Origin of the sequence: Nocardioides sp. NPDC057772 (assembly GCF_042798075.1) — a bacterium.
Lineage (GTDB): Bacteria > Actinomycetota > Actinomycetes > Propionibacteriales > Nocardioidaceae > Nocardioides.
Genome location: NZ_JBHVKN010000003.1, coordinates 1 through 89,232 on the forward strand (window position 1 = coordinate 1; position 89,232 = coordinate 89,232).

The window sequence follows — 89,232 nt, forward strand, 5'->3', positions numbered from 1 at the left end:
CCCCCGGCGAGGAGGCGCCCGCCGTCGTCCGCGTCGACCTCGTCCGGGAGCGGTCTGGCGAGCAGGCCGAGCAGGTACTTCCCGTAGCCGCTCTTCAACAGGGGCTGGGCGAGTGCGGAGAGCTCCTCGTCGGAGAGCCAGCCCTGGCGCCAGGCGACCTCTTCGGGGGCGCCGATCTTGGTGCCCTGCCGGTGCTCGATCGCGCGGATGAAGTTGGCGGCCTCGTTGAGGTCCTCGAGGGTGCCGGTGTCGAGCCAGGCGGTGCCGCGGGGGAGCACCTCGACCGAGAGGGTGCCGGCCTCGAGGTAGATCCGGTTGAGGTCGGTGATCTCGAGCTCGCCGCGGGCGGAGGGCCGCAGGTTGCGGGCGTGCTCGACGACCGAGCTGTCGTAGAAGTAGAGGCCGGGGACGGCGTACGGGCTCTTCGGCTTCTCGGGCTTCTCCTCGAGCGAGATCGCCTTGAAGGAGTCGTCGAACTCGACGACGCCGTAGGCCCGCGGGTCGGCGACGCGGTAGCCGAAGACGGCACCGCCGTGGATGGTCTTGAAGCGAGCGAGCTGGGTGCCGAGGCCGGGGCCGTAGAAGATGTTGTCGCCCAGCACGAGTCCCACGCCGTCCTCGGACTCGTCGAGGAAGCCGACGTCGGCGCCGATCGTGAACGCCTGGGCGAGACCGTCGGGGGAGGGCTGCTCGGCGTAGCTGATGTTGACGCCGAGATGGCTGCCGTCACCGAGGAGGCGGTGGAAGCCGGAGGCCTCGTGGGGCGTGGTGATGACCAGGATGTCCCGGATGCCGGCCAGCATCAGCGTGGTCAGCGGGTAGTAGATCATCGGTTTGTCGTAGATCGGCATCAGCTGCTTGCTGATCGCGAGAGTGATCGGGTGCAGACGTGAGCCGGTGCCTCCGGCAAGGATGATGCCCTTCATGGTCAGTTGATCCTACGGATGTTCACCGCACGTTCTAGGGAACCCACCGGGGCGAGGCGACCACCGCGTGGTTAATTCTGCCTACGATGAGCCGGTGAGACGGATTCTTGTGACTGGTGGGGCCGGGTTCATCGGCTCCAACTTCGTGCACCACCTCGTGGCCAACACCGACGCGTACGTGACGGTGCTCGACAAGCTGACCTATGCCTCCTCGGAGGCGTCGCTGGCCGGGCTCCCGGACGACCGGGTGAAGCTGGTGGTCGGTGACATCGCCGACGCTGCCGTCGTCGAGCCGCTGGTCGCGGAGTCTGACGCGGTGGTGCACTACGCGGCCGAGTCCCACAACGACAACTCGCTCTCCGACCCGGCCCCGTTCATCCAGACCAACATCGTCGGCACCTTCGTGCTGCTCGAGGCGGTCCGCAAGCACGACGTACGTTTCCACCATGTCTCCACCGACGAGGTCTACGGCGACCTCCCTCTGCTCGACGAGGTGGGCTCCGACCCGAAGCGATTCACCGAAGATACCCCCTACCAGCCCTCCTCGCCCTACTCGGCCTCCAAGGCCGGCTCCGACCACCTCGTCCGCGCCTGGGTGCGCTCCTTCGGCGTGCGCGCGACGATCTCCAACTGCTCCAACAACTACGGCCCCTGGCAGCACGTCGAGAAGTTCATCCCGCGTCAGATCACCGAGGTGATCGAGGGTCGGCGGCCGCGCGTCTACGGCGACGGGCTCAACGTCCGCGACTGGATCCACACCGACGACCACTCCTCGGCGGTCTGGACGATCCTGGAGAAGGGCCGGATCGGGCAGACCTACCTGATCGGCGCCGACGGCGAGAAGTCCAACGTCGAGGTCGTCCGCGCGATCCTGCGCCACTTCGGCAGGCCCGAGGACGACATCGAGTGGGTCACCGACCGCGCCGGCCACGACCGCCGCTACGCCATCGAGTCCGGCAAGCTGCGCAACGAGCTCGGCTGGGAGCCGAAATACCAGGACTTCGACAAGGGCCTGGCCGCGACGATCGCCTGGTACCAGGAGAACGAGGCCTGGTGGTCGCCGCTCAAGCACGAGACCGAAGCCAAGTACGCCGCGAAGGGGCAGTGAATGTCGGAGCTCGCCGTTGAGCAGACGCCGATTCCGGGTCTGCTGGTCGTCCGCCTGCCCGTGCACGGGGACGCCCGCGGCTGGTTCAAGGAGAACTGGCAGCGCGAGAAGATGATCGCGCTCGGGCTGCCCGACTTCGGACCGGTGCAGAACAACATGTCCTTCAACGCCTCCCGCGGGGCGACCCGAGGCATCCACACCGAGCCGTGGGACAAGTTCGTCTCCGTGGCCTGCGGGCGGGTCTTCGCGGCCTGGGTGGACATGCGCGAGGGTTCGTCGTTCGGGACCACCTTCTCGGTCGAGATCGGTCCGGAGACCGCGGTCTTCGTGCCGCGTGGGGTCGGCAACTCCTACCAGGCGCTGGAGGACCTCACGGTCTACTCCTACCTGGTCAACGACCACTGGCGCCCCGGGTTCGCCTACCCGGCGCTCAACCTGGCCGACGAGACCGCCGCCATCCCGTGGCCGATCCCGCTGGAGTCCGCCGAGATCTCCGAGAAGGACAAGGCCAACCCACGGCTGGCCGAGGTCACCCCGATGAAGCCGAAGAAGACGCTGATCATCGGCTCCAACGGCCAGCTCGGCCGGGCCCTGGTGTCGGTCTTCCCGGATGCGGACGCCGTCGATCTCGACGAGCTGGACATCTCCGACGAGAAGGCGGTCGCGGCCTGGCCGTGGGCCGACTACCAGCTCATCCTCAACGCCGCCGCCTACACCGCCGTCGACGTCGCCGAGACGCCCGACGGCAGGCGCACCGCCTGGGCGGCCAACGCGACGGCTCCGGCGCTGCTCGCCCGGGTCGCGACCGAGCACCGGCTGACCCTGGTGCACTACTCGACCGAGTACGTCTTCGACGGCACCGCGACCGAGCACACCGAGGACGAGCCCGTCTCGCCGCTCGGCGTCTACGCCCAGTCCAAGGCCGCCGGTGACATCGCCGTCGCCGGCACGCCCCGCCACTACATCCTGCGCACCTCCTGGGTCGTGGGTGATGGCAAGAACTTCGTACGCACCATGGCGGCTCTCGCCGAGAAGGGCGTCTCGCCCACCGTGGTCGACGACCAGATCGGCCGGCTCACCTTCACCGACACGCTCGCGGCGGCCACCGCTCACCTGCTGCGGTCCGGTGCTGCGTACGGGGTCTACAACTGCACCAACTCCGGTGAGCCGTGCTCGTGGCGCGACATCGCCGCCGAGGTGTTCGCCCTTTCGGGGCGTGACGGGGCCGACGTGGGCGCCACTTCGACCGAGGCCTACTTCGCCGGCAAGGAGGGCGTCGCCCCGCGGCCGCTCAACTCGGTGATGTCCCTCGACAAGCTCACCGCCACCGGTTTCGAGCCCGAGGACCACCTAGAAGCGCTACGCCGCTACCTCAAAGCCTGACGCCCCGCTGGTCGACACGCCTCCGCCTAGCGACTCCGGCGGCTCGACCAGCGGGCTTACTACTTCTCGGTGCGCTCGGGCAGCCGCCAGGCGGCGGCGTTGTTGTCGAAGGGGGTCAGGCCGCGCGACTGCCGGATGAAGCCCCACAGCAGCGGGCCCAGGAGCAGCATCCCGCCGCCCAAGAACAGCAGGAACGTCGCGTCGGCGCCGAGCATCTTGGCGCCCGAGAGCGTCAGCATGATGACGATGCCTCGCCGGATGACCGACTGGGAGACCCAGCGCGCCATCCGGGAGCCGAGGAACGTGCCGGGGGTGCCGCCGAGGATGAGCGGGATCAGCACCGCCCAGTCGACGCCGTGGTTGATCACCTGGCCGATGGCGGCGGCGAGCACGAGCGGGACCGCCTGGACCAGGTCGGTGCCGACGAGCTTGACCGCCGAGAGGGTCGGGTAGACCAGCAGCAGCGCGATCATGATGACCGAGCCGGAGCCGACCGAGGTGATGCCGACCAGGAGGCCGCCGAGCGCGCCGATGACGATGGTGAGCGCCGGCTTCAGGTCGGGATCGTCCTGGGGAGCCTCGTTGCCGCCGGTGACCAGCCGCAGCTGGAGGTACATCCGGAACATGTAGGACGCCGCCGCGAACAGCAGCGCACCGCCGAGGATCATCTTGAGGAAGTGGTCGGTGTCGCCCGGCGCCAGCTTGTGCACGAACGTGCCCAGGAACGCGAACGGCACCGAGCCGATGATCAGGTACGTCGCCAGCCGGATGTTGGGCGAGCCGTGACGCCAGTGCACCGCGGCGCCGACCGACTTGTTGACCGAGGCGGCGACGAGGTCGTTGGCGACCGCGGTCGTCGGTGGCACCCCGAGGAAGATCAGCGCCGGTGTCATCAGGGCGCCACCGCCCATACCGGTCAGGCCGACGACGATGCCGATGCCGAAGCTGACCACGAGCACGCTGAGCGCGTCTTGGGTGAGGAGGTCGGCGAACACGGGGCAACTCTCACATAGTCTCGCCCCCATGCCAGCACCCGTGCCGTTCGCCGAGATCGTCCGCTCCGACTTCGTCGAGGGACACCACTACGGATCCATCCTCTGTCTGGAGGCCGATGGCACCGTGGGGTGGTCGCTCGGCGATGTCGACTCGCCGATCCTCCCGCGCTCCTCGAACAAGCCGGTCCAGGCGCTCGCGATGGTGATCCTCGGTCTCGACCTGCCCCCCGACCTGCTCGCCCTCGCCTGTGCCTCCCACTCGGGGGAGGCCTTCCATCAGGAAGGCGTACGCCGCATCCTGGCCACCGTCGGCCTGGACGAGTCCGCGCTCGGCAACATCGAGGACTATCCGTTCGGCGCGGAGGCACGTGAGGAGGCGCTCCGTCGCGGCGAGGCGAAGAGCCGGCTGGCGATGAACTGCTCCGGCAAGCACGCCGCGATGCTCGCCACCTGCGTCGCCGCCGGCTGGCCGCTGGAGGGCTATCTGGATCCCGAGCACCCGCTGCAGGTGGGGATCCAGGAGGTGCTCGAGGCGTGCACCGGCGAGGCTGCGTACGTCACCGTCGACGGTTGCGGCGCACCGGCGCTGTCGACCTCGCTGACCGGGCTCGCCCGGGCGTTCTCGACGATCGCCTCGGCGGTCGACGGACCGGGTGCCCGGGTCGCCGAGGCGATGCGCTCCCACCCCGAGTACGTCTCGGGCACCACCCGCGACGAGGTCGCGCTGCACCGCGCCGTACCCGGTCTGATCGGCAAGCTGGGTGCCGAGGCCGTCTACGCGGTCGCCCTGCCCGACGGCCGGGCCTGGGCGCTGAAGGCTGACGACGGCGGCGACCGGGCGCGCGCGGTCGTGATGGCTGCCGCGCTGCTGCGCGACGGAGTCGGTGACCTGGACGGGGTCGACGCCGACGCCGTGCGGGCGACAGGTGAGGCGCCGATCCTCGGGGGTGGCCTCCCGGTCGGGGAGATCCGCGCTCTGCTGTGACCTGCTAGCGGACTGTTAGCGACCTCGTGGCGTGGAGGTAACGCGTATTTCCGCCGGTTGACGAGGCAACTAGTAGGTGATATGTGTCACTTCGGTTGCCCAGGCCTTGTGATTGCTAGCAATAGTTAGCACACTGGAGTCATGGTCAAGAGCAAGGTCACGAGTGCGGTTGGCACGCTTGGCGAGTATCTGAAGGAGCAGAGGATCTCTGCTGAGATGTCGCTGCGCCAGCTCGCCGACCAAGCAGGCGTGTCCAACCCCTACCTCAGTCAGATCGAGCGCGGTCTGCGCAAGCCATCGGCTGAGGTCCTCCAGCAGATCGCCAAGGCGCTGCGCATCTCGGCGGAGCAGGTCTACGTCCGTGCCGGGATCCTCAGCCCCGACTCCAACGTCGGGGGCTCCGTGGAACTCGCGGTGCTCGCCGATCCGAACCTGACCGAGCGGCAGAAGCACTCGCTGCTCGACGTCTACCACTCGTTCCTTGCTCTCAACAGTCGTGTCACCGACGATGCGCCGGCCGCCGATGAAACCGACGAAGAATCCCATCACGAGGAGAACCCAGATGCCCACGCTGCCCAAGATTGAGACCACCAAGCCCCTCAACGCCGTCGCCGGCGTAGCCGACCTCGCCTACGAGACCGTCAAGGACCTCGCCACCGACCTGCAGAAGCGGGTCGACGGCTACCGCACCGGGGCGACCACCAAGCTGACCGACGCTCGCACCAAGGCGACGGAGAAGGCCACCGCGTACCGCACCCAGGCGACCGAGAAGGCGACCGCCGCCAAGGCGACCGTGACCGGCTTCGACCCGAAGAGCCTGCCGGCTCTCGCCAAGGAGCAGTACACCGTCCTGCCCGAGAAGCTGAAGACCACCGTCAAGGCCAAGCTCGACGAGACCACCGGCTCCGCCACCGGCACCTACGACAAGCTCGCCAGCCGCGGCGAGACCTTCGTCGCGAAGTTCAAGAAGTCCGAGGCCACCGAGGCTCCCAAGGCTGAGGCTCCCAAGGCCGAGGCCCCCAAGGCCGAGGCGCCGAAGGCTGCGGCTCCGAAGGCCGAGAAGCCGGCGCCCGCCAAGAAGGCCCCGGCGAAGAAGACGGCTGCCAAGAAGGCCTGATCCTGGCCTGTTCCTTCGTCGAGGTATGTCGACGAAGGCACACATCCCTCGCGGAGTTCCGCGAGGGATGTGTTTGTTTTGCTGCATACCCTTCGGCAGGCTCAGGACACCGCCTTGACGAAGGATCAGCTCGGGTAGTCGGCCCCCGCGGCCTGACGGGCCTCCCAGGCGGTGGCGACCATGGAGCGCAGGTCGTGGCGCATCTCCCACTCGAGGTCGCGCCGGGCGAGCTCGCCGGTGGCGACGATGCGAGCGGGGTCGCCGGGGCGTCGCGGCTTGATGACCGGCTCGAAGTCGATGCCGGTCACCTCGCGGATGGCGTCCATGATCTGCCGCACGGAGGAGCCGTCGCCGGAGCCGAGGTTGTAGACCGGCTCGAGGTCCTTGCCCTCCGCGAGCCGCTTGGCGGCGACGACGTGGGAGTGGGCGAGGTCGGCGACGTGCACGTAGTCGCGTACGCAGGTGCCGTCGGGGGTCGGGTAGTCGTCGCCGTTGATCTGCGGCGTCTTGCCCTTCGCCAGCGCGTCGAAGACCAGCGGGAAGAGATTGTGGGGGCTGGTGTCGTAGAGGTCCTTGCTGCCGGAGCCGACGACGTTGAAGTAGCGCAGGCTGGTGTGCGCGAGGCCCTCGGCACGGGCGACGTCGGCGATCAGCCACTCGCCGATCAGCTTCGACTCGCCGTAGGGGCTCTCCGGGTTGGTCGGCGTGGTCTCCGTGACCAGGTCGACGTCGGGGGTGCCGAAGGTCGCGGCGGAGGAGGAGAAGACCAGCTTGTCGACCCCGGTGGCCACCATCGCCTCGAGGAGGTTGGCGGTGCCGGTGACGTTCTGCGCGTAGGTGTGCAGCGGCCGCTGCACCGACACCCCGGCGTACTTGAAGCCGGCGAGGTGGATGACTCCTTCGACCCCGTTGTCGGTGATCGCCTGCTCGATGGCGGGCTTGTCCAGCAGCGTCGCCTCGACGAACGAGACGTTGTCGGGCACGAACTTCGCGAACCCCGAGGAGAGGTCGTCGATGACGACCGGCTCGAGGCCTGCGTCGAGCAGCGCCTGCACGACGTGCGATCCGATGTAGCCCGCGCCTCCGGTAACCAACCAACTCATGCGAAGAAGATAGCGGCAGGTGCCAGCGCCTAACGTTGGCAGGGTGATCCTCCTGCACGGTGACGGTGACCCGACGACTCCCGAGGGCCTGCGTGCCGTCTACACGCCTCCCCGCCTGCCCTGGCTGAGGGCCAACATGGTCAGTTCTCTGGACGGCGCGGCGACCGGCTCCGATGGCCGTTCCGGCACCGTCAACAACGCCGTCGACGTCGACGTCTTCCACCTCCTCCGCGAGCTGGCCGACGTGGTCCTGGTCGGGGCGGGGACCGCGACGGCCGAGACCTATACGGCCCAGGGCACGCCGATCGTCGTCGTCTCCCGGCACGGCCGGGTCCCTGACGGTCTGCGCGGCTGCGAGCCCGGCGCGGTCCGACTCGCCACCGTCACCGACGCACCGGGCCTGGCGGCCGCACGCGACGAGATCGGCGAGTCGAACGTCTACGTCGTCGGCGACTCCGAGGTCGACCTGCCCGCACTGGTGAGCAGGCTCCACGACGAGGGCATGCGCCACGTGCTGTGCGAGGGCGGGCCGAGCCTCCTCGGGTCGCTGCTCGAGGCGGGTCTGGTCGACGAGCTCTGCCACACGATCACGCCCAAGCTCCTCGCCGGCGACGGCCGGCGGATCGTGACCGGGCCGCCCATCAACGTACCGGTGTCGCTGGCGTCCCTCATCGAGCAGGACGGCACGTTGCTCGGACGTTGGCTCGTGGACCCATGATGTTCACCATCAGTTTCCGGTAACGAAATCTTGAGACCAAGAGTTTTACTCTTGACGGGGTCCGACCCAGCCGCTTGACTCACCGATCGTGCCAGGTATGACGGCCGTCACGACCAAGCGACCACGTCAGGCACTCTCGGGAAGACGCGTACGGGAGTGGCTGATCTTTCTGGCGTTCGTGCTGCCCAACGTCGCGCTGATCGCGGTCTTCATCTACCGGCCGCTCTTCCAGAACATCTACTACTCGACGCTCAACTGGACACTGGGCTCGAAGTTCGCGACCCCGGTCGGGCTGGGCAACTACCGCGACTTCTTCGCCTCCGGTGAGGCCGGGAAGGTCCTGACGACCACCGGCATCTTCACGGTCGCCACCGTCGGGCTCACCCTCGCGCTGGGCCTCGGCGTCGCGCTGGCGCTCAACCGCAGGCTCCCGGGCGCGGGATTCGCGCAGGCCACGGTCTTCGCGCCCTACATCCTCTCCGGCTACGGTGTCGGGCTCGCCTGGCTCTACATCTTCGACCCGAACATCGGCGCCCTCTCCGCGATCCTGCGCGACATCGGCCTGAACAGCCCGGAGTGGATCAACTCGCCGCCGTGGACGCTGACGATGGTGATCATCGTCTACGTCTGGAAGAACCTCGGCTACGCCGCGGTCATCTACCTCGCCGGTCTCCAGGCGGTCCCGGGCGACCTGCTGGAGGCTGCCGACCTCGACGGGGCCGGGCCGGTGCGGCGGTTCTTCACGGTGACCCTGCCTCTGCTGTCGCCGACCACGTTCTTCCTGATGGTCACCACGATCCTCAACAGCCTGCAGGCCTTCGATCTGCTGATCGCGATGGACAAGCTCGGCCGCGGCGCCCGCACCCTGATCTTCGACGCCTATTTGACCGGCTTCAAGGAGCAGAGCCAAGCGGGTTACTCCGCGATGCTGTCCACGGTGCTCTTCGCGATCCTCGTGGTGCTCACGCTGGTCCAGCTGATCGTCGTGGAGAGGCGGGTCCACTACCGATGAGCGCTCCCTCACGCCGGGTGCGGCTGACGCCGCTGACCGTACGCGACTACCTGGTGCTGCTGCTCGCAGTGCTCGTCGTCGTGCTGCCGCTCGGCTACATGATCCTGGCCTCCTTCAAGGGGCCGGGCGACCTGGCGACCACCGACCTCGTCGTCTTCCCCGAGGTCTGGCAGCCCGAGAACTACTCCGAGGCCGCGCAGAAGGTCCCCTTCGGACGGCTCTTCCTCAACTCCGGGATCGTCACGGTCGTCGGCGCCGGACTGAAGGTGCTGCTCGCCATCCTGACGGCGTACGGCCTGGTCTTCTGCGAGTTCCCCGGCAAGAAGTACCTCTTCTGGGGCGTGCTCGCCACGATGATGGTGCCGCCGCAGGTCACCGCGCTGCCCAACTACGTCTTCATCAGCAGCCTCGGCGGCGAGAACACCTACTGGGGCCTGATCCTGCCGGGCCTCGGCACCGGCTTCGGTACGTTCCTGCTCCGTCAGGCCTTCCTGCAGCTGCCCTACGAGGTGATCGAGGCGGCCCACCTCGACGGCGCTGGCCACTGGAAGCGGCTGTGGCACCACGTCGTGCCGATGGCCCTGCCGAGCATCGCGACCGTGGCGCTGGTCAACGTGGTCTACGAGTGGAACGACTACCTGTGGCCGCTGATCATCATCTCCGAGCCCGAGATGATGACGCTGCCGCGAGGCCTGACGCTGCTGCAGAACAGCGAGTCCGCGGCCAGCTCGTTCGGAGTGCTGATGGCCGGCACCGTGATGGTGCTCCTCCCGATCCTCGTCGTCTTCGCGTTCCTGCAGCGACACATCGTCAACGGCTTCACCCAAGGCGGCGTCAAAGGCTGACGTTCTCAGCCCACAGTCGGCACAACAGGGAAAGGATGCTTCATGAACACCTCGTCCAACCTGCATCGCTCGGGCCTGATCCTGGACCGACGACGGTTCCTCGGCCTCAGCGCCCTGGGTATCTCGGCGGCGGCGCTCTCCGCCTGCGGAGGTGGCCCCTCGACCAGCGGCGGCGGAGGCGGCGCGAGCACCGTCGAGCAGATCGACTTCAGTGGGGTGAAGCCGGCCAAGGAGATCACGTTCTGGACCTCCAACCCCGGTGACTCGATCAAGGTCAGCACCGAGATCGTCAACGCCTTCAACGCCTCGCAGTCCGAGATCACGGTCAAGCTGGTCACGGCCGGCGCCGACTACGAGGAGATCGCGCAGAAGTTCCAGACCGCGCAGACCGGCGGCGACCTGCCCGACATCATCAACCTGTCTGACGTGTGGTGGTTCCGCTACAAGATGAACGACCAGATCATCCCGCTCGACTCCCTCTTCGAGGCGCTCGAGTTCGACACCGACGACTACGTCGACTCGCTGCTGGGCGACTACCTCTACGACGACGCCCACTGGGCGGTGCCATGGGCGCGCTCGACGCCGCTCTTCTACTACAACAAGGACCACTGGAAGAAGGCCGGACTGTCCGACCAGGGCCCGCAGACCTGGGAGGAGTTCGGCGAGTGGAAGACCAAGCTCGCCCAGGCCAGCGGCGCGAAGTTCGCCTTCCAGTTCCCGGCCCTGGCGGGCTACGCCGGCTGGACCCTGCAGAACAATCTGTGGGGCTGGGGCGGCGGTTGGTCGAAGGAGGAGTCCTTCGACATCACCTGTGGCTCCGCCGAGTCGGTCGAGGCGCTCTCCTTCCTCAAGGACTGGGTCTACAAGGACAAGGTCGCCGGCGTCGCCGGGGTCGACCAGATCCAGGACTTCGCGGCAGGTGTCGCCAGCGCCACCGTCGGCTCGACCGGCGACCTGATCACCGCGATCACCTCCGCGAAGTTCGACGTCGGCGTCGCCCCGCTGCCCGCCGGGCCGGCGGAGACGGAGAAGATCTGCCCGACCGGCGGGTCCGGCGTCGGCATCCCGAAGGACATCAGCCCGGAGCGGCAGCTCGCGGCGGGCACCTTCATCAAGTTCCTCACCGAGCCCGAGCAGGCGATCAAGTTCTCCGAGGCGACCGGCTACGTCCCGATCCGCAAGTCCGCCGACCCCGCCGCGATCCTGAAGAAGACCCCGCAGGCCCAGGTCGCGATCGACCAGCTCCCCAACACCCGCTCGCAGGACTACGCCCGCGTCTTCCTGCCCGGAGGTGACCTCGAGATGGCCAACCACATGGCGTCGATCCTCACCGAGGACCGGGACGTCCAGACCGAGATGGACAGCCTGAAGACGGCGCTGGAGAAGATCTACACCGAGCAGGTGAAGCCGCACGTGTGATGAACACCTCGGTAGGGCACCCCTCGGGGTGCCCTACGCTCGGTTCCCGTGAGCGAGGACTTGGTAGTGGAGCGGCGCCCCGGCGTCGTACAGGTGACCTTCAACCGACCGCAGAAGCACAACGCCTTCACCGCGGAGATGTACGGGGCGCTGCACGATCTGTGCGACGAGCTCGCGACGGACGAGTCGGTGAAGGTGCTGGTGCTGACCGGGACCGGCGGGCGGGCGTTCGCGGCCGGCAACGAGATCTCCGACTTCCTCTCCCGCGACGCGGTGGACTACGAGGACTGGATCCGCTCGCTGCTGGAGAAGCTCTTCGCCCTCCCGCAGGTCACCATCGCCGCGGTCGACGGGGTCTGCGTCGGGGGAGGGCTCGCGGTGGCCACCCACTGCGACCTGCGGGTCGCGACGCCTCACTCGCGCTTCGGCTACCCGATCGCGAAGACGCTCGGCAACGCGCTCGCGGCCTCCATCGTCTACCGCGCGGCCGCCGTCTTCGGTGAGCCGGTCGTGCGTGAGATGCTCCTCGCCGCCCGGCTGATCAACGCCGACCGGGCCTACGCCACCGGCGCCCTGACCGCCGTCACCGACTCGCTCGCCGACGAGGTGGAGGCGCTGGTCGAGGGCATCCTGCCGCTCTCCGGCGTCACCGTACGGGCCACCAAGGGCCAGCTCGCTGCGTACGCCGCCCGCGCCGAGGCCTCGCCGGAAGGCGACGAGGACCTGTTGCGCGAGGTCTACACCGGTGCCGACTTCAAGGAGGGCGTCCGTGCCTTTCTGGCCAAGGAGAAGCCCGCTTTCCGCTAGGCCCGTTTAGTCCGTTGACGGCTGGGCGGGGTCGGCCGACGATGGCGTATGCCTTCCGAGCAGACCAGGACGTACGCCGAGACCGACCAGTTCCGCGGCGCGCTGCTCCATCAGAGCGACATCGGCGGTCTGGAGATCCGCGACTGCTGGTTCGAGGAGCGGCTGAAGATCGTCGACTGCTGGGGCAGCGACGTCTATCTCGCCGGTGACTTCGGTCGGATCGTGGTCAACGACGTCGACGTGACGGCGTACGTCGAGGCCGAGCTCGATCGCATCGAGCCCAACCGCGCACTGGCCCGCGAGGCGGAGACCGCGGAGGAGATCCGTGCCGCCTGGGCATCGGTCGAGAAGACCTGGGCGGCGACGGTCGAGCGGGCCCGGGCGCTGCCGGAGGAGCTGCTGCACCGGCGGGTCGACGACGAGTGGTCGTTCATCGAGACCCAGCGCCATCTGCTCTATGCCGGCGACAAGTGGCTCGGCCACCCGGTCCTCGAGGAGGACGAGCCCTACCATCCGCTCGGCTTCGGCCCGGCCGGCGCGGACGAGGCCGGCACCGGCCTCACCGTCGATGCCGATCCGTCGCTGGAGGAGATCCTGGCGCCCCGCCTCGCCCGGATGGGCACGATGAGCGTCTACGTCTCGACGGTCACCGATGCGGACCTCGACCGGCTCTGCACCCGCACCCCGGTCGGCAACGACCCCGAGGCCGACTACTCCGTACGCCGCTGCCTCAAGGTGGTGCTCGCCGAGGAGGCCGAGCACCACCGCTACGCCGTACGTGACCTGGCGGTTCTCACCTCGCGAGACTGAGGCGCCCGGCCCGAGCCGCTTACCGGCGGACCTACCTCTTGCGCTCGTTTGGTTCGGTGTGCGTAGGCTCGAACCGTGATCGCCGAAGCGCTCGCCCTTGCAGCCGAGGAGCCCGCCGGGCTCCTACCGGCGCGACAGCAGATGGCCTTCTCGCTCGGGTGGCACATCATCCTGGCCTGTTTCGGTGTCGCGTTCCCGAGCATGATCTTCGTCGTCCATCTCCTCGGCCTCCGTGGCAACAAGGTGGCGCTCGTCCTGGCCAAGCGGTGGGCGAAGGTCTCAGCGGTGCTCTTCGCGATCGGCGCGGTCTCCGGCACCGTGCTCAGCTTCGAGATGGGGCTGCTCTGGCCGGGGCTGATGGGGAAGTTCGGTGACGTCCTCGGACTGCCGTTCGCGTTCGAGGGGCTCTCGTTCTTCACCGAGGCGATCTTCCTCGGCCTGTACCTCTACGGCTGGGGACGGATGTCGCCACGCCTGCACCTGCTCTGCCTGGTCCCGATGGCCGCCGCCGGGATCTTCGGGACCTTCTGCGTCATCTCGGTCAACGCCTGGATGAACATGCCCACCGGCTTCCGGATCAACGCCGCAGGTGAGGTGGTCGACGTCGAACCGTGGAAGGCGATGTTCAACCAGGGTGCGTTGCTGCAGTTCCTGCACATGTGGCTGGCCGCGTTCATGGTCGCGGGCTTCGTGGTGTCGGCGGTGTACGCCGCCGGTGCCCTGCGAGGACGGCGCGATCCCCATCACCGGCTCGGCTTCACGGTGCCGTTCGTCTTCGCCTCGGTGGCGGCCGTGTTGCAGCCCGTCGTCGGCCACGTCCTCGGGATCCGTCTCGGTGAGACTCAACCGGCGAAGCTGGCCGCCTTCGAGCTGGCCGAGACCACCGAGCAGCCGGCACCGCTGCGCCTGGGCGGGCTGATGATCGACGGCGAACCGCGCTACTTCATCGAGATCCCCAACTGGGGCTCCTTCATCGCCCGTGGCAGCTTCGACCTGCCCGTGCGCGGCCTGGACACCTTCCCGGCCTCCGACGTGCCGCCGGTCAACATCACCCATCTCGCGTTCCAGACGATGATCGGCATCGGGTCGCTGCTGATGCTGGCCGTCATCGGCTACTGGCTGCTGCGCTGGCGCGGTCACGACCTGCTCGAGACCCGATGGTTCTGCTGGTTCGCGGTTGCCGCCGGTCCGCTGGCGGTCGTCGCGCTCGAGTCCGGGTGGGTCGCCACCGAGGTCGGGCGTCAGCCGTGGGTCGTCTACGACGTCATGCGCACCGTCGATGCCGCCGGGGACAACCCGGGTCTGTGGTGGGTCTTCGGCACGATGCTGGTGGTCTACACGCTGTTGACGATCGGTGCCGTCCTGGTGCTGCGCTCGATGGCACGCCGGTGGCGCGAGGGCGGCGAGGACCTGCCCAGCCCGTATGGCCCGGCGGCGATCTCGGAAGAGGCCCGGTGATGAGCCTGGAAGTGGCCGTCGCGGCGGCGCTGTTCGTCGGCGTCCTGGCGTACGCGCTGTTCGGCGGAGCCGACTTCGGGTCCGGCTTCTTCGACCTCACCGCCGGTGGGGCACGTCGGGGTGCGGAGGTCCGCACGCTCATCGACCACAGCATCGGGCCGGTGTGGGAGGTCAACCACGTATGGCTGATCTACTGCCTGGTGGTGTGGTGGACGGCGTTCCCGGAGTCGTTCGCCGCCGTGATGACGACCTTGATCGTGCCGTTGCTGCTGGCGCTGCTCGGCATCGTGCTCCGCGGTGCCTCGTTCGCCTTCCGGAAGTACTCCGCGACGCTGTCGCAGGCCCGTACGTTCGGTGTCGTCTTCGCGACCTCGTCGATCATCACGCCGTTCTTCCTGGGGACCGTCGCGGGGGCGATCGCCTCCGGCAGGGTGCCTGCTGAGGGCTACGGCGACCGCTGGTCGTCCTGGCTGAACCCGACCTCGGTCTTCGGCGGCATCATCGCGGTCGGCACCTGTGCCTTCCTGGCCGGGGTGTTCCTCTGCGCCGACGCCGTACGTGGCGGGAAGCCGGCTCTGGCCTCGACCCTCCGGGTCCGGACCCTCGGGGTCGGGCTGGCCACCGGACTGATCGTCTTCGTCGCGCTGATCCCGATCGAGATCGACGCCCCCACGCTGGCCGACGGACTGGAGCGGCAGGCGGCGCCGCTGATCATCTGCTCGTTCCTGGCCGGGGTGGCCACCTTGTGGCTGGTCTGGAAGAGACGCTTCGCCCTCGCCCGGCTGCCGGCCCTGATCGCGGTGGCCACCGTGATCTCCGGTTGGGGCGTCGGGCAGTACCCGTGGCTCCTGGTCGACGAGGTCCGTCTCGCCGACGCGGGCGGTGCCGAGGCGACCTTGCAGGCGCTGCTGGTCGCCGTCGCGATCGCCGGGCTCGTCGTGGTTCCTCCGCTGGCCCTGCTGTTCCGGCTCACTCAGACCGAGCGGTGGAGCCGATGAGCCTCGAGGAGGCTGGGGCCGTACCAGGTGATCAGCCGGCCGCTGACCAGCTCCGTCGGCGTCCGTGAGAAGGCCTCCGGGCCGTCCTCTGCTGTGAAGACGTACGGCTCGTCGGGCAGCAGCACGGCATCGGCTCCGGCCTCGTCGATCTCGGCCAGGTCGACGTGCGGATAGCGGTCCTCGTGTCGGCCGAAGACGTTCTCCCAGCCGAGCCGCCGCAGCAGGTCGCCGGTGAACGTCCGTGACCCGACCACCATCCACGGGTCGCGCCAGATCGGCACCACGACCCGGCGGCTGACTCGGGGGAGCGGTCCGCACCACAACCGGCGGGCCTCGGTGAGCCAGTCCGGGCGCTCCCAGCCGAGCACGTCGTCGAGGAGTCGCTCGTAGGTCGCCACCGCCTCCGGGACGCTCTCGATCTCGGTGACCTCGACCCGGATGCCGGCCTCGCGGAGCCGGCGGACGTCCAGCTCGCGGTTCTCCTCCTTGTTGGCGATGACCAGGTCCGGCTCGAGGTCGTGGATCACGGTGAGGTTCGGGTTCTTGGTGCCGCGGACGCGGGTCACCTCGAGCCCGGCAGGATGGGTGCACCAGTCCGTGGCGCCGACGAGCGCGTCGGGACGCACCGAGGCCAACGCCTCGGTGATCGAGGGGACCAGACTGACGATCCGCACCGGTTCCCACACCCCCTTCTCCAGCCGCGACGCCGAGCGTACGGCATCGGCCGAGGCGTCTCCGCGGGTGTCGGGCGCAGGAATGAACCGCCTGCGCCCGTAGTTTCGAATATCAGAGAGATATTCGGGTTTTGCGGCTCCGAGGAGGAGATCATGTCGACCGTGGCAGAGCAGATCGTGGCCACACTCGCGGCGAGCGGCGTACGCCGCGTCTACGGCGTCCCAGGTGACTCGCTCAACGGGATCACCGACGCCCTGCGCAAGGACGGACGCATCGCCTGGGTGCACGTGCGGCACGAGGAGGCGGGCGCGTTCGCGGCGGCGGCCGATGCCGCGACGACCGGAGAGCTGGCCGTCGTGGTCGGCAGCGCCGGCCCCGGCAACCTCCACCTGATCAACGGTCTCTACGACGCGAACCGCTCGCGGGTGCCCGTGCTGGCGATCGCCGCCCACATCCCCACCGCGGAGATCGGCACCGGCTACTTCCAGGAGACCCACCCGCAGGAGCTCTACCGCGAGTCCTCGGTCTATGCCGAGTACGTCGCGCACCCGAGCCAGATGCCGCACGTGCTCGAGGTCGCCATGCGTACGGCGATCGAGAAGCAGGGCGTCGCGGTGGTGGCCATCCCGGGCGATGTCGCGCTGGCGAAGTCGCCGGTCGAGCGTGCCTCGGTCATCCGCCCGACCACCTCGCACGTGGTTCCGGCTGAGCCCGAGATCAGCCGGGCGGCGGATCTTCTCAACGCGGGCAAGCGGGTCACCATCCTCGCCGGGGCGGGCACCGCCGGCGCGCACGACGAGGTGGTGGCGCTGGCCGACAGGCTGGGAGCGCCGATCGTGCACGCGATGCGCGGCAAGGAGTTCATCGAGTACGACAACCCGTTCGACGTCGGCATGACCGGGCTGCTCGGCTTCGCCTCGGGCTACCGGGCCATGGAGCGCGCGGACACCCTGCTCATGCTCGGCACCGACTTCCCCTACCGGCAGTTCTATCCCAAGCACGCGACCACGATCCAGGTCGACATCCGTGGCGAGCAGCTGGGCCGCCGCCACCCGGTCGACCTCGGTCTGGTGGGCAGTGTGAAGGACACCGTCGACGCACTCCTCCCGCTGCTCACGCGCAAGGCCGACCGGCACCATCTCGACGACTCGACCGCGCACTACCGTGAGACGCGGACCAAGCTCGACGAGCTCGCGACGCCCTCGAAGCGCAACGCCCCGATCCACCCTCAGTACCTGGCCCGTCTGATCGACGAGGCAGCCGACGACGACGCCGTCTTCATCCCGGACGTCGGCTCACCGGTGGTGTGGGCGGCCCGCTACCTCTCGATGAACGGCCGCCGTCGCCTGATCGGGTCGTTCACCCACGGCTCGATGGCCAACGCGCTCCCGCACGCCATCGGCGCGCAGGCGGCACACCCCGACCGTCAGGTCGTGGCGCTCGCCGGCGACGGCGGGCTCACCATGCTGCTGGGTGAGCTGGTCACGCTCACCCAGAACCGGCTGCCGGTGAAGCTGGTCGTGTTCAACAACTCCTCGCTCAACTTCGTCGAGCTGGAGATGAAGGCGGCCGGGTTCGTGAACTACGGCACCGACCTGGTCAACCCCGACTTCGCGCAGGTCGCCCAAGCCATGGGCATCTACGCCCGCCGCGTCGAGCGTTCCGAGGACCTTCCGGAGGCGATCGCGGACATCCTCGCCCACGACGGTCCGGCGCTCCTCGACGTCGTCACCGAGCGCCAGGAGCTGTCGATGCCGCCCACCGTCACCGCGGAGCAGGTCAAGGGCTTCACCCTCTATGCCCTGCGCACCGTCCTGTCCGGTCGCGGCGACGAGCTCATCGACCTGGCCCGGGCGAACGCGCGTCAGCTGTTCTGAGCGACGTCACGCTCGGCAAGAGCTCGCTCGAGGATGTCGGCGGTGTGCCGGTAGTGCTGCGCGAGCGCAGCCACGGCCCGGTCGGCATCCCGGGCGAGGGTCGCCTCCAGGATCTCGCGGTGCTCCCCGGCGACGTCCCGGTCGGGCTCGTGGACCTGTGACCAGCGCCGGTAGAACTCGCCGGCGTCGCGCAGCGTCGTGGCCATGCCCAGGAGCCAGGGATTGCCGGCGCCGTCGAGCAGCGCGCCGTGGAAACCGCTGTGGGCCATCTCCCACTCGTCGGAGACGCGTGGGGGAGCGTCGGCGGTGAGCATCGGCGTACGTTCCATCCGGTGGTGGGCGGCCACCACCTGGGACTCCCAGGTCATGTCGCCCCGCTGGATCGCGTAGCGCAGCGCGAGCGACTCGATGTCGATGCGGGCGCTGGTCAGCTGGCGCAGGTCCTCGACGCTCACCTGCCGGACCCGGAAGCCGATCCGGGGCTCGGACTCCACCAACCCCTGCTCGGTGAGCCGGGAGAGGGTCTCGCGGATGACGCTGACGCTGGCGCCGTACGTCTCGCACAGCGGCGTCGACTTCAGTCGCTCCCCAGGCGCGTAGACGCCGCCGAGGAGGTCGGCGCGCACGCGAGCGTAGACCTCCTCGGTGCTAGCCCGTGGTCGAGTCGTCATGCGAGCACCCTAGCACAATGCGAATATCCAGAGATTTTCGAATATCTCTTGTTTCCTCGAACATGTGCGGTCAGGCTGTGATGACAGTCACCTGTGGCCGAAAGGGGTTTGGACATGGCCGAGGCAATGACAGACGAGGCACGTAGGGCCCTCGCCTTGGAGTACCTGAAGCGGCTCGACCGCGGTGAGGACTTCTTCGAGCTCTTCGACGAGCACATCCAGCTGTACTTCCCGAAGATCGGGATCGTCGACGGCATCGACGCGGTCCGTGACGCGTTCGCCAAGGTCGGATCCCTGCTCGGCGGGATCAAGCACGACTACGCCTACTTCAACTACGTGGTCGCCGGTGACACCGTCGTCGTCGAGGGCACCTCGGCCGGCATCGCCGCCGACGGCACCGAGTTCCGCGCGGGCGTGACCCACGCCGGTCGCTGGTGCGACGTGATGGAGATCCGCGACGGCCGGATCCACCGCCTGTTCGTCTACCTCGACCCGGACTACGCCGGCGCCGATACGGAGCGTTACCCCTGGCTGGTCGAAGCGGAGCCCGAGCCGATGGAATCGGCGGCGTCATGACGTATGACATCACCACCGACGTCCTGGTCGTCGGTGCCGGACCGGCGGGTCTGAGCATGGCGGCCCTGTTGGCGGCGTACGGGGTCGACGCGATCACCGTGACCAAGTACGCCGGCACGGCACACTCGCCACGCGCCCACATCACCAACCAGCGCACCATGGAGGTCTTCCGGGACCTCGGTCTGGAGGAGGCGGTCCGCGAGGTGGCCACCCCCAACGAGCTGATGGGCAACAACGTGTGGGCGACGAGCTTCGCCGACCCGGAGATCGCCCGCCTGCTCACCTGGGGCAGCGGCCCCGAGCGGCGCACCGACTACGACCTGGCGAGTCCGAGCGCGATGTGCAACGTCCCTCAGCACATCCTCGAGCCGGTGCTGCGGACCGGTGCCGAGCGGCTCGGTGCCGACCTGCGCTTCTCGACCGAGCTGGTCGAGGTGAGCCAGGACGACGACGGCGTCACCGCCGTCGTCCGCCACCGCGAGAGCGGCCGGACGGAGACCATCCGGGCGAAGTACGTCGTCGGTGCCGACGGCGGGCGCTCGACCGTCGCCGAGCAGCTCGGGTTCGTGTTGGAGGGCGAGGCGGGACTGGGCGCGGCCGCCAACGTGTGGCTCGAGGCGGACCTCACCGACTACACCGCCTACCGGCCAGGCACCCTCTACTGGATGTGCCAGCCCGGCAACGACTACTGGGTCGGTTCGGGCACCTGGATCTGCGTGAAGCCGTGGACGGAGTGGGTCCTGCTCTTCATGTACGACCCCGCCGAGGGCGAGCCCGACCTCTCCGAGGAGGCCGTCGTCGCCCGCGCCCGGACCACGATCGGGGATCCCGAGGTGGACATCAGGATCAAGGCGACCAGCCTGTGGCAGATCAACCACATGGTCGCCGAGCGCTACCAGATCGGTCGCGCCTTCCTCGCCGGCGACGCCGCACACCGTCACCCACCCGCCAACGGGCTGGGCACCAACACCTCGGTGCAGGACGCGTACAACCTGGCCTGGAAGCTGGCCATGGTGCTCCGCGGCGACGCCGGCGAGGAGCTTCTCGCCAGCTATCACGACGAGCGTCAGCCGGTGGGACGGCAGGTCGTCGACCGCGCCCTCAAGAGCGTGCAGGACATGCTGCCGATCTCGCAGGCGCTCGGGTTCGAGCCTGGGCAGAGCGCCGAGGACGGCCAGCGGGCGCTCGATGGGCTGCGCGCCCCCGGCCCGGTCGGAGAGCAGCGGCGACGGCAGCTGGCCGATGCCGTACAGCTGCAGAACTACCAGTTCAACGCCCACGGTGTGGAGCTCGACCAGCGGTACGCCTCCACAGCCGTCCTCGACGACGGGACGCCATGGCCCGCCCCCGACCGGGACCCCGAGCTCTACCACCACCCGACCACCCACCCGGGAGCTCGGCTGCCGCATGCCTGGGTCGAGAAGGACCGAGTCCGGCTCTCGACCCTCGACCTCGCCGGTCGCGGCGAGTTCACGCTCCTGACGGGGATCGGCGGCGAGCCCTGGGGCGACGCCGCCGGCAAGGTCGCGGCCGACCTGGGCGTACGCATCGGCGTCAAGCCGGTCGGCGCCGGCTGTGAGTACGCCGACCCCACCGGGGACTGGGCGGCTCGACGCGAGGTCGGTGACAGCGGTGCCATCCTGGTGCGCCCCGACCAGCACATCGCCTGGCGCGCCCACGACCTCACCGACGACCCCGCCGCCGATCTCGAACGCGCACTCCGCGCCGTCCTCGACCGTCTCTGACCCACCACGAAGGAATCATCATGAAGCTCGCCAACCTGGACGGCCGCGCCGTCCTGATCACCACCGCCGACCCCGACGCTCCCGAGCCGCGGGCCGTCGACGTCCACAAGGCCAGCGACGGCCGGTTCGGACCCGACCCGGCCAGCCTGTACGCCGACTGGTCGGCCTTCTTCGACTGGGCCCTGAGCGCCCCGACGGACGACCCGGCGAACACGGTCGGGGTCGACGTCGCCGAGCTCGGTGCGCCCTCGCCGGCACCACGACAGATCTTCGCGATCGGCCTCAACTACACCGCTCACGCCGCCGAGTCCGGCTTCGAGGCGCCCACCGGGCTCCCGCCGGTCTTCCCGAAGTTCGTCAGCAGCCTGACCGGGCCGGTCACCGAGGTGGTGCTTCCCGAGGGCGGCAACACCGACTGGGAGGTCGAGCTGGTGGCGGTCATCGGGCGCACGGCCACCAACGTCTCCGAGGCCGACGCCTGGGATCACGTCGCCGGTGTCACCGTCGGCCAGGACATCTCCGAGCGGGTGACCCAGCTGCGTGGTCCGGCGCCGCAGTTCGGCCTCGGCAAGTCCTTCCCCGGCTTCTCACCGACCGGGCCATGGCTGGTCACCGCCGACGAGCTGCCCGACCGGGACGACCTCGAGCTGCGCTGCGACCTCGACGGCGAGAACGTCCAGATCGGTCGCACCAGCAACCTGATCGTGTCGGTCCCGAGGCTGGTGGCCGAGCTGTCGAAGATCGTCACGCTCTATCCGGGGGACCTGATCTTCACCGGCACGCCCGACGGCGTCGGCCTCGGCCGTGACCCGCAGCGCTTCATCGAGGCCGGCCAGACGCTGGTGAGTACGATCGAAGGCATCGGCGAGCTGCGTCAGACCTTCGTGGCGGCGCCGACCGGGGGTGAACCGCGATGAGTCTGCACCGCCTCAGCCACGTCACCATCGGCGTGCCCGATGTGGCGGCGACGGCGTCCTACTACACCGACTTCGGGCTGCGACCCAGCGGCGAGTCGACGCTGGCGACCCGGGACGGCGGCGACCAGCTGCAGCTCGTGCGGGCGCCCTTCCGCAGGCTCGTCGAGCTGGGTGTCGCGGCCGATGACCACGACGACCTCGCCCGCATCGCCGCATCTCTGCAGCGGCTCGGGCACCCGGCGTCCCTGGACGGGGACGCGCTGGTGACCACCGAACCGGTCAGCGGCTTCACCGTCAGGGTGCGCGTCCTGCCCAGGCTGAGCCAGGAGCCGCAACCGGCCACGCCCTACAACGGGCCGGGCCGGATCGAGCGGCGCGGGCGTGCGCCCGGGGTGCTGCGTACCGAACCGGTGCGGCCGCGGCGCCTGGGTCATGCGGTGGCCGGCACCACCGACCTCGCCACGACGATGCGCTTCTTCATCGACGGACTGGGGTTCAAGGTGTCCGATCACATCGGCGACAAGGGCGCGTTCATGCGCTGCTCGACCGACCACCACAACTTCCTGGCGCTGCAGTCGCCGGTCAACTACCTGCACCACACGAGCTGGCAGGTCGACGACATCGACGACGTCGGCTGCGGGGCGCACGCCATGCTCGAGGGCGCTCCCGAACGCCACGTCTGGGGCCTCGGCCGCCACCACGCCGGCTCGAACTTCTTCTGGTACCTCAAGGACCCGGCCGGCAACTTCTCGGAGTACTTCTCCGACATGGACTGCATCCCCGAGGACGAGATCTGGAAGCCCGAGGTCCTCGAGGGCGCGGCCGGGCTCTTCAGCTGGGGGCCACCGCCCCCGCCGTCGTTCCTCGAGCCCGAGGACCTCGCGGCCCTGATGACCGGAGCCCACAGCAAGGCGTGACGTACGGCGGGGGTGGTCCTTCGTCAAGGTATGCAGGTCGAGGTGCACATCCCGTGCGGAGCTCCACACGGGATGTGCATCTTCGGCTGCATACCTTGATGGAGGAACCTCACACATTCCGCCGGTACTGGCCCCCGACCTCGAAGAACGCCTCGGTGACCTGGCCGAGCGAGCAGACCCGGGCGGCGTCCATGAGCGCGGCGAAGATGTTCTCGTCGGAGGTGGCGGCCTGCTTGAGACGTACGATCGCGGCTTCCGCCTCGGCCGCGTGGGCGGCCTGGAAGGCGTGGACACGGTCGAGCTGGGACTTCTTCTCGGCCTCGGTCGCCCGGGCGAGCTCGATGGGGCCGGCCGGCTCCCCGTTGGTGTCGCGGACGAAGGTGTTGACGCCGACGATGGGCAGGGTGCCGTCGTGCTTGCGGTGCTCGTAGAGCATCGACTCGTCCTGGATCTTGCCGCGCTGGTAGCCGGTCTCCATCGCGCCGAGCACGCCGCCGCGCTCGGAGATCCGGTCGAACTCCTTCAGCACGGCCTCCTCGACGAGGTCGGTGAGCTCGTCGATGATGAAGGAGCCCTGCAGCGGGTTCTCGTTGAAGGCCATGCCCCACTCGCGGTTGATGATCAGCTGGATCGCCAGCGCGCGGCGTACCGACTCCTCCGACGGGGTGGTGACGGCCTCGTCGAAGGCGTTGGTGTGCAGCGACTGCGCGTTGTCGTAGATCGCGATCAGTGCCTGCAGGGTGGTGCGGATGTCGTTGAAGTCCATCTCCTGCGCGTGCAGGGACCGGCCCGAGGTCTGGATGTGGTACTTCAGCTTCTGCGAGCGCTCCGAGGCGCCGTAGCGGTCCCGCATCGCGATCGCCCAGATCCGGCGGGCGACCCGCCCGATGACGGAGTATTCGGGGTCCATGCCGTTGGAGAAGAAGAAGGACAGGTTGGGTGCGAAGTCGTCGATGTCCATGCCGCGGGCCAGGTAGGACTCGACGTAGGTGAAGCCGTTGGCCAGCGTGAAGGCGAGCTGGGAGATGGGGTTCGCCCCGGCCTCGGCGATGTGGTAGCCGGAGATCGAGACCGAGTAGAAGTTGCGGACCCCGTTCTCGATGAACCACTCCTGGATGTCGGCCATGCAGCGCAGGCTGAACTCCGTGGAGAACAGGCAGGTGTTCTGGCCCTGGTCCTCCTTGAGGATGTCGGCCTGCACCGTGCCGCGGACGGTCTGCAGCGCCTTCGCCGGGTCGACGCCGCGCTCGCGGGCCTGGTCGATCACGGTGTTGAGGAAGAACGCCAGGATCGTCGGCGCCGGCCCGTTGATCGTCATCGACACTGAGGTCGTCGGGGCCAGCAGGTCGAAGCCGTCGTAGAGGGCCTTCATGTCGTCCAGCGTGGCCACCGAGACGCCCGAGGTGCCGACCTTGCCGTAGATGTCGGGGCGTACGTCGGGGTCGCGGCCGTAGAGCGTGACCGAGTCGAACGCGGTCGAGAGGCGGGTGGCCGGCTGGCCCTCGGAGAGCAGCTTGAAGCGGCGGTTGGTGCGGAACGGGTCACCCTCGCCGGCGAACATCCGCGCCGGGTCCTCTCCCTGCCGCTTGAAGGGGAAGACGCCCGCGGTGAACGGGAAGAAGCCGGGCAGGTTCTCGTTGCGCAGGAACCTGGTCAGCTCGCCGCGGTCGGTGTAGCCCGGGGTGGCCACGCGCGGGATGTAGTTGCCCGACAGCGAGGTGCGGCCGCTGTCGTCGGCGGCGTACGTCTCCTTGGTCTCCTGCCACGAGTCCAGCTGCTTGCGCAGGTCCTCGGGGAGCTCGGAGGCCGGGACCTCGAGCTCGGGGTGGTCCGCGGCGACGATCTCGTAGGCCTGCTCCTTGCGCGCCGCCGCGACGAGCTCGCCGGTGCGCGCGTGGTAGTCGCGTACGTCGCCGGCGATCTCGGCCAGGTAGCGCACCCGCTTCTCGGGGATGATCGGGTGCAGCCCGGTGGAGTGGCGGGTGTCGACGCGGCGGAGCGTGCCCTCGCTCAGCGGCAGGCCGGCCTCGACGAGGAGGCCCTTGATGTGCTGGTAGAGCGCGGTGACGCCGTCGTCGTCGAAGGCCGCGGCCGAGGTGCCGAAGACCGGCATGTCGTCGGGGGAGGAGGTGAAGGCCTCGCGGTTGCGGACGAGCTGGCGGGAGACGTCGCGCAGCGCGTCCTCGGCCCCGCGCCGTTCGAACTTGTTGATCGCCACGACGTCGGCGAAGTCGAGCATGTCGATCTTCTCCAGCTGGCTCGCGGCGCCGAACTCAGGGGTCATGACGTAGAGCGACACGTCGACGAAGTCGCTGATGCCGGTGTCGCCCTGGCCGATGCCGGGCGTCTCGACGATGACGAGGTCGACGGCGGCCTTCATCACGGCGAGGACCTCGGCGAAGTGCTCGGGCATCTCGTGGCCGCCGCGCGTGGCCAGCGAGCGGTAGAAGGTCGTCGAGCCGCCGTCGTGCATGGCGGCCAGCGAGTTCATCCGGATCCGGTCGCCCAGCAGCGCACCGCCACCGCGCCGCCTGGTCGGGTCGATCGCGAGCACGCCGATCCGGATCTTGTCCTCCTGGTCCGTGCGCAGCCGCCGGACCAGCTCGTCGGTGAGCGAGGACTTGCCGGAGCCGCCGGTGCCGGTGATGCCGAGGACGACCGCCTGGTCGGCCTCACGCAGCTCCGCCAGGAAGTCCTCGGGCAGCCGTGCCTGCTCGGCGCCGGTGATGGCGCGTCCGATGGAGAGTCCGTAGCCCTCGATCACCCCGCAGGGAGTGATGTTGAAGGTGGGCCACAGGTCGCGGTCGATGTCGCGGACGACCGAGTTGATCATCCCCGGCAGGCCCAGCCGCTGGCCGTCCTCGGGGGAGAAGATCTTGACGCCGGAGTTGGCCAGTCGCTCGATCTCGTAGGGAACGATGACGCCGCCGCCCCCGCCCACGACCTTGACGTGGCCGGCGCCGCGCTCCTTGAGCGCGCTGACCAGGTATTCGAAGAACTCCACGTGACCGCCCTGGTAGGAGGAGACCGCGACGCAGTGGGCGTCCTCCTGGACGGCGGCGTCGGCGATCTCGGTCACCGAACGGTTGTGACCGAGGTGGATCACCTCGCACCCCTGCGCCTGGAAGATCCGGCGCATGATGTTGATCGCCGCGTCGTGACCGTCGAAGAGGCTGCTCGCGGTCACGATCCGCACGTGGTGCTGGGGGATGTGGAGGTCGGACATGGGCGGGTCTCCCGGGGAATAGTTGGACGTCCAAGTATTTCCAGGATAGGTCGTGGATCACATACTTGCCAGTACGCGACGTCGACGTCTCAGCCGACGGTGTCGCCGGCTGCCGCCCGGAGCTGGCTGAGCAGCCCCGTCAGACCGGGTACGTCCTCGATCCCCGGCTTCTCGAAGACCTCGGTGTTGAGCGAGACCGTGGCCGCCTCGACCACCTCGCGTCCTGCACCGGTGATGGCGGCGAGGACCACGCGCCCGTCGGCGTCGGAGCGGCTGCGGCGTACGAAGCCCTGCTTCTCCAGCCGGGCGACGGCGCTGGTCACCGAGGCAGGGTGGACCTGGAGCCGGGAGCCGAGCTTGGCCATCGGGAGCTGGCCGTCCTGGGTGAAGGAGAGGAGCCGGAGCACCTCGTAACGGGCGAAGGAGAGGTCGTGGGGGCGCAGTGCGGCGTCGACGCGTTCCATGACGAGCTGGTGCACGCGCACGATCGAGGTGACCAGCGCCATCCCATCGGCGGCGTCGGCCCAGCCGTGCGCGACCCACTGTCGTTGCGCCTCACGGATCGGATCCATGCGGGCCAGCATCACACAGATTGTCCCGACGACATGGTCAAGACGGCGAGCCGAAGGTGCCCATCAGGTTGAGGATCACGGCCACGCCGATGACGGTCGCGATCACCGAGAGCGTCACGACCAGGCCCACCGCGACGGAGAAGCCCGCCCCCTCGTGCCGCGCGCCGCGCTGCTGCAGCGCGTACAGGCGGGCGACGCTGGTGATCAGCGTGCGGCCCTCCTCGGCGTCGAAACGGTACTGGTCCAGGTCGGGCACCGAGGAGGGGTCGTGCACGTGCCACACACCCTGGTCGGTCTGGTCGTCATCGGCCTCGATGCGGCGTACGCCGGTCTTCTGCGTGTGGGGCACGTCGCCGAACCAGACGAGGCTGCGGGTGTCCTCGATGATCGCGTAGGAGCTCCGGGTCGGCATCGACACGTGGTAGGTGAAGACCCAGTGCAGCTTGGCGGCCAGCAACGTGGGGTGCCAGCGCTCGTCAGCCAGGTCGAGCTCCACGTCGAACCCGCGCGCCGTCTCGGTCGCCTTGTAGGGAGTGCCGTCGCACACGCGCGCGACATGGTCGAAGAAGGGCCTCGCATGAGGGGACACGACTCAACAGGTTATCGGTTCCGGGGACTCTTCGGGCTCACTCCGTGGCGTTGGGCGGCACGTCGATCTGGAAGTGGACCCGGCCACCGTCGACCTCGTCGACGGTGATGATCGCGTCGTACTTCTCGCCTTCGGAGGTGAGGACGCAGGTCATCTCGGTGCCCACCTTGCCCTGCAGGTCGCCGGGGCAGTCGAGGTCCTCCGGCGTGACGCCGATGGCGTTGGTGAGCTGCTCGGTCGCGATCCGCTCGACCGTCTTCTCCTGCACGTAGTCCTCGCTCGAGCCGCCGCAGGCCGTCAGGGCGAGCGGCAGCGCCAGCAGAGCCGCGCCGGTCATGGCGCCCGAGAAGGCGCGGGTGCGTGTCATGGGCTCAGCCTAGGGGTAGGCAAAGATCAGACAGACGTACGCCGCACCGACCCGGGCGCCGTCGGGCGGTCAGCCCACCGGCGTGAAGTCGCGCGCCCCGATGAACGAGGGCCGCGGCCTCGGGGCCGAGAACGGCTCGACCGCGGTGTTCTCCACGCTGTTGAACACCAGGAAGACGTTCGAGCGCGGGTAGGGCGTGATGTTGCCGTTGGAGCCGTGCATGCAGTTGCAGTCGAACATGACCGCGCTGCCGGCGGCGCCGACCAGCACGTCGATCCCGTAGGTGTCGGCCATCTTCGTGATCGTCTCCTGGTCGGGGATGCCCGCTCCCTGCATCACCAGCGAGGACTTGTAGTTGTCCTCGGGGGTGGCCCCGCCGCACGAGACGTACGTCCGGTGCGTGCCGGGCATGATCATCAGCGGCCCGTTGAAGGAGTGGTTGTCGGTCAGCGAGATGGAGATGCTGACGGTTCTCATCCGGGGCAGCCCGTCCTCGGCGTGCCAGGTCTCGAAGTCGGAGTGCCAGTAGAAGTCGCCCCCGCCGAAGCCGGGTTTGAAGTTGATCCGGCTCTGGTGGATGTACACCTCCGACCCGAGGATCTGCCGGGCCCGTCCGACCACGCGGGGGTCGGCCGCCAGCCGGGCGACGACGTCGCTGGTCCGGTGCACCTCGAAGATCGAGCGCACCTCCCGCGACGCGGGCTCGATGATGGTGCGCTCGTCGGCCCGGGTCTCCGGGTCGGTGCTGAGCCGGCGCAGCTCGGCACGCAGCTCTTCGACCTCCTCGGGAGTGATCAGGTCGGGGATGGTCAGGTAGCCACGCTCGTCGTAGGAGTCGAGCGTCCGCTGGTCGATCGGACCGTCTGCCGCCGTGCCCCAGACGACCTGGTCCTGGCGGGGGAGCGTGGAGAAGCCCTCCTCGAGGCGGGTGGGGTACATGTCGGTGTGTTCGGTGGTAGCGGTCATGCAGTTACCTCCTCGGTCTCGGTGAGAAGCGGGTAGACACCGTCGGCGTCGTGCACCTCGCGACCGGTGACAGGCGGGTTGAAGGTGCAGATCAGACGCAGGTCGGTCGTGGCGGTGACGGTGTGCTTGTCGTGCTTGTCGAGCAGGTAGCACATCCCGTCGCGGATCTCGTACGTCTCTCCCGTCTCGCGGTCGAGGAGCTCGCCCTCTCCGCCGACGCAGTAGACGCACTCGATGTGGTTGGCGTACCAGAACTCGTTCGTCGTCCCGGCGGGGATGTTGGTCTCGTGGAAGGAGAAGCCGACGCCCTCGCGGGCCAGCACGATCCGGCGGCTGCGCCAGGTCCCGTGCTCGGACGCGACGCGTACGTCTCGGTCGGTGCCGTCGAGGTCTTCCAGGTAGGTGACGCGCATGTTGTCTCCGTTTCGGGTCGAAGTGGTCAGGCCGCGGTGGCGTCGCCGAGGACGGACGCGGTGGCCTCCTCGAGGACGGCGAGACCGCGGGCGAGCTCCTCGGAGCCGATGGTCAGCGGCGGCATCGTCTTGAGCACCTCGTCCTCGGGCCCGGAGGTCTCGACCAGCAGGCCGTGCTCGTACGCCGCGGCCGCGATCTTCCCGGCCGAGCTGGCGTCCGGGAAGGCGATGCCGGTCAGCAGGCCGCGACCGCGGACGGCCGCCCCCGCGTAGCGCTCGGCGATCTTCGTCAGGCCCGTGCGCAGATCGGCGGCCTTCGTCTGGACCTCCTTCTGGAAGGAGTCGTCGGCCCAGTAGGTCTCCAGCGCCACCCGGGCGGTGACGAAGGCCAGGTTGTGACCGCGGAAGGTGCCGTTGTGCTCGCCGGGCTCGAACTGGTCCAGGTCGGGCCGGATCAGGGTCAGCGCCATCGGCAGACCGAAGCCGGAGATCGACTTCGACAGGCAGACGATGTCCGGGGTGAACCCGGCCTCCTCGAAGCTGAAGAAGGTGCCGGTGCGGCCGCAGCCGGCCTGGACGTCGTCGACGATCAGGATGATGTCGTGCTCGCGGCACAGGTTCGAGAGGGCCTCGAGCCATTCCAGCCGGGCTGCGTTCAGACCGCCCTCGCCCTGGACGGACTCCACGATGATCGCGGCCGGCTTGTCGACGCCGGAGCCGCTGTCCTGGAGCACCCGCTCCAGCCACATGAAGTCGTCGACGGCACCGTTGAAGTAGTCGTCGTAAGGGATCTTCGAGCTGTTGGTCAGCGGGATGCCCGCGCCCCTGCGCTTCATCGAGTTGCCGGTCACCGCCAGCGAGCCGAGCGTCATCCCGTGGAACGCGTTGGTGAAGGACAGCACGTGCTGGCGTCCGGTCGCCTTGCGGGCGAGCTTGAGCGCGGCCTCGACGGAGTTGGTCCCGGTCGGTCCGGGGAACATCACCTTGTAGTCGAGGTTGCGCGGCTCGAGGATCAGGTCGTTGAAAGCCTGCAGGAAGTCCCGCTTCGCGCTGGTGTGCATGTCCAGCGAGTGCACGATGCGGCCCTCGCGCAGATAGTCGAGCAGGGGATCCAGCAGGGCGGGGTTGTTGTGCCCGTAGTTGAGCGCTCCGGCACCGGCGAAGAAGTCCAGGAACTCCCTCCCGTCCTCGCTGGTGACGGTGGCTCCTCGGGAGTGGGTCATCACGGCCGGCCAGCTGCGGCAGTAGCTGCGGACCTGCGACTCGAGGGAGTCGAAGATCGCGGTGGCGGGTTCGGCGGTCGTCGTCATGGACATGACACCTCCGGATGTCGTCGATCGTGCGGTCGAGGATCGTGCGGTCGAGAACGGGCCGATGCGGAACAACAGCTCCGGGTCGTGCCCGTCGGGGAACATCTCGGCCTCGAAGAGCGGCGTGCGCTCGATCGAGGCGCCCCGTGCGTTCGCGAACGAGGTGAACAGCGCGATGGAGGCGCTGTTGTCCGCGGTGATGGTCGTCTCCAGGCGGCGTACTCCCTGGTCGCCGGCGAGGCGGTCGACGAGCGTGTCGAGCATGCGGCGGGCCAGACCCTGGCCGCGGTGCCGTTCGTCGACGGCGACCTGCCAGATCATCAGGGTCTCCGGCTCGTCCGGCCGGCGGTAGCCGATGACGAATCCTCCTGGGTCGTCATCGACGGTCGCGACGATCGACGTCGCCGCGAAGTCGCGCGCCCACAGCAGGTAGGCGTACGAGGTGTTGACGTCGAGTACCCGAGATTCCCGTGCCATCCGCCACAGATGCTGACCGTCCTCGAGGTCCGGTGAGCGGAAGTCGACTCGGGTAGCCGACTTCGGGCGGGGCACGCTGCCAGTCGAATTGCGATGTGGCATCGCCTCGCGACGCTAACAGGATGCAGGACGCGAGGCCCGGGACGAGTCCGCACTGCGAAATGCGGCCGGACGAGTGGTACGTCGCTGCCGACCGCCCGCTCGGACACACGTCGTCCGGGCGGATGGTTGTGTGCGGTGGCGTGCTCTAGTGTGCGGCTGGGAGCTGATGCGCCCAGCCGACGACCGGACCGGGAGGATGAGGATGGCCACGCTTCAGGGCTTGGATCGCGGGCTGGCGGCGCTGGACTTCGTCTCCCGGAATCCGGCCGGTGTCACGGTGGCCGATGTCGCCGCTCACCTCGGCGTCGACCGTGCGATCGCCTATCGCATCGTCGCCACCCTGGAGGATCGTGCGCTCGTCACCCAGGGGGTCAACAAGCGGCTTCGTCTCGGGGCCGGGGTGATCGCGCTGGCCGGTCGGTTCTCGTCGCAGCTGATCCAGGCGGCCGAGCCGTCGCTGCAGGATCTCGCCGACGCGGCCGGTGCTCCGGCGTTCCTCACCGTCGCCCATGGCGAGGACGAGTGCGTCCCCGTGCTGGAGGCCGACCCGAAGGTGGGGCAGGGGCCGGTGCGCGTCGGCTATCGGATCGGGTTGCGCTACCCGCTGGACAAGGGGGCGAGCGGGATCGCGATCCGTGCGCTCGCCGAGCCGCATCCGGACGACTCGCCAGCCGTGCGGGAGGCACGCGAGGTCGGGTACAGCCACACCGCGGGCGAGCTGCAGCGTGGGGCGGTGGGTATCGCCGTCGGCTTCGAGGCGCCCGGCTCGCTGCGCGCGTCGGTCGGCATCGTCACCATGGACGAGCTCGACCCTGCCGAGGTCGGTCCGCTCGTCAGGGCAGCCGCTCGGCAGCTGGCCCAGCTCGGTTCCTCCTGAACCGGCTTTCTTGACGCCTCGGGTCACGGCGTCTTACTTTTGCGCTTAGAGCGCACACAGTCGTGCGCTCAGCGCACAAGGAGCAGACATGCCGTACTACCACTCCGCCGGTGCCGTACCTCCCAAGCGGCACACCCAGCACCGCGACGAGGCCGGGAACCTCTACTTCGAGGAGCTGATGGGGGAGGAAGGCTTCTCCTCCGACTCCTCGCTGCTGTACCACCGGCACATCCCCTCGGCGGTGCGCGAGTACCGCCCGTGGGAGCTGAACGACCACTCGCTCGTGCCCAATCACCCGCTCATCCCGCGACACCTGTCGACGCACAAGCTCTTCGCCGAGGGCACGACCGGCGTCGACGCCGTGACCGGCCGGCGGCTGCTGCTCGGCAACGATGACGTACGTCTGGCCTACGTCGTGGCCGACACGGTGAGCCCCTACTACCGCAACGCCCTCGGCGACGAGTGCCTGTACGTCGAGGCGGGGACCGGACGGGTCGAGACCGTCTTCGGTGACCTCGTGGTGGCGGACGGTGACTACGTGATCGTTCCCCGCGCGACGACGTACCGGGTCGTTCCCGACGGTCCGCTGCGGATCTACGCGATCGAGGCCAGCTCGCACATCGGCCCGGCGCGCAACTACCTCTCCAAGCACGGGCAGCTGCTCGAGCACGCCCCGTACTGCGAACGCGACCTCCGGCTGCCCGAGGGGCCGAAGGTGGTCGAGGGTGAGGACGTCGAGGTCTACATCAAGCACCGCGGGCCGGACGGGATCGCGGGGACGGTCCACGTGCTGCCGCACCACCCGTTCGACGTCGTCGGCTGGGACGGGTGCCTCTACCCGTACGTGTTCAACATCCGCGACTTCGAGCCGATCACCGGCAGGATCCACCAGCCGCCGCCGGTGCACCAGGTCTTCGAGGGCAACAACTTCGTCATCTGCAACTTCGTGCCGCGCAAGGTCGACTACCACCCGCTCGCCATCCCGGTGCCCTACTACCACTCCAACGTCGACTCCGACGAGGTGATGTTCTACTGCGGCGGCGACTACGAGGCGCGCAAGGGATCCGGCATCGGCCAGGGCTCGATCTCGTTGCACCCGGGCGGTCATCCGCACGGCCCGCAGCCGGGCGCGTACGAGCGCAGCATCGGTGCCGAGTTCTTCGACGAGCTCGCGGTCATGGTCGACACCTTCCGGCCGCTGCTGCTCGGCGAGGCCGGCCGCGCGACCGACGACGGAAGCTACGCCTACTCCTGGGCGCGCAACCGATGAGCTCCCTGGGCCTCGCGTCGCCGCTCGACACCCGATACACAAAGGATCTCGCGTGACCACCATCAGCATTGCCCAGGGCTCGCTCTACGGCCTGGCCAACCTTCCGTACGGCGTCTACTCCGTCCCCGGACAGGACCGGCGGGTCGGCGTCCGCCTGGGCGACCACGTGGTCGACCTGGCGCTCCTGCTCGGCGACGAGGTCTTCGCCGCTGGCAGCCTCAACCCGTTCATGGCGCAGGGATACGAGCGCTGGGTCGAGGTCCGCGCCTCGATCACCGAGAGGATCCAGGGCGACGTGCCGGACGCGGCCGTGCACGACCTCGGGTCGGTGACGCTCCACCTTCCGTTCGAGGTCGCCGACTACGTCGACTTCTATGCCTCCGAGCACCACGCCTCCAACCTCGGCCGACTCTTCCGTCCGGAGGCCGCCGAGCCCCTGATGCCGAACTGGAAGCATCTGCCCGTCGGCTACCACGGCCGGTCCTCGTCCATCGTCGTCTCGGGCACGGAGATCATCCGTCCGTCCGGTCAGCGCAAGGGGCCCGACGACGAGGCTCCCGTCTTCGGCCCTTCCGTCCGCCTCGACATCGAGGCCGAGCTGGGGTTCGTCGTCGGCACCGGCAACGAGATGGGCGCCAGCATCCCCGCGGAGGAGGCCGAGCGGCACATCTTCGGGGTGGTGCTCTTCAACGACTGGTCCGCGCGCGACATCCAGGCCTGGGAGTACGTGCCGCTCGGGCCGAATCTCGGCAAGTCCTTCGCTTCGACGATCTCACCCTGGGTCGTCCCGCTCCTGGCGCTGGAGGCCGCTCGGGTCCCCACGCCCGATCACGATCCCGCGGTCCTGCCCTACCTCCAGATGCGACGTCCCTGGGGCCTGGACATCGAGCTCGACGTGGCGTGGAACGGGCAGACGGTGTCGCGTCCGCCGTACGCGGCCATGTACTGGTCGCCCGCGCAGATGCTGGCCCACCAGACCGTCAACGGCGCGCCCAGCCGCACCGGCGACCTGTTCGCCTCCGGGACGATCTCCGGTCCGGAACGGGAGCAGCGTGGAGCGTTCATCGAGCTCACCTGGGGCGGCGCCGAGCCGGTCGAGGTCAACGGAGTCTCGCGTACGTTCCTGGAAGACGGGGACGAGGTCGTCCTGAGCGCCACCGCCCCCGGCACCGACGGCGCCCGGATCGGCTTCGGCGAGGCCCGCGGCCGCATCGTGGGCAAGGCCTGACCGGCTCGGTCAAGCAGACGTACGCCGCACCAGCTCGGGCGCGAAGACGACCCGCCGCGGGATGGTGGTGCCGCCGTCGATCTGGGCGAGGAGGAGCCGGACGGCCTCCCTCGCCATGTCTCCTATCGGGTTCTTGACCGTGGTGAGCGGGGGAGTGGTGCGCTCGGCGATGCCGAGGTCGTCATAGCCCACGACCGCGATGTCGTCGGGGACGCGTCGTCCGGCCCGGTCGAGCACGCGGAGCGCGCCCGCGGCCATCAGGTCGGAGGCGACCATCAGGCCGTCGATGTCGGGATGGTCGCGCAGCAGGATCTCGCAGGCGGCCTCGCCGCCGTCCTCGGTGAAGTCGCCCTCGACGACCGCGTCGGTGGCGAGGCCGGCGGCGTCGAGGGCGGCCCGCCATCCGGCGGCCCGGTCGGTGCCGGCGCTCATGTCGATGGGACCGGTGATGGTGCCGATGCGGCGGCAGCCACGCTCGATCAGGATGTTGGTGACCTCGCGGGCGCCGGCGATGTTGTCGGGGTCGGTGTAGAAGACCTTCTCCGCGCCGGTCAGCGGCCGGCCGATGAACGCGGCCGGCAACCCGATGGCCGCGAGGTGGTCGGCGAGAGCGTCGTTGCGGTGGTGGGAGACGACGATCGCGCCGTCGACGTGTCCACCGCGCAGGTAGCGCAGCGTCCGCTGCATCTCGTCGCCCGGCTGGGCGATCAGCAGCACGACCTGGAGGTCGCGTTTGGCGAGGGCCTGGGTCACCACGTGCAGCGTGCGGGCGAAGAACGGGTCGGCGAAGACGCGCTCGTCCGACTCCGGCACAACCATCGCGACCGTGTCGGTCCGTCGCGTCACCAGGGACCGGGCAGCCGGGTTGGGGACATAGCCCAGCGTCCGCACGGCCTCGGCGACGGCCTCCGCGGCCTTCGCCGAGACGCGTGAGCCGCCGTTGATGGCGCGCGACGCCGTCGCCCGGCTGACACCAGCCAACCGGGCGACCTCGTCGAGCGTGGGCATGTTCACGGGCGGGCCGGCACCCGGTTGTTGGCGGCGACATCGGCGAACCAGAGGCCGCTGTCCTTCAGGGTGCGCACCTGGGTCTCGAAGTCCACGTGCACGATCCCGAACCGGTGCGCGTAGCCGTAGCTCCACTCGAAGTTGTCGAGCAGGGACCACGCGAAGTAGCCGCGTACGTCCGCACCCTGCTCGATCGCGTCGAGCGTCGCGCGCAGATGCTGGTCGATGTAGTCGAGGCGGGCGGTGTCGTGCACGGCGCCATCCTCCACCACATCATCGTAGTAAGCCCCGTTCTCGGTGATGTAGAGGGGCGGGGCACCGTACTCACCGCTGAGCCGGGTCAGCAGCCGGGTCAGCCAGACCGGGTCGATCTCCCAGTCACGGTCGGTCGTCGGCCGACCGGTGCGCGGGGTCACGAACTCGGCGCCCGGGTAGGGGCTCGACCGGGGCATCTCGGAGTGGGCGATCCGGCTGCCCAGCTCCTGGTCGCGCTCGACCTCGTACGGCAGCGCCGCGGGGGCGTGGCCGTAGTAGAAGTTCACCCCGAGCACGTCGAGCGGCGTGGAGATGACCTCCAGGTCGCCGTCGAGCACCCAGTCCTGCCACGGCCGGCCCTGGAAGGTGAGGCCCTCGGTGTCGGTGGCCAGGTCGTCGGCGTACTTGCCCCGCAGCAGCGGGTCGAGGAAGACCCGGTTGTGCAGGCCGTCGAGGCGGCGAGCCATGTCGACGTCCTCGGGCCGCTCGGGGTCGAAGGGGTCCGACACCGTCGGGTTGAGGGTGATGCCGAGGTACTTCCCGTTCTCCGGGGTCGCGCCGCGGCTGCGCAGCTCGTTGACCACCAGGCCGTGGCCGAGCATGAGGTGGTGGGCCGCGACGATTCCGGCCACGCCCTCCTGCCGGCCCGGCGCGTGCTGGCCACCGGTGTAGCCGAGGAACGCCGAGCACCACGGCTCGTTCAGCGTCGTCCAGTGGTCGACGCGGTCGGAGAGCTCGTCGTAGACGGTGGTCGCGTACTCCACGAACCGGTAGGCGGTGTCCCTGCTGGTCCAGCCGCCCTGGTCCTCGAGCGCCTGCGGCAGGTCCCAGTGGTAGAGCGTGATCCACGGCGCGATCTCGGCCTCGAGCAGCTCGTCGACGAGCCTGCTGTAGAAGTCGAGCCCCGCCTGGTTGACCTTCCCGCCGTCGGGCCGGATCCGCGGCCAGGCCGTCGAGAAGCGGTACGAGGCGAGGTTGAGGCGCTTCATCAGCGCGACGTCCTCGGGCATCCGGTGGTAGTGGTCGCAGGCCACGTCGCCGGTGTCGCCGTTGAGGATCGCCCCGGGAACTCTGGAGAAGGTGTCCCAGTTGCTCGGCGTACGTCCGTCCTCGTCGACCGCTCCCTCGATCTGGTAGGACGCGGTGGCAGCGCCCCAGAGGAAGTTCTCGGGAAAGGCGCGGCCCTGATGGGTCGAGGTGGTCATCCTTTGACGGCTCCTTGCATGATGCCGGACACCAGGTGGCGTCCGGTGGCGATGAACAACAGAAGTAGGGGGACGGTCGCGAGGATCGTTCCGGCCTGGACCAGGGCCATGTCGGCGTGTCCCTGACCGGGCGCGACCTTGAGCGCGTCGAGCGCGGTCTGCAGGGTCTGCACGTCGGACCCCTGCAGCACGATCAGCGGCCACATGAAGTCGGTCCACACCTGCATGAAGGTGAACAGACCGAGGATCGCCATGGCCGGACGCGCTGCCGGGATGGCGACGGTCCAGAACGTACGGATCATGGACGCGCCGTCGACGCGCGCCGCGTCGATGAGCTCGTCGGGGATCGCATCGACGAGGTACTGCCTCATGAAGAAGACACCGAACGCGGTGACCACCCACGGCAGGATCACCGCGGCGTGCGTGCCGGTCAGGCCGAGGTTGGAGAACTGCTTGAGCATCGGCACCAGGGCCAGCTGCGTCGGCACCGCCAAAGTGGCGACGACGAAGACCATCCCCGCGTTGGCGCCGCGGAAGCGGAGCTTGGCGAAGGAGTAGCCGGCCAGGGTCGAGAACAGCACCACCGATGCCGCCGAGATCCCGGAGACGATGATCGAGTTGAGCAGCGCCGACCAGAAGTCGATCCGGTCGAAGACCCGGGCGGCGTTCTCGAGGAAGTGCCCTCCCGGGATCAGCGGCGGAGGCGACTGGATCGCCCGCTGCCGGGTGACCGAGCCGATCACGAAGGACCAGTAGAGAGGGAAGGCCGAGCCCAGCAGGAATGCCGTGAGCAGGCCGTACACAAGGAATCCAGGTCTCCTACTCATCGCAGGCTCCTTCGCTGGACGGCCCGGGTGACCAGGAAGTTGACCAACGCGATCCCCACGATGATGAGGAACAGCACCCAGGCAGCGGCGGCCGCACGCGGATACGGGTTGGTCGTGGTCTGGGCGGTGTTGAAGACGTACATCGTCAGGGTCGTGTACTGGAAGTCGGAGCCACCCTGGAAACGCAGGTTGGTGTCGAAGATCCGGGGCTCGGTGAAGATCTGCAGGCCACCGATGGTCGAGGTGACGATGACGAAGATCATCGTCGGCCGGATCGAGGGCAGCGTGACGTTGAAGAACTGCTTCACCTTGGAGGCTCCGTCGATCTCGGCCGCCTCGTAGAGGTCTCGCGGGATCGCCTGCATGGCGGCGAGGATGATCAGCGCGTTGTAGCCGGTCCAGCGCCAGTTGACCATGGTCGCGATCGCGGTCCAGCTCGCGAACCGGTCGGCGTGCCACGGCACCTTCGGGAGGCCGAAACCGTCGAGCGTCTGGTTGATCAGGCCCGTGCCGTCGGCGAAGATCGCGCCGAAGATCATCGCGGACGCGGCGGGAGCGACCACGAAGGGCAGCAGGATGCTCATCCGCCACAGGGTGCGACCCCTGAGCCGGGTGTCGAGCAGAGCGGCGAGGATCGTCGCCACGATGATCTGGGGCACCGAGGAGAGCAGGAAGATCCCGATGGTGTTCCAGAAGGCCTTGCGGAAGACCGAGTCACCGAGGACGTGGGCGTAGTTGTCCCAGCCGACCCATGGACCGACCTCGGACCCGTAGGCGGGCCAGGAGAAGAAGGACAGGTAGCCGGTGTAGAGCATCGGGTAGAGCCCGATGAGGATGAACACGAGGAAGAACGGCGCGACGTACAGGTAGGGGGAGAACTTGAAGTCCCACCGGGAGAGCCGGTTACGCCACGCCTGGCGGCGGGGTGCTGCCCCGGTCGAGGGCGCCGGGGTGGCGTTCTCGACCGGGGCAGAGGTGGTGGTCGGCATGGATCAGGACATTCCTTCGACGCCCTCGACGAAGGTCGCCCACGACTTCTCGGGGTCGGTGCCCTCGTCCACACGTCGGATCGCCTGCTGGAAGAGGCCCAGGATGTCGGAGTACTTGTCACCCTTGAACGGGACACCCGCCGGCACGGCCTCCGCACGGCTGGCGAGGATCTGCGAGGTCGGGGCGTTGTTGAAGTAGGGGTCGGTGGCGTTCTCCTCGGCCAGGACCGACTGTGCCTCCAGGTTGGCGGGGAAGTTGCCGGCCACCTTGGACGCGGCCACCTGGGACTCGGCGTTGGTCAGGTAGTTGGCGAACTCCTTGGCCTCCTCCTGGTGCTCCGACTGCGCCGGGACGGCGAGGTAGGAGCCGCCCCAGTTGCCGCCGCCGCCCGGGAAGGCGTCGACGATGTCCCAGCCCTTCACGTCAGGCGCTGAGTCCTTGATGTTGGCGAACATCCAGCCCGGGCACGGGATGGTGGCGAAACCGTCGTTGGTGAAGTTGGCCATCCAGTCCTCGCCCCACTGCTCGACCTTCGTCGAGAGGGTGGGGGCGTACTGCGAGACCGTGTCGTAGACCTCCCGGAGCTCCGGGTTGTCGACGTCGATCTTCTGGTCCTTGGTCTGGAACGGGAACTCGACCTGGTTGAGCATCGCCTGGGCGATCGCACCGCTGGAGTCGTACCAAGCCGTGTTCGGCACCTTCTTCTTGAACTGCTCGCCGGTGGCGAAGTAGGTGTCCCAGTCCTTGAAAAGGGCCTTCACGGACTCGCGGTCGGACGGGAGGCCGGCCTTCTCGAAGAGGTCGGCGCGGTAGCAGAACGCCTCGGGGCCGGCGTCGGTCGGGTAGCCGATCTGCTTGCCGTCGGCGGTCTGGCCCTCGAGGTACTTCGACTCCATCCAGCGGTTGTCGAGCTCCTTGTCGGTGAGGTCGACGAACTGCTCGGAGGCGCCCTCGGCGACGAGCGCGGGCATCATGTCGCCCTCGACGGCGACGATGTCGGTGAGGCCCTCGCCGGACTGCAGGCCGGTGGTGAGACTCTGCTTCCAGGTGTCCCACTCGGCGACCACGGTCTGCTTGACCTTGAAGGGGCGCTCAGGGTCGGCGTTCCACTCCTTGATGAGGTCGCCGTAGCCGAATTCGCTGAACGTCGTGATGGTCAGGGTGTCGTCCTTGCCGAGGGCGGCCTGCTCGTCGTCGCCACCGCCACCGCCGCAGGCGGTCAGGCCGGTGACGAGGGAGGCGACCGCGCACGCGGCGAGGGCGGTCCGTGGCGTACGGCGCCATGACTTGGAGATCTTGGACACGGGGGTGCTCCTGCACGTCTGTGTGGGGAGTGAGAGCGCTTCCACTCTCGGGACTAGGGAGAGTGTGAGTGTGCTCACAACTCCGTGTCAAGAGGCGCGGGAGTAACGATTTTGTTGTTGTGGGAGCGCTTCCACTCTATTGGTGAGAAATCACCGTCAGGAGGCGTGCCGTCTCCGTCGCCATGGCATCTCGGCCGGCGCCGAGATAGCGGCGCTGGTCGACCAGCTCGGGGTCGGCGCCGAGGGTCGCGCACCGCGGCGGTGAACGCCTTGTTGAGCTGGGTGGCGACGTTGATCTTCGTCATCCCGGCCGCGATGGCGGCCCGGAGCCCGTCGTCGCTCACGCCGGAAGAGCCATGCAGGACCAGCGGTACGTCGACCGTGCGGCGGATCGCCGAGATCAGCGCCTCGTCCAGGGTCGCGTCACGCGTGGTCATCTTGTGGCTCGACCCGACCGCGACGGCGAGGGCGTCGATACCGGTGCTGGCGACGAAAGCGGCCGCCTGTTGAGGGTCGGTGCGGACGCCGGGCGCGTGGACGCCGCTCTTGCCGCCCACCGCCCCCAGCTCGGCCTCGACGTGGGCACCCCGGTCGTGACAGCGGCGGGTGACGGCGGCGGTGCGGGTGAGGTTGTCCGCGTAGGACAGCTGGGACGCGTCGTACATCACCGACGAGAAGCCGAGGTCGACCGCGATCCCGACCAGGCGCTCGTCGGTCGCGTGGTCCAGGTGGAGCGAGATCGGGATCGTGGAGCTGGACGCGACGGCGATCGCGGCCTGGGCGAGCGGCGCCAGTCCGCCGTGATAGCGCACCGCGTTCTCGCTGATCTGCACGATGACCGGCAGGTTCGCAGCTTCGGCACCGGCGGTGATGGCCTCGACGGTCTCGAGGTTGATCGCGTTGAAGGCGGCGACACCGCGGCCTTCCTGGTAGGCCGCGCTGACGAGCGCGGCAGTGGTCGTGAGGGTCACTCAACTCTCCTTGACGACGGTCCCGGCCTCCACATGCGTACGCATCATGGTGGAAGTGTCGCAGGCCGAACACAACGAAACGGCCGCCGACCCAAGGGTCGGCGACCGTCGTGAGGACCCAGCTACTTGTTGGCCTTGCGCGCTCGGCTCGCGATCTTCGCCCGCTCGTTCTGGTCGAGGATGACCTTGCGGATACGGATCTGGTCCGGGGTGATCTCGACGCACTCGTCCTCGCGGCAGAACTCCAGGCACTGCTCGAGGGAGAGCTTCTTCGGCGGGATGAGCTTCTCGAAGTTGTCGGAGGTGGCGGACCGGATGTTGGTCTGCTGCTTCTCCTTGGTGATGTTGACGTCCATGTCGTCCTGGCGGGAGTTCTCGCCGACGATCATGCCCTCGTAGACCTCGGTGGTCGGCTCGACGAAGAGCACGCCACGCTCCTGGAGCGAGGTCATCGCGTAGGCCGAGGCGGCACCGGCGCGGTCGGCGACCAGCGAGCCGTTGTTGCGCGAGCGGATCTCGCCGGCCCACGGGAAGTAGCCCTCGGAGATGTGGTGGGCGATGCCGGTGCCGCGGGTCTCGGTGAGGAAGTCGGTGCGGAAGCCGATCAGGCCGCGGGAGGGGACGATGAACTCCATCCGGACCCAGCCGGTGCCGTGGTTGGTCATGCCCTCCATGCGGCCCTTGCGGTTGGCGAGCAGCTCGGTGATGGTGCCGAGGAACTCCTCCGGGGCGTCGATGGTGAGGCGCTCGAACGGCTCGTGGAGCTTGCCGTCGACCTCGCGGGTGACCACCTGCGGCTTGCCGACGGTCAGCTCGTAGCCCTCGCGACGCATCTGCTCGACGAGGATCGCCAGCGCGAGCTCACCGCGGCCCTGCACCTCCCAGGCGTCGGGGCGGTCGGTCGGCAGGACGCGCAGCGACACGTTGCCGATGAGCTCCTGGTCGAGGCGGTCCTTGACCATCCGCGCGGTCACCTTGGCGCCCTTGACCTTGCCCACCAGCGGGGAGGTGTTGGTGCCGATGGTCATCGAGATGGCCGGGTCGTCGACGTGGATCAGCGGCAGCGCGACCGGGTTCTCCGGGTCGGCCAGCGTCTCGCCGATCATGATCTCGGGGATGCCCGCGACGGCGACGATGTCGCCGGGGCCGGCCTCCTCGCCGGGCTTGCGCTCGAGGCCGTCGGTGATGAGCAGCTCGGTGATGCGTACGTTCTTGGTCTCGCCGTTGCGCTGCATCCAGGCGACGTTCTGGCCCTTCTTCAGGGTGCCCTGGTGGATGCGGACCAGCGCCAGGCGACCCAGGAACGGGGAGGCGTCGAGGTTGGTGACGTGGGCCTGCAGCGGCGCGCCGGCCTCGTAGGTCGGGGCCGGGATGGTCTCCAGGATGGTGGAGAAGAGCGGCTCGAGGTCCTTGGAGTCGGGCAGCTCGCCGTTGGCCGGCTGCTCCAGCGAGGCGACGCCGGCCTTGCCGGAGGCGTAGATCACCGGGAAGTCGAGGGCGTCTTGGCTGTGGGAGTCGTCGAGCAGGTCCATGAAGAGCTCGTACGTCTCGTCGACGACCTCCTCGATGCGGGCGTCGGGGCGGTCGACCTTGTTGACGACCAGCACGACCGGCATGTCGGCGTTGAGCGCCTTGCGCAGCACGAACCGGGTCTGCGGCAGCGGGCCCTCGGAGGCGTCCACCAGCAGCACGATCCCGTCGACCATCGACAGGCCGCGCTCGACCTCACCACCGAAGTCGGCGTGGCCGGGGGTGTCGATGATGTTGATCGTCATCCCCTCGGGCGCGCTCGGCCCGTTGTAGTGGATGGCGGTGTTCTTCGCGAGGATGGTGATGCCCTTCTCGCGCTCCAGGTCACCGGAGTCCATGACGCGGTCCTCGACCGACTCCATGGCGTGCTCGGAGAAGGCACCGGCCTGCTTCAGCATGGCGTCGACCAGCGTGGTCTTGCCGTGGTCGACGTGCGCAACGATGGCGACGTTGCGAAGATTGGCCTTGAGGATCTCGGACATGTGCGAAGCGGCTCGATTTCTGGCGCGGGACGGGACGTCTGATCTTATCCGTCGCGACCTCCTTGACCCGCATCCGGAGATGACGGTTGGCTGAACCCATGACCTCTCGGAATCACGTCTGCCACATCGTGCCCCCCTACCTGATGCAGCGGCTCGATCCCGGTCGTCTCGACCAGGACAACGGTTTCCGAGCCGCTCGGGCCGAGCACCTGAGCAGGGTCCTCGCCGAGCTCCCCGCCCCGGAGGCGGGCCGCACCGCCGCCGAGGCCGGCGACTGGACCGTCTACTCCGCCGGCAACGGCACCGACCTGCCCGGGGAGAAGGTCCGCGCCGCGGGTGAGCCGGAGTCGGGCGACGAGAGCGTCGACGAGGCAGCGACCGGCATCACCGCCTCGCTCGCGCTCTTCGAGGAGGTCTACGGCCGCGACTCCTACGACGGTGAGGGCATCGAGGTCGTGATGACCGTCCACTACGACCGCAACTACGCCAACGCCTTCTGGGACGGCACCCAGCTCGTCTTCGGCGACGGTGACGGCGAGGTCTTCCAGCGCTTCACCAAGGCCATCGACGTGATCGGCCACGAGCTCTCCCACGCCGTCACCGAGCACACCGCCGGCCTCGTCTACCAGGGTCAGCCCGGCGCGCTCAACGAGCACATCTCCGACGTCTACGGCTCCTGCATCAAGCAGCGCCTCCTCGGCCAGAGCGCCGTGGAGGCCGACTGGATCATCGGCGCCGGTCTCTTCACCGACTCGGTCCAGGGCGTCGGCCTGCGGCACATGCTCGAGCCCGGGACCGCCTACGACGACCCCGACCTGGGCAAGGACCCGCAGCCGGCCCACATGGACGACATCTACGAGGGCACCGACGACAACGGCGGCGTGCACATCAACTCCGGCATCCCCAACCGCGCCTTCGCCCTCGCCGCCACGGCGATCGGCGGCAGCTCGTGGGACGGTGCCGGCAAGATCTGGTACGCCGCGCTGACCAACGGTGCTGTCACCACCGACACCGACTTCGCCGGGTTCGCGGCGGCCACCATCGCCGAGGCCGGGGAGCACGCCGAGGCGGTCACGACGGCCTGGTCCGAGGTCGGCGTCACCCCGGCGTCCGGGACGCCCGCGCCCGACGGCGAGGCGCCGACCGTGGTGAAGGTACGCCGCAGCGGCGGGTTCATCGGGCGTACGACGGAGGGGGCGGTCGAGCTCGCGCCCGGCGACTCACAGGCGGCCACGGTGCGTGACCTGCTGGCCAAGGCGGTCCCGTCGAAGCCGAAGGGCGCCGACCGCTACATCTACGAGTTCGAGGTGGATGGGCAGCGGACGGTCGTGCACGAGGGCGACCTGAGCCCCGAGCTGCGCGAGCTCGCCAACCGGATGCTCGAGCAGTAGACCGCGACGACTACGAGCCGAGGGCCCGGTTGAGGGCCGCCTCGACGTGAACGGTGATGGCGTCGAGGATGGGTACGTCGACATCGCTGGGCCGCACCAGGAGACTGAGCTCGGAGGCACCGAGGATGACACCGTCGGACCCGGCGTCCCACAGCTCGTGGACGACCTCGAGGACCCGCTTGCGTGATCCGGGCACGACGTTCCGGTGGACGAGCTCCTCGTAGATGATCGAGTCGAGCATCTCCACATGGAGGGTGTCGGGCAGGTTCACGTCGACACCGTGGTCGGAGATCCGCTGCGCGAAGAAGTCGTTCTCCACGGTGTAGCGGGTGGCGAGGAAGCCGGCCTTGGTGATGCCGAGCTCCTTGGACTTCTCGGCGAGCACGTCGGCCAGGTGCAGCACCGGTGCGTCGACGGCGGCAGCCACCTCGTCGTAGACCTTGTGGAAGGTGGTGGTGCACAGCAGGATGAAGTCGGCCCCACCGGCCACGACGCTGCGCGCGGCCGCGACCAGGATCTCGGCGACCTGGTCCCAGGACTCCTTCTCCTGCAGCGCCGTCAGCTCGGCCAGGTCGACGGAGGCCAGCACGATCTTGGCGGAGTGAAGACCGCCGAGCCGCTCCTGGACACCCTTGTTGAGTCCCTCGTAGTAAGCGGCTGTGCTTTCCCAGCTCATGCCGCCGATGAGTCCGATCGTCTGCACGGTTCGAGTGTGACACCGTCGGCTGCCACGTACTCAATCCTCGGCGCCCCTCTGGCCTGGTCCAGACCAGGTCAGAGGCCGGTTCGGAGGTCGGGGTCAGCCCTCGCGGTGCACCTTGTGCGGGGCGGCCTGGGCGCGCGGCTTGATGACCAGCTCGTCGATGTTGACGTGAGCCGGCCGGGTGGCCATCCAGACGATCGCGTCGGCGATGTCCTCGGCCACCAGCGGCTCCGCGACGCCCCGGTAGACGGCGTCGGCCGCGGCCTGGTCGCCGCCGAGGCGGACGAGCGAGAACTCCTCGGTCTGCACCATCCCCGGCGCGATCTCCATGATCCGCACCGGCTTGTCGACGATCTCCAGGCGCAGGGCCTCGGTGACCGCGCGGGTGCCGAACTTGGCCGCGTTGTAGCCGGCGCCGCCCTCGTAGGCGCGGCGGCCGGCGATCGAGCCGACGTTGACGACCGCGCCCGCGCCCGAGGCGATCAGGGCCGGGAGCAGCGCCTTGGTCACCCGGGTCAGGCCGATCACGTTGACCTCGAACATCGCCTGCCACTTGGCCAGGTCGGCCTCGGCCACCTGGTCCACGCCGAAGGCGCCGCCGGCGTTGTTGACGAGCAGGTCGAGACGGTCACCGACCGCTTCGGCCAGCGCGGCGACGGACTCGTCGGAGGTGACATCGGTCGCGACCGCGGTGCCACCGATCTCCGCGGCCAGTGCCTCGATCCGGTCGGCCCGGCGGGCGGCGAGGAAGACGTGGTAGCCCTCCTTGGCGAGCTGGCGGGCGGTGGCGGCGCCGATCCCGCTCGAGGCGCCGGTGACGACAGCGTTCTTGGAGGGCATGGATCCATTCTCTCGTGGGTCGCTCGACATTGGGTATCGGGTCCCACGATCGAAGATGATTCCCGCCGCAGGGAATGATGTCCCGCGTTCGCGTGTTGATGGGTGCGACCGAAGGCGTTCACAAGAAGGGGCAGGCATGATCCACCGCGTGGCGATGGTCAGTCTGCACACCTCTCCGCTCGACCAGCCCGGCACCGGCGACGCCGGCGGCATGAACGTCTACGTGCTCGAGCTCTCCCGGCGGCTGGCCACGCAGGGCATCGCGGTCGACATCTTCACGCGCGCGACCTCCTCGCGCCTGCCGCAGGTCGTGGAGGCGTACGACGGGGTGGCGGTCCACCACGTCCACGCCGGTCCCTTCGAGGGGCTCGCCAAGGGCGACCTCCCCGGTCAGCTGTGCACGTTCGCGCGCGAGGTGCTCCGCGCCGAGGCGTCCAACCCGCCGGGCTACTTCGACGCCGTCCACTCCCACTACTGGCTCTCCGGCCAGGTCGGGGCGCTCTCCCGCGACCGCTGGGGCGTGCCGCTGGTCCACTCCATGCACACCATGGCCAAGGTCAAGAACGAGGCGCTCGCCGAGGGCGACAGCCCCGAGCCCGATGCCCGGGTGATCGGCGAGGAGCAGGTCGTCGACGCGGCCGACATGCTGATCGCCAACACCGACCTCGAGGCCAAGCAGCTGATCAACATGTACGACGCCGAGCCCGGTCGCGTCGCCGTCGTGCATCCCGGGGTCGACCTGCGGGTCTTCCGTCCGCGCGGGCGGGCCGCCGCGCGTGCCGCGCTCGGCCTGCCGGCCCGCGCTCACGTGCTCCTCTTCGCCGGCCGCATCCAGCCGCTCAAGGCTCCCGACGTACTCCTGCGGGCGGCTGCCGTCATGCTCGCCCGCGACCCGTCGCTGCGCCGGTCGCTGGTGGTGCCGGTCGTGGGGGGTCCCTCCGGTTCCGGCCTCGAGCACCCGACCGGCCTGGCCGATCTGGCCGCTGAGCTGGGGATATCCGACGTGGTCCGGTTCGTGCCGCCGGTGCGCCAGGACGAGCTCGCGCTCTGGTACTCCGCCGCCTCCGTGGTCGCCGTCCCCTCCTACAACGAGTCCTTCGGTCTGGTCGCCGTCGAGGCGCAGGCGTGCGGCACCCCGGTCGTCGCGGCCGCGGTCGGCGGCCTGACCACCGCGGTACACCACGGCCGCAGCGGTCTCCTGGTCGACGGACACGACCCGGCCCAGTGGGCCGACGCCCTCACCAACGCCGTCGCCTCCCACTCGCGCTGGTCGGCGCTGGCCGACGGCGCGCGCGAACACGCCCAGGACTTCTCCTGGGATCTCACCGCACGCAATACGCTCGAGGTCTACGAAGAGGCCAAGATGCTGATGCGTGAGGAGCTGACGGCATGAATGCGCAATCGCGGACCGAGCAGGACGAGGTCGTACGCGGCTGGCTGAAGTCCAACGACCTGACCTGGGACGAGACGGAGCTGCCGAGCGGGGACCTGGTCTTCTCGTTCTCGCTCCCGGGCGAGCGCAAGCTGCAGACGCCGGTCCGGCTCGACCTCGGGCAGCACGCGTTGGGTGTGCACGCCTTCGTCTGCCGCCGCCCCGACGAGAACCACGAGACCGTCTACCGCTGGCTGCTCGAGCGCAACCTGCGGCTCTACGGGGTGGCCTTCGGGCTCGACCGGCTCGGCGACATCTACCTCGACGGCCGGCTGCCGCTCGCGATGGTCACGGCGGACGAGCTCGATCGCCTGCTCGGCTCGGTCCTGACGTACGCGGACGAGTCCTTCAACACCATCCTCGAGCTCGGCTTCGCGTCCTCGATCCGCAAGGAGTGGGAGTGGCGCAAGCTGCGCGGTGAGTCGACGGCGAACCTCGAGGCGTTTCGCGGGTGGCTCGAGCGCGAGGACACCGCCAAGGGCTAACGCGGCTGGCGGCGGGTGATCAGCACACCCGCGATGCACATCGCGCCACCGACGAAGGCGAGCGCCGGCGGCACCTCGCCGAGCACCAGCCACGCCATCAGGGCGGTGATGAACGGCACCAGGAACGTCGACTGCGCAAACTTGCCGGCATCGGAGTGGGAGAGCGCATAAGCCCAGGTCACGAATGCCAGGGCGCTCGGGAAGAGGCCGAGGTAGACGATCCAGCCGAGGTTGGCGACGCTGATGTCGGGGATCGTGGTGACCAGCTCGCCCGACCAGGGCAGGCAGACGACGAGGCCGGCGACGGCGTACCAGAACGTCAGCAGCAGCGCGCTCATCGTCGGCAGCAGCTTCTTCTGCGTCAGCACGCCGACGGCGAAGGTCATCGCGGCGACCAGCGAGAGGATGACACCGATCCAGTCGCCGGTGTCGCCGTTGGCCGAGGCGCGCCCGATCAGGACGACGCCCGCGAACCCGACGCCGGTGCCGATCAGGATCCAGCGGTGGATCCGCTCCTTGAGGACGACGCCGGCCAGGAGGGCCACCAAGATCGGTCCGACCTGGATGATCAGGGCGGCGGTGGCGGCGTCGATCCGCCGCTCCGACTCGTTGAGCGCGAGGTTGTAGATGCCCAGCCACGACACGCCGCCGAGAGCGATCAGCGGCCATTCCCGCTTGGTCGGCAGGCGGAACCCGCCCTTCAGCGCGAGGTAGGCACCGAGCGCCGCGACCATCACGATCAGCCGGCCCAGCGACAGGCTCCCCGGCGGGACAGTGTCACCCAGGTGACGGATCCCGACGAACGCCGATGCCCACAGAACCAGCGTGAGCCCACAGGCGACGAGCGGCTTCCAGAGCGGTGTCGTCGTGGAGGGGGCCGGTTCGATCGTCGTCGTCACGATAAGAGGCTAGAGACAGGTTCGCATTCCGGCGAGCGGATATCGGCCAACGATGTTCGACATCCCGCCATCTCGTCCCCGCCGAAGCGTCGACCGCGTCGGCCGAGACGTCGCTGGCGTCGGCCGAGACGTCAATTGCCGCCTACTCGGCCGACCGGGGTGACGCTTCGGCCGACGGGGGTGACGCCTCGGTGGATGTCAGCCGCGGAAGGTTCGTCTGTACGCCGTCGGGGTGACGCCGAGGGCAGCGTGGAAGTGGAGGCGGAGGGACTGAGCGGTGCTGAGTCCGCAGCGGGCGGCGACCTGCTCCATGCTCAGGTCGGTGGTTTCCAGGAGGGTGCGGGCGAGCTCGATGCGCCGGCGCTGGAGCCAGCGGCCGGGGGAGTCGCCGGTCTCGTCGCGGAACCGCCTGGTGAAGGTACGCACCGACATCGACACCTGGGCCGCCATCGTCTCCAGGGTGAGCGGCTGGTCGAGGTGAGCGAGCGCCCAGGCGGTCGCCGCCGAGATGCCGGTGCCGCCCGGCGCCGGCGCAGGGTGGCGGATGAACTGCGCCTGGCCGCCGTCGCGGTGGGGCGGGACGACCGTCGCGCGGGCGACCCGGTTGGCGACCGCGGCGCCGTGGTCGCTGCGTACGACATGCAGGCAGAGGTCTACGCCGGAGGCCACGCCGGCGGAGGTGAGGATGTCGCCGTCGTCGACGAAGAGTACGTCAGGGTCCAGCTTGACCTGCGGAAACAGTGCGCGGAAGTCGTCGGTGTGGGCCCAGTGGGTCGTCGCCGGACGGCCGTCGAGGAGACCGGCGGCGGCGAGCGCGAAGGCGCCGGTGCAGATCGACATGATCCTGGTGCCGGGTCGGATCATGTCGATCGCCTCCTTGAGCGGCGCCGTCAGCACGCAGTCGGAGACGGTCGGGTAGTCGCGGCCGAACTTCGGGATCACCACGGTGTCGGCCTCGGCGAGGGCTTCGGGACCGTGCGGCGCGAGGACGACCACGTCGGAGTCCGACTGCACGGGCCCGGGCCCGTCGGGGGTGCAGGTGATGACCTCGTAGAGCAGCCGGTCCTGGCTGTCGCGTGCCTTGCCGAAGATCCGGTGCGGGATGCCGATCTCGAACGGGATGAACCCGTCCTGGATCAGCACCGCGACCCGGTGCGGAGAGGGAACCCGTACGTCACCCATGGCTGGATCTTATCGATAGATGTCAATCAGGCCACTGTCGGTCCGGGCGAGCACCCGGAAGGATCATCCCCATGACCCTTCGACAGGCTCAGGACACCGCCCAGACGACGACCCCGCCGCCTGCCGGCCGCACCTCCGCCCGTCGACCCCGCATCCACCCCGCCTGGTGGGTGGCCGGCATCGCCTTCGTGACCATCGTCGGCGCCGCCGCCTTCACCGCGGCACCTGGGCTCCTGGTCGGTCCGCTGCACGAGGAGTTCGGCTGGTCGCGGGGCACGATCGGGGCCGGGATCACGCTGCAGCTCGCGCTCTATGGCCTGACCGCGCCGTTCGCCGCGGCGCTGATGGACCGCTTCGGCATCCGTCCCGTGGTGGCCGTCGCGCTCACGATGATCACCCTCGGCTCGCTCGGCACTGTCTGGATGAGCGAGTCGTGGCAGTTCGTCCTCGGCTGGGGCGTCCTCGTCGGCGGCGGCAGCGGCTGCATGGCGCTCGCCTTCGGCGCCACCATCACCACCCGCTGGTTCGACAAGCGCCAGGGCCTGGTCAGCGGTCTGCTGACCGCCGGAGGCGCCTCGGGACAGCTGATCTTCCTGCCGGTGCTGGCCATCCTGATCGGCGAGTTCGGCTGGCGGGCCGCCTCGGTCACGATCGCCCTGGTCGCGGCCGCGGTGATCCCGTTCGTGCTCCTGCTGCTCCGCGACTACCCGGCCGACGTCGGCCTCGCGCCCTACGGTGCGTCGCAGATCGTGCCGCGGCCCGCACCGGCGACCGGCGCCGCGCTGCGGACCGTGCGAGTGCTCGGGATGGCGATGCGTACGAAGGCCTTCTGGCTCCTCGCCGGCGCCTTCGCGATCTGCGGGATCACCACGAACGGGCTGATCAGGACCCACTTCGTGCCTGCCGCGCACGACCACGGTATGGCCACGGTCGCGGCCGCCTCGCTGCTCGCCGTGATCGGCATCTTCGACGTTGCCGGGACGATCTTCTCCGGCTGGCTCACCGACCGTTTCAACCCGGTGGTGCTGCTCGGCGTCTACTACTCGCTGCGCGGGATCTCGCTGATCTTCCTGCCGATGCTGCTGGCACCCGAGGTGCACATCCCGATGGTGTTCTTCATCGTCTTCTACGGCCTCGACTGGGTCGCCACCGTGCCGCCCACGCTGGCGCTCTGCCGCGAGGTCTGGCCCGAAGACGCCCCGATCGTCTTCGGTTGGGTCCTCGCCTCCCACCAGGTCGGCGCCGGTCTGGTCGCTTGGGTCGGCGGCGTCGTCCGCGACGTCACCGGTTCCTACGACCTGGTCTGGTACGCCGCCGGCGCGTTGTGCGCCGCCGCCGCGCTGATGTCGCTGGTGATGCCGCGGGTGCCGGCCGCGGTTCAGCAAGGTATGTAGAGAAACCGTCGCTTCCCAAGCGGAGTTCCGCGTGGGAAGCGACGGTTCGGCTGCATACCTAGACGAACATCCAGCCGGCCCTCACAGATCGAGCTTGTAACCCAGCCCTCGTACGGTGACCAGGAACTTCGGCTCGGACGGGTCCGGCTCGAGCTTGGCGCGCAGGCGCTTGACGTGGACGTCGAGGGTCTTGGTGTCGCCGACGTAGTCGGAGCCCCAGACCCGGTCGATGAGCTGGCCGCGGGTGAGGACCCGGCCGGGGTTGCGCAGGAACATCTCGAGGAGCTCGAACTCCTTGAGGGGCAGGCGCTGCTCGTTGCCGTCGACGGTCACGACGTGGCGCTCCACGTCCATCCGGACGGGGCCGGCCTCGAGGGTGGCCGGGGCGGTGTCGGGCTCGGTGCCGCGGCGGAGGACGGCGCGGATGCGGGCGACGAGCTCGCGCGGCGAGTAGGGCTTGGTGACGTAGTCGTCGGCACCGAGCTCGAGTCCGACGACCTTGTCGACCTCGTCGTCCTTGGCGGTCACCATGATGACCGGGACGGACGAGGTGGCCCGGATCTGCCGGCACACCTCGGTGCCGGAGAGGCCGGGAAGCATCAGGTCGAGCAGCACGATGTCTGCCCCGTTGCGGTCGAATTCCTTCAGAGCGTCGGTGCCGTCCTCGGCGACGGCGACCTCGAAGCCCTCCTTGCGGAGCATGTAGGACAGCGCCTCGCTGTAGCTGGCTTCATCTTCGACGACGAGTACCCGGGTCACGGGCGTTCCTCCTTGCTTGTGCCGGACTGCCCGGCAGTTGGTAGGTGCTGGGGCAGCGTGAGGGTGAAGGTGGAACCCTGACCCTCCTGCGACCAGACCTTGACCTCGCCACCATGTGTGGCGGCGACGTGCTTGACGATCGAGAGGCCGAGACCGGTGCCGCCGGTGGAGCGGTGGCGGGCGGGGTCGACCCGGTAGAAGCGCTCGAAGATCCGGTCGATCTCCGTGGACGGGATGCCGATGCCCTGGTCCACCACGGAGATCTCGACGGAGCCGTCGGTGGCGCGGGTGGAGACGGTCACGGTCGAGCCGGGGTCGGAGTAGGCGACCGCGTTGGAGACCAGGTTGGTCACCGCGGTCGAGACCTGCTCCTCGTTGCCGAAGACGTGCAGCCCGGCGGTGCCGGCGCTGACCACGTTGATGCTCTTGGCGTCGGCATCGACGGTCGAGCTGTCGATGGCGGACGCGATGACCTTGTCGACGTCGACCGCGACCGGGGCCTCCAGAGGCTCGTCACCCTGGAGCCGGGAGAGCTCGATGATCTGCTGGACGAGCTCGGTCAGGCGCTCGGACTCGGTGATCATCCGGTTGGAGAAGCGGCGTACGGCCTCGGGGTCGTCGGAGGCCTCGGTGACCGCGTCGGCCAGCACCCGGATCGCGCCGACCGGGGTCTTGAGCTCATGGCTGACGTTGGCGACGAAGTCGCGGCGTACGGCCTCGACGCGGCGTTCGCGGGTGCGGTCCTCGACCAGGGCGAGGGCCAGGCGGGTGCCGAGCGGGGCGACGCGGGCGGTGACGTGGCGCGATGCCCCGTTGGCGCGCGAGATCACCAGCTCGGTCTCGCGGATCTGGCCGTCGCGGCGCACGCCATGGACCAGCTCGGTGAGCTCGGGGGAGACCAGTGAGGTGCCGCGCACCAGCCCCAGGGCGTAGGCGGGAGCGCTGGCCTTCAGGACGGTGTCGTCCTCGTCCACCACGACCGCGCTGCTGCGCAGGACCGAGAGCACAGCGGCCACCTCGGAGGGCACCTTCGGGGGCTCGGTCTCCGGGATCCGCTGGCGGGAACGCTCGCTCATCGCCCACGCAAGCACCGCCGCTCCGGCGACGACAGCGCCGAGGAGCGCAGCAAGAAAGGCCTGCGTCGTCGAGTCCACACGATCAGGGTAATCCCATCAAACACCCTTTCTTCACCACTGGATGTCTCCGCGCCGAACGTTCACCATCGGTTCACTCGCGATGAAGGTCAGTACATGTCAGGTGTCTAGGATCGGGACATGCGCGCTGCTTTCCATGACGACCTCGATGCCATCTTCACCGATCTCACCAATGTCTGTGAGCTGGTATCGGTGGCCGTACGCGACGCCACCATCGCTCTCCTCGAGGCCCGCAACGACCTCGCCGAGCAGGTGATCGACAAGGATGTCGAGATCGACGACGCCCGCGAGCGTATCGAAGAGAACGCCCTCGAGCTGCTCGGACTGCAGTCCCCGGTCGCCGGCGACCTGCGCGTCGTCGTCGCCGCGCTGCGGATGATCTCCGACCTCGAGCGGATGGGCGATCTGTCCGTCCACATCGCCAAGATCGCCCGGCTGCGTACGCCGAACAAGGCTGTTCCCGAGATCGCCGAGCCGACCATCCAGAGAATGGCGGAGGTGGCCGAGCAGATGGTCGGGCGCACCTGCCAGATCCTCCGCGACCGCGATGTCTCCGCGGCTCAGGACCTGGTCGCCGACGACGACGAGATGGACCAGCTGCGGCGCAAGTCGTTCGCCGAGCTGCTGGGCCAGGAGTGGACCGCCGGTGTCGAGCCGGCCGTCGACGTGGCGCTCCTGGGCCGCTACTACGAGCGCATCGCCGACCACGCCGTCACGGTGGCCAACCGGGTCGTCTTCGTGGTGACCGGCGAGACCCCCGCCGACTCCTGAGCCGGCCAGGGATACCCGGTCGACCGGGTATCCCTGGGCTTGACGGGCACTGAAACACCCGTCAAGCCCACGAAGTGCCCGTCAAGTACCTACTGCTTGCCCTGGTTGGCGACTGCCTCAGCCGCGGCGGCCGCGGCCTCGGGGTCGAGGTAGGTGCCGCCGGTGACGACCGGCTTCAGCGACTCGTCGAGCTCGTAGACCAGCGGCTGGGCCGTGGGGATGTTGAGCTTGGCGATGTCGGTGTCGGAGATGCTGTCGAGGTGCTTGACCAGTGCGCGCAGGCTGTTGCCGTGGGCGGTGACCAGGACGGTCTTGCCGGCCTGGAGGTCGGGCACGATCGCCGACTCCCAGTAGGGGATCATCCGGGCGACGACGTCCTTGAGGCACTCGGTCGCGGGCACCTCGATGTCGGCGTAGCGGGCGTCGCCGGCCTGGGAGAACTCGGAGTCGGCCTCGATCGGCGGGGGCGGGACGTCGTAGGAACGACGCCACAGCTGGAACTGCTCCTCGCCGAACTTCTTCAGCGTCTCGGACTTGTTCTTGCCCTGCAGGGCGCCGTAGTGGCGCTCGTTGAGGCGCCAGTCGCGCCGCACCGGGATCCAGTGGCGCTCGGCGGTGTCCAGAGCGATGTTGGCGGTGTTGATCGCTCGACGCAGCAGGCTGGTGTGGACCAGGTCGGGAAGGATCCCGGCCTCGGCCAGCAGCCTGCCGCCGTTGAGGGCCTCGGCCCGGCCCTTGTCGGTGAGGTCGACGTCGACCCAGCCGGTGGAGAGGTTGAGTGCGTTCCACTCGCTCTCGCCGTGACGCAGAAGGACGAGCTTGTAGGTCATCAGTGGGCTTCCTCGGCGCCGGCGAGGGCGGCCGGGGGGAACTCGCACGAGTAGGGGTCCTCGGAGATGGTGCCGGTGGACTCACCGTGCGCCTCGGTCTCACCCTCGGCGCCGGCCTCCGTCTCCGTGGCGTGCTCGCCCTCGGTGGCGTGCTCCTCCTCGGTGGCGTGCTCGTCCTCGGTCGCGGTCTCGGCCGGCAGGGTCGAGGCCTCCTCGCCGGTGGCAGCGCCCTCGGACGCCGGGTCCTCGGCGTTCTTGCCCTTCTTCGCGGGCTTCGAGGTCTCGTCGGCCGCGGCGACGACCTCGGCGTACGGGCCGCACTGGGTGACGACCGGGACCGAGATGGTCCGCTCGTCGCCGTCGGAGAAGGTGAAGGTCATCGGGATGCTGTCGCCGGGCTTGAAGTCGCCGGTGACCGCGATGCCGCCGTTGGCCGGGTCGGCCAGGTTGATGATGCCGGCGGTGGGCAGCTCGATCGGGGTGAACGACTCGGGCGTGACCGTCCTGCTGGCCTCTGACCCGGTGGCGATCGAGGTGACCGACGGCAGCGCCTCCCCGGCGACGGCCGGGTTGATCGCCGGGTCGAGCGAGAAAGTGCCGACCAGGATGCCGGAGCCTTCCTGCGCGGTCACGATACGAGCTGCGTTGATCCGGATGGCACCGTCGAGCGTCGAGCCGCCGTGGACGATCTCGTTGGGCCGGTCGGTCGCGTAGTCGAAGCTGCTGCAGGCGGTGAGCGCGGGCAGGGTGAGGGCCACGAGGGCACCCGTCACCGCGAGCCGCTTCTGCATAACCTTGGTCGTCACGCGCGACACTCTAGCCGCCCGATCCGCTGATCTCGGAAAAGGGTCACGCACGCAGCCCGACGACGCTCGCGACGTACAGCATCCCGCCGACCACGACCGCGATGTAGACGAGGGTGACGACGAGCAGCTTGCCGGCCCCGAGCTTCAGCCCGGCCTTGAGCGGCAGGTAGGTCCAGCCGTCCTCGTTGTCGGCGACCAGGCCCCACAATGCGGTCAGGAAGTGCACGCCGACACCGAGCGCCGCGGCGAGCGCGACCATCGCCCAGTGCGGCGGCCCACCGGCGGACTCACCGGCCCAACCGGCGTACGAGATGTATCCGGGGTAGCAGGCGAAGGCGGCCGCCCACAGGACCCAGGAGAACAGACCCTTGCGCAGCAGTACGTTGGCGAGCATCCCGATCACCAGGGAACCCAGGTAGAACAGTCCCGCGACGGTGCCCGAGGTGACCGAGAGCGGAATGACGAGGAGTACGCCGCAGCACAGCGCGAACCAGACACCACCGGACTCGAGGCGGCCGTCGGAGATCGGCTTGCCCTCGCGCTCGTGACGACGGTCGACCCCCTGGTCGACGAGGTCGTTGTGCCAACCGAGCACGGCCTGGCCGACGAGCACGGTGACCGCGATCAGGATGACCTCGCGGGTCGTCAACCCGGCGAGGACCGCGGCGACCGAGAGGCCGATGGCGGTCAGCACCGCCTGACGGGGATGGGTGGAGCGGATGAGGAGGAACGGGGCCCAGTTGCCGATCTTGTCCATGACGCTCTGGCTGCTCGCCGGGGTGTCAGGAACGGCCGACGCGCTGGGCTGCGTCTCCTGCTCGCTGCGCTCGCTCACTCCCTCGCTCGGCGCGGACGGACGAGCAAGCTCGCCGCCCGACCTCGCTTCGGTCGTCTCCGGGTCCTGATCCTGGGCGTGCGGCGACACGGTGAAGATGGTCTTGGGGGCGCTCTGCGATGCATTCGCCATGGCGGCAGTATCGGGCACTGCGCCGACACGCGCAGGACAACAGGCTGGCTACGACGAGATTTCGGCCCCGTTTCGAAATCAGCCATGCTGCCACTCTTCACCGGCCTGCGCGCGCGGAACCACACAACTTGTCAATCTGTCAACCCCAGATTAATGCCCTGACCTGCAGAAACGCGGAATCCGAATTCTAAGATCCGTGGTAGACTTATGGCCCTAGGAAGGGGTACCTAAAAATATGACTTTCACCGTCGGCGAGACCGTCGTATACCCGAACCATGGCGCGGCCGTCATCGAAGACATCGAGATGCGCACCATCAAGGGCGAGGAGCGGCAGTATCTGGTCCTCCGCATCATCGCTCAGCAGGACCTCGTGGTGCGTGTTCCGGCCAACAACCTCGAGCTCGTCGGAGTTCGAGATGTCGTAGACAAGGACGGGCTTGATCGAGTCTTCGAGGTGCTTCGTGCGGAGCACGTCGAAGAGCCGACCAACTGGTCGCGTCGTTACAAGGCAAACCTGGAGAAGCTGCACAGCGGCGACGTCATGAAGGTCGCGGAGGTCGTGCGTGATCTGTGGCGCCGTGAGCGTGACCGTGGCCTCTCCGCCGGGGAGAAGCGCATGCTCGCCAAGGCACGCCAGATCCTGGTTTCGGAGCTCGCGCTGTGCGAGCACACCAACGAAGACAAGGCTGAAGTCCTCCTCGACGAGGTGCTGGCCAGCTGACGCTGGTTTCGGTCTGCGTTACAGGCTCCGGGTGATCCCGGGGCCTGTTTCGCGTTCTGAGGTGGCTACGGTGACTCCCATGGAGGATCCTTACGCCGACTACGACGAGATCGACGAGACCGCCGAGGTTCCGCCGGCGCTCGGGACGGTGGCCGACGACGAGCGAGGCTCGCTGCCGTTCGCGCTGATCCACGGTGAGGCGCTGGTCGCCGCCGCCACCTGGTCTCTCGGGGAGTCCGGAGTGACCCCCGTCGACTTCACCACCTCGTGGGACGCCATCGTCGCTGCCGAGGAGCCGCTGGTCCTCCACGACTCGCTGTGCCCGATGACCCCGCCGGCCTTCATCGCCCACTGCGTCACGACCGCGGTCGCCCGCGAGGCGGTCGTCGTCGGCGTACGCCCGGTCACGGACACGGTCAAGAAGCTCACCGCCCAGGACGGCGTGCCGGTGCTCGGCGAGACCATCGACCGGTCCGCGCTCGTCTCGGTCGCCTCACCGATCGTGCTTCCGCCGTCCGTGGTCGCCTCGCTCGACGCCTGGCCCTCCGGCGACTTCGCCCAGATCGCGGGAGTCCTGGCGCGCCGGTTCCCGGTCGTCTCGGTCGAGGCGCCGCCGGTCGGTCGCCGGGTGACGTCGCCGGACGACGTACGTCTGCTGGAGGCGCTCTCGCGCAGCTGACCTGTCAGCCGAGCAGCGCCTCGGCCGCCCGCAGATCGTCGGCGAAGGTCACCTTGAGATTCAGCGGCGAGCTGGGCACGGCCACGATGCGTACGTCGGACGCATAGCGCTCCAACGTCGCGCCGGTGTCGGTGCCGTCGAAACCGTCCGCCGCGGCCTGGGCGTAGGCGGCCAAGAGCTCGGCCGCCCGGAACGCCTGCGGGGTCTGTACGCCGACGAGGGCACCGTCCACCGGCTGGAGGTCCCTCGTCGAGAGGTGGGTGAGCGGCGCGGCCGGGATGGCGCCCCCGTGCTCACGGGCGACGCCGATGACTGCTGCGTAGAGCTCGGGTGCGGTCAGCGGCCGGGCGGTGTCGTGGATCGCGACCACGTCGACGTCCCCGGCCTCGATGTCGGCACGGAGCACCCCGAGCGCGGCCTGCTCGGAGGCGTGCCGGGTGGTGCCGCCGGCGACCATCGCGACCTCGCGCTCGCCCAGCAGGGGCTGCGCCACGGCGGCGACCGCCTCCTCGTCGCCGCTGCGTACGACCAGGACCAGGCGGTGGACGTCGGGCACCTCGAGGGCGGTCCGGAGCGAGAGTCCGAGAGCTGAGGAGGCCGGATCTTCGGACCCGTCGAGGGGGAGCAGCACCTTGTTGGTGGCGGCTCCGACGCGGGTGCCGGATCCGGCGGCCAGGAGTACGAGAGCGGCGGGCACCCCAGGAGGTTATCCGTTCGGCGGAGAAGACGGCGGAGGGGCTGGGCGCTGGTGTTTACGCACCCGTAACACAGCGAAACAGGAGGTGACCACGACGCCCCATAGCGTTCAGATCCACCGAAGGGAGGACCCGACGAATGTCGACGAAGCGGCTCGGGCCGGCGACGTCATGAGTGCTCACGCGCAGCGGGACGACCACCGAGAGTGGCAGCCCGTCTGCCCGGTCGACGCGCTCGAGGTGAAGCGCGGCGCCACGGCACTGGTCCACGGGCAGGCCATCGCGATCTTCCGGATGCCCGACGACGTCGTCTACGCGCTGGGCAACCACGACCCGTTCGCCAAGGCGTCGGTGATCGCCAAGGGCATCGTCGGGGTCCGCGACGGGGTGCCGTTCGTGGCCTCGCCCGCTCACCGTCACGGCTTCGACCTGCGTACCGGGCAGTGCCTGGACGACGCGCACGTGTCCATCCCGGCCTACGAGGTCCGGGTCGTCGACGGGATCATCCACGTCGGGCACCGCAAGGCGGTCTGAGCCCGATCTGGGAGACTGCGGGGCGTGCAGCTTCCTCTGGTCGGCATCGGGACCGACGTACACAGCCTTGCCGACGGCGTCCCGATGCATGTGGCCGGGCTCGCCTTCCCCGACGAGTCACAGGGCCTCGCCGGTCACTCCGACGGCGACGTCGCGGCCCACGCCTGCTGCGACGCGCTCTTCTCCGCCGCGGGACTGGGTGACCTCGGGTCGAACTTCGGCACCTCCGAGCCCGAGTGGGCCGGTGCGGCCGGGGTGGTCCTGCTCGCGGAGGCCGCGCGCCGGGTCCGCGAGGCCGGTTTCGAGATCGGCAACGTCGCGGTCCAGGTGATCGGCAACCGGCCCAAGATCGGTCCGCGCCGGGACGAGGCCAACCAGGCGCTGTCCGCGGCGGCCGGCGCGCCGGTCACGGTGACGGCGACGACCTCCGACGGTCTCGGGCTCACCGGCCGAGGCGAAGGTGTCGCCGCGATCGCGACAGCTCTCGTCGTGCGTCGCGAATCCTGAACTCACCGGCTACGTCCCTAGACTTGGGGCATGGCACTCAGGCTCTACGACTCGGCGACCCGTGAAGTACGTGACTTCACCCCCTTGCAGCCCGGCAAGGCGTCGCTCTACGTCTGTGGTCTGACCGTGCAGAGCGAGCCGCACGTGGGCCACGTGCGGAGCGGGGTGAACTTCGACGTCCTGCAGCGCTGGCTGCGCGCGTCGGGCTACGAGACCACGTTCATCCGCAACGTCACCGACATCGACGACAAGATCCTGGCGAAGTCGGCCGACCAGGGCCGCCCCTGGTACAACCTCGGCTACGAGATGCACCGCGAGCTCGACGCCGCCTACGCCTCGCTCAACGTCGCCCGGCCGACCTACGAGCCGCTGGCCACCGGCCACATCCCGGAGATCATCGCGCTCATCGAGGAGCTGATCGCGAAGGGTCACGCCTACGCCGCCGAGGACGGCTCGGCCGACGTCTACTTCGACGTCCGCTCCTGGCCCGCCTACGGCGAGCTGTCGGGGCAGAAGGTCGACGACATGGAGGCCGCCGCCGACGCCGACCCGCGGGGCAAGCGCGACCCGCGCGACTTCGCGCTGTGGAAGGGGCGGAAGGTCTCCGAGCCGGAGACCGCCTCGTGGCCCTCGCCCTGGGGGCTGGGACGTCCCGGCTGGCACATCGAGTGCTCGGCGATGGCCGGCAAATACCTCGGTCCCGCCTTCGACTTCCACGGTGGTGGCCTCGACCTGCGCTTCCCGCACCACGAGAACGAGCAGGCGCAGTCGCGCGCTGCCGGCCGGCCGTTCGCGAGCTACTGGCTCCACAATGCCTGGATCACCACCTCCGGCGAGAAGATGTCGAAGTCGCTGGGCAACTCGCTGGTGATCCCCGAGGTCCTGAAGAAGGTTCGCGGCATCGAGCTGCGCTACTACCTGGTCGCCGCCCACTACCGGTCCCACGTCGAGTTCTCCTTCGAGGCGCTCGACGAGGCGGCTGCCGGTTTCCAGCGGATCGAGGGCTTCCTGGACCGGGCGACGTCCGTGATCGGCGAGATCTCGGACGACGGTGTCCCGTGCGCCGACTTCGTCAACGCGATGGACGACGACCTCGGCACCCCCGCCGCCGTGGCTGCCCTGCACGAGGTCGTCCGCGAAGGCAACAAGTTGCTCGCCGACGGCGACAGTCCGGCGCTGCGCGGGGTCGCCGCGAGCGTCCGCGCGATGCTGGACATCCTCGGTCTCGACCCCGCCGACCCCTCGTGGGGTCCGGAGAGCGGTGCCGACGAGAAGCTGACCGGCGCGCTTGACGTACTGGTCCGCGGGGTACTGGACGAGCGCGCCGAGGCACGCGCGGCCAAGGACTGGGCCCGGGCCGATGCCCTGCGAGACCGGCTCAAGGACGCCGGGATCGAGATCGAGGACACCCCTGAGGGTCCGAAATGGAGCGTTAACTGATGGCAGGCAACTCCCAGCGTCGCGGTGCGATCGCGAAGGGGAAGAAGAAGGGTGCCCAGGTCGGGTCCGGCGGCAACCGTCGCCGCGGGCTCGAGGGCAAGGGCCCTACGCCGAAGGCGAAGGACCGGCCCTACCACAAGGCCCACAAGGCGGCCCAGGCCGCCGAGCAGCGGGCCAACAAGGGCCCGCGCAAGCGGGCGGCGGGCGACGCCGAGTGGATCATCGGACGCAACTCCGTGGTGGAGGCACTGCGCGAGGACGTACCGGTCAACGGGATCTACGTCGCCGAGGGGGCCGAGCGTGACGGGCGGCTGCGCGAGGCGTTCCTGCTCGCCTCCGAGAAGGGCATCTCGCTGCTCGAGGTGACCAAGGTCGAGCTCGACCGGCTGACCGGCTTCAACGGCCACCAGGGCCTCGCGGCGCGCATCCCCGCCTACGAGTACGCCCACGCCGACGACCTGATCGACCGCGCGACCGAGATCGGCGAGAAGCCGCTGATCGTCGCCCTCGACCAGGTGACCGACCCGCGCAACCTGGGCGCCATCGTGCGTTCGGCCGCGGCCTTCGGTGCCCACGGCGTGGTGATCCCGGAGCGCCGTGCGGCCGGGATGACCGCCGCCGCCTGGAAGACGAGCGCCGGCGCCGCGTCCCGCATCCCGGTCGCCCAGACGGTCAACCTGACCCGGCAGCTCAAGGCCTACCAGGACGCCGGCTGCATGGTCGTCGGGCTCGACATGGAAGGCGACATCACGCTGCCCGAGCTGGGTGCTCCCGACGGCCTCGCCGACGGGCCGCTGGTGGTCGTCGTCGGTGCCGAGGGGGGCGGGCTCTCCCGCCTGGTCCAGGAGACCTGCGACCAGATAGTCTCGATCCCGATGGCCAACTCGGTGGAGTCCCTCAATGCCGGCGTCGCCGCGTCGGTCGTGCTCTACGCCGTCGCGGAGGCGCGCCGCTGATCTCCCGCCGCAGCCTGCTTCGTGGCCTCGCCGTCTGGGCGGGGCTAGGCGTGCTGTGGCTCGTGCTCGCCACGGCGCTGAGCGCGTGGCTCTTCCTGTCCAGCGAACGCCAGGTGGTCCTGGCCGGTCACGACTCGGTCCTGCGCCCGACGCTGTCGGGGAAGGCGATCATCCACACCGGGCCGGTCCTGCCTGACGTACGTCTGGACGTGGCCGGGCCGGTCGGCGTCGACGTCACCCTCGGGAAGACCGAGCTGAGGTCGATGGACGAGCTCTTCGAGCGCTACGCGGTGCTGGGCTCGGCGCCCGACGGTCAGCGTGCCGTCGTGGTGGAGCAGGTCGAGTCGATGCTCGGCGCGGCCGTCCTCCGCGGCTCCGCGGTCTCGTTGGCGCTCGTCGCCGGGGGAGTGCTGCTGTGGTGGCTTCCGGGCGCCGAACGCCGTGCTGACCTGCGCAGACGTATGACGGAGGCGGTCCGCACGCGACACGGGCTGACCACGGCGGGCGTCGGCGTGGTGACGGTCGCGGTGCTCGCGGTCGCGATCTGGCAGCCCTGGGGCGAGCCCGGAGCGCCAGCCGCGGACAAGGAGGCCGGACCGGTCGCGGGCGACTGGACCCCGCTGGCCGACTTCCTCGGCCCGGAGATCCCCTTACCCGAGGAGCTGACCGAGGTGGAGGTCCGCGGCGACGCCTACGCCAACCAGACCCGGAGGCTGGTGGCCAGCGCCGTCGACACCTACAACTCCAGCCGCACCTTCTACGAGAAGGTCGTGGAGAAGGTGCCGGACCTGGAGCTGCGCGAGCCGGCCGAGAACGAGACGGTGGCAGTTCTCGTCTCCGACCGCCACGACAACGTCGGCATGGACGCGGTGGTGCGGGCGATCGCCGACGAGGGTGGTGCGACCGGCATCCTCGACGGCGGCGACGACACCTCCACCGGGTCGGACTGGGAGACCTTCTCCCTCGACTCGCTCACCGACGCGAGCGACGGCCTGGACAAGTGGGCGGTCACCGGCAACCACGACCACGGCCCCACCGTCGGCAGCTACCTGGCCGAGAAGGGCTGGACCGTCCTCGACGGCGAGGTGGTCGACGGTCCCGGCGGCTCCACGCTGCTCGGTGTCCCCGACCCGCGCACCAGCGGGCTCGGCAACTGGGTCGACGAGAAGGACGTCAGCTTCGCCGAGGCCGGTTCGAAGCTGGCCGACATCGCCTGCGACTCGATGGAGGAGGGCAAGCCGGTCGCGACCCTTCTCGTCCACGACCCGTCCCTGGGGCGCGAGACCCTGCGCCGCGGCTGTGCGACGCTCGTCGTCGGAGGCCACCGCCACGTACACCTGGGACCGAGCGAGGTGACCGGCGAGAACGGCAACGTGGGCTGGACCTACACCAACGGCACCACGGGTGGGGCCGCGTACGCCTTCGCGATGGGCAAGATCCGTCGCACCGCCGAGGTCACCCTGATCACCTACGCCGACGGCCGGCCCGTCGGTCTCCAGTCGGTGGAGCTGGAGACCAACGGCGCCCTCACCGCCCACGAGTACGTCCCGCTGGACAGCCAGGTGGGAGCGAGTGAGGCGACCCCCTAGACCCGCTCGCGCTCCGGCTCGTAGGTCTCCCAGTAGGTGGCTCCGGTGATGCCGAGCGCCCGCGGGTCGAAGACCGGGTCGATGCCCTGCTTCTTCTGCCGCTCGTAGTCCCGGAGAGCCGCGAAGGCCGGCTGCTGGAGGACGAGGATCCCGAGGATGTTGAGCCAGGCCATCAGGCCCACGCCGATGTCACCGAGCGTCCAGGCGTCGCTGGCCGTCGACACGCACCCGTACGCCGACGCGACCAGGATGATGGCCTGCAGGGCCAGCGTGGTGATCCGCCCGAGGGAGACCCCGCGCTGCCCGCCGATCCGAACGGTGGCGAAGCGGCCGACGATGAAGCGCAGGTTGGTCTCGGCCATGTAGTAGTAGGCGACCATCGTCGTGAAGCAGAAGAAGGCCAGCGAGACGGCGATGAAGGAGGCGCCGACCCCGGGGAACACGGTGTCGAAGGCCGACTGCGTGTAGGCGGGGCCGACCTCGGTGCCGGCGGCCAGCACACCGCCGTCCGCGAGCACGTCGCCGCTCTCACTGCCGCCCTCGAAGACGCGATAGGCGCCGGTGGACAGGATCAGGAAGCCCGTCGCCGAGCAGACGAACAGGGTGTCGACGTACACGGCGAAGGCCTGCACCAGGCCCTGCTTGGCCGGGTGCGAGACCTCGGCTGCGGCTGCGGCGTGCGGGCCGGTGCCCTGCCCGGCCTCGTTGGAGTAGACACCCCGCTTGACGCCCCACATCACGGCCAGACCGAGCACGGCGCCGAAGGTGGAGTGGAGACCGAAGGCGCTCGACACGACATCGCTGATGACCCCGGGGATCTGGTCCGAGTTGACGAACACGACGACCATGGCGACGACGACGTAGGCCACGGCCATGAACGGCACCACGAGGGTCGCGAAGGACGCGATGCGCTTGACGCCGCCGACCACCACGAACGCGAACACGATGACCGTCGCGATCGCGACGCCCCAGGTCGGGACACCCCAGGCGTTGGTCATGCCGGCGCTCATCGAGTTCGCCTGGACGCCGGGAAGGAGTACGCCGCACGCGAGCACGGTCACGGCCGCGAAGACGAACCCGTAGATAGTGAAGAACTTGCTGGCCCGGGTGTGGGCGAAGGCTCGGCTGAAGTAGTAGGCCGGACCGCCGCGGTACTCACCGGTGAGCGGGTCGCGGGTCTTGTAGACCTGGCCGAGCGTGCTCTCCACGAAGGAGGTCGAGGCGCCGAGGAACGCGACAGCCCACATCCAGAACATCGCTCCCGGGCCGCCGAAGGCGATCGCGGTGGCGACACCGGCGATGTTACCCGTGCCCACGCGCCCGGCCAGCGACATCGCGAGCGCCTGGAACGAGGAGACCCCGGAGGACGACTTCTGGCCGCGCACGAGGAGCCGGATCATCTCCGGAAAGTGTCGCACCTGGAGGAACCGTGACCGCACGGAGAAGTACACCCCCGCAGCGAGACACAGATACACGAGCCAGTTGCTCCATACGACGCCGTTGACAGCGCCCAAGATGTCCGTCATCCGTCTTCCCTTCATCGATCCGTCACTCGGATGAAGGGAAACCTTCTCAGATGCTGGTCACGTGCGGGTCGTCGAGGGTTGCCTCGGCGCGCTTTGCAAGGCAGGACGACACGCCGGATGCGTACTCGGGCCGTGGACTGGCTACGATTGTCCCGCCGTCGTGGAGACGTACGGCATGCCGGTGTAGCTCAGTTGGTAGAGCGTTCGCCTTGTAAGCGAAATGTCGCGGGTTCGACTCCTGTCACCGGCTCCCAGAAATGTCGGTGGTCGGCCATACGGTCATGGCCGTGAGCCGATGCTTGGGGTGCGGTCGAGAGCTGACCGAGCGCCACCAGAAGATCTATTGCAGCAACGCCTGCCAGATGCAGGTCAAGCAGAAACGCATGGTCGAGGAGTGGCTGGCGACAGGTATCGGCAAGGCCCAGAGCAAGCGTCGTCACTACATTCGCGACTACGTGCTCCAGCAGCAGGATGGCCTCTGCGCGATCTGCGCCATCCCCGCCGAGTGGAACGGTCTGGAGCTCGAGTTCGTGCTCGATCACATCGACGGCGATGCGTCGAACAACAAGCGCGAGAACCTGCGGCTCCTGTGCCCGAACTGCGACAGCCAGCTCCCGACGTACAAGGCCAAGAACCGGGGGAGCGGCAGGGCCTGGCGGCGGCAGCGGTACGCCGACGGCAAGTCCTACTGATCAGCGGAGCTGAGTGACCTCGTACGTCGTCGGCGGGTTGGCGATGTCGTCCTGGGAGGCGACGAGCTCGAGCTCACGGCGGCCCGACTTCAGCGTCCGGTCGAGGATGGCGAAGAGGGTGTTCGCGGTGCGGCCGAGGGCGGCCGGGGTGGAGCCGGTCGAGAGCAGGTGGGAGAGGTAGACCGCCGCAGTGACGTCGCCGCCGCCGTTGGGGGAGATCGGGAGCAGGGGAGTGGTGACCGACCAGGCGCCCTCGTCGGAGACCGCGACCAGGTCGAGGTGGGTCGGGTCCTTGGTGATCACCGAGGTCACGAGCACGTTCGAGGGACCGGACTCGCGGACGATGTCGACCGCGGCGAGCACCTCCTGCAACGTGTCGGTGGACTCGAGGCCGGCCAGGAAGTTGAGCTCGAAGTGGTTGGGCGTGATCACGTCGGCGGCGGGCACGACCTCGTCGCGCATGAACTCCGGGATGCCCTCACGGACGAACATCCCGCGCCCGACGTCGCCCATCACGGGGTCGCAGCAGTAGAGGGCGCGCGGGTTGAGCGCCTTCACCCGGCGGACGGCGTCCAGCACGATCGCGCCGACAGCAGGGTCGCCCTGATAGCCGGACAGCACCGCGGAGACGGTGGAGAGACCGTCGCGCTCGGAGATCCCCTCGATGACCTCGGCGACCTGGTCGGCGGCCACGACCGGCCCGCGCCAGGCGCCGTAGCCGGTGTGGTTGGAGAAGTTGACCGTGAGGACCGGCCAGACCTCGTGGCCGAGGCGTTGGATCGGGAAGACGGCCGCCGAGTTGCCGACGTAGCCGAAGGCCACGTGCGACTGGATGGAGAGGATCTGCATGGCCCCAGTCTCCAACAGTCGGCTCAGGCGGCCTTCTTCTGGGCCTTCTTCTGGGCCTGTTTCTGGGGCGGGTCGTTGAGCAGCCAGGCTGCCAGCGCGCCACCGATGGCGCCGAAGAGGTGGCCCTGCCAGGAGACGCCGGTCTGCCCAGGAAGCACGCCGAGCAGGAGTCCGCCGTAGCCGAGGAACGCGAGGATGCCGATCACGATCTGCACCGCGCTGTGGCTGAACAGCCCGCGCATGATGACGTAGACCAGCCAGCCGAAGATCAGCATCGAGGTGCCGGCGGTGATGCTGCCCGGGGGCGACATCAGCCAGACACCGACGCCGCCGACCACCCAGATGACGAGGGTCGCCACGATCCCGCGACCGACACCCGAGGCCAGCACCAGGAAGCCGAGGATGAGCGCGGGCAGGGTGTTGCCGTAGAGGTGGGCCCAGCCGAAGTGGAGCACCGGGGCGAACACGATGCCGAGCAGGCCGGCATCGGTGCGCGGCTGGATGCCGAGCGTGTCGAGCTGGTGGCCGCTGATGTAGTCGGTTGCCTCGAGTACCCACAGCAGGGCGACGAATCCGAGTGACCAAATGCCGGCCCGAAGCCAGTTGGCGCGCTGGGGCCGCGTGGGAGAATCCTGGCTCACGGTTGAAATCTTACCTACCGGTCAACAGCGGCGAGCCGCTGCTCGAGGCTCTCGTAGAGATGGGGGACGGCGGCCGGGTAGGGCCCGGTCTCGTAGAGCTCGGTCGCCAGCGCGCGAGCCGGCTCCCCGGTGTGCTCGTCGGCCCAGGTGCCCCCGCCGTCGGTGATCCGCCCGCCTTCGAGAGGGAGGACAGCCTCGGGTGCGAGCGCGACCCAGTGCCCGTCGCCGCCGTCGAGCCAGGCCACCGGAACAGCGTACGCCTCGCCCTCGGTCATCTCGGCCTCGACGGTGATCCGGCGGCCGATCGGATGGGCTCCCTGCCGGCTCCACAGGACCGTCGTGACCTCGAGCCGATCCTCCGCCCCGGCCGTGCCGAGGACGAGGTGATCGGCGAAGGTCGACCAGTCGCGTACGTCGGTCGCGGGGTATTCCGGGGGACCGGTCAGGTCGAGCAGGAGCCGGCCGCCGAGGACCGCGGCGCAGACCGCGAGCAGGGCGACGACGATGGTGCCGGCGATCTTGAGCGATCGTGGCACCGACAGCGTCGGTTCGGTGGTGTTCTCGCCCATGTGGCCCCCGTTCACCGCGCCGATCGGCCGATGCGCCGATGCGCCGATGGGCCGATCCTAGTCGGGAAGTGACCAGTCGATCGGGGAACCGCCCTGTTCGATCAGGAGAGCGTTCGCGCGGGAGAACGGCCGGGAGCCGAAGAAGCCGCGGCGTGCGGAGAGCGGCGAGGGGTGGACGGACTTGATCGCGGGCACGCCGTTGAGCCGCGGCTCGAGGTTCTGCGCGTGTCGGCCCCACAGGATCGCCACCAGCGGCCCGCCGCGGCGGCCGAGGACGTCGATCGCTCGCCCGGTGACCTCCTCCCAGCCCTTCTTCGAGTGCGAGGCGGGAGCACCGGGTCGTACCGTCAGCGAGGTGTTGAGCAGCATCACCCCGCGGTCGGCCCAGGCCGACAGGTCGCCGTGCTCAGGCATCTTCAGGTCGAGGTCGGTGGCCAGCTCGGCATAGATGTTGCGCAGTGACGCGGGCAGGGGACGTACGTCCTTCTCGACCGCGAAGCTGAGCCCGATCGGATGCCCGATGGTCGGGTAGGGGTCCTGGCCGACGATCAGGACGCGTACGTCCCGCAGCGGTCGCCGGAAGGCGTTGAAGATCCGGTCGCCGTCGGGGAGGTAGGGACGCCTGGCGGCCAGCTCCTCGCGCAGGAAGCGGCCCATCTGCTCGATCTGCGGCTCGGCCGGCGCCAGCGCCTCGGCCCAGTCGGCAGCCATCAGGCCCTTGTCCACGAGTCCGGCGAGTGCGCTCACTCCCTCAACATATCGTTCGCCACGCCCAGGGACCCTGGATAGGTTGTGGTGTATGAAGTTCGGACTCTTCATCCCGCAGGGATGGCGCTTTGACCTCGTCGGCATCGACCCCGCCGACCAGTGGACCACGATGAAGGACCTGGCTCTCCACGCCGATGCCGGGAGCTGGGAGTCGGTCTGGGTCTACGACCACTTCCACACGACCCCGGAGCCCTCCGACCAGGCGACGCACGAGGCCTGGACGCTGATGGCCGGCCTGGGCGCGGTCACCTCACGGGTGCGCCTCGGCCAGATGTGCTCCTGCATGTCCTACCGCAACCCCGCCTACCTGGCGAAGGTCGCCGCGACCGCCGACCACGTCAGCGGCGGCCGGATCGAGATGGGCATCGGCGCGGGCTGGTACGAGCACGAGTGGCGGGCCTACGGCTACGGCTTCCCGGAGGCGCGCGACCGGCTCGGGATGCTCCGCGAGGGCGTCCAGATCTTCCAGCAGGCCTGGACCAAGGGCGTCTCGTCGCTGGACGGGAAGTACTACCAGGTCGACGGCGCCATCTGTCAGCCGCTGCCGATCCAGAAGGGCCGTTCCGGGATTCCGCTGTGGATCGCCGGCGGTGGCGAGAAGGTGACCCTGAAGGTCGCCGCGCAGTACGCCGACTACACCAACTTCGCCGGCGACCCGGAGACGTTCCAGGCGAAGTCGGAGATCCTGCGCGGCCACTGCGACAAGCTCGGCCGCGACTTCGCCGAGATCACCCGCTCCTCCAACTACAACGTCTTCATCGGTGAGACCGAGAAGGACGCCCAGGACAAGATCGACTGGTACGCCGATCACCTCACCAAGTCGCTCGGGGAGGCCGCCGGTGCGGAGCACGCGCGCCGCAGCGGCAGCCAGGGTCTGGTCGGCACGCCGGAGCAGATCGTGGAGAAGCTGAAGTCGATGGAGGAGCTGGGGATGACGTACGCCATCACCTACTTCGGCGACGCCGCCTACGACCGCTCCTCGATCGAGCTCTTCGAGTCGAAGGTCATGCCCGAGTTCGCCTGAGCGACGCCCGCCGACACCGCCACGGACGTTTACAACGCCGTGGCGGGCCGGTAGGAAGACGTACATGAAGATGACGACCCTCCTCGGGGGAGCGGCGGTCGCCGCCGGCCTGGTCGCCGCGCGCGACCTGACCCAGCGCAAGCACGCGATCCTGCGGAACTTCCCGGTGATCGGGCACGCCCGCTACCTGATGGAGAAGATCGGGCCGGAGTTGCGGCAGTACATCGTCACCGGTAACGATGAGGAGCGGCCGTTCAGCCGTGATCAGCGGCGCTGGGTGTACGCCTCGGCCAAGGAGGAGAACAACTACTTCGGCTTCGGCACCGACAACGACGTCGAGCACACGCAGGGCCACATCCACATCAAGCACCGTACGTTCGCCGACAGCCTTCCCGACGACCACGACCCGGCCGCCAAGCTGCCCTCGGCGAAGGTGCTGGGAGGTTCGCGCGGGCGTGCGAAGGCGTTCCGTCCGGAGTCGGTCGTCAACGTCTCGGCGATGTCGTTCGGCTCGCTGTCCGGGCCGGCGATCACGGCGCTCAACCGGGGCGCGTTCAAGGCCGGCGCCATGCACAACACCGGCGAGGGCGGCATCTCGCCCTACCACCTCGAGGGTGGTGCGGACCTGGTGATGCAGATCGGCACGGCGTACTTCGGCTGCCGGAACGCCGACGGCAGCTTCTCCCTCCAGCGGTTGAAAGAACGGGTGGCCACCGCGCCGGTCAAGGCGATCGAGATCAAGCTCTCCCAGGGTGCCAAGCCGGGCCTCGGCGGTCTGCTGCCGGCGGCCAAGGTGACCCCGGAGATCGCCGAGATCCGGGGCATCGAGGTCGGCAAGGACTGCGCCTCGCCGTCTCGACACTCCGCCTTCACCGACGTCGACTCGATGCTCGACTTCGTCGAGCTGATCGCCGCCGAGACCGGGCTGCCGGTCGGCATCAAGTCGGCGGTCGGTGAGATGGGGTTCTGGCGTGAGCTCGCCGCTCGGATGCGGTCGGGGGAGCGGGGCGTCGACTTCATCACCGTCGACGGCGGCGAGGGCGGCACCGGCGCCGCACCGCTGATCTTCTCGGACGCGGTCGCGATGCCTTACCGTATCGGATTCTCCCGGGTCTACGGCACCTTCGCCGAGCTCGGCCTGACCGACTCGATCACCTTCATCGGCTCGGCCAAGCTCGGTCTGCCGGAGAATGCCGCCGTCGCCTTCGCGCTCGGAGCAGACATGATCAACGTCGGCCGCGAGGCGATGATGTCGATCGGCTGCATCCAGGCGCAGAAGTGCCACGACGACACCTGCCCGACGGGCGTCGCGACCCAGAGCAAGTGGCTCTCCGGTGGCCTCGACCCGCAGGACAAGGGTGACCGCTGCGCCAGCTACCTCCGCACGCTGCGCCGGGAGCTGACCAAGGTGTCCGCCGCCGTCGGCGTCGCTCACCCCGGTCTGATCACGCCTCACGACATCGAGGTCATGAACGGCGACTACGAGTCACGCACCCTCGCCGGCGTCTACGGTTACAAGGACCACTGGGGTGCCCTCGGCGCCGACGTCACCAGCGAGCTGCTCGATATCCTGCACCCGCACCGCACGTTCAACGAGAAGCCGAACACCGCCTGAGGAGACGTCAGACGCGTCGGCCACCAGAGGTGTGCCCCTAGGCACGGTCTGCCGCTGCGTCTGCCTTCGCAGGAAGCTGCGTCGCGCTGATGGAGCGGATGATCTGGATCCAGAGAAGCAACCCGACACCGGTGAGAATCACCAACCCGATGTGGCCGAAGATCAAGGTCCGGTCTGCGCGCTCGACCCCTGCTGAGCCATAGACGAGGTCGACATCGATCTGGATGTGGGTGCTCAACAGAAAGCGCGCGATCCAGACCGTCCACCAGGCCGGAAGGATCCAGCTCCGACGGCCCGTCGACGCGGTGAAGAGCCCACGAACAAGCTGGAACGGCCGCCAGAAGTTGACGATGGGCACGACCCACGCCGCCCAGGACAGGCCCGACACATACGGCGGCTCGATGACCTGACTGCTCCGCTCGATCCAAGAGGACACGACCACGAGCGTCGCAACCATCAGGATGAACCGCGCCGGATCGACCCAGTGGTAGTTGTCCCAAGCCGTCATCGGCTGGTCGAGCAACGCGTGTGCCGCCCTCACGTCCGGCATCGATGCGTACGTCCGATACCACTCCGCAAGGGGGAACGCGAGCGTCAGCGAAACGACGTCCAGGACCAGCCATCCGCACGCCAGCAGGATCGCAGCGTTGGCGAGACGCCGCGGCGACCCCGGTGTTCGCACCGACCCTTGCGGCGCGTTATCGAGGCTGGTCATGGCAGGGCTCCTCCGTCGTGGGCCGGACGGATCGTAACCGTGCCGAGCCCACAACGGTGAGGAATGCTCCGAACTGCCCCTTACTCGGTGGCGTACTTGGCGCCGACCGATTGGCGGATCAGGTCCATCTGACGCATCAGGCTGAGCGTCTGGCTGTGAGGCACCAGCGGGGATTCCAGGAGCCCCTCGCGCAGGCACCGCTGCACCTCCGCGATCTCGTTGCCGTACGCAGCACCGATGACGGGCTCGTCGCCGACGATCTCCACGGGCTCGCTGCCGTCGGCGGGCTTGAAGACCGCCGAGGACGGGTGGTGGAAGTCGGTGAGCTCGATGCGGCCCTGGTCGGTGGCGATCGCGGCCGAGCGGGAGGAGTAGGAGGTGACCGAGCAGACCATCGTGGAGAGCTCGTTGCCGGCGTACTTCCCGGTCATCACCAGGTCGAGGTCGAAGGTGCCGCCGTCGGCGCCGGTGCCGATGTTGGCCTGAGCGGTCAGCGAGCGGGCCTCACCGAAGAGCAGGTGGGCGAAGGTGAGCGGGTAGATGCCCATGTCGAGCAGCGCGCTCGCCCCGAGGGCTGGGTCGAGGAGCCGCTGGTGCTTCTCCGGGTCAGCGACGAAGCCGAGCTCGGCGTGTACGTGGCGGGGGACCCCGAAGCGGCCCGACCTCACGTCGGCGACGAGGCGCCGGATGATCGGGTTGGTCGCCATCCACATGGCTTCCATGAGGAACAGCTTCTTGGAGGTGGCCAGGTCGACCATCGTCTGCGAGTCGGCGGCGTTGAGCGTCAGCGCCTTCTCGCACAGCACGTGCTTGCCCGCGTTGAGCACGAGGGTGGCGTGCTCGAGGTGGTGGGAGTGGGGGGAGGCGACGTAGACGACATCGATGTCCTCGTCGGCGGCCAGCTCCTCGTAGGAGCCGTGCGCGCGGACCGGGCCGTCGGCGGCGTACACCTTCGCGAACGTCTCTGCGGACTCCTTGCTCCGCGAGCCCACCGCGACGAGCTGTCCGTCGGGGACGAGCATGAGATCGGTGGCAAGGGAGTGGGCGATCCGGCCGGTGCCGAGAATTCCCCACCTGATCGGGTCAGAGTTGGTGGTCACGCGTCGACTCTAGCCACCTGCGTCGCCGTCAGTGGCTGTTGGGCGGAAGCACGCTCTTGTTGTGGTTGCCCGGCACCGCGGCGAGCTCCTCGAGGAAGGTGTCGGCCCAGTGGCGTACGTCCCTGGCGGCCACCTGTTTGCGCATCGCCCTCATCCGGCGGGTGAGCTCCTTCGGCTCGGCCTCGTAGGCCTCCAGGAGCGCGGCCTTCATCCCGTTGATGTCGTAGGGGTTGACGAGCCAAGCCTGGCGCAGCTCCTCGGCCGCGCCGGCGAACTCGGAGAGCACCAGGGCGCCGTCGTCCTCGTAGCGGCAGGCGACGTACTCCTTCGCGACCAGGTTCATGCCGTCGCGGTAGGGGGTGACGACCATGATGTCGGCGGCGCGGTAGAGGGCGGCCATCTCGGCGCGGGGGAGACTCGTGTGGAGGTAGGAGATCGCCGGGCGGCCGATACGGCCCAGGTCGCCGTTGAGCCGGCCGACCAGGCGGTCGATGTCGTCGCGGAGCTTGCGGTATTGCTCGACGCGCTCGCGAGAGGGCACCGCGACCTGGACGAAGATCACGTCCTCGACGTCGAGCTTGGTGTCGCGGAGCAGCTCGCCGAAGGCGCGCAGCCGGGCGTAGATGCCCTTGGTGTAGTCGAGGCGGTCGACGCCGAGCATGATCTTCTTCGGGTCGCCGAGCTGCTGGCGGATCTCCTTGGCGCGCTGGTTGACGCTCTCGTCGTGGGCCATCTCGTCGAAGCCGACGAAGTCGATCGAGATCGGGAAGGCGGCGGCGTGCACGGTGCGTCCGTCGGGGAGATAGACCAGATCACGGTGGGTCTTGTGGCCGACCCGCTGGCGGACGAGGCGGACGAAGTTCTGGGCCGCCTGGGGGAGCTGGAAGCCGACCAGGTCGGCACCGAGCAGGCCCTCGAGCAGCTGTCTTCGCCACGGGACCTGCTGGAAGAGCTCGGCGGGCGGGAACGGGATGTGCAGGTAGAAGCCGATGCGCAGGTCGGGGCGGAGCTCGCGCAGCATCTGCGGGACCAGCTGCAGCTGGTAGTCCTGGACCCAGACGGTGGCGCCCTTGGCGGCCACCTCGGCGCACTTCTCGGCGAACCTCTTGTTGACCCGCTGATAGCCGTCCCACCACTCGCGGTGGAACTCCGGCTTGGCCACGACGTCGTGGTAGAGCGGCCACAGGGTGCCGTTGGAGAAGCCCTCGTAGTGCTCCTCGATGTCCTGGGCGCTCATCGTCATCGGCAGCAGGTGGAGGCCGTCGTCCTCGAACGGCTCGAGGTCCTCGTCGGTGCCGCCCGGCCAGCCGATCCAGACGCCTTCGTTGGCCCGAAGGACCGGTTCGAGAGCGCTGACCAGGCCTCCTGGGGAGCGTCGCCACGCCTTCGTGCCGTCGGGCATCTCCACACGGTCGACGGGGAGCCGATTGGCCACGATTACCAGGTCAGCCTGCACATCCCCGACTCTAATGGACCGGGGCCAAGTTCTGTGCGGCGTCGTTCCACTCGCGATTTCAGGGCCCGATCGTGAATACCTGTCGAGTAACACGCCGGAGGGTGAACCACAGCCGTGTAGTTCGGCGCGTTAGGGTGTGCTCAGATGCAGACGACACCGGGGGACGAGGAATGAGCGCTGTCAACGTGCAGGTCACAGGCCCAGGCGAGGACCCGGCGAGCCTCAGCGAGCGCGACAAGCAGATCCTTGACTTCGAGCGGCAGTGGTGGAAGTACGCCGGAGCCAAGGAAGCCGCCGTGCGCGAGGCGTTCAACATGTCCGCCACCCGTTACTACCAGGTGCTCAACGCGCTGATCGACAAGCCGGAGGCCCTCGAGGCCGACCCGCTGCTCGTGCGCCGCCTGCGACGGCTCCGCGCGGCCCGGCAGCGTCAGCGCTCGGCGAGACGGCTGGGCTTCGAGGTCTGAATGACCGCCAGCGTACGTCCTTCGAAGGGGGAGCGTGGCGTCGCGCTCCCGACACCTGTCATCGCGCTGAGCGTGGTGGCCGTCGTCGCTGCGGTGATCGTCTTCTGGATCACCGGAGGCGACAAGGACGGCCGGGACGAGAAGATCACCCAGGCCGGCGGCAGCCCTTCGGCCTCGGCGTCCGCGTCGCCGAAGGCGGCGAAGGCCGAGGAGAAGAAGCCGGCCAAGGTCGAGCCTTCGCCCGTCGATCGCGCCAAGGTCAGCGTCGAGGTCTACAACCAGTCCAATATCGCCGGCCTCGCCAGCGATGTCGCGGCGAAGGCGACCACGGTCGGCTGGAACGTCGTCGGTGAGGACAACTGGATGGGCTCCGTCCCGGAGAACACCGTCTACTTCCCGCAGGGCATGAAGCGCGAGGGTCAGCAGCTGGCCGAGGACCTCGGCATCAAACGCACCCATCTGTCGGTGGAGGGGTCGATGAAGGGCGACCGGCTGACGGTCGTGCTGACCGGCACCCTCTGAGGGGTTCCGGCCGTTCCTGGCGGTGTGTGATCTGCCGCACGGCCCCGCAATCCCGGTCGGCTCGAAGGTCGTTGCCGTGTCACAGTTGAGGCATGGCCGAACTCCAGCCGGATGACACTGCCGGTGAGCAGAAGTACGCCGCGGTCGTGGCAGCTGCCGCCGAGACCCTGGTCGGTCTCGACTTCGACGGGACGCTCTCGCCGATCGTCGAGGACCCGGCCGCTGCCCGGATCCACCCGGACGCCGCCGAGGCGCTGATCGCGCTCGCTTCTCGGGTGAAGGCCCTGGCCATCGTCACCGGGCGCCCCGCGGGGCAGGTCGTCGAGCTCGGCGGGTTGTCCGCGATCGCCGATGCCCTCGCGGAGATGGGGAAGGAGATCTACGTCTTCGGGCAGTACGGCAACGAGCGCTGGAGCGGCTCGGACCGGGTGGTCGCCGGCCCCCCACCGCCTGAGGGGCTGGGTGCCTTCGAGGCGGCGCTGCCGGCGGTGCTCGCCGAGCACGGAGCGCAGGACGCCTATATCGAGGAGAAGGGCCTCGCCGTCGGGGTCCACACCCGCCGGTTCCCCGACCCCGACGGAGTCGCCGCGCGTCTGCTGCCCCCGCTGACGTCGCTGGCGGCCGTGCACGGGCTGATGATCGAGCCCGGCAAGCAGGTCATCGAGGTGCGCGCCCCGGGCATGCACAAGGGGCACGCGATCTCCACCCTGGTCGACGAGGTCGCACCCGGCGCGATCCTCTTCGGCGGTGACGACCTGGGGGACATCGAGGCGTTCGAGGCGGTCAAGGCGTGGGGCAAGACCACCGGGTCGCCGACGCTGCTCGTCTACTCCCACGCCGGCCCCGACCGTGGTCCGCTCGCCGGGTTGGCCGACCTCGAGGTGGCTGGGCCGGAGGGTGTGCTGGGGTTGTTGCGGCGGCTGGCTGACGACGCGGCGGCGGTGTAACACGTCGTTCGCTGGACTATCCGGTCGTTCTGAACGACCGGATAGTCGGTGTAACAGCGTGTTACAGCTCGCGCCGTCCGCTGACAGCGAACACAATAACCGGAGGGAACATCCGGTTGCTCCCGGAAGTTGAGTCAGTATCACTCAACTTTTCTAGGAGGGTCCGCATGGACAAGCTTCCTGTGCTGTTCGTCTCGGACGCCGTGGTCCTGCCGGGGATGGTCGTGCCGATCGAGCTCGACGAGGCCTCGCAGGCGGCGATCGACGCCGCCCGGGCCGGCTCGGACAGCCGGCTGCTGGTCGCGCCGCGGCTGGGGGACCGGTATGCGACGTACGGCGCCGTGGCCACGATCGAGCGGGTCGGCCGCTTCCGCGGCGGCGAGCCCGCGGCGGTGCTGCGGGCCGTCGGGCGGGCGAAGATCGGCTCGGGCGTGACCGGGCCGGGGGCCGCTCTCTGGGTCGAGGTCGAGCCCGCGACCGAGACGGCGACGGAGCACGCGAAGGAGCTGGCCGAGGAGTACAAGCGGCTGGTCGTCGCGGTGCTGCAGCGTCGCGAGGCCTGGCCGGTCATCGACCAGGTCAACCGGCTGACCGATCCGTCCGAGATCGCCGACACCGCCGGTTACGCGCCCTACCTCGACGACGAGGCCAAGCGTGAGCTGCTGGAGACGCCGGACGTCGCCGAGCGGCTCGAGAAGGTCATCGCCTGGGCCAAGGACCACATCGCCGAGTCCGAGGTCAGCGACAAGATCGCCGAGGACGTACGCGAGGGCATGGAGAAGACGCAGCGGGAGTTCCTCCTGCGCCAGCAGCTCGCCGCTATCCGCAAGGAGCTCGGCGAGGGCGAGCCCGAGGGGTCCGACGACTACCGGGTCCGGGTCGAGGCCGCTGATCTCCCCGAGGCCGTACGCGAGGCCGCGCTGCGCGAGGTCGACAAGCTCGAGCGTGGTTCCGAGCAGAACCCCGAGACCGCCTGGATCCGCACCTGGCTCGACACCGTGCTGGAGCTGCCCTGGGGTGTGGTCACGGAGGACTCGACCGACGTGACCGCCGCGCGCGAGGTCCTCGACGCCGACCACCACGGCCTCGAGGAGGTCAAGGACCGGATCGTCGAGTACCTGGCCGTCAGGGCCCGGCGCGCCGAACGCGGGCTGCAGGTGATCGGCGGACGTGGCTCGGGCGCCGTGGTGCTGCTCGCCGGTCCGCCAGGGGTCGGCAAGACCTCGCTCGGTGAGTCGGTCGCGCGCTCGCTCGGACGCAAGTTCGTCCGGGTGGCGCTGGGTGGTGTGCGTGACGAGGCCGAGATCCGCGGCCACCGGCGCACCTACGTCGGCGCGCTTCCGGGCCGGATCGTGCGGGCCATCAAGGAGGCCGGCTCGATGAACCCGGTCGTGCTCCTCGACGAGGTCGACAAGGTCGGCTCCGACTACCGGGGCGACCCGGCGGCGGCGTTGCTCGAGGTCCTCGACCCCGCGCAGAACCACACCTTCCGCGACCACTACCTCGAGCTCGACCTGGACCTCTCCGACGTGCTCTTCATCGCCACGGCCAACGTCGTGGAGCAGATCCCGAGCGCGCTGCTGGACCGGATGGAGCTGGTCACGATCGACGGCTACACCGAGGACGACAAGGTCGCCATCGCCCGCGACTTCCTGCTGCCCCGGCAGCTCGAGCGCGCCGCGGTGACGCCTGCGGAGGTCACGGTCGCCGACGACGCCCTGCGTGAGCTGGCCGCCAACTACACCCGCGAGGCGGGCGTACGCCAGCTCGAGCGGCTCATCGCCAAGGCGTTGCGCAAGGCGGCGACGAAGCTGGCCACCGGCACGGAGCACGTCGAGGTCGACCTGGACAACCTCAAGGACCTCGTCGGGCGGCCTCGGTTCACGCCGGAGTCGGCGGAGCGTACGTCGGTCCCGGGTGTCGCGACCGGGCTGGCCGTCACGGGACTCGGCGGTGACGTGCTCTTCATCGAGGCGTCGGCGTCCGACGGGCAGACCGGGCTGAACATCACCGGTCAGCTCGGCGACGTGATGAAGGAGTCCGCGCAGATCGCGCTCTCCTTCGTCCGGTCGCACGCTGCCGAGCTGGGCGTCGACCCGGCCGTGCTCGATCGCTCGTTGCACGTCCACGTGCCGGCGGGTGCGGTCCCGAAGGACGGCCCGAGCGCCGGCATCACCATGGTCACCGCGCTCACCTCGCTCGCGACCGGTCGCCCGGTGCGCAGCGAGGTCGGCATGACCGGCGAGGTCTCCCTCTCCGGCCGGGTGCTGCCCATCGGTGGCCTCAAGCAGAAGCTGCTCGCTGCCCAGCGGGCAGGCCTGACCGAGGTCTTCGTGCCCCAGCGCAACGAACCCGACCTGGACGAGGTGCCGGACGACGTGAAGCAGGCGCTGACGATCAACCTGGTGAGCGATGTCAGGGATGTCGTACGCGGCGCCCTGGCGCCCGCCGAGGGCGCGGAGGTTCCGGGTGCCGTGCAGGCCGCTTGAGGTGTAACACGCCGTTCGTAGAACTATCCGGTCGTCCAGAACGACCGGATAGTTCGTGTAACAGCGTGTTACACCCCGGCGTTGTCCGAATCGCGGACGAGCGTTCCATTCCGTGGGACTCGCGTATGCATGCGGCGGACACGACCACGTAAGGTCATTACTGCTCATCGAGAGGGACTGAGGGAACGGCCCAGTGAAGTCCCGGCAACCGACCGCGAGCCTCCTCCCAAGCCTGGGCGGGTAGCGGAGCAGGTGCTAATTCCGGCCCGGCGCGAGAGACGTGATCGGGGAAGATGAGGAGGAGGTTTCTCATGAGCGCTGCGACCACGGAGACGAAGGCCCTGCGCGAGGGCGCGTTCGGCAACGCTTCGGCACTGTCGTGCCGCGAGTGCGGCAACCAGATCGCCCTCGGTCCGCACTACGCCTGTCCGGAGTGTTTCGGGCCACTGGAGGTGGCCTATGACTTCCCGGCCGTGACCCGCGAGGAGATCGAGGCCGGACCCCGCAACATCTGGCGCTACAAGGCGCTGCTGCCGGTGCCCGCCGATATCGAGCAGAGCCCCAACACCGAGCCCGGCTTCACCCGCCTCCTGGACGCGAAGAACCTCGCCAAGGAGCTCGGCATCGACAAGATCTGGGTGAAGGACGACTCGACCAACCCGACCAACTCCTTCAAGGACCGCGTCGTCGCGTGCGCTCTGAGCGCCGCCCGCGAGCTCGACGCCAAGGTCTTCGCCTGCCCCTCGACCGGCAACCTGGCGAACGCGGTGGCTGCCGCCGGTGCCCGCGCCGGGATCCCCACCGCCGTCTTCATCCCGAGCAACCTCGAGCAGCCCAAGCAGGTCAACTCGGCCGTCTTCACCGACAACCTGATCGCCGTAGACGGCAACTACGACGACGTCAACAAGCTCGCCCAGGAGATCGCCGCGGAGGAGGACGGCTGGGCGTTCGTGAACGTCAACGTACGTCCCTTCTACGCCGAGGGCTCCAAGACGCTCGGCTTCGAGATCGCCGAGCAGCTCGGCTGGCGTCTTCCCGACCAGATCGTCATCCCGGTCGCCTCCGGATCGCAGCTGACCAAGGTCGACAAGGCCTTCAAGGAGCTGATCAAGCTCGGTCTGGTCGAGGAGAAGCCCTACCGGATCTTCGGTGCCCAGGCCACCGGCTGCAACCCGGTCGCGACCGCCTTCAAGGCCGGCGTCGACGCGATCCGCCCGGTCAAGCCCGACACCATCGCCAAGTCGCTGGCGATCGGCAACCCGGCCGACGGTATCTACGTCCTCGACGCCACCCGCTCCTCCGGTGGCGCCGTCGAGGAGGTCACCGACGACGAGATCCGCGCCGCGATCGTGCTCCTGGCTCGCACCGAGGGCATCTTCACCGAGACCGCCGGCGGCACGACCCTCGCGGTCACCAAGAAGCTCGTCGAGACCGGCGCGCTCGATCCGAGCCTGGAGACGGTGATCATCAACACCGGCCACGGTCTCAAGACCCTCGACGCGATCAGCGGCATCGTCGGCCCCCGCGCCACCATCGCCCCCAACTACGACTCCTTCGAGGAGGCCGGGCTCTCCCAGGCGTAGGGCCGTGGATGTTCGTCTAGGTATGTAGCCGAACCGTCGCTTCCCGTGCGGAAATCCGCGAGGGAAGCGACGGTTCCTCTGCATACCTAGACGAACCAACCGCCCGTTCACCCTCGTGCGCTACACATGAGGAATGTGAGCAGCACGAAGACGAGTGAAGAGGCCAGGTGGCTCGGTATGGTCGCCGCCACCGCCGGAGTCGCCGGCGCGATCGGCGTGGTGGGGGCGGCGGCCGGCGCCGGGTTCGTGACGTTGCTGAAGAGACAGGCGGCGCACGCGCGCGACGTGATCGGGAAGCCTCTCGGCGAGGAGGCGATCGACGCCGACAAGGTCTATAAGAAGACCTTTGGAGGTACGCCGGTCGAGCTCCTGATCCTCGGCGACTCGATCGCGGCCGGGCTGGGCGCGGAGACAAGGAGCGGAACCCTCGGCGCACGGCTGGCCAAGGGCACGGCCAAGGCGCTGCAGCGACCGGTGCGGCTGCGTACGGCTGCGGTGGTCGGAGCCGAGACCTCGATGGTCCCGGCCCAGCTCGAGTCGCTGCCGGCGAGCTACCGGCCCGACGTCGCGGTCGTGATCGTGGGTGGCAACGACGTCACCCACCGGGTGCCGCAGAAGGACTCGACCCGGGTGCTGGGTGAGGTCATCGACGCCCTGCGCGAGCGCGGCGCAGGAGTGGTCGTCGGCACCTGCCCGGACGTCGGCGCCGTACGGCCGCTGCCGCAGCCGCTGCGATCGCTCGGACGCAGGATCGCCAAGCAGTTGGCCGACGGCCAGCGGGAGATCGCGCTGGCCAAGGGTGCCCACGTCGTCTCGCTCTCCGACGTCGTCGGCCCGTTCTTCATCACCAACCCCGACGAGATGTTCGCCATCGACCATTTCCACCCCAGTGCGATGGGCTACAAGCGCACCGCCAAGGCGATGCTGCCCTCTGTGCTGGCCGCCCTCGGACAGGTGCAGCAGGTCCCATTCGGCCACCACCTGCCCGAGCTCCCGCCCGAGGCGGAAAAGCCGCCAACCCCCGGCGACCCGGACAACTCCGACCGGCAGCCCTGAACGCCGACCCGGCGCTTCAGTCCCGGAAAACAGCGCCGAGTCGGCGCAAATGTCCCAAGCAGCTGGGACAAACGCGCCGACTCGGCGTGTGGCGGCGGGGCAGACGCGCCGACTCGGTTACTCGGCGTCCGCCTCGTCCGTACGCTTGCCGCCGGTGCTGAGCAGGTCGGCGGTGAGGCCGGCGGCGGCGCGGTAGTCGACCGTCCCTGCCGGCGTACGCGGCACCGACTCGACGAGCAGGACCAGCTTGGGCTCGTGAGAATCCCCGAGCACCGACCGGGCGTGCTTGCGCAGGTCGGCGGCGGCGGTCTCGGAGCCCGGGGTCAGCTGCACCAGCGCCGCGACCTGCTGGCCCCAGCGCGGGTGGGGCATGCCGAAGACGGCGGCGTCGACGACGTCGTCGTGGGCGAGGAGCACGCCCTCGATCGTCTCGGGGTGGATCTCGAGATCACCGGTCCGCACCAGGGTCGCGGCCCGGCCGAGCAGCGTGATCGAGCCGTCCTCCTCGCGCCGGGCGAGGTCGCCGGGGAAGGTCCAGCGCCGGTTGTCGATCAGCTTGATCGCCGTGGCCGAGCGGGCGTTGTCCTTGTAGTAGCCGAGCGCGGCCGGGCCGGAGCGGGCCAGCAGGCCTTCGACGCCGGGAGCCGCCGGGGTGAGGTCGGGATTGAAGACCTCCACCTCCGGGCCCACCATGAACCGCGCCTCGCCGGGCACGAGCGCCGAGCCGTCGTCGGCGCGCGAGCCGGTGACACCGGTCTCCAGGGTGCCGTAGGAGTCGACGATGACCCGGCGTGCGAACGCGTTGCGAAGCACGGAGAGGACGCCGTCGGACAGCGGAGCCGCCGTGTTGGAGACGCCGGCGAGCGAGTGCAGCGGCCAGCGCTTCTTCCCGACCAGCCGTGCCGCGGCCACCGGGCGCGCCTGCGCGTCGCCGAGGAGGGTGATCGCGGTGGCGCCGGACTGCTCGGCGAGGTCGAGGAAGGCCTCTGCCGAGAACGACTCAGACGTGTAGAGCACTGCGGTGCCGCCGGCGACCAGCGCCCGCAGGAGCAGCAGCTGGCTCTGACCGTGCAGCAGCGGCCCGCCCGCGAGCAGCACGACGCCCGAGTCGCGGGCGGCCGCCTCGGCGGCGAGCCCCTCGACCGACGGGATCGGCGCGTTGCGGCGGACGGTGTTGAGCGCCGCCCAGATCAGGTCCTCCTGGCGCCAGACCGCTCCCTTCGGGGTGCCGGTGGTGCCGGTGGTGAAGATGATGTGCCAGTCGCCGGGCGTACGTCCGACCGTCGGTCGCTCCTTCGACGCCGCGGCGACCTTGGCGTCGTAGTCCGGGCCGAGGACGACCCGGTGGTCCAGCTTCAGGTCGAGCTCGTCGAGATCGTCGGTGAACTCGGGGGAGACGATGGCCGCGACGCAGTCGGTGGCGGCGTACGTCCTGGCGAGCTCGTCGCGCCGGTAGGCGTGGTTGATGTTGACCGGGATCGTGCGGGCCTTGAGGCATCCGTAGAGGGCGTCGACCCACTCGATCCGGTTGGTCGCGTGGACGGCGACCTGGGCGCCCGGCTCGAGGCCGACGCTCAGCAGATGGTTGGCCAGGCGCGTGGCACGCTCGTCGATCTCGGCGTACGTGTAGGCGCGCTCGGTGGTGATGACTGCCGTGCGGTCGGGGATCGCATCGGCCATCGCTTCCAGGATGTCGGGCAGTGTGAGGGGGATCACGGCGGACACAGGGACGTCTGCGCCTTCCTTGGTTAGGGCCAGAGGTGGGGCGTACGGCACCGGGCCGTACGTCGGATCAGTCGGCCGTCACCTACGCGCCTCGAGCAGCTCGGCAGCGACCGTAGCGCTCGCACGATAGTCCACCTTGCTGACCGGTGTGCGAGGGACTCGCTCCACGAGCAGGATGTCCTTGGGCACCTTGTAGGCGGAGATCAGGCTGCGGCAGTGCTCCCGAAGCGCGTCGATCGAGGTCGTGGCGCCCTCGCGCAGCTGCACCAGGGCGGTGACCTGCTGGCCCCAGCGCTCGTGCGGTGTGCCGACGACCGCGGTGTCGAAGACGTCGGCGTGACGCAGCAGGACCGCCTCGACCTCCTCGGGGAAGACCTTCTCGCCGCCGGTGTTGATGCAGCCGGATCCGCGGCCCAGGACGGTGATCGAGCCGTCCTCCTCGCGTCGCGCGAAGTCGCCCGGGATCGACCAGCGTTGCCCGTCGATCTCCTTGAACGTCGCCGCGGTCTTGACCGGGTCGTTGTAGTAGCCGAGCGGGATCGACCCGGTGCGCGCGAGCATCCCGGTCTCGCCCGGCGCGCAGGGCTTCAGGTCGGGGTCGAAGACCTGTACGTCGATCCCGACCTGGAACTTCGGCGCGGCCTGCACACCCTCGTTGCCCTCGTCGACCTGCATGCCGGTCGCTCCGGACTCCGAGGCGCCGTAGGAGTCGAGGATGTAGCGGCCCGGCAGCGCCTCGCGGAGCTGGGCGCGGACCCCGGCCGAGAGCGGTGCGGCGCCGTTCGACACGGCGAACAACGAGCTCAGGTCCCAGCGCTCCGGCTCGCGCAGGATCGCCTCGGCGACCGGGCGGCCCATCGCGTCGCCGAGGAAGGTGAGCGAGTTGACCCTGGCTGCCTGGACGAGGTCGAGGATGGTCTCGGGTGACCACGCCGGCTCGGTGTAGAGCGCGACCGTGCAGCCGCCGACATGGCCGTTGCCCATGATCCACTGGCTGCCGCCGTGCATCATCGGCCCGCAGGCCAGCAGCACCATCGGCGTCTCCTGTGCTGCGGCCTCCTCGGCGAGCTGCTCGACGGTGTCGAAGGGCGCCCCGAACCGGCTCGCGTTCATCGCGGCCCGGATGACGTCCTCCTGGCGCCACACGACGCCCTTCGGCATCCCGGTGGTGCCGCCGGTGTAGATGATGTAGCGGTCGTCGGGGCTGCGCCCGATGTCGGGGCGCTCCTTGGGGGCGGCGGCGACCGCGGCGTCGTACTCCTCGCCCAGCACCAGCGTCGGGATCCCGAGCCCGAGCGCGGCGACGGCCTCGACGTGCTCGGGCCCGATGATCGCCATGACCGCCTCGGAGTTGCGGTAGAGGTGGTCGAGCTCGTCGTGGAGGTACTTGTGGTTGATGTTGATCGGCACCGCCCGCGCCTTCATGCATCCGTAGAAGGCGTCGACCCACTCGATCCGGTTGCGGGAGTGGACCGCGACGTGGTCGCCCGGCTCGATGCCCTGGCTGATCAGGTGGTTGGCCAGTCTGGTCGCTCGCTCGTCGATCTCGGCGAAGCTGTAGGCGTGCTGCATCGTGAACACGGCGGTGCGGTCGGGGACGGCGTCGGCCATCGCCTCGAGGATGTCCGGAAGGGTGATGGGGGCCACATCCCCGAGTGTGACAACTAGAACGTGTTCTCGTCTAGCGATCGGGTGCAAAACCTTGCAGGGTGTCGCGGCGCCGGGTCAGGTCAGCCTGCTCCGGCCCGTGGGTGCACAGCGCGATGGCCTCCGCGTAGGCCTCGGCCGCGTCCCGGTGGCGCCCCGCCCGCTCCAGCAGCTGGGCGCGTACGGCGGGCAGCCGGTGTCCTGGCAGAGCGACCGAATCCAGCGCCTCGAGCCCGGCCTCGGGACTCAGCGCCTCGGCGACCGCGACGGCCCGGTTGAGACGTACGACCGGGGTGTCGCGCAACGCGAGGAGCTCGTCGTAGCGCTCGACGATCCGGTCCCAGGCCGTCGCCTCGGCGCTCGGCGCGACGGCGTGCTCGGCGGCGATCAGAGCCTGGAGGAGATAGGGCGCCGCCGCCGCATGGACGAGCGGGGTGAGGATCGCGAGGGCCTCGGTGATCTCGTCGAGACGCCACCGGGAGCGGTCCTGGTCGGGGAGCAGGACCAGGCTTCCGTCGTCACCGATGCGCGCCTCCCGGCGGGAGTGCTGCAGGAGCATCAGGGCGAGCAGCGCGTCGACCTCCGGGTCCGGGGCCGGGAGCACCGTCCGGAGCACGCGGACCAGCCGGATCGCCTCGCCGGCGAGGTCGCTGCGTACGACGTCGGGGCCGGTGCCGGGGGCGTAGCCCGCCGTGAATGCGAGGTAGGCGACCTCGGCGACGATGCCGACCCGGCCGGCGAGCTCGGCGAGGTCGGTGGGCACCTCGAAGGACGCGCCCGCGAGCCGCTTCCGCGCCCGGGTCAGCCGCGCCGCCATGGTCGCCTTCGACTGCAGGAAGCGCCGCCCGATGTCGTCGGTGGGGACGCCGAGGACCAGTCGGAGGGTCAGTGCCGCCGCAGCCTCGCGGGACAGCGACGGATGGGCACAGAGCAGAACCAGCCGGAGCCGCTCGTCGGTGACCGCCTCGCCGCCGGCCTCGGCCGGCACCGTGGCCATGACCTGCTGCGCCTCCTGGGTCAGCGCCGCGTCCACCGCGAGCAGCGGCATCTTGCGGGCCAGCACCTCCTCCGAGCGCATCCGGTCCACGATCCGGCGGCGAGCCGCGGTGAGCAGCCAGGCTGCGCCGTTGTCGGGCTCGCCCTCGACCGGCCAGCGCCGCGCGGCCGTCTCGAACGCGTCGGCCAGCCCCTCCTCGGCCAGGTCGAGACGCCGGAACTGCGCGACGAGCAGGGCCAGTAACCGGCCCCACTCGTCACGCAGCAGCGTCTCGGCGTACGTCACCTGATCTGGACACTCTGGGTCGGCCGCATCACATCTCCCCGTGGTCGACGATCTCGCGGACCTCGAGCGCCGTCTCCAGCTCGGCGAGCACCTTGCAGCACTCGAGCATGTCGTCGACGTCGTCGGTCTCGATCGTGTAGAAGCCGGTGACGTGCTCGACGGTCTCGGCGTACGGGCCGTCGGTGATCACCACCTCGCCGCCCTGCTTGCGCAGCGTCTTGGCCTTGCTGGAGTGGTGGAGCTCGGCGCCGCCGGTGACCTTGTGGCCGCGCTCGGCGAGCAGCTTGGCGAACTTGCCGTGCACCTCGTAGCCGGCGGCCTTCTCCTCCGGCGTCGACTCTGCCCAGAAGGCCTCGTTCGTCGGCAGCAGCACCATGTATCTGGTCATCGTGGGTTCCCCTTCTCGTCTCGAATGAGTCTGTCACCGGGGATGACGGGTGGGACAAGGACAAATCGACACCGAGAAGGAAGGAAGATGTACGGCATCCGTTCAACTGTTCCCGGAAGGCTCCGCGTGTGACCGACCCCTTGCTGCGTGGCCATCTTGCGCCTGAGCCCCGGACGCTCGTCGACATCTTCCGGGCGACCGCCGCCCAGGTGCCCGACGAGCCGGCCGTCGAGGCGGGCAACGGCCTGCTGACGTACGCCGAGCTCGAGGAGGCCGCCGACGGGCTGGCCGCCGAGCTCAACGCCGCCGGGATCGGGCCGGGGGACAAGGTCGGGCTGAGGATCGCGAGCGGCACCACCGACCTGTACGTCGCGATCCTCGGCATCCTGTGCGCGGGAGCCGCCTACGTGCCGGTCGACGCGGACGACCCCGAGGAGCGGGCCCGGCTGGTCTTCGGCGAGGCACAGGTCGCGGCGGTGGTGACCAACGACCTGCGGGTCACCACCCTGGCTGGGTCCCGCGAGGCACGCGAGCCGGAGGAGCCGTCGACCGAGGACGACGCCTGGGTGATCTTCACGTCGGGGTCGACCGGCACCCCGAAGGGGGTCGCGGTCACCCACCGCAACGCCGCCGCGTTCGTCGACGCGGAGTCGCGCCTCTTCCTCCAGGATGCCCCGATCGGGGTCGGCGACCGGGTGATGGCCGGCCTCTCGGTCGCCTTCGACGCGAGCTGCGAGGAGATCTGGCTGGCCTGGCGCTACGGCGCCTGCCTGGTCCCGGCGCCGCGCGCGCTGGTGCGCTCCGGGGTCGACGTCGGCCCCTGGCTGGTCGCCAACCAGATCACCATCGTCTCCACGGTGCCCACGCTGGTCGCGCTGTGGCCGCCGTCGTCGCTCGACCGGGTCCGGCTGCTGATCACCGGCGGCGAGGCGATCCCGCCCGAGCTCGCCGCCCGCCTGGTCACGCCCGACCGCGAGGTGTGGAACACCTACGGCCCGACCGAGGCGACGGTGGTCGCCTGCGGAGCCCGCTTGACGGCGGACGGTCCGGTGCGGATCGGCCTCCCGCTCGACGGCTGGGACCTCGCCGTCGTCGACCCGGCGACCGGCATCCCGGTCCCCGAGGGCGAGACCGGCGAGCTGATCATCGGCGGCGTCGGCCTGGCGCGTTACCTGGACGCGGCCAAGGACGCCGAGAAGTACGCCCCGATGCCCACCCTGGGCTGGTCGCGGGCCTACCGCTCGGGCGACCTCGTCGTCAACGACCCTGCTGGGCTGCTCTTCGGCGGCCGCGCCGACGACCAGATCAAGCTCGGTGGCCGGCGCATCGAGCTCGGCGAGATCGACAGCGCCCTGCTCCAGCTCGACGGTGTCGTCGGGGCTGCTGCCGCGGTGCGGAAGAGCGCCGCCGGCAACAGCCTCCTGGTCGGCTACGTCACCGTCGACGACACCTTCGACCAGGCCGCCTCCGTCGCCCGGCTCCGGGCCGACATGCCGGCGGCGCTGGTGCCGCGGCTGGCCGTGGTCGACAGTCTCCCGACGCGTACCAGCGGGAAGGTCGACCGCGACGCGCTGCCGTGGCCGCTCGCGTCCACCGCGGGTGCGGGGGAGGGGCTCAGCGACACCGAGGCCTGGCTGGCCGGGCTGTGGAACGACGTGCTCGGTGCCGAGGTCGACGGGCCGAAGGCGGACTTCTTCGACCTCGGCGGCGGCAGCCTGACCGCGGCCCAGATTGTCAGCCTGATCCGGGAGCGCTTCCCGGAGGTCGCGCTCGGCGACGTCTACGACCGGCCAGCGCTCGGTGCGTTGGCGGCGTACATCGACGAGCTGGGCAGCTCGGCCGCGGTCTCCGATCGGGAGGTGCCGGCCGTCCGTCTCGAGACCCAGGCCGCGCAGGTGGTCGCGACGATCCTGCTGCGCTGTCTGGCGGCGCCGCGCTGGCTGACCTGGACCGCGCTCGGGACGACGCTCGCGCAGCCGTGGGTGCCCTGGCTGCCCGCGCTCAACTGGTGGGCGCTGGTGCCCGCGATCGTGCTCTTCCTGACTCCGCCGGGGCGGATGCTGCTCGCCGCGGGTGCGGCGCGGCTGATCCTGCGCGGCGTACGACCCGGGCAGCACCCGCGCGGCGGCACTGTCCATCTGCGGCTCTGGCTGGCGACGCACGCCGTCGACGAGCTCGGTGCGCACGGTCTGGCCGGGGCACCCTGGATGCTCTGGTACGCCCGGCTGCTCGGCGTGCGGATGGGCAAGAACGTCGACCTGCACAGCGTGCCGCCGGTCACCGGCATGCTCACCCTCGGCAAGGGCTGCTCGATCGAGCAGGAGGTCGACCTCTCCGGCCACTGGATCGAGGGCGACGTGCTCCATCTCGGCGAGGTCTCGGTGGGCGACCGCGCCCGCGTGGGGG

Annotated in this window: 84 protein-coding genes, 1 tRNA gene and 1 riboswitch; of the genes, 44 read left to right on the top strand and 41 right to left on the bottom strand. The window is 69.3% G+C overall.

The genetic code is table 11. The annotated features are described in order from the left end of the window. Positions 1–926 (bottom strand): glucose-1-phosphate thymidylyltransferase RfbA (rfbA, locus tag ACFVJS_RS01015; protein ID WP_378876536.1); only part of this gene is annotated, 926 nt, incomplete at its 3' end. A 94-nt stretch (positions 927–1,020) separates the two neighbouring features. Here rfbA and rfbB point away from each other — a divergent pair. Both rfbB and ACFVJS_RS01025 read left to right on the top strand, forming a co-directional pair. Then, positions 1,021–2,034 carry a dTDP-glucose 4,6-dehydratase gene (gene rfbB / locus ACFVJS_RS01020; RefSeq protein WP_378876538.1) on the top strand — a complete coding sequence of 338 codons (1,014 nt, stop codon included), beginning with the start codon at positions 1,021–1,023 and terminating at the stop codon, positions 2,032–2,034. Next, positions 2,035–3,417, top strand: coding sequence for a sugar nucleotide-binding protein (locus ACFVJS_RS01025; protein ID WP_378876540.1), 1,383 nt, complete (start codon positions 2,035–2,037; stop codon positions 3,415–3,417). A gap of 59 nt (positions 3,418–3,476) precedes the next feature. Here ACFVJS_RS01025 and ACFVJS_RS01030 read toward each other — a convergent pair whose 3' ends face one another. Continuing rightward, the gene (locus ACFVJS_RS01030) at positions 3,477–4,412 is read right to left on the bottom strand and encodes a sulfite exporter TauE/SafE family protein (RefSeq protein ID WP_378876542.1); all 936 of its coding nucleotides are present in this window, start codon (positions 4,410–4,412) and stop codon (positions 3,477–3,479) included. A gap of 28 nt (positions 4,413–4,440) precedes the next feature. On the opposite strand from ACFVJS_RS01030, the gene ACFVJS_RS01035 reads away from it, so the two are divergent. From ACFVJS_RS01035 to ACFVJS_RS01045, 3 genes are all read left to right on the top strand, one after another. Next, the gene (locus ACFVJS_RS01035; RefSeq protein ID WP_378876544.1) at positions 4,441–5,397 is read left to right on the top strand and encodes an asparaginase; all 957 of its coding nucleotides are present in this window, start codon (positions 4,441–4,443) and stop codon (positions 5,395–5,397) included. Positions 5,398–5,538: 141 nt separating this feature from the next. Continuing rightward, on the top strand, positions 5,539–5,982 hold the full coding sequence (locus tag ACFVJS_RS01040) for a helix-turn-helix domain-containing protein (protein ID WP_378876546.1): 444 nt from the start codon (positions 5,539–5,541) through the stop codon (positions 5,980–5,982). Further along, positions 5,960–6,514 carry a hypothetical protein gene (locus ACFVJS_RS01045; RefSeq protein ID WP_378876548.1) on the top strand — a complete coding sequence of 185 codons (555 nt, stop codon included), beginning with the start codon at positions 5,960–5,962 and terminating at the stop codon, positions 6,512–6,514. The genes ACFVJS_RS01040 and ACFVJS_RS01045 overlap by 23 nt, the downstream gene beginning before the upstream one ends. 125 nt (positions 6,515–6,639) lie before the next feature. Here the strand turns inward: ACFVJS_RS01045 and galE are convergent, their stop codons facing one another. Further along, positions 6,640–7,617, bottom strand: coding sequence for a UDP-glucose 4-epimerase GalE (gene galE / locus ACFVJS_RS01050; protein WP_378876550.1), 978 nt, complete (start codon positions 7,615–7,617; stop codon positions 6,640–6,642). A gap of 43 nt (positions 7,618–7,660) precedes the next feature. On the opposite strand from galE, the gene ACFVJS_RS01055 reads away from it, so the two are divergent. From ACFVJS_RS01055 to ACFVJS_RS01090, 8 genes are all read left to right on the top strand, one after another. After that, a complete protein-coding gene (locus ACFVJS_RS01055; RefSeq protein WP_378876552.1) occupies positions 7,661–8,335 on the top strand; it encodes a dihydrofolate reductase family protein in 675 nt (224 codons plus the stop codon). 97 nt (positions 8,336–8,432) lie between these two features. After that, complete coding sequence (locus tag ACFVJS_RS01060) at positions 8,433–9,347, top strand: carbohydrate ABC transporter permease (RefSeq protein ID WP_378876554.1); 915 nt, start codon at positions 8,433–8,435, stop codon at positions 9,345–9,347. Beyond that, a complete protein-coding gene (locus ACFVJS_RS01065; RefSeq protein ID WP_378876556.1) occupies positions 9,344–10,192 on the top strand; it encodes a carbohydrate ABC transporter permease in 849 nt (282 codons plus the stop codon). The genes ACFVJS_RS01060 and ACFVJS_RS01065 overlap by 4 nt, the downstream gene beginning before the upstream one ends. A 42-nt stretch (positions 10,193–10,234) precedes the next feature. Next, positions 10,235–11,611: an ABC transporter substrate-binding protein gene (locus tag ACFVJS_RS01070; RefSeq protein ID WP_378876558.1), complete on the top strand. Its 1,377-nt coding sequence runs from the start codon at positions 10,235–10,237 to the stop codon at positions 11,609–11,611. Between the two features lie 48 nt (positions 11,612–11,659). Then, complete coding sequence (locus tag ACFVJS_RS01075) at positions 11,660–12,418, top strand: enoyl-CoA hydratase-related protein (RefSeq protein WP_378876560.1); 759 nt, start codon at positions 11,660–11,662, stop codon at positions 12,416–12,418. A gap of 48 nt (positions 12,419–12,466) precedes the next feature. Beyond that, positions 12,467–13,228 (top strand): DinB family protein, encoded by a 762-nt coding sequence (locus ACFVJS_RS01080; RefSeq protein ID WP_378876562.1) that lies wholly within the window; start codon positions 12,467–12,469, stop codon positions 13,226–13,228. A 75-nt stretch (positions 13,229–13,303) separates the two neighbouring features. After that, positions 13,304–14,686, top strand: a complete 1,383-nt coding sequence (locus tag ACFVJS_RS01085; RefSeq protein WP_378876565.1) for a cytochrome ubiquinol oxidase subunit I — start codon at positions 13,304–13,306, stop codon at positions 14,684–14,686. Further along, positions 14,686–15,684, top strand: a complete 999-nt coding sequence (locus ACFVJS_RS01090) for a cytochrome d ubiquinol oxidase subunit II (protein WP_378876567.1) — start codon at positions 14,686–14,688, stop codon at positions 15,682–15,684. The genes ACFVJS_RS01085 and ACFVJS_RS01090 overlap by 1 nt, the downstream gene beginning before the upstream one ends. Here ACFVJS_RS01090 and ACFVJS_RS01095 read toward each other — a convergent pair. Continuing rightward, positions 15,660–16,358 (bottom strand): helical backbone metal receptor, encoded by a 699-nt coding sequence (locus tag ACFVJS_RS01095; protein ID WP_378876569.1) that lies wholly within the window; start codon positions 16,356–16,358, stop codon positions 15,660–15,662. The genes ACFVJS_RS01090 and ACFVJS_RS01095 overlap by 25 nt on opposite strands. 153 nt (positions 16,359–16,511) lie before the next feature. On the opposite strand from ACFVJS_RS01095, the gene poxB reads away from it, so the two are divergent. Then, entirely contained in the window at positions 16,512–18,236 is a 1,725-nt protein-coding gene (gene poxB / locus ACFVJS_RS01100; protein WP_378876571.1) for a ubiquinone-dependent pyruvate dehydrogenase, read from the top strand. Here poxB and ACFVJS_RS01105 read toward each other — a convergent pair. Then, positions 18,224–18,907, bottom strand: a complete 684-nt coding sequence (locus ACFVJS_RS01105; RefSeq protein ID WP_378876573.1) for a GntR family transcriptional regulator — start codon at positions 18,905–18,907, stop codon at positions 18,224–18,226. The two genes, poxB and ACFVJS_RS01105, sit on opposite strands and share 13 nt — an antisense overlap. Positions 18,908–19,063: 156 nt before the next feature. On the opposite strand from ACFVJS_RS01105, the gene ACFVJS_RS01110 reads away from it, so the two are divergent. From ACFVJS_RS01110 to ACFVJS_RS01125, 4 genes are read left to right on the top strand one after another with little or no spacing between them, the layout of a single operon-like run. Next, positions 19,064–19,483, top strand: a complete 420-nt coding sequence (locus ACFVJS_RS01110; RefSeq protein WP_378876580.1) for a nuclear transport factor 2 family protein — start codon at positions 19,064–19,066, stop codon at positions 19,481–19,483. Further along, positions 19,480–21,228 carry an FAD-dependent oxidoreductase gene (locus ACFVJS_RS01115; RefSeq protein WP_378876582.1) on the top strand — a complete coding sequence of 583 codons (1,749 nt, stop codon included), beginning with the start codon at positions 19,480–19,482 and terminating at the stop codon, positions 21,226–21,228. The genes ACFVJS_RS01110 and ACFVJS_RS01115 overlap by 4 nt, the downstream gene beginning before the upstream one ends. A 20-nt stretch (positions 21,229–21,248) precedes the next feature. Further along, a complete protein-coding gene (locus tag ACFVJS_RS01120; protein ID WP_378876584.1) occupies positions 21,249–22,145 on the top strand; it encodes a fumarylacetoacetate hydrolase family protein in 897 nt (298 codons plus the stop codon). Then, complete coding sequence (locus ACFVJS_RS01125; RefSeq protein ID WP_378876586.1) at positions 22,142–23,062, top strand: VOC family protein; 921 nt, start codon at positions 22,142–22,144, stop codon at positions 23,060–23,062. Before ACFVJS_RS01120 ends, ACFVJS_RS01125 begins: the two co-directional genes overlap by 4 nt. A gap of 109 nt (positions 23,063–23,171) precedes the next feature. Here the strand turns inward: ACFVJS_RS01125 and icmF are convergent, their stop codons facing one another. The 7 genes from icmF to ectB form a co-directional block, all read right to left on the bottom strand. Continuing rightward, entirely contained in the window at positions 23,172–26,288 is a 3,117-nt protein-coding gene (icmF, locus tag ACFVJS_RS01130; protein WP_378876588.1) for a fused isobutyryl-CoA mutase/GTPase IcmF, read from the bottom strand. An 89-nt stretch (positions 26,289–26,377) separates the two neighbouring features. Beyond that, positions 26,378–26,860: a MarR family winged helix-turn-helix transcriptional regulator gene (locus ACFVJS_RS01135; protein WP_378876591.1), complete on the bottom strand. Its 483-nt coding sequence runs from the start codon at positions 26,858–26,860 to the stop codon at positions 26,378–26,380. Between the two features lie 37 nt (positions 26,861–26,897). Next, positions 26,898–27,449, bottom strand: coding sequence for a hypothetical protein (locus ACFVJS_RS01140; RefSeq protein WP_378876592.1), 552 nt, complete (start codon positions 27,447–27,449; stop codon positions 26,898–26,900). A 37-nt stretch (positions 27,450–27,486) separates the two neighbouring features. Next, entirely contained in the window at positions 27,487–27,816 is a 330-nt protein-coding gene (locus ACFVJS_RS01145; RefSeq protein ID WP_378876594.1) for a DUF4333 domain-containing protein, read from the bottom strand. 69 nt (positions 27,817–27,885) lie between these two features. After that, positions 27,886–28,782 (bottom strand): ectoine hydroxylase, encoded by an 897-nt coding sequence (gene thpD, locus ACFVJS_RS01150; protein ID WP_378876596.1) that lies wholly within the window; start codon positions 28,780–28,782, stop codon positions 27,886–27,888. Further along, complete coding sequence (locus ACFVJS_RS01155; protein WP_378876598.1) at positions 28,779–29,195, bottom strand: ectoine synthase; 417 nt, start codon at positions 29,193–29,195, stop codon at positions 28,779–28,781. The genes thpD and ACFVJS_RS01155 overlap by 4 nt, the downstream gene beginning before the upstream one ends. Before the next feature lie 26 nt (positions 29,196–29,221). Then, complete coding sequence (gene ectB, locus ACFVJS_RS01160) at positions 29,222–31,057, bottom strand: diaminobutyrate--2-oxoglutarate transaminase (protein ID WP_378876600.1); 1,836 nt, start codon at positions 31,055–31,057, stop codon at positions 29,222–29,224. Between the two features lie 229 nt (positions 31,058–31,286). Here ectB and ACFVJS_RS01165 point away from each other — a divergent pair, with 229 nt between their 5' ends. From ACFVJS_RS01165 to fahA, 3 genes are all read left to right on the top strand, one after another. Continuing rightward, positions 31,287–31,961, top strand: coding sequence for an IclR family transcriptional regulator (locus ACFVJS_RS01165; RefSeq protein WP_378876602.1), 675 nt, complete (start codon positions 31,287–31,289; stop codon positions 31,959–31,961). Positions 31,962–32,049: 88 nt separating this feature from the next. Then, positions 32,050–33,231, top strand: coding sequence for a homogentisate 1,2-dioxygenase (locus ACFVJS_RS01170; protein WP_378876604.1), 1,182 nt, complete (start codon positions 32,050–32,052; stop codon positions 33,229–33,231). Positions 33,232–33,283: 52 nt separating this feature from the next. After that, positions 33,284–34,459, top strand: a complete 1,176-nt coding sequence (gene fahA, locus ACFVJS_RS01175) for a fumarylacetoacetase (RefSeq protein ID WP_378876606.1) — start codon at positions 33,284–33,286, stop codon at positions 34,457–34,459. A 9-nt stretch (positions 34,460–34,468) separates the two neighbouring features. Here the strand turns inward: fahA and ACFVJS_RS01180 are convergent, their stop codons facing one another. The 7 genes from ACFVJS_RS01180 to typA form a co-directional block, all read right to left on the bottom strand. Beyond that, entirely contained in the window at positions 34,469–35,467 is a 999-nt protein-coding gene (locus tag ACFVJS_RS01180; protein WP_378876695.1) for a LacI family DNA-binding transcriptional regulator, read from the bottom strand. Between the two features lie 2 nt (positions 35,468–35,469). After that, entirely contained in the window at positions 35,470–36,927 is a 1,458-nt protein-coding gene (locus tag ACFVJS_RS01185; RefSeq protein WP_378876608.1) for a glycoside hydrolase family 1 protein, read from the bottom strand. Then, the gene (locus tag ACFVJS_RS01190; protein WP_378876610.1) at positions 36,924–37,754 is read right to left on the bottom strand and encodes a carbohydrate ABC transporter permease; all 831 of its coding nucleotides are present in this window, start codon (positions 37,752–37,754) and stop codon (positions 36,924–36,926) included. Before ACFVJS_RS01190 ends, ACFVJS_RS01185 begins: the two co-directional genes overlap by 4 nt. Then, a complete protein-coding gene (locus ACFVJS_RS01195; RefSeq protein WP_378876612.1) occupies positions 37,751–38,743 on the bottom strand; it encodes a carbohydrate ABC transporter permease in 993 nt (330 codons plus the stop codon). The genes ACFVJS_RS01190 and ACFVJS_RS01195 overlap by 4 nt, the downstream gene beginning before the upstream one ends. Positions 38,744–38,746: 3 nt before the next feature. Beyond that, positions 38,747–40,048, bottom strand: a complete 1,302-nt coding sequence (locus tag ACFVJS_RS01200; RefSeq protein ID WP_378876614.1) for an extracellular solute-binding protein — start codon at positions 40,046–40,048, stop codon at positions 38,747–38,749. A gap of 74 nt (positions 40,049–40,122) precedes the next feature. Next, entirely contained in the window at positions 40,123–41,019 is an 897-nt protein-coding gene (locus ACFVJS_RS01205) for a class II fructose-bisphosphate aldolase (protein WP_378876616.1), read from the bottom strand. Positions 41,020–41,141: 122 nt separating this feature from the next. Next, complete coding sequence (typA, locus tag ACFVJS_RS01210) at positions 41,142–43,031, bottom strand: translational GTPase TypA (RefSeq protein WP_378876618.1); 1,890 nt, start codon at positions 43,029–43,031, stop codon at positions 41,142–41,144. Between the two features lie 98 nt (positions 43,032–43,129). On the opposite strand from typA, the gene ACFVJS_RS01215 reads away from it, so the two are divergent. Then, the gene (locus ACFVJS_RS01215) at positions 43,130–44,422 is read left to right on the top strand and encodes a M4 family metallopeptidase (RefSeq protein ID WP_378876620.1); all 1,293 of its coding nucleotides are present in this window, start codon (positions 43,130–43,132) and stop codon (positions 44,420–44,422) included. A gap of 10 nt (positions 44,423–44,432) precedes the next feature. On the opposite strand, the gene ACFVJS_RS01220 is transcribed toward ACFVJS_RS01215, so the two are convergent. Continuing rightward, positions 44,433–45,125, bottom strand: a complete 693-nt coding sequence (locus ACFVJS_RS01220; RefSeq protein ID WP_378876622.1) for an aspartate/glutamate racemase family protein — start codon at positions 45,123–45,125, stop codon at positions 44,433–44,435. Between the two features lie 96 nt (positions 45,126–45,221). Continuing rightward, positions 45,222–45,965, bottom strand: coding sequence for an SDR family NAD(P)-dependent oxidoreductase (locus ACFVJS_RS01225; protein WP_378876624.1), 744 nt, complete (start codon positions 45,963–45,965; stop codon positions 45,222–45,224). Positions 45,966–46,101: 136 nt separating this feature from the next. On the opposite strand from ACFVJS_RS01225, the gene mshA reads away from it, so the two are divergent. Then, positions 46,102–47,358 carry a D-inositol-3-phosphate glycosyltransferase gene (gene mshA, locus ACFVJS_RS01230; protein ID WP_378876626.1) on the top strand — a complete coding sequence of 419 codons (1,257 nt, stop codon included), beginning with the start codon at positions 46,102–46,104 and terminating at the stop codon, positions 47,356–47,358. Then, positions 47,355–47,882, top strand: a complete 528-nt coding sequence (locus tag ACFVJS_RS01235) for a YbjN domain-containing protein (protein ID WP_378876628.1) — start codon at positions 47,355–47,357, stop codon at positions 47,880–47,882. The genes mshA and ACFVJS_RS01235 overlap by 4 nt, the downstream gene beginning before the upstream one ends. On the opposite strand, the gene ACFVJS_RS01240 is transcribed toward ACFVJS_RS01235, so the two are convergent. Together ACFVJS_RS01240 and ACFVJS_RS01245 are read right to left on the bottom strand one after the other, a co-directional pair. Continuing rightward, a complete protein-coding gene (locus tag ACFVJS_RS01240; RefSeq protein ID WP_378876630.1) occupies positions 47,879–48,781 on the bottom strand; it encodes a DMT family transporter in 903 nt (300 codons plus the stop codon). The two genes, ACFVJS_RS01235 and ACFVJS_RS01240, sit on opposite strands and share 4 nt — an antisense overlap. Positions 48,782–48,979: 198 nt before the next feature. Beyond that, complete coding sequence (locus ACFVJS_RS01245; RefSeq protein WP_378876632.1) at positions 48,980–49,963, bottom strand: GlxA family transcriptional regulator; 984 nt, start codon at positions 49,961–49,963, stop codon at positions 48,980–48,982. Positions 49,964–50,034: 71 nt separating this feature from the next. Here ACFVJS_RS01245 and ACFVJS_RS01250 point away from each other — a divergent pair, with 71 nt between their 5' ends. Continuing rightward, positions 50,035–51,357: an MFS transporter gene (locus ACFVJS_RS01250; RefSeq protein WP_378876634.1), complete on the top strand. Its 1,323-nt coding sequence runs from the start codon at positions 50,035–50,037 to the stop codon at positions 51,355–51,357. Positions 51,358–51,438: 81 nt separating this feature from the next. Here the strand turns inward: ACFVJS_RS01250 and ACFVJS_RS01255 are convergent, their stop codons facing one another. Both ACFVJS_RS01255 and ACFVJS_RS01260 read right to left on the bottom strand, forming a co-directional pair. Next, the gene (locus tag ACFVJS_RS01255) at positions 51,439–52,116 is read right to left on the bottom strand and encodes a response regulator transcription factor (protein WP_071327220.1); all 678 of its coding nucleotides are present in this window, start codon (positions 52,114–52,116) and stop codon (positions 51,439–51,441) included. After that, on the bottom strand, positions 52,113–53,270 hold the full coding sequence (locus ACFVJS_RS01260) for a sensor histidine kinase (protein WP_378876636.1): 1,158 nt from the start codon (positions 53,268–53,270) through the stop codon (positions 52,113–52,115). The genes ACFVJS_RS01255 and ACFVJS_RS01260 overlap by 4 nt, the downstream gene beginning before the upstream one ends. 120 nt (positions 53,271–53,390) lie before the next feature. Here ACFVJS_RS01260 and phoU point away from each other — a divergent pair, with 120 nt between their 5' ends. Then, positions 53,391–54,041 carry a phosphate signaling complex protein PhoU gene (gene phoU / locus ACFVJS_RS01265; RefSeq protein WP_165111251.1) on the top strand — a complete coding sequence of 217 codons (651 nt, stop codon included), beginning with the start codon at positions 53,391–53,393 and terminating at the stop codon, positions 54,039–54,041. A gap of 89 nt (positions 54,042–54,130) precedes the next feature. Here phoU and ACFVJS_RS01270 read toward each other — a convergent pair whose 3' ends face one another. Genes ACFVJS_RS01270 through ACFVJS_RS01280 form a run of 3 tightly spaced genes read right to left on the bottom strand, consistent with a single transcriptional unit; the run spans position 54,131 to position 56,644 of the window. Further along, on the bottom strand, positions 54,131–54,871 hold the full coding sequence (locus ACFVJS_RS01270) for a phosphoglyceromutase (RefSeq protein ID WP_378876638.1): 741 nt from the start codon (positions 54,869–54,871) through the stop codon (positions 54,131–54,133). Beyond that, positions 54,871–55,677, bottom strand: a complete 807-nt coding sequence (locus ACFVJS_RS01275) for a hypothetical protein (protein WP_378876640.1) — start codon at positions 55,675–55,677, stop codon at positions 54,871–54,873. The genes ACFVJS_RS01270 and ACFVJS_RS01275 overlap by 1 nt, the downstream gene beginning before the upstream one ends. A 43-nt stretch (positions 55,678–55,720) precedes the next feature. Then, on the bottom strand, positions 55,721–56,644 hold the full coding sequence (locus ACFVJS_RS01280; RefSeq protein ID WP_378876642.1) for a UbiA family prenyltransferase: 924 nt from the start codon (positions 56,642–56,644) through the stop codon (positions 55,721–55,723). 235 nt (positions 56,645–56,879) lie between these two features. On the opposite strand from ACFVJS_RS01280, the gene ACFVJS_RS01285 reads away from it, so the two are divergent. Both ACFVJS_RS01285 and ACFVJS_RS01290 read left to right on the top strand, forming a co-directional pair. After that, a complete protein-coding gene (locus ACFVJS_RS01285; protein ID WP_008360791.1) occupies positions 56,880–57,365 on the top strand; it encodes a CarD family transcriptional regulator in 486 nt (161 codons plus the stop codon). Positions 57,366–57,444: 79 nt separating this feature from the next. Further along, on the top strand, positions 57,445–58,044 hold the full coding sequence (locus ACFVJS_RS01290; protein ID WP_378876644.1) for a 2-C-methyl-D-erythritol 4-phosphate cytidylyltransferase: 600 nt from the start codon (positions 57,445–57,447) through the stop codon (positions 58,042–58,044). Positions 58,045–58,048: 4 nt separating this feature from the next. Here the strand turns inward: ACFVJS_RS01290 and ACFVJS_RS01295 are convergent, their stop codons facing one another. Next, complete coding sequence (locus ACFVJS_RS01295; protein ID WP_378876646.1) at positions 58,049–58,741, bottom strand: 2-C-methyl-D-erythritol 4-phosphate cytidylyltransferase; 693 nt, start codon at positions 58,739–58,741, stop codon at positions 58,049–58,051. 169 nt (positions 58,742–58,910) lie between these two features. Between ACFVJS_RS01295 and nirD the strand changes: the two genes are divergently transcribed. Genes nirD through ACFVJS_RS01320 form a run of 5 tightly spaced genes read left to right on the top strand, consistent with a single transcriptional unit; the run spans position 58,911 to position 63,765 of the window. After that, on the top strand, positions 58,911–59,273 hold the full coding sequence (nirD, locus tag ACFVJS_RS01300) for a nitrite reductase small subunit NirD (protein WP_378876647.1): 363 nt from the start codon (positions 58,911–58,913) through the stop codon (positions 59,271–59,273). Between the two features lie 24 nt (positions 59,274–59,297). Beyond that, positions 59,298–59,780 carry a 2-C-methyl-D-erythritol 2,4-cyclodiphosphate synthase gene (gene ispF, locus ACFVJS_RS01305; protein ID WP_378876649.1) on the top strand — a complete coding sequence of 161 codons (483 nt, stop codon included), beginning with the start codon at positions 59,298–59,300 and terminating at the stop codon, positions 59,778–59,780. 30 nt (positions 59,781–59,810) lie between these two features. Then, positions 59,811–61,220 carry a cysteine--tRNA ligase gene (gene cysS / locus ACFVJS_RS01310; RefSeq protein WP_378876651.1) on the top strand — a complete coding sequence of 470 codons (1,410 nt, stop codon included), beginning with the start codon at positions 59,811–59,813 and terminating at the stop codon, positions 61,218–61,220. Then, the gene (gene rlmB, locus ACFVJS_RS01315; protein WP_378876653.1) at positions 61,220–62,176 is read left to right on the top strand and encodes a 23S rRNA (guanosine(2251)-2'-O)-methyltransferase RlmB; all 957 of its coding nucleotides are present in this window, start codon (positions 61,220–61,222) and stop codon (positions 62,174–62,176) included. The genes cysS and rlmB overlap by 1 nt, the downstream gene beginning before the upstream one ends. Before the next feature lie 50 nt (positions 62,177–62,226). After that, positions 62,227–63,765 (top strand): metallophosphoesterase, encoded by a 1,539-nt coding sequence (locus ACFVJS_RS01320; protein ID WP_378876655.1) that lies wholly within the window; start codon positions 62,227–62,229, stop codon positions 63,763–63,765. Here ACFVJS_RS01320 and ACFVJS_RS01325 read toward each other — a convergent pair. Then, complete coding sequence (locus ACFVJS_RS01325) at positions 63,762–65,291, bottom strand: alanine/glycine:cation symporter family protein (protein WP_378876658.1); 1,530 nt, start codon at positions 65,289–65,291, stop codon at positions 63,762–63,764. The two genes, ACFVJS_RS01320 and ACFVJS_RS01325, sit on opposite strands and share 4 nt — an antisense overlap. A 177-nt stretch (positions 65,292–65,468) precedes the next feature. Here ACFVJS_RS01325 and ACFVJS_RS01330 point away from each other — a divergent pair. Both ACFVJS_RS01330 and ACFVJS_RS01335 read left to right on the top strand, forming a co-directional pair. Further along, positions 65,469–65,541: transfer RNA gene (locus tag ACFVJS_RS01330), tRNA-Thr, on the top strand. Positions 65,542–65,572: 31 nt separating this feature from the next. Continuing rightward, positions 65,573–65,983: an HNH endonuclease gene (locus ACFVJS_RS01335; protein ID WP_378876697.1), complete on the top strand. Its 411-nt coding sequence runs from the start codon at positions 65,573–65,575 to the stop codon at positions 65,981–65,983. Here ACFVJS_RS01335 and pdxY read toward each other — a convergent pair whose 3' ends face one another. From pdxY to ACFVJS_RS01355, 4 genes are read right to left on the bottom strand one after another with little or no spacing between them, the layout of a single operon-like run. After that, the gene (gene pdxY / locus ACFVJS_RS01340) at positions 65,984–66,832 is read right to left on the bottom strand and encodes a pyridoxal kinase PdxY (RefSeq protein ID WP_378876660.1); all 849 of its coding nucleotides are present in this window, start codon (positions 66,830–66,832) and stop codon (positions 65,984–65,986) included. A 23-nt stretch (positions 66,833–66,855) separates the two neighbouring features. Next, complete coding sequence (locus ACFVJS_RS01345; protein WP_378876662.1) at positions 66,856–67,473, bottom strand: rhomboid family intramembrane serine protease; 618 nt, start codon at positions 67,471–67,473, stop codon at positions 66,856–66,858. Between the two features lie 14 nt (positions 67,474–67,487). Next, a complete protein-coding gene (locus ACFVJS_RS01350; RefSeq protein ID WP_378876664.1) occupies positions 67,488–68,042 on the bottom strand; it encodes a hypothetical protein in 555 nt (184 codons plus the stop codon). Between the two features lie 57 nt (positions 68,043–68,099). Beyond that, positions 68,100–68,753, bottom strand: a complete 654-nt coding sequence (locus ACFVJS_RS01355) for a uracil-DNA glycosylase (protein WP_378876699.1) — start codon at positions 68,751–68,753, stop codon at positions 68,100–68,102. An 88-nt stretch (positions 68,754–68,841) separates the two neighbouring features. On the opposite strand from ACFVJS_RS01355, the gene ACFVJS_RS01360 reads away from it, so the two are divergent. Continuing rightward, positions 68,842–69,834, top strand: a complete 993-nt coding sequence (locus ACFVJS_RS01360; protein WP_378876666.1) for an LLM class F420-dependent oxidoreductase — start codon at positions 68,842–68,844, stop codon at positions 69,832–69,834. Between the two features lie 64 nt (positions 69,835–69,898). Further along, positions 69,899–71,449 (top strand): FMN-binding glutamate synthase family protein, encoded by a 1,551-nt coding sequence (locus tag ACFVJS_RS01365; RefSeq protein WP_378876668.1) that lies wholly within the window; start codon positions 69,899–69,901, stop codon positions 71,447–71,449. 37 nt (positions 71,450–71,486) lie between these two features. Here the strand turns inward: ACFVJS_RS01365 and ACFVJS_RS01370 are convergent, their stop codons facing one another. From ACFVJS_RS01370 to ACFVJS_RS01380, 3 genes are all read right to left on the bottom strand, one after another. After that, positions 71,487–72,164, bottom strand: a complete 678-nt coding sequence (locus ACFVJS_RS01370) for a DUF4328 domain-containing protein (protein ID WP_378876670.1) — start codon at positions 72,162–72,164, stop codon at positions 71,487–71,489. Between the two features lie 80 nt (positions 72,165–72,244). Then, positions 72,245–73,264 carry a Gfo/Idh/MocA family protein gene (locus ACFVJS_RS01375; RefSeq protein ID WP_378876672.1) on the bottom strand — a complete coding sequence of 340 codons (1,020 nt, stop codon included), beginning with the start codon at positions 73,262–73,264 and terminating at the stop codon, positions 72,245–72,247. Between the two features lie 28 nt (positions 73,265–73,292). Continuing rightward, positions 73,293–74,735, bottom strand: coding sequence for a trehalose-6-phosphate synthase (locus ACFVJS_RS01380; RefSeq protein ID WP_378876701.1), 1,443 nt, complete (start codon positions 74,733–74,735; stop codon positions 73,293–73,295). Positions 74,736–74,890: 155 nt separating this feature from the next. Between ACFVJS_RS01380 and ACFVJS_RS01385 the strand changes: the two genes are divergently transcribed. From ACFVJS_RS01385 to ACFVJS_RS01410, 6 genes are all read left to right on the top strand, one after another. Next, entirely contained in the window at positions 74,891–75,187 is a 297-nt protein-coding gene (locus tag ACFVJS_RS01385) for a DUF3263 domain-containing protein (RefSeq protein WP_091046051.1), read from the top strand. Next, positions 75,188–75,709 carry a LytR C-terminal domain-containing protein gene (locus ACFVJS_RS01390; RefSeq protein ID WP_378876674.1) on the top strand — a complete coding sequence of 174 codons (522 nt, stop codon included), beginning with the start codon at positions 75,188–75,190 and terminating at the stop codon, positions 75,707–75,709. Between the two features lie 92 nt (positions 75,710–75,801). Beyond that, entirely contained in the window at positions 75,802–76,656 is an 855-nt protein-coding gene (otsB, locus tag ACFVJS_RS01395; protein WP_378876676.1) for a trehalose-phosphatase, read from the top strand. A gap of 167 nt (positions 76,657–76,823) precedes the next feature. Then, positions 76,824–79,145, top strand: coding sequence for an endopeptidase La (gene lon, locus ACFVJS_RS01400; RefSeq protein ID WP_378876678.1), 2,322 nt, complete (start codon positions 76,824–76,826; stop codon positions 79,143–79,145). Between the two features lie 161 nt (positions 79,146–79,306). Next, positions 79,307–79,445, top strand: a riboswitch (SAM riboswitch). Between the two features lie 11 nt (positions 79,446–79,456). After that, the gene (thrC, locus tag ACFVJS_RS01405) at positions 79,457–80,728 is read left to right on the top strand and encodes a threonine synthase (protein WP_378876680.1); all 1,272 of its coding nucleotides are present in this window, start codon (positions 79,457–79,459) and stop codon (positions 80,726–80,728) included. 126 nt (positions 80,729–80,854) lie between these two features. Then, on the top strand, positions 80,855–81,784 hold the full coding sequence (locus ACFVJS_RS01410; RefSeq protein WP_378876682.1) for an SGNH/GDSL hydrolase family protein: 930 nt from the start codon (positions 80,855–80,857) through the stop codon (positions 81,782–81,784). A 117-nt stretch (positions 81,785–81,901) separates the two neighbouring features. Here ACFVJS_RS01410 and ACFVJS_RS01415 read toward each other — a convergent pair whose 3' ends face one another. The 4 genes from ACFVJS_RS01415 to ACFVJS_RS01430 all read right to left on the bottom strand — a co-directional run bounded on the left by ACFVJS_RS01415 (position 81,902) and on the right by ACFVJS_RS01430 (position 86,826). Then, a complete protein-coding gene (locus tag ACFVJS_RS01415) occupies positions 81,902–83,500 on the bottom strand; it encodes an AMP-binding protein (RefSeq protein ID WP_378876684.1) in 1,599 nt (532 codons plus the stop codon). A gap of 87 nt (positions 83,501–83,587) precedes the next feature. After that, on the bottom strand, positions 83,588–85,156 hold the full coding sequence (locus ACFVJS_RS01420; protein WP_378876686.1) for an AMP-binding protein: 1,569 nt from the start codon (positions 85,154–85,156) through the stop codon (positions 83,588–83,590). Positions 85,157–85,190: 34 nt separating this feature from the next. Then, positions 85,191–86,438, bottom strand: coding sequence for an RNA polymerase sigma factor (locus tag ACFVJS_RS01425; RefSeq protein WP_378876688.1), 1,248 nt, complete (start codon positions 86,436–86,438; stop codon positions 85,191–85,193). Positions 86,439–86,466: 28 nt separating this feature from the next. Then, a complete protein-coding gene (locus ACFVJS_RS01430) occupies positions 86,467–86,826 on the bottom strand; it encodes a YciI family protein (protein WP_378876690.1) in 360 nt (119 codons plus the stop codon). Positions 86,827–86,954: 128 nt separating this feature from the next. On the opposite strand from ACFVJS_RS01430, the gene ACFVJS_RS01435 reads away from it, so the two are divergent. Next, positions 86,955–89,232: amino acid adenylation domain-containing protein (locus ACFVJS_RS01435; RefSeq protein ID WP_378876692.1), on the top strand; the 2,278-nt coding region annotated here is incomplete at its 3' end.

Coding starts and splice junctions, on each gene's coding strand:
- ACFVJS_RS01025 (WP_378876540.1), top strand. CDS start 2,035: ATGTCGGAGCTCGCCGTTGAGCAGACGCCGATTCCGGGTCTGCTGGTC.
- ACFVJS_RS01035 (WP_378876544.1), top strand. CDS start 4,441: ATGCCAGCACCCGTGCCGTTCGCCGAGATCGTCCGCTCCGACTTCGTC.
- ACFVJS_RS01040 (WP_378876546.1), top strand. CDS start 5,539: ATGGTCAAGAGCAAGGTCACGAGTGCGGTTGGCACGCTTGGCGAGTAT.
- ACFVJS_RS01045 (WP_378876548.1), top strand. CDS start 5,960: ATGCCCACGCTGCCCAAGATTGAGACCACCAAGCCCCTCAACGCCGTC.
- galE (WP_378876550.1), bottom strand. CDS start 7,617: ATGAGTTGGTTGGTTACCGGAGGCGCGGGCTACATCGGATCGCACGTC.
- ACFVJS_RS01060 (WP_378876554.1), top strand. CDS start 8,433: ATGACGGCCGTCACGACCAAGCGACCACGTCAGGCACTCTCGGGAAGA.
- ACFVJS_RS01065 (WP_378876556.1), top strand. CDS start 9,344: ATGAGCGCTCCCTCACGCCGGGTGCGGCTGACGCCGCTGACCGTACGC.
- ACFVJS_RS01070 (WP_378876558.1), top strand. CDS start 10,235: ATGAACACCTCGTCCAACCTGCATCGCTCGGGCCTGATCCTGGACCGA.
- ACFVJS_RS01080 (WP_378876562.1), top strand. CDS start 12,467: ATGCCTTCCGAGCAGACCAGGACGTACGCCGAGACCGACCAGTTCCGC.
- ACFVJS_RS01090 (WP_378876567.1), top strand. CDS start 14,686: ATGAGCCTGGAAGTGGCCGTCGCGGCGGCGCTGTTCGTCGGCGTCCTG.
- poxB (WP_378876571.1), top strand. CDS start 16,512: ATGTCGACCGTGGCAGAGCAGATCGTGGCCACACTCGCGGCGAGCGGC.
- ACFVJS_RS01105 (WP_378876573.1), bottom strand. CDS start 18,907: ATGACGACTCGACCACGGGCTAGCACCGAGGAGGTCTACGCTCGCGTG.
- ACFVJS_RS01115 (WP_378876582.1), top strand. CDS start 19,480: ATGACGTATGACATCACCACCGACGTCCTGGTCGTCGGTGCCGGACCG.
- ACFVJS_RS01120 (WP_378876584.1), top strand. CDS start 21,249: ATGAAGCTCGCCAACCTGGACGGCCGCGCCGTCCTGATCACCACCGCC.
- ACFVJS_RS01125 (WP_378876586.1), top strand. CDS start 22,142: ATGAGTCTGCACCGCCTCAGCCACGTCACCATCGGCGTGCCCGATGTG.
- icmF (WP_378876588.1), bottom strand. CDS start 26,288: ATGTCCGACCTCCACATCCCCCAGCACCACGTGCGGATCGTGACCGCG.
- ACFVJS_RS01135 (WP_378876591.1), bottom strand. CDS start 26,860: ATGGATCCGATCCGTGAGGCGCAACGACAGTGGGTCGCGCACGGCTGG.
- ACFVJS_RS01145 (WP_378876594.1), bottom strand. CDS start 27,816: ATGACACGCACCCGCGCCTTCTCGGGCGCCATGACCGGCGCGGCTCTG.
- thpD (WP_378876596.1), bottom strand. CDS start 28,782: ATGACCGCTACCACCGAACACACCGACATGTACCCCACCCGCCTCGAG.
- ACFVJS_RS01155 (WP_378876598.1), bottom strand. CDS start 29,195: ATGCGCGTCACCTACCTGGAAGACCTCGACGGCACCGACCGAGACGTA.
- ACFVJS_RS01165 (WP_378876602.1), top strand. CDS start 31,287: ATGGCCACGCTTCAGGGCTTGGATCGCGGGCTGGCGGCGCTGGACTTC.
- ACFVJS_RS01170 (WP_378876604.1), top strand. CDS start 32,050: ATGCCGTACTACCACTCCGCCGGTGCCGTACCTCCCAAGCGGCACACC.
- ACFVJS_RS01180 (WP_378876695.1), bottom strand. CDS start 35,467: ATGCCCACGCTCGACGAGGTCGCCCGGTTGGCTGGTGTCAGCCGGGCG.
- ACFVJS_RS01185 (WP_378876608.1), bottom strand. CDS start 36,927: ATGACCACCTCGACCCATCAGGGCCGCGCCTTTCCCGAGAACTTCCTC.
- ACFVJS_RS01190 (WP_378876610.1), bottom strand. CDS start 37,754: ATGAGTAGGAGACCTGGATTCCTTGTGTACGGCCTGCTCACGGCATTC.
- ACFVJS_RS01195 (WP_378876612.1), bottom strand. CDS start 38,743: ATGCCGACCACCACCTCTGCCCCGGTCGAGAACGCCACCCCGGCGCCC.
- typA (WP_378876618.1), bottom strand. CDS start 43,031: ATGTCCGAGATCCTCAAGGCCAATCTTCGCAACGTCGCCATCGTTGCG.
- ACFVJS_RS01215 (WP_378876620.1), top strand. CDS start 43,130: ATGACCTCTCGGAATCACGTCTGCCACATCGTGCCCCCCTACCTGATG.
- ACFVJS_RS01225 (WP_378876624.1), bottom strand. CDS start 45,965: ATGCCCTCCAAGAACGCTGTCGTCACCGGCGCCTCGAGCGGGATCGGC.
- mshA (WP_378876626.1), top strand. CDS start 46,102: ATGATCCACCGCGTGGCGATGGTCAGTCTGCACACCTCTCCGCTCGAC.
- ACFVJS_RS01235 (WP_378876628.1), top strand. CDS start 47,355: ATGAATGCGCAATCGCGGACCGAGCAGGACGAGGTCGTACGCGGCTGG.
- ACFVJS_RS01245 (WP_378876632.1), bottom strand. CDS start 49,963: ATGGGTGACGTACGGGTTCCCTCTCCGCACCGGGTCGCGGTGCTGATC.
- ACFVJS_RS01250 (WP_378876634.1), top strand. CDS start 50,035: ATGACCCTTCGACAGGCTCAGGACACCGCCCAGACGACGACCCCGCCG.
- phoU (WP_165111251.1), top strand. CDS start 53,391: ATGCGCGCTGCTTTCCATGACGACCTCGATGCCATCTTCACCGATCTC.
- ACFVJS_RS01270 (WP_378876638.1), bottom strand. CDS start 54,871: ATGACCTACAAGCTCGTCCTTCTGCGTCACGGCGAGAGCGAGTGGAAC.
- ACFVJS_RS01280 (WP_378876642.1), bottom strand. CDS start 56,644: ATGGCGAATGCATCGCAGAGCGCCCCCAAGACCATCTTCACCGTGTCG.
- ACFVJS_RS01285 (WP_008360791.1), top strand. CDS start 56,880: ATGACTTTCACCGTCGGCGAGACCGTCGTATACCCGAACCATGGCGCG.
- ACFVJS_RS01290 (WP_378876644.1), top strand. CDS start 57,445: ATGGAGGATCCTTACGCCGACTACGACGAGATCGACGAGACCGCCGAG.
- nirD (WP_378876647.1), top strand. CDS start 58,911: ATGAGTGCTCACGCGCAGCGGGACGACCACCGAGAGTGGCAGCCCGTC.
- cysS (WP_378876651.1), top strand. CDS start 59,811: ATGGCACTCAGGCTCTACGACTCGGCGACCCGTGAAGTACGTGACTTC.
- rlmB (WP_378876653.1), top strand. CDS start 61,220: ATGGCAGGCAACTCCCAGCGTCGCGGTGCGATCGCGAAGGGGAAGAAG.
- ACFVJS_RS01325 (WP_378876658.1), bottom strand. CDS start 65,291: ATGACGGACATCTTGGGCGCTGTCAACGGCGTCGTATGGAGCAACTGG.
- ACFVJS_RS01335 (WP_378876697.1), top strand. CDS start 65,573: ATGGCCGTGAGCCGATGCTTGGGGTGCGGTCGAGAGCTGACCGAGCGC.
- pdxY (WP_378876660.1), bottom strand. CDS start 66,832: ATGCAGATCCTCTCCATCCAGTCGCACGTGGCCTTCGGCTACGTCGGC.
- ACFVJS_RS01350 (WP_378876664.1), bottom strand. CDS start 68,042: ATGGGCGAGAACACCACCGAACCGACGCTGTCGGTGCCACGATCGCTC.
- ACFVJS_RS01355 (WP_378876699.1), bottom strand. CDS start 68,753: ATGGCTGCCGACTGGGCCGAGGCGCTGGCGCCGGCCGAGCCGCAGATC.
- ACFVJS_RS01360 (WP_378876666.1), top strand. CDS start 68,842: ATGAAGTTCGGACTCTTCATCCCGCAGGGATGGCGCTTTGACCTCGTC.
- ACFVJS_RS01365 (WP_378876668.1), top strand. CDS start 69,899: ATGAAGATGACGACCCTCCTCGGGGGAGCGGCGGTCGCCGCCGGCCTG.
- ACFVJS_RS01370 (WP_378876670.1), bottom strand. CDS start 72,164: ATGACCAGCCTCGATAACGCGCCGCAAGGGTCGGTGCGAACACCGGGG.
- ACFVJS_RS01385 (WP_091046051.1), top strand. CDS start 74,891: ATGAGCGCTGTCAACGTGCAGGTCACAGGCCCAGGCGAGGACCCGGCG.
- ACFVJS_RS01390 (WP_378876674.1), top strand. CDS start 75,188: ATGACCGCCAGCGTACGTCCTTCGAAGGGGGAGCGTGGCGTCGCGCTC.
- otsB (WP_378876676.1), top strand. CDS start 75,802: ATGGCCGAACTCCAGCCGGATGACACTGCCGGTGAGCAGAAGTACGCC.
- lon (WP_378876678.1), top strand. CDS start 76,824: ATGGACAAGCTTCCTGTGCTGTTCGTCTCGGACGCCGTGGTCCTGCCG.
- thrC (WP_378876680.1), top strand. CDS start 79,457: ATGAGCGCTGCGACCACGGAGACGAAGGCCCTGCGCGAGGGCGCGTTC.
- ACFVJS_RS01410 (WP_378876682.1), top strand. CDS start 80,855: ATGAGGAATGTGAGCAGCACGAAGACGAGTGAAGAGGCCAGGTGGCTC.
- ACFVJS_RS01430 (WP_378876690.1), bottom strand. CDS start 86,826: ATGACCAGATACATGGTGCTGCTGCCGACGAACGAGGCCTTCTGGGCA.